The 90,910-nt window shown below is 71.0% G+C and carries 85 protein-coding genes and 4 tRNA genes (1 of these 89 running past the window's edge); 32 read left to right on the top strand and 57 right to left on the bottom strand.

Going from position 1 to position 90,910, the window contains the following annotated elements; genetic code table 11:
- The 3 genes from BUB97_RS06985 to BUB97_RS06975 form a co-directional block, all read left to right on the top strand.
- A partial coding sequence (locus BUB97_RS06985; RefSeq protein WP_139281308.1) for an OmpA family protein occupies positions 1 to 291 on the top strand: 291 nt, incomplete at its 5' end.
- 120 nt (positions 292 to 411) lie between these two features.
- Positions 412 to 684, top strand: coding sequence for a DUF3253 domain-containing protein (locus BUB97_RS06980; protein ID WP_073132996.1), 273 nt, complete (start codon positions 412 to 414; stop codon positions 682 to 684).
- 58 nt (positions 685 to 742) lie between these two features.
- The gene (locus BUB97_RS06975; RefSeq protein WP_073132994.1) at positions 743 to 2,473 is read left to right on the top strand and encodes an ABC transporter ATP-binding protein/permease; all 1,731 of its coding nucleotides are present in this window, start codon (positions 743 to 745) and stop codon (positions 2,471 to 2,473) included.
- Between the two features lie 75 nt (positions 2,474 to 2,548).
- Here BUB97_RS06975 and bfr read toward each other — a convergent pair whose 3' ends face one another.
- Positions 2,549 to 3,037 (bottom strand): bacterioferritin, encoded by a 489-nt coding sequence (bfr, locus tag BUB97_RS06970; protein WP_073132992.1) that lies wholly within the window; start codon positions 3,035 to 3,037, stop codon positions 2,549 to 2,551.
- A gap of 84 nt (positions 3,038 to 3,121) precedes the next feature.
- Positions 3,122 to 3,349 (bottom strand): (2Fe-2S)-binding protein, encoded by a 228-nt coding sequence (locus BUB97_RS06965; RefSeq protein WP_245818217.1) that lies wholly within the window; start codon positions 3,347 to 3,349, stop codon positions 3,122 to 3,124.
- Positions 3,350 to 3,619: 270 nt separating this feature from the next.
- On the opposite strand from BUB97_RS06965, the gene BUB97_RS06960 reads away from it, so the two are divergent.
- Complete coding sequence (locus tag BUB97_RS06960) at positions 3,620 to 4,945, top strand: cytochrome P450 (protein WP_073132988.1); 1,326 nt, start codon at positions 3,620 to 3,622, stop codon at positions 4,943 to 4,945.
- Here BUB97_RS06960 and BUB97_RS06955 read toward each other — a convergent pair.
- Positions 4,920 to 5,336 carry a PaaI family thioesterase gene (locus BUB97_RS06955; protein ID WP_086061962.1) on the bottom strand — a complete coding sequence of 139 codons (417 nt, stop codon included), beginning with the start codon at positions 5,334 to 5,336 and terminating at the stop codon, positions 4,920 to 4,922. The two genes, BUB97_RS06960 and BUB97_RS06955, sit on opposite strands and share 26 nt — an antisense overlap.
- 74 nt (positions 5,337 to 5,410) lie before the next feature.
- Here BUB97_RS06955 and BUB97_RS06950 point away from each other — a divergent pair, with 74 nt between their 5' ends.
- Positions 5,411 to 6,529, top strand: coding sequence for an S-(hydroxymethyl)glutathione dehydrogenase/class III alcohol dehydrogenase (locus BUB97_RS06950; protein WP_073132984.1), 1,119 nt, complete (start codon positions 5,411 to 5,413; stop codon positions 6,527 to 6,529).
- On the opposite strand, the gene BUB97_RS06945 is transcribed toward BUB97_RS06950, so the two are convergent.
- The 3 genes from BUB97_RS06945 to BUB97_RS06935 all read right to left on the bottom strand — a co-directional run bounded on the left by BUB97_RS06945 (position 6,526) and on the right by BUB97_RS06935 (position 8,447).
- On the bottom strand, positions 6,526 to 7,107 hold the full coding sequence (locus BUB97_RS06945) for a hypothetical protein (RefSeq protein ID WP_073132982.1): 582 nt from the start codon (positions 7,105 to 7,107) through the stop codon (positions 6,526 to 6,528). The two genes, BUB97_RS06950 and BUB97_RS06945, sit on opposite strands and share 4 nt — an antisense overlap.
- A gap of 11 nt (positions 7,108 to 7,118) precedes the next feature.
- Positions 7,119 to 7,448: a hypothetical protein gene (locus BUB97_RS06940; protein ID WP_073132980.1), complete on the bottom strand. Its 330-nt coding sequence runs from the start codon at positions 7,446 to 7,448 to the stop codon at positions 7,119 to 7,121.
- Positions 7,449 to 7,511: 63 nt separating this feature from the next.
- Positions 7,512 to 8,447, bottom strand: a complete 936-nt coding sequence (locus tag BUB97_RS06935) for a polysaccharide deacetylase family protein (RefSeq protein ID WP_338141774.1) — start codon at positions 8,445 to 8,447, stop codon at positions 7,512 to 7,514.
- Positions 8,448 to 8,578: 131 nt separating this feature from the next.
- Between BUB97_RS06935 and cydD the strand changes: the two genes are divergently transcribed.
- From cydD to recQ, 3 genes are all read left to right on the top strand, one after another.
- Positions 8,579 to 10,174 (top strand): thiol reductant ABC exporter subunit CydD, encoded by a 1,596-nt coding sequence (cydD, locus tag BUB97_RS06930; RefSeq protein ID WP_245818216.1) that lies wholly within the window; start codon positions 8,579 to 8,581, stop codon positions 10,172 to 10,174.
- A complete protein-coding gene (gene cydC / locus BUB97_RS06925) occupies positions 10,171 to 11,826 on the top strand; it encodes a thiol reductant ABC exporter subunit CydC (protein ID WP_073132976.1) in 1,656 nt (551 codons plus the stop codon). Before cydD ends, cydC begins: the two co-directional genes overlap by 4 nt.
- A gap of 112 nt (positions 11,827 to 11,938) precedes the next feature.
- Entirely contained in the window at positions 11,939 to 13,777 is a 1,839-nt protein-coding gene (gene recQ / locus BUB97_RS06920) for a DNA helicase RecQ (protein WP_086061961.1), read from the top strand.
- A gap of 39 nt (positions 13,778 to 13,816) precedes the next feature.
- Here the strand turns inward: recQ and BUB97_RS06915 are convergent.
- The 13 genes from BUB97_RS06915 to BUB97_RS06855 all read right to left on the bottom strand — a co-directional run bounded on the left by BUB97_RS06915 (position 13,817) and on the right by BUB97_RS06855 (position 24,418).
- Positions 13,817 to 13,893: transfer RNA gene (locus BUB97_RS06915), tRNA-Arg, on the bottom strand.
- Positions 13,894 to 13,921: 28 nt separating this feature from the next.
- Complete coding sequence (locus tag BUB97_RS06910) at positions 13,922 to 14,233, bottom strand: ETC complex I subunit (RefSeq protein WP_073132972.1); 312 nt, start codon at positions 14,231 to 14,233, stop codon at positions 13,922 to 13,924.
- A gap of 33 nt (positions 14,234 to 14,266) precedes the next feature.
- A tRNA-Pro gene (locus tag BUB97_RS06905) sits at positions 14,267 to 14,340 on the bottom strand.
- 58 nt (positions 14,341 to 14,398) lie between these two features.
- Positions 14,399 to 15,673, bottom strand: a complete 1,275-nt coding sequence (gene serS, locus BUB97_RS06900; RefSeq protein WP_073132970.1) for a serine--tRNA ligase — start codon at positions 15,671 to 15,673, stop codon at positions 14,399 to 14,401.
- Positions 15,674 to 15,683: 10 nt separating this feature from the next.
- On the bottom strand, positions 15,684 to 16,472 hold the full coding sequence (tatC, locus tag BUB97_RS06895) for a twin-arginine translocase subunit TatC (RefSeq protein ID WP_245818215.1): 789 nt from the start codon (positions 16,470 to 16,472) through the stop codon (positions 15,684 to 15,686).
- Positions 16,473 to 16,490: 18 nt separating this feature from the next.
- Positions 16,491 to 17,075: a Sec-independent protein translocase protein TatB gene (tatB, locus tag BUB97_RS26125; protein WP_073132964.1), complete on the bottom strand. Its 585-nt coding sequence runs from the start codon at positions 17,073 to 17,075 to the stop codon at positions 16,491 to 16,493.
- 182 nt (positions 17,076 to 17,257) lie between these two features.
- A complete protein-coding gene (gene scpB / locus BUB97_RS06885) occupies positions 17,258 to 17,992 on the bottom strand; it encodes an SMC-Scp complex subunit ScpB (protein WP_408906126.1) in 735 nt (244 codons plus the stop codon).
- Complete coding sequence (locus BUB97_RS06880) at positions 17,976 to 18,767, bottom strand: segregation and condensation protein A (RefSeq protein WP_073132961.1); 792 nt, start codon at positions 18,765 to 18,767, stop codon at positions 17,976 to 17,978. The genes scpB and BUB97_RS06880 overlap by 17 nt, the downstream gene beginning before the upstream one ends.
- Positions 18,764 to 19,453 carry a site-2 protease family protein gene (locus BUB97_RS06875; protein ID WP_073132960.1) on the bottom strand — a complete coding sequence of 230 codons (690 nt, stop codon included), beginning with the start codon at positions 19,451 to 19,453 and terminating at the stop codon, positions 18,764 to 18,766. The genes BUB97_RS06880 and BUB97_RS06875 overlap by 4 nt, the downstream gene beginning before the upstream one ends.
- Before the next feature lie 7 nt (positions 19,454 to 19,460).
- Complete coding sequence (gene nagZ, locus BUB97_RS06870) at positions 19,461 to 20,474, bottom strand: beta-N-acetylhexosaminidase (protein ID WP_073132958.1); 1,014 nt, start codon at positions 20,472 to 20,474, stop codon at positions 19,461 to 19,463.
- Positions 20,471 to 21,388: an SPOR domain-containing protein gene (locus BUB97_RS06865; RefSeq protein ID WP_139281307.1), complete on the bottom strand. Its 918-nt coding sequence runs from the start codon at positions 21,386 to 21,388 to the stop codon at positions 20,471 to 20,473. Before BUB97_RS06865 ends, nagZ begins: the two co-directional genes overlap by 4 nt.
- Positions 21,385 to 23,205, bottom strand: a complete 1,821-nt coding sequence (argS, locus tag BUB97_RS06860; RefSeq protein ID WP_073132955.1) for an arginine--tRNA ligase — start codon at positions 23,203 to 23,205, stop codon at positions 21,385 to 21,387. The genes BUB97_RS06865 and argS overlap by 4 nt, the downstream gene beginning before the upstream one ends.
- Positions 23,206 to 23,212: 7 nt before the next feature.
- A complete protein-coding gene (locus BUB97_RS06855; RefSeq protein ID WP_073132953.1) occupies positions 23,213 to 24,418 on the bottom strand; it encodes a deoxyguanosinetriphosphate triphosphohydrolase in 1,206 nt (401 codons plus the stop codon).
- A gap of 133 nt (positions 24,419 to 24,551) precedes the next feature.
- On the opposite strand from BUB97_RS06855, the gene BUB97_RS06850 reads away from it, so the two are divergent.
- Both BUB97_RS06850 and BUB97_RS06845 read left to right on the top strand, forming a co-directional pair.
- Entirely contained in the window at positions 24,552 to 24,893 is a 342-nt protein-coding gene (locus tag BUB97_RS06850) for a HesB/IscA family protein (RefSeq protein WP_073132951.1), read from the top strand.
- A 7-nt stretch (positions 24,894 to 24,900) separates the two neighbouring features.
- Entirely contained in the window at positions 24,901 to 25,671 is a 771-nt protein-coding gene (locus BUB97_RS06845) for an exodeoxyribonuclease III (RefSeq protein ID WP_073132950.1), read from the top strand.
- Between the two features lie 7 nt (positions 25,672 to 25,678).
- On the opposite strand, the gene BUB97_RS06840 is transcribed toward BUB97_RS06845, so the two are convergent.
- From BUB97_RS06840 to ilvD, 4 genes are all read right to left on the bottom strand, one after another.
- Positions 25,679 to 26,392: a 2OG-Fe dioxygenase family protein gene (locus BUB97_RS06840; RefSeq protein ID WP_073132948.1), complete on the bottom strand. Its 714-nt coding sequence runs from the start codon at positions 26,390 to 26,392 to the stop codon at positions 25,679 to 25,681.
- Positions 26,389 to 27,132: a pyridoxine 5'-phosphate synthase gene (locus BUB97_RS06835; RefSeq protein ID WP_073132946.1), complete on the bottom strand. Its 744-nt coding sequence runs from the start codon at positions 27,130 to 27,132 to the stop codon at positions 26,389 to 26,391. Before BUB97_RS06835 ends, BUB97_RS06840 begins: the two co-directional genes overlap by 4 nt.
- A complete protein-coding gene (pdxA, locus tag BUB97_RS06830; protein WP_073132944.1) occupies positions 27,129 to 28,154 on the bottom strand; it encodes a 4-hydroxythreonine-4-phosphate dehydrogenase PdxA in 1,026 nt (341 codons plus the stop codon). The genes BUB97_RS06835 and pdxA overlap by 4 nt, the downstream gene beginning before the upstream one ends.
- Before the next feature lie 69 nt (positions 28,155 to 28,223).
- Entirely contained in the window at positions 28,224 to 29,948 is a 1,725-nt protein-coding gene (gene ilvD, locus BUB97_RS06825; RefSeq protein ID WP_073132942.1) for a dihydroxy-acid dehydratase, read from the bottom strand.
- A 275-nt stretch (positions 29,949 to 30,223) separates the two neighbouring features.
- Between ilvD and BUB97_RS06820 the strand changes: the two genes are divergently transcribed.
- Positions 30,224 to 30,793 (top strand): histidine phosphatase family protein, encoded by a 570-nt coding sequence (locus BUB97_RS06820; RefSeq protein ID WP_073132940.1) that lies wholly within the window; start codon positions 30,224 to 30,226, stop codon positions 30,791 to 30,793.
- A 90-nt stretch (positions 30,794 to 30,883) separates the two neighbouring features.
- On the opposite strand, the gene BUB97_RS06815 is transcribed toward BUB97_RS06820, so the two are convergent.
- From BUB97_RS06815 to BUB97_RS06785, 7 genes are all read right to left on the bottom strand, one after another.
- Positions 30,884 to 31,441 carry a 3'-5' exonuclease gene (locus BUB97_RS06815; RefSeq protein ID WP_073132938.1) on the bottom strand — a complete coding sequence of 186 codons (558 nt, stop codon included), beginning with the start codon at positions 31,439 to 31,441 and terminating at the stop codon, positions 30,884 to 30,886.
- Positions 31,438 to 32,763: an MFS family transporter gene (locus BUB97_RS06810; protein WP_073132936.1), complete on the bottom strand. Its 1,326-nt coding sequence runs from the start codon at positions 32,761 to 32,763 to the stop codon at positions 31,438 to 31,440. Before BUB97_RS06810 ends, BUB97_RS06815 begins: the two co-directional genes overlap by 4 nt.
- A gap of 109 nt (positions 32,764 to 32,872) precedes the next feature.
- Entirely contained in the window at positions 32,873 to 33,058 is a 186-nt protein-coding gene (locus tag BUB97_RS06805) for a hypothetical protein (RefSeq protein WP_073132934.1), read from the bottom strand.
- A gap of 11 nt (positions 33,059 to 33,069) precedes the next feature.
- Positions 33,070 to 35,766 (bottom strand): valine--tRNA ligase, encoded by a 2,697-nt coding sequence (locus tag BUB97_RS06800; protein ID WP_073133043.1) that lies wholly within the window; start codon positions 35,764 to 35,766, stop codon positions 33,070 to 33,072.
- A gap of 71 nt (positions 35,767 to 35,837) precedes the next feature.
- Positions 35,838 to 36,473, bottom strand: a complete 636-nt coding sequence (locus BUB97_RS06795) for a DUF2497 domain-containing protein (protein WP_073132932.1) — start codon at positions 36,471 to 36,473, stop codon at positions 35,838 to 35,840.
- 16 nt (positions 36,474 to 36,489) lie between these two features.
- Positions 36,490 to 37,944 carry a TolC family outer membrane protein gene (locus BUB97_RS06790; RefSeq protein WP_245818214.1) on the bottom strand — a complete coding sequence of 485 codons (1,455 nt, stop codon included), beginning with the start codon at positions 37,942 to 37,944 and terminating at the stop codon, positions 36,490 to 36,492.
- A 231-nt stretch (positions 37,945 to 38,175) separates the two neighbouring features.
- Complete coding sequence (locus BUB97_RS06785; protein ID WP_073132930.1) at positions 38,176 to 38,847, bottom strand: protein-L-isoaspartate O-methyltransferase family protein; 672 nt, start codon at positions 38,845 to 38,847, stop codon at positions 38,176 to 38,178.
- 152 nt (positions 38,848 to 38,999) lie between these two features.
- On the opposite strand from BUB97_RS06785, the gene BUB97_RS06780 reads away from it, so the two are divergent.
- Positions 39,000 to 39,073 (top strand) — tRNA-Cys (locus BUB97_RS06780).
- Between the two features lie 202 nt (positions 39,074 to 39,275).
- Positions 39,276 to 39,351 (top strand) — tRNA-Asn (locus BUB97_RS06775).
- 2 nt (positions 39,352 to 39,353) lie between these two features.
- Here the strand turns inward: BUB97_RS06775 and phnF are convergent.
- A complete protein-coding gene (gene phnF / locus BUB97_RS06770) occupies positions 39,354 to 40,142 on the bottom strand; it encodes a phosphonate metabolism transcriptional regulator PhnF (RefSeq protein ID WP_073132928.1) in 789 nt (262 codons plus the stop codon).
- A 97-nt stretch (positions 40,143 to 40,239) separates the two neighbouring features.
- Between phnF and BUB97_RS06765 the strand changes: the two genes are divergently transcribed.
- The 6 genes from BUB97_RS06765 (at position 40,240) to BUB97_RS06740 (ending at position 46,929) form a co-directional block, all read left to right on the top strand.
- A complete protein-coding gene (locus BUB97_RS06765) occupies positions 40,240 to 41,379 on the top strand; it encodes an alpha-D-ribose 1-methylphosphonate 5-triphosphate diphosphatase (RefSeq protein ID WP_073132926.1) in 1,140 nt (379 codons plus the stop codon).
- On the top strand, positions 41,376 to 42,068 hold the full coding sequence (locus BUB97_RS06760; RefSeq protein ID WP_245818213.1) for a DUF1045 domain-containing protein: 693 nt from the start codon (positions 41,376 to 41,378) through the stop codon (positions 42,066 to 42,068). Before BUB97_RS06765 ends, BUB97_RS06760 begins: the two co-directional genes overlap by 4 nt.
- 94 nt (positions 42,069 to 42,162) lie before the next feature.
- Entirely contained in the window at positions 42,163 to 43,323 is a 1,161-nt protein-coding gene (locus BUB97_RS06755; RefSeq protein WP_073132925.1) for an acyl-CoA dehydrogenase family protein, read from the top strand.
- Positions 43,324 to 43,337: 14 nt separating this feature from the next.
- The gene (locus BUB97_RS06750) at positions 43,338 to 44,468 is read left to right on the top strand and encodes a CaiB/BaiF CoA transferase family protein (protein ID WP_073132923.1); all 1,131 of its coding nucleotides are present in this window, start codon (positions 43,338 to 43,340) and stop codon (positions 44,466 to 44,468) included.
- Positions 44,465 to 45,253 carry an HpcH/HpaI aldolase/citrate lyase family protein gene (locus tag BUB97_RS06745; RefSeq protein ID WP_073132921.1) on the top strand — a complete coding sequence of 263 codons (789 nt, stop codon included), beginning with the start codon at positions 44,465 to 44,467 and terminating at the stop codon, positions 45,251 to 45,253. Before BUB97_RS06750 ends, BUB97_RS06745 begins: the two co-directional genes overlap by 4 nt.
- 95 nt (positions 45,254 to 45,348) lie before the next feature.
- Positions 45,349 to 46,929: an ABC transporter substrate-binding protein gene (locus BUB97_RS06740; protein WP_073132919.1), complete on the top strand. Its 1,581-nt coding sequence runs from the start codon at positions 45,349 to 45,351 to the stop codon at positions 46,927 to 46,929.
- Positions 46,930 to 46,974: 45 nt separating this feature from the next.
- Here the strand turns inward: BUB97_RS06740 and BUB97_RS06735 are convergent, their stop codons facing one another.
- The 5 genes from BUB97_RS06735 to BUB97_RS06715 all read right to left on the bottom strand — a co-directional run bounded on the left by BUB97_RS06735 (position 46,975) and on the right by BUB97_RS06715 (position 54,773).
- The gene (locus tag BUB97_RS06735) at positions 46,975 to 48,672 is read right to left on the bottom strand and encodes a thiamine pyrophosphate-dependent enzyme (RefSeq protein WP_073132917.1); all 1,698 of its coding nucleotides are present in this window, start codon (positions 48,670 to 48,672) and stop codon (positions 46,975 to 46,977) included.
- Positions 48,673 to 48,772: 100 nt separating this feature from the next.
- A complete protein-coding gene (locus BUB97_RS06730) occupies positions 48,773 to 49,246 on the bottom strand; it encodes a nucleoside deaminase (RefSeq protein WP_073132915.1) in 474 nt (157 codons plus the stop codon).
- An 11-nt stretch (positions 49,247 to 49,257) separates the two neighbouring features.
- On the bottom strand, positions 49,258 to 50,298 hold the full coding sequence (locus BUB97_RS06725) for an ABC transporter substrate-binding protein (RefSeq protein ID WP_086061960.1): 1,041 nt from the start codon (positions 50,296 to 50,298) through the stop codon (positions 49,258 to 49,260).
- Between the two features lie 230 nt (positions 50,299 to 50,528).
- Entirely contained in the window at positions 50,529 to 53,651 is a 3,123-nt protein-coding gene (locus BUB97_RS06720) for an efflux RND transporter permease subunit (protein WP_073132913.1), read from the bottom strand.
- A 15-nt stretch (positions 53,652 to 53,666) separates the two neighbouring features.
- Positions 53,667 to 54,773 (bottom strand): efflux RND transporter periplasmic adaptor subunit, encoded by a 1,107-nt coding sequence (locus BUB97_RS06715; protein ID WP_073132911.1) that lies wholly within the window; start codon positions 54,771 to 54,773, stop codon positions 53,667 to 53,669.
- Positions 54,774 to 54,924: 151 nt separating this feature from the next.
- On the opposite strand from BUB97_RS06715, the gene BUB97_RS06710 reads away from it, so the two are divergent.
- From BUB97_RS06710 to BUB97_RS06700, 3 genes are all read left to right on the top strand, one after another.
- On the top strand, positions 54,925 to 55,179 hold the full coding sequence (locus tag BUB97_RS06710) for an Lrp/AsnC ligand binding domain-containing protein (RefSeq protein WP_073132909.1): 255 nt from the start codon (positions 54,925 to 54,927) through the stop codon (positions 55,177 to 55,179).
- 128 nt (positions 55,180 to 55,307) lie between these two features.
- A complete protein-coding gene (locus BUB97_RS06705) occupies positions 55,308 to 55,571 on the top strand; it encodes a hypothetical protein (RefSeq protein WP_073132907.1) in 264 nt (87 codons plus the stop codon).
- Positions 55,568 to 55,822, top strand: coding sequence for a hypothetical protein (locus BUB97_RS06700; RefSeq protein WP_073132905.1), 255 nt, complete (start codon positions 55,568 to 55,570; stop codon positions 55,820 to 55,822). The genes BUB97_RS06705 and BUB97_RS06700 overlap by 4 nt, the downstream gene beginning before the upstream one ends.
- A gap of 28 nt (positions 55,823 to 55,850) precedes the next feature.
- Here BUB97_RS06700 and BUB97_RS06695 read toward each other — a convergent pair whose 3' ends face one another.
- The 5 genes from BUB97_RS06695 to BUB97_RS06675 form a co-directional block, all read right to left on the bottom strand.
- A complete protein-coding gene (locus tag BUB97_RS06695; RefSeq protein ID WP_245818212.1) occupies positions 55,851 to 56,867 on the bottom strand; it encodes an alpha/beta hydrolase family protein in 1,017 nt (338 codons plus the stop codon).
- A complete protein-coding gene (locus BUB97_RS06690; RefSeq protein WP_073132903.1) occupies positions 56,864 to 58,477 on the bottom strand; it encodes an ABC transporter substrate-binding protein in 1,614 nt (537 codons plus the stop codon). The genes BUB97_RS06695 and BUB97_RS06690 overlap by 4 nt, the downstream gene beginning before the upstream one ends.
- A gap of 8 nt (positions 58,478 to 58,485) precedes the next feature.
- On the bottom strand, positions 58,486 to 59,982 hold the full coding sequence (locus BUB97_RS06685) for an amidase (protein WP_073132901.1): 1,497 nt from the start codon (positions 59,980 to 59,982) through the stop codon (positions 58,486 to 58,488).
- Positions 59,983 to 60,025: 43 nt separating this feature from the next.
- A complete protein-coding gene (locus BUB97_RS06680) occupies positions 60,026 to 61,636 on the bottom strand; it encodes a gamma-glutamyltransferase family protein (protein ID WP_073132899.1) in 1,611 nt (536 codons plus the stop codon).
- A 160-nt stretch (positions 61,637 to 61,796) separates the two neighbouring features.
- Positions 61,797 to 63,680, bottom strand: a complete 1,884-nt coding sequence (locus BUB97_RS06675; RefSeq protein ID WP_086061959.1) for a bifunctional sugar phosphate isomerase/epimerase/4-hydroxyphenylpyruvate dioxygenase family protein — start codon at positions 63,678 to 63,680, stop codon at positions 61,797 to 61,799.
- A gap of 114 nt (positions 63,681 to 63,794) precedes the next feature.
- On the opposite strand from BUB97_RS06675, the gene BUB97_RS06670 reads away from it, so the two are divergent.
- The 4 genes from BUB97_RS06670 (at position 63,795) to BUB97_RS06655 (ending at position 66,108) form a co-directional block, all read left to right on the top strand.
- Positions 63,795 to 64,142, top strand: coding sequence for a tRNA-binding protein (locus BUB97_RS06670; RefSeq protein ID WP_073132895.1), 348 nt, complete (start codon positions 63,795 to 63,797; stop codon positions 64,140 to 64,142).
- 43 nt (positions 64,143 to 64,185) lie between these two features.
- Positions 64,186 to 64,692 carry a xanthine phosphoribosyltransferase gene (gpt, locus tag BUB97_RS06665; protein WP_073132893.1) on the top strand — a complete coding sequence of 169 codons (507 nt, stop codon included), beginning with the start codon at positions 64,186 to 64,188 and terminating at the stop codon, positions 64,690 to 64,692.
- A 119-nt stretch (positions 64,693 to 64,811) separates the two neighbouring features.
- Positions 64,812 to 65,261 (top strand): DoxX family protein, encoded by a 450-nt coding sequence (locus BUB97_RS06660; RefSeq protein ID WP_245818211.1) that lies wholly within the window; start codon positions 64,812 to 64,814, stop codon positions 65,259 to 65,261.
- 4 nt (positions 65,262 to 65,265) lie between these two features.
- Positions 65,266 to 66,108: a PhzF family phenazine biosynthesis protein gene (locus BUB97_RS06655; protein WP_073132891.1), complete on the top strand. Its 843-nt coding sequence runs from the start codon at positions 65,266 to 65,268 to the stop codon at positions 66,106 to 66,108.
- Between the two features lie 16 nt (positions 66,109 to 66,124).
- On the opposite strand, the gene BUB97_RS06650 is transcribed toward BUB97_RS06655, so the two are convergent.
- The gene (locus BUB97_RS06650; RefSeq protein ID WP_073132889.1) at positions 66,125 to 67,429 is read right to left on the bottom strand and encodes a hemolysin family protein; all 1,305 of its coding nucleotides are present in this window, start codon (positions 67,427 to 67,429) and stop codon (positions 66,125 to 66,127) included.
- A gap of 306 nt (positions 67,430 to 67,735) precedes the next feature.
- Between BUB97_RS06650 and BUB97_RS06645 the strand changes: the two genes are divergently transcribed.
- Positions 67,736 to 70,534 (top strand): glycosyltransferase, encoded by a 2,799-nt coding sequence (locus BUB97_RS06645; protein WP_073132887.1) that lies wholly within the window; start codon positions 67,736 to 67,738, stop codon positions 70,532 to 70,534.
- 160 nt (positions 70,535 to 70,694) lie between these two features.
- On the top strand, positions 70,695 to 70,952 hold the full coding sequence (locus tag BUB97_RS06640; RefSeq protein ID WP_073132885.1) for a hypothetical protein: 258 nt from the start codon (positions 70,695 to 70,697) through the stop codon (positions 70,950 to 70,952).
- Between the two features lie 288 nt (positions 70,953 to 71,240).
- Here BUB97_RS06640 and BUB97_RS06635 read toward each other — a convergent pair whose 3' ends face one another.
- The 5 genes from BUB97_RS06635 to BUB97_RS26770 are packed head-to-tail and all read right to left on the bottom strand — an operon-like array spanning position 71,241 to position 76,125.
- Positions 71,241 to 71,672: a GNAT family N-acetyltransferase gene (locus tag BUB97_RS06635; RefSeq protein ID WP_073132883.1), complete on the bottom strand. Its 432-nt coding sequence runs from the start codon at positions 71,670 to 71,672 to the stop codon at positions 71,241 to 71,243.
- Positions 71,669 to 72,061, bottom strand: coding sequence for a VOC family protein (locus tag BUB97_RS06630; RefSeq protein WP_073132881.1), 393 nt, complete (start codon positions 72,059 to 72,061; stop codon positions 71,669 to 71,671). The genes BUB97_RS06635 and BUB97_RS06630 overlap by 4 nt, the downstream gene beginning before the upstream one ends.
- 10 nt (positions 72,062 to 72,071) lie before the next feature.
- Complete coding sequence (locus tag BUB97_RS06625) at positions 72,072 to 73,580, bottom strand: M81 family metallopeptidase (protein WP_073132879.1); 1,509 nt, start codon at positions 73,578 to 73,580, stop codon at positions 72,072 to 72,074.
- Between the two features lie 2 nt (positions 73,581 to 73,582).
- Positions 73,583 to 74,836 carry a Zn-dependent hydrolase gene (locus tag BUB97_RS06620; protein ID WP_073132877.1) on the bottom strand — a complete coding sequence of 418 codons (1,254 nt, stop codon included), beginning with the start codon at positions 74,834 to 74,836 and terminating at the stop codon, positions 73,583 to 73,585.
- Entirely contained in the window at positions 74,833 to 76,125 is a 1,293-nt protein-coding gene (locus BUB97_RS26770) for an ArgE/DapE family deacylase (RefSeq protein WP_073132874.1), read from the bottom strand. The genes BUB97_RS06620 and BUB97_RS26770 overlap by 4 nt, the downstream gene beginning before the upstream one ends.
- Positions 76,126 to 76,240: 115 nt before the next feature.
- Between BUB97_RS26770 and BUB97_RS06610 the strand changes: the two genes are divergently transcribed.
- Positions 76,241 to 77,272, top strand: coding sequence for a histone deacetylase family protein (locus tag BUB97_RS06610; RefSeq protein ID WP_073132872.1), 1,032 nt, complete (start codon positions 76,241 to 76,243; stop codon positions 77,270 to 77,272).
- A complete protein-coding gene (locus tag BUB97_RS06605; protein ID WP_073133029.1) occupies positions 77,269 to 78,780 on the top strand; it encodes a YifB family Mg chelatase-like AAA ATPase in 1,512 nt (503 codons plus the stop codon). The genes BUB97_RS06610 and BUB97_RS06605 overlap by 4 nt, the downstream gene beginning before the upstream one ends.
- A 290-nt stretch (positions 78,781 to 79,070) precedes the next feature.
- Here the strand turns inward: BUB97_RS06605 and BUB97_RS06600 are convergent, their stop codons facing one another.
- The 8 genes from BUB97_RS06600 to BUB97_RS06565 all read right to left on the bottom strand — a co-directional run bounded on the left by BUB97_RS06600 (position 79,071) and on the right by BUB97_RS06565 (position 88,140).
- Positions 79,071 to 80,306, bottom strand: coding sequence for a phenylacetate--CoA ligase family protein (locus BUB97_RS06600; RefSeq protein WP_073132870.1), 1,236 nt, complete (start codon positions 80,304 to 80,306; stop codon positions 79,071 to 79,073).
- Positions 80,303 to 81,142, bottom strand: a complete 840-nt coding sequence (locus tag BUB97_RS06595) for an ABC transporter ATP-binding protein (RefSeq protein WP_073132868.1) — start codon at positions 81,140 to 81,142, stop codon at positions 80,303 to 80,305. The genes BUB97_RS06600 and BUB97_RS06595 overlap by 4 nt, the downstream gene beginning before the upstream one ends.
- A complete protein-coding gene (locus BUB97_RS06590; RefSeq protein ID WP_073132866.1) occupies positions 81,142 to 82,425 on the bottom strand; it encodes an ABC transporter substrate-binding protein in 1,284 nt (427 codons plus the stop codon). The genes BUB97_RS06595 and BUB97_RS06590 overlap by 1 nt, the downstream gene beginning before the upstream one ends.
- Before the next feature lie 43 nt (positions 82,426 to 82,468).
- Positions 82,469 to 83,536 carry a branched-chain amino acid ABC transporter permease gene (locus tag BUB97_RS06585; RefSeq protein WP_073132864.1) on the bottom strand — a complete coding sequence of 356 codons (1,068 nt, stop codon included), beginning with the start codon at positions 83,534 to 83,536 and terminating at the stop codon, positions 82,469 to 82,471.
- A gap of 4 nt (positions 83,537 to 83,540) precedes the next feature.
- The gene (locus tag BUB97_RS06580) at positions 83,541 to 84,434 is read right to left on the bottom strand and encodes a branched-chain amino acid ABC transporter permease (protein ID WP_073132862.1); all 894 of its coding nucleotides are present in this window, start codon (positions 84,432 to 84,434) and stop codon (positions 83,541 to 83,543) included.
- 2 nt (positions 84,435 to 84,436) lie between these two features.
- Complete coding sequence (locus BUB97_RS06575) at positions 84,437 to 86,329, bottom strand: AMP-binding protein (RefSeq protein ID WP_073132860.1); 1,893 nt, start codon at positions 86,327 to 86,329, stop codon at positions 84,437 to 84,439.
- Positions 86,326 to 87,096 carry an ABC transporter ATP-binding protein gene (locus BUB97_RS06570; RefSeq protein ID WP_338141773.1) on the bottom strand — a complete coding sequence of 257 codons (771 nt, stop codon included), beginning with the start codon at positions 87,094 to 87,096 and terminating at the stop codon, positions 86,326 to 86,328. Before BUB97_RS06570 ends, BUB97_RS06575 begins: the two co-directional genes overlap by 4 nt.
- A 288-nt stretch (positions 87,097 to 87,384) precedes the next feature.
- The gene (locus tag BUB97_RS06565) at positions 87,385 to 88,140 is read right to left on the bottom strand and encodes a glycerophosphodiester phosphodiesterase (RefSeq protein ID WP_073132856.1); all 756 of its coding nucleotides are present in this window, start codon (positions 88,138 to 88,140) and stop codon (positions 87,385 to 87,387) included.
- Between the two features lie 129 nt (positions 88,141 to 88,269).
- Between BUB97_RS06565 and BUB97_RS06560 the strand changes: the two genes are divergently transcribed.
- On the top strand, positions 88,270 to 88,557 hold the full coding sequence (locus tag BUB97_RS06560) for a hypothetical protein (protein WP_073132854.1): 288 nt from the start codon (positions 88,270 to 88,272) through the stop codon (positions 88,555 to 88,557).
- Between the two features lie 5 nt (positions 88,558 to 88,562).
- On the opposite strand, the gene BUB97_RS06555 is transcribed toward BUB97_RS06560, so the two are convergent.
- On the bottom strand, positions 88,563 to 89,510 hold the full coding sequence (locus tag BUB97_RS06555; protein WP_073132852.1) for a nucleoside hydrolase: 948 nt from the start codon (positions 89,508 to 89,510) through the stop codon (positions 88,563 to 88,565).
- Positions 89,507 to 90,688 carry a M20 aminoacylase family protein gene (locus tag BUB97_RS06550; RefSeq protein WP_073132850.1) on the bottom strand — a complete coding sequence of 394 codons (1,182 nt, stop codon included), beginning with the start codon at positions 90,686 to 90,688 and terminating at the stop codon, positions 89,507 to 89,509. Before BUB97_RS06550 ends, BUB97_RS06555 begins: the two co-directional genes overlap by 4 nt.
- Positions 90,689 to 90,804: 116 nt before the next feature.
- Here BUB97_RS06550 and BUB97_RS06545 point away from each other — a divergent pair, with 116 nt between their 5' ends.
- Positions 90,805 to 90,910: the beginning of an ABC transporter substrate-binding protein gene (locus BUB97_RS06545; RefSeq protein ID WP_073132847.1), read on the top strand. 1,457 nt of this gene lie beyond the right edge of the window; only the first 106 of its 1,563 coding nucleotides appear in the window; it begins with the start codon at positions 90,805 to 90,807; its stop codon lies beyond the right edge, outside the window.

Below are 90,910 nucleotides of genomic sequence, written 5' to 3'. Positions count from 1 at the left end.
GACCTGACGGACCGCGCCCGCCAGATCATCGCCGAGGCCGCCCAGGCCGTGACGTCGACCGGCACGACCCGCATCGAGGTGGCGGGCCATGCCGACCGCTCGGGCACCCCGCAGTACAACCAGCGCCTCTCCATGCGCCGGGCCGAGGCGGTGGCCGCCGAGCTGTCGCGCCGTGGCATCGCCCGCAATCAGATGTCGATCCAGGCCTTCGGCGAGAGCCGTCCGCTGGTCCCGACCGCCGATGGCGTGCGTGAGCCGCAGAACCGCCGCGTCGAGATCGTCCTGCGCTAATCCCGCAGGGCCTCTCGCGAGGAACTTGAAGGGGCGGAGCCGCAGGGCTCCGCCCCTTCTTCATGCCAGCCATGGCGGATCGCGGTTCCCCTGCCCCGCCATTCGGCGTAACCCACCGCCATGACAGCCCGGCCCGACCGCCCCGCCATCCAGGCCGAGATCCTGCGCCAGACCGAGGCGCGCCCGGGCAGGAGCATCTGCCCCAGCGAAGTGGCGCGCGCGCTGCTGCCGGAAGGCTGGCAGGCGCTGATGACGCCGGTGCGCCAGGCCGCCGTCGCCCTGGCCCGCGATGGGCGGGTGGAAGTGCTCAGGAAGGGCAAGCCGGCGGATCTGGACGGGCTGCGGGGCGTGATCCGCCTGCGGGCGCCGCTTTCTTCACCCGGCGCGGATTGACCGGAGCCCCGCCCAGGAGACACTCACCGGCTCGAACTCAGCCGGATCCGCACCGCCCATGCGCCACACCTTCGCCGCCTTCCGCGACGCATGGTCCCTTTCGCGCCCATTCTGGAGCGGCGAGCACCGATGGGCGGCCCGGGGGCTGCTCACTGTCGTGGTGGTGCTGAACCTCGCCCTGGTCGCGATGAATGTGCTGCTGACCTACTGGCAGCGCGGCTTCTACAACGCCCTGGAGACGAAGGACTGGAACTCCTTCATTAGCCTCCTCGTGCTGGGTGGACCGACCGAGGATTTCGGCTTCATCCCCGGCTTTTGCCTTGTCGCGGCCATCTACATCCTCGTCGCGGTCTACGCGCTTTACCTGAAGCAGGCGCTGCAGATCCGCTGGCGCAGGGCGCTGACGGAATCCTTCACCCGCCGGTGGCTGGACCATCGCGCCTATTACCGACTGGCCGTGCAGGACCGCGCGACGGACAATCCGGACCAGCGCATCGCCGACGACGCGCGGCTTTTCGTGGACAGCACCCTCACCCTCGGCCTTGGCCTGATGCGGGCGGTGGTCACGCTGCTCTCCTTCATCTTCGTGCTCTGGAGCCTTTCGGGGGAGATGACGCTCTTCGGGGTTTCCATCCCCGGCTATCTCGTCTGGGTCGCCCTCGCCTATTCGGCGCTCGGTACCTGGCTGACGCATCTGATCGGGCGGAAGCTCATCACGCTGAACTTCGTGCAGGAGCGGGTGGAGGCCGATTTCCGCTACGCGCTGGTCCGCGTCCGCGACAATGTGGAGGGCATCGCCCTGCACCGAGGCGAGGCGGAGGAGAAGGACGCGCTGGAGGGGCGCTTCGGCGCGGTGATCGGCAACTGGTGGGGCATCATGCGGGCCACCAAGCAGCTCACCTTCTTCACCGCCGGCTTCTCCCAGGTGGCGACGATCTTCCCCTTCCTGGTGGTGGCGCCGAACTACTTCGCCGGCCGAATCCCCCTTGGCGGCCTCATCCAGACCTCCTCGGCCTTCGGCTCGGTGCAGGAGGCGATGTCCTGGCTCGTGAACAACTATGAGCAGGTGGCGGCCTGGCGCGCGACCGTGCAGCGCCTCACCGGCTTCGACGCCGCCGTCGCCGCGGCCGAGGCGCATGCGGCGGACGGACCTGCCGTGCAGGTGGAGCCGCGGGAGGATCTCGCCGCGAGCGGCCTGACCGTCACCCTTCCCGATGCGCGACCGCTGCTGGAAGACGTGTCCCTCTCGGTCGCGCCTGGGGAGGCGGTACTGGTCACCGGGGCTTCCGGAAGCGGCAAGTCCACCCTGTTCCGCGCCCTCGCTGGCATCTGGCCCTTCGGCCGGGGCCGAATCGCCGTGCCGGCCGGGAGGCGCGTCCTGTTCCTGCCGCAGCGCCCTTACCTTCCCCTGGGGAGTCTGCGCCGCAGCCTCTGCTATCCCTCCTCCGAGGCCGCCTTCGACGATGGCGTCGTGCGGGCCGCGCTGGCGGATGTGGGCCTCGGCCATCTCGCGCCGCGGCTGGACCAGGTGGAGAGCTGGGACCGGGTCCTTTCCGGCGGCGAGCAGCAGCGCCTGGCCTTCGCCCGCGCCCTGCTCCAGCGGCCGGACCTGCTCTTCCTGGACGAGGCGACGGCAAGCCTCGACCCCGTGGCGGAGGAAACCCTGTACCGGCTGCTCAGGGAGAGGCTGCCCGGCAGCGCGATCATCTCGATCGCTCACCGGCCGGCGGTCGCCGCCTTCCATGACCGCATCCTGCGGCTGCAGGAACGGCAGCTCGTGCCCGCATGAGAAAGGGGCCGGGGGACGCGATGCCCCCGGCCCCTCGATTCTTCTGCCCGAAGGCCGGCGCCCCGGCCCTGTGGTTCAGTGGCCCTGGTCGGGTGCCGGGTCGGAGTTGAGGAGGGTGTAGCGCTCCTCGCCGATCTTCTCGATCAGGGTGAACTGGGCGTGCAGGAAGTCCTCGTGCTTCTCCTCATCGGCGAGGATCTTCAGCAGCAGGTCGCGGGAGACATAGTCCCGGACCGCCTCGCAATGGGCGATGCCGTCCTTGAGGTCCTGGATCGCCTTCTGCTCGAGGCGGGAGTCGCATTCCAGCACCTCCTTCACAGACTGGCCGATCAGGATCTGGTTCAGCCGCTGCACGTTCGGCAGGCCATCGAGGAAGAGGATGCGCTTGATCAGCTCATCCGCGTGACGCATCTCCTCGATCGATTCCTCGTACTCATGCTTGCCCAGCCGCGTGACGCCCCAGTGGTTGAGGGTGCGGGCATGCAGGAAATACTGGTTGATCGCGGTCAGCTCGTTCGTGAGCTGGATGTTCAAATACTCGATGACCTTCGGGTCGCCGGCCATGGCTCACGCCTCCGTCCTTCTCAAGGCGGAGATGGAACGCCACGCCTTTGTGGTCAAGCCTTTGTTTTTTAAAGGCCTCTGCGACTAATTCGCGACTGCCGCCATCACTTCGCCATCCGCTGCCCCCGCTGGGCGGCTGCGGAGCATGCAGAGGATGCTGGCCGTGCAGGAACCGCACTGCGCGCGGCAGTTGCACGCGGCATAGACGTCATGGGTGCGCCCGGCGCCGGAGGCGATGGCCGACTGGATCTGGCTGTCAGTCAACGCGTTGCAGATGCAGACATACATGCCGGGCGGGTCTCCGCTGCGCATAGGAGGTTGCGGGAGGGTTCTAGCAGCCGCGAAAGGTGATGCAAGTCATTCTCAACCTAATTCGCATCGAGCCACCCGGCGCGTTGCCGCCGGGCCGCATGGCGCGCATAGTACCGCGATGCAGCACAGGGTTCCGGGCATGCCTCTTCCGCCCGCGAACGTGCCGCGTTCCCCCTCCTGAACGGGGCCTGAGCGCTGGATCACACCCCTCCCCTTCCTCCCCGCCCGGAACCCCCGGCGCGAACGCCCGGCCTGCTGAAGGCGCTCACCGTGCTGCGCGGCGACGTGCTGGCGGCCCTTCCGCGCGTCGCCTACCGGCGGCAGGTGATGGCCGTGCGCATGGGCAAGCGCCAGATCATCGCCGTGAACGACCCGGAGGTGGTGCGGGACGTCTTCATCACCCGCGCCGCGAATTACGGCCGCAAGAGCCACTTCAAGGAACAGGCCCTCCAGCCTGTCATCGGGAAGAGCCTCTTCGCCAACCATGGCGAGATCTGGACCACCCGCCGGCCGCCGATCGGACGGCTGCTGCATCCCTCCGGCGTGGGCCGGCTGCAGCCCCTTTTCCAGCAGGTCGGCGCGCAGCTTGCCGCCCGATGGGCAGGGCTCGCCGGGGAAGGCGGGCTGGTGGACGTGGCCCCGGACCTGGCCACCGCGACGCTCGATGTCATGCTCCTCGCGGTGTTCGGCCCCGGGGTGCCCGAGGGCGAGGCGCGGGCCATCGCGGAGGCCTTCACCCGCTTCCAGTCCCAGGTGCAGGTGATCGACCTGCCCTATCTCCTCGGCCTGCCGAATTGGCTGGCTGGCCGGCATAAGCGGGCCACGCTGCGGGCGGCCGCCGAGATCCAGGCCCGGATCGCCGGGCTGATCGCCATGCTGCCCGGGGAGGAAGGCTATCTCGGCGGCCTCCGCGCCCTGAAGGACGAGGATGGCCAGCCGCTGCTGGACGAGACGGGGCTGCTGGAGGAGGTGGCCATGCTCCTCCTGGCCGGGAGCGAGACGGCGGCCAATGCCCTCGCCTGGACGCTATATCTCCTCTCCACCCATCCCGAATGGCAGGACAGGGTGCGTGAGGAGGTCTTCGGCCTTCTGGGGGAGCGGGCGCCGGAGGCCGGGGAGCTGAACGCGCTCGTCGTGACCAAGGCCGTGATCCAGGAGGGGATGCGGCTCTACCCGCCCGTGGCCGTGCTGGCGCGCCAGCCCCTCGCCCCGGATCGGATCCGCCGCTGGACGATCCAGCCCGGCGACACGCTGCTCTGCATCCCCTGGCTCCTACACCGGCATGAGGCGATCTGGGAGCACCCGCACGCGTTCCATCCCGAGCGGTTCCTGCCCGAGAACGCGAAGGCCATTCCGCGCTTCGCCTACCTGCCCTTCGGCCTCGGGCCGCGGGTCTGCGCCGGCGCGGCCTTCGGCATGGCGGAGATGACGACCTTCCTCGCCATGCTGCTCCAGCGCTTCGACCTGGGACCGGGCCCCGTTCCCGTGCCCCGCTTCCGGCTCACGCTCCGGCCCGAGGGGGGGATGCGGCTGCTGCTGCGGCCGCGCGCCGCTGTGGGACCGGCCGCGGCTAACGGGCCGCCGGCGCTGCCCTGAACCAGGTGGAGGTGGCATGGGCGCAGGGCTTCTCCTCCCCCTCCCCGTGCATCCAGACCTCCGCATAAAGGCTGCTGCGCCCCCGCCGGACGATGCGGACCTCGGCGACCACGCCGATGCTGCCCGCGGGGCGCAGGAAGGCGATCTGGAGCTGCGCAGTGCGGGTCTCGTCCGCGCCGCCTGTGGCAACGAGCAGCGGCACCCAGATGGCCACATCGGCCAGGGTCATCAGCGCGGGGCCGGAGGCGGTGGCGCCGGGCCGCAGGGAGAGGGGGGAGGGCGGCAGGCGTAGCGTCGCCGAATCAGGTCCGGCGCGCAGCACCTCGATGCCCAGCGCTCCGGCCAGGGGCACGCCCTCGCGCACCCGCGCCGTCAGCTCCTCTGGCGTCACGCGCCCCTCCCCTGTTCCGTCCCCGTCCCGCCGGATAGAAACACCTCACCGCAGCCAAGGGGAGCCGCCTCGCCATGAAGACCCGTGCCGCCGTCGCCTGGGAGGCGAACAAGCCCCTGACGATCGAGACCGTGGACCTTGAGGGGCCCAAGGCCGGCGAGGTGCTGCTGGAGGTCATGGCCACCGGCGTGTGCCATACCGATGCCTACACGCTCTCAGGCCTGGATTCCGAGGGCAAGTTCCCCTGCATCCTCGGCCATGAGGGCGCGGGCATCGTGCGCGAGGTCGGCGCGGGCGTGACCAGCGTGAAGCCCGGCGACCATGTCATCCCGCTCTACACGCCCGAATGCCGCAACTGCAAAACCTGCCTCTCCCAGCGCAGCAACCTCTGCACGGCGATCCGCGGCACCCAGGGACAGGGCCTGATGCCGGATGGCACCAGCCGCTTCTCCTGCGAGAACCCGAACAAGCCCGTGTGGCACTACATGGGCTGCAGCACCTTCTCCAACTTCACCGTGCTGCCGGAGATCGCGGTCGCGAAGGTCCGCGAGGACGCGCCCTTCGACAAGATCTGCTACATCGGCTGCGGCGTGACCACCGGCATCGGCGCGGTGATCTACACGGCCAAGGTCCGGCCGGGTTCCAACGTGGTGGTGTTCGGCCTCGGCGGAATCGGGCTGAACGTGATCCAGGGCGCGCGGATGGTGGGCGCGGACCGGATCATCGGCGTCGATCTCAACCCGGGTAAGGTCGAGATGGCGAAGAAGTTCGGCATGACCCATTTCGTCAATCCGGACGAGGTCGGCCGCGACAAGGTGGTGCAGGCGATTCAGGACCTGACCGATGGCGGCGCCGACTACTCCTTCGAATGCGTCGGCAACGTGCACACCATGCGCCAGGCGCTGGAATGCTGCCATCGCGGCTGGGGTGAGAGCATCATCATCGGGGTCGCGCCCTCCGGCACAGAAATCTCCACGCGCCCCTTCCAGCTCGTCACCGGTCGGGTGTGGAAGGGCTCGGCCTTCGGCGGCGCGCGCGGGCGCACCGACGTGCCGAAGATCGTGGACTGGTACATGGAGGGGAGGATCGACATCGACAGCCTGATCACCCACACCATGCCGCTGGACCAGATCAACCACGCCTTCGACCTGATGCACGAAGGCAAGTCGATCCGCAGCGTGGTGACATTCTAGGAACCGCCTTCGGCGCGGCGCCGCTCCTCCCTCGCCCGGGCGCTCAGCAGGCGCCGGGCGAGGCGAGGATCCTCCGGCAGGGGCGGCTTCGGCGCGAAATCGGAGAAGGCGCGCATCATCTCCTCGAAGCTGCGGTCCATGCCCGTGGCGATGGTGACATGCCCGAAGTTGAGCTTGCGGTTGCCGAAGCCGAGGAGGCGCTGGATCGGCTTTCCAGGATGGGCGGACGGATCCTTCAGCCAGATCGTGAGATAGTCGTTGAACAGGTAGCGCTTGCGCTGCCAGCGCTCCACGGCTTCCCAGGGGATCGGGCGATCGGACCAGCGCGTCCAGGTGAAGCCGTGCCTGTCGACGATCAGGACCGGCCTTTTCTGAAGCGCCAGCCGCAGGCAGACCGCGATGCCGATCGCCAGAGCGATCAGCACCAGCAGCGCGAAGAGGCGCAGCCCAAAGGGCGCGGCGGGATGCAGCAGTTGCGACGCCAGGATGGCCGCAACGAGGGGCGCGAGGCTGGCGACCACCACCACCATCGCGCGGCGGTTCGGATAGGCGACGAAGGCTTCCCGATCCGGGCCCATTCCGCGGCCTCCTACCAGCTGAAGCGCGAGGCGAGCGGAAAGGCGACGATGCAGAGCACCGCCGAGAGAAGGCACATCACCACCACGGCGGCATTCTTCAGCCCCTCATGCCGGGTCCGGCGGCCCTCCGCCCACCATTCCACGACCCGCCGAGCCGGCCGCTTCACCAGGGCCCAGCCGCCGTAGAGCAGCATCAGCCCGAGGACGAACGCCTCCCGCTGTTCCCACCGGTCCAATCCGGGGGGCGCGAGGGCGATCATTGCGAAGGCGGCGCCGTAGCACAGCATCAGCAGGTAGCCGGTGCCGATCCCACGCCAGTCGAGCAGGTCCCGTTCCGTCATCCCGGGCAGTCTGCCCCGGAATGCGGCCGAAATAGGAAGCGCGGCTTCACGAAGCCGCGTGCTTCAACCCGGGAGCGAACCGGCCGGCAGGCACGAGGCGTGGTCGTACACGCCGCCAGCCGTCGTGATCCACACGGCCTCCCGATGCGCCGCCACATGCGCCAGCGCCCGCCGCAGGGCGCGCATGCGGTAGGGCTGGCCGATGATGTAGGGGTGCAGCGCGATTCCCATCACCTGCGCCACCCCGTCACGCACCTGCCGCAACCGCTCGTCGAAATCCTCCACGACCATCTCGGCGAACTGGGCCGCGCCGTCCTTGCGCGCGACAATGGAGGGGATGTCGTTCACCTCCTGCGGATAGGGGATCGCGAGCAGCGGCCCGTGCCGCGTGGCGTGCCAGACCGGCTGGTCGTCGCTGCACCAGTTGAGGGTGTAGCGGTAGCCGGCCTCGGCCAGCAGGTCGGGAGTCGCATGGCTCTCGGCAATCCAGGGCGAAAGCCAACCGCGGGGAGCGACTCCCTCCTGCCGACGCATCGCCTCCGTCGCCTCCGCGATGAGGGTGCGCTCCTCCGCCTCGGGCAGCACCGACTGCCGCTCGGAATTGCTGCGGCCATGGCCGGCCATCTCGTCGCCCCTCGCCCGGTGCGCGGCGACGAGCTCCGGCGCGTGGTGATACATCGCGCTGTTCATCAGGACGGTGCAGGGCAGGCGCAGCTCGTCCAGCGTCTCGATCAGCCGCCACGCGCCGACCCGGTTGCCGTAGTCGCGCCAGGCATAGTTCAGCACGTCCGGATGCGGTCCGCCCGGCGCCAGCTCCGCGCCGAGGCCTTCGCCGAAGGCGAAATGCTCGAGATTGACCCCGAGATAGACGGCCAGCCGCGCGCCGTTCGGCCAGGTCCATGCCGGGCGGCCGCGCCAGGGGTGATAGGCGTGGCGGCCATGGGTGGGGAGCATGCGGGCCTTCTCGCGAATGGGGCGGATGATGGATGCAGGCGCCATGCCGCATTCCTCGACGCGCGGCTTTGCCCTAGAACGGCCGCGCAATGCCTCACCACGCCGGACGTGATCACCGCCGTGATCCTGGCCGCGCCCTGCTCTCCGCCGCTGCGCGGGAGGGGCGATCGGCCCTGATGCCTCCCATCCTGCTTGGCCTCGCAGCGACCGGCTGCGGGATCGCGCAGGCGTGGCTCCTCGCGACCCTTCTTGCCGCGCTGCTCGGCCTGGGGGAGGCAGGATGGGGCAGCCTCGCCGCGGCCGCCGGCCTGGCCCTGCTCCAGGTCGCCCTCGGCGTCGCGCAGGAATCGGCCTCCGCCCGGGCGGGCGAGGCCGCGCGCGCCACGCTCCGCCGCCGGCTCTTCGGGCGGCTGCTGGCCGAGACCCCCGCCAGCCGCCCGGCTGGCGAAGGCGCGGCCCTGGCTGTGGACCGGATCGAGGCGATGGACGGCTATTTCGCCCGCTGGATCCCGGCCGCCGCCCTGGCGGTCACCGCTCCGCTCGCCGTCGCGCTTTCGGCCGCCGCCGCCGACATGCTCAGCGGCGTCATCCTCCTCGCGGCGGGCATGCTCGTGCCGGTCGGCATGGCGCTCTCGGGCATCGGCGCGGCGGTGGCGAGCCGGAGGCAGTTCGATGCGCTCCAGCAGCTGTCCGGCCGCTTCCTCGACCGGATGCGCGGCCTGCCCACGCTGGTGCTGTTCCGGCGGCAGGAGGCGGAGGCGCGGGCGCTGGACGCGGCGGCGCAGGAGCTGCGGGCCCGCACCATGCGGGTGCTCCGCCTGGCCTTCCTCTCCACCGGCATCCTGGAGCTGATCGCAGCGGCGGTGCTGGGCTGCCTGGCCTGGCGCCATGGCAACCTGGCGGTCGCCGGCCATCCGGCGCCGGTCGCGGCCCTCTTCTGCCTGCTCCTGGTTCCCGCCTTCTTCGCGCCCTTCCGCGCCTTCTCGGTCGCCTATCACGAGCGGATGTCGGCGCAGGGCGCGGCGGCGGCGCTGGCGCCCATCCTGGCGGAACCCGGCCCGGCCGGGCTGCTGCTGGAGGAGGTGCCGCCCAGCGTCACGCTGGTCGTGGACCACCTCACCCACCGCCCCGATCCCGCGCGGCCGATGGCGCTGGAGGATGTCTCCTTCCGCGTGCTGCCGGGCGAGACGCTGGTGCTCTCCGGCCCCAGCGGCTCCGGCAAGTCCACCTTGCTGAAGCTGCTGATGGGCTTTTCCACCCCGGATTCGGGGCGGATCGCGCTGAACGGGCGCGACGCCCTCGCCCTCGCCCCGCCTGAGCGCCGCCGGCTGATCGCCTATTTGCCGCAGCGGCCGGTGCTGCTGCGCGGCACCATCCGCGAGAACATCCGCCTGGCCCGCCCGGAGGCTGATGACGCCGCCGTCGAGGCCGCCGCGCGTGCCGCGCAGGTGACGGCCTTCGCCGACGACCTGCCGCAGGGCCTGGACACGCCCGTGGGCGAAGGCGGCCATGGCCTTTCGGGCGGGCAGCGGGTGCGTGTCGCGCTCGCCCGTGCCTTCCTGCGCGACGCGCCGCTCGTCCTGCTGGACGAGCCCACCGCTCACCTGGACCCCGCGACGGAGGCGGAGGTGCTCGACAGCTTGCGGCGCCTCTGCACCGGGCGCACGGCGGTGATCGCCAGCCATTCCGCCGCGCTCCGTGCCCGTTTCTCCCGGGTTCTGGAGCTGCGCGAGGGTCGTGTGGTGCCGCAGCGCCGGGCGGCCACGCCATGACCGCGGCCCGCGACCTTGCCCGGATCCTCGGCCTGTGGCGCTCCCGCGCCGGGTGGCTTACGGTCGGCGCCCTCGTGGCCGCCGCCTCGGCGCTGGCCGGCCTGGCGCTGCTGGCCCTTGCGGGAAGCGGCGTCTCCCAGGGCTTGGCGACCGGCACCCTGGCCGCCGGCGCCGCCTCGCTCATCCTGATGCGCCCGCTGATCCTGCTGCGCCCCTTGCTGCGCTGGGCGGAGCGGATGGCGACACATGAGGCGACCTTCCGGGCTCTGGCCGACACCCGCACCTGGTTCTTCCGCCGCCTCTCGGAACGGCTTTCCGCGGGCCCCGGCCTGAACCGCTCGGGCGACCTGCTCGGGCGGCTGGTGAGCGATGTGGAGGCGCTGGACGGGCTCTATCTCCGCGCGCTCGTGCCCATGGCGGCGGCCGCCTCCGTGGTCCTGGCCGTTGCCGTCATCCTCGGCGGGCTTTCCCCGGCGCTCGCGGCGATCGTGGCCATTCCCCTCGCCCTCGCCCTGTTGCTGCCCGTGCTGGTCGCGCCCTTTGCGGCCCGCGCGGCCTCGCGCAACGCGGCCGCGACCGGCGCGCTCCGGGCGGAGGCCGTCGAGCCTCTGATCGCCATGGAGGACATCCTCGCCGCCAATGCCGAGCCGCGCGCCCTGGCGAAGCTGGAAGCGGCGGCGGACCGGATGGACGGCGAACGGCGCCGCCTGGCCCGCGCCGGCTCGCTCGGCGCGGCCTCCGGCACGCTGCTGACCCAGGCGGCCCTGCTCGGGGCCCTTGCCTGGGGGCTGGCCGGTGGAGGGGCCGGGGCTGGCGCCGTGGTTGTGGCGCTCTTCCTCGTCCTGGCCGCCATGGATGCGCTGGGCGCCCTGCCCCGGGCCGGCGCCGCCCTGGCCCTTGCGGCCGCCGGCGCGCGGCGCCTGCTGGAGGCAGCCGACCAGCCCATTCCCGTGCCCGATCCGCCGGCCTCGGCGACACCCTCCGGGCATGCCATCGCCATCCGCGGCCTCAGCTTCACCTGGGCGCCGGACCGCTCGCCCGTTTTCGACAACCTCTCCCTGGATCTGCCGGAGGGCGCGCGCATCGCCCTTCTCGGTCCCTCCGGCGCGGGCAAATCCACGCTTGCCGCGCTGCTGCTGAAGCTCGCGGCGCCGCAGGAGGGGGTGATCACCCTTGGGGGCGCCGATTACACGACCCTTTCGGCCGACACCGTCCGCGCACGGATCGCCTGCCTGACGCAGGACGCGACCCTCTTCGACGACACCATCGCGGCCAATCTCCGCCTCGCCGCACCGGATGCACCGGACCCGGCCCTGTGGGACGCGCTGGAGCGCGCGCGGATCGCGGATCTCGTGCGTGCCCTGCCCGACGGGCTGGAGACGCGCTGCGGCGAGGCCGGGGCGCGTTTCTCCGGCGGGCAGGCGCGGCGCATCGCCCTGGCACGCGCGCTTCTCTCCCCGGCCTCCGTCATCATCCTCGATGAGCCCACGGCCGGGCTGGATGCCGCGACCGAGCGAGCCTTCCTCGAAACCCTGGATACGGCCCTCGCCGGACGCAGCGCGATCCTGATCACGCATCGGCTGATCGGGGTGGAACGCCCGACGCGCATCCTGCGCATCGCTGGCGGCCAGGCGCTGCCGGCCATGTCCTGACCACCCTCGTTGCGCCGCCGTGCCCTGTCACGCGGCCGCGCCCTGCCCCATTTGATCGTCACATCATGCCCGCTTCCCGCCCTGTTGCCCTGCCCTGCGCCGTGACCCGCGCATGAGCCACGCCGCCGATCCCCGGGCCGTCCTGCACGACGTCTTCGGCTTCACCGATTTCCGCGGCCGTCAGGCGGAGATCGTGGAGCATGTGACGGCGGGCGGCTCGGGCCTCGTCCTCATGCCCACGGGCGGCGGCAAGTCGCTCTGCTATCAGGTGCCGGCGCTGTGCCGGCCTGGGCTCGGTGTGGTGGTCTCGCCCCTCATCGCCCTGATGGAGGACCAGGTCGCCGCGCTGCGCCAGCAGGGCGTGGCCGCCGCGGCCCTGCATTCCGGGCTCGATGAGGAGGAGCGCCGGCGCGTCTCGCTTGACCTCGCGAACGGCAAGCTGAAGCTCCTCTATGTCTCGCCCGAGCGGCTGGCGGTGGAGGGCACGGCGGAGCGGCTGGCGCGCGGCAACCTCGCCCTTTTCGCCGTGGACGAGGCGCATTGCATTTCCGCCTGGGGGCACAACTTCCGGCCCGAATACCGCATGCTGACCATGTTGGCGGAGCGCTTCCCCGACGTGCCGCGCGTGGCGCTGACGGCGACCGCCGATGCCCGCACGGTGGACGACATCCGCGAGCGCCTCTCCCTCACGGAAGCGCCGGTCTTCCGTGGCAGCTTCGACCGGCCGAACATCCGGATCGAGGTCGCGCCGCGCGACAATGCCATCGCCCAGATCGCGGCCTTCATGGAGGAGGCCGATGACGGGCGCGGGGCCGGGATCATCTACTGCCCCAGCCGCGCCGAGACGGAGCGCACGGCCGCCCGCCTGCGCAAGGATGGCTACGACGCCCTGCACTACCACGCCGGCATGGACGCGGCCGACCGCCGCGCGGCCGAGCGCCGCTTCTCCTCCGGCGACCCGGTGGTGATGGCGGCCACCATCGCCTTCGGAATGGGGATCGACCGGCCGGATGTGCGCTGGGTGGCGCATCTCGCCCTGCCCGGCGGACCGGAGGCCTGGTACCAGGAGATCGGCCGTGCCGGCCGGGACGGTGCACCGGCCCGCGCCCTCCTCCTCTATGGCGCCGAGGATATCGCGGTGGCCCGCCGGCGCATCGCCGAGAGCCCGGCGGCGGAGAACCAGAAGCGGCTGGACCATGAGCGTCTGGACCGGCTGGTGGCCATCGTGGAAAGCGCCACCTGCCGCCGCCGCCTTCTGCTGCGCTGCTTCGGCGACGACCTGCCCGCGGATTGCGGCAATTGCGATGCCTGCCTCCGCCCGCCCCGGCTGGTCGATGCGACGGAAGCCGCGCGCAAGCTCCTCTCCGCCGTGCACCGCACCGGCGGGCGCTTCGGGCTGGGCCATGTGGTGGACGTGCTGCGGGGCAAGGAAACCGACAAGGTCGGCTCCTTCGGCCATGACAAGCTCTCTGTCTTCGGAATCGGGCGGGACGTGGCCGAGGGGGCGTGGCGCAACATCGCCCGCCACCTGCTGGCGCGCGGCGCACTGGAGATGGCCAGCGAGACGAACCTGCCGATCTATCAGGCCACGGAGGCCGCACGCCCGATCCTGCGCGGGGAGCAACCCGTGATGCTGCAGGAATCCGCCCTGCGAGAGGCCGCGCGCCCCCCCCGCCGCCCGCGCCAGGGCCGCGCGGCCGCGCCAGCCGGTGGATTCGCGGGCAGCCCCGCCGAGGCCGGCGTGTTCGAGGCGCTGCGGAACTGGCGGAAGGAGGAGGCCACGCGGCAATCCGTGCCGGCCTATGTCATCTTCCCCGACCGGACCCTGGCCGATATCGCCGCGGAGCGCCCACGTACGCTGGACGACCTAGCGGAGGTGCATGGCGTGGGCGCGTCGAAGCTGGAGCGCTACGGGCTCGACGTGCTGCGGGTGCTGCGGGACGCCGGATAGCCGAAGGGCCCGGCCTTGCGGCTCGGGCCCGGAAAGGAGTGGCGCACCCTGAGGGACTTGAACCCCCAACCAACCGGGTAGAAGCCGGTTGCTCTATCCAGTTGAGCTAAGGGTGCCCAAGTCCGGGGACGGGCCGAACCGGCGTCAATGCGTCCAGTTGAAGAGACGGTCCGTGCGGAAATTGTCGGCATAAGCCTTGGGCCGGATGGCCGGGCGCTGCCGCCGCGGCTCGACCTCATAGGCCAGGCCCTCGGCCCTGGCATAGGCGATGGCCTCGTCCAGCGTGCCGAAGCGCAGCCGGACCTGGCGGTCCGTGTCGCCCGAGCCCCACCAGCCCGTGAGCGGGTCAATGCGCTTCGCCTCCTTGGGGGCATGCTCCAGCACCCAGTCATCGGTGCGGGCGGTACCGGACTGCATGGCGCTTTTCGGCGTCGAATAAATACGGGCGATGCTCATGCGCGGCACTCCAGACGTCAGGTCTCGTCAGAATCGGGGCGGCGGGATTCGAACCCACGGCCTCCTGTACCCAAAACAGGCGCGCTACCAGGCTGCGCCACACCCCGCGAGACCGGGGGGGAACCTATGGGGATGCCGCCCCGGGCGCAATGGCCCGAAGCGGGATCAGGCAGCCTGAATAGCCTCCAGCCCGCCCATATAGGCGCGGAGCACCGGCGGAACGGCGATCGAACCGTCCTCCCGCTGGTGCGTCTCCATCACCGCGATCAGCGCCCGGCCGACGGCCACCCCGGAGCCGTTCAGCGTGTGGAGGAACAGGTTGCCCTTCCCCTCCCGCGGCTTGAACCGGGCATTCATCCGGCGGGCCTGGAAGTCGCGGCAGTTGGAGCAGGAGGAGATCTCCCGCCACGCGCCCTGCCCCGGCAGCCAGACCTCGAGGTCATAGGTCTTGGCGGCACCGAAGCCCGTATCCCCGGCGCAGAGGACGATCCGGCGCCAGGTGAGGCCCAGTTCGGTCAGCACCCGCTCGGCGCAGCGGGTCATCCGCTCATGTTCCTCGGCGGATTGCTCGGGGGTGGTGATGGAGACCATCTCCACCTTGGTGAACTGGTGCTGGCGGATCATGCCGCGCGTGTCCCGCCCGGCGGAGCCGGCTTCGGAGCGGAAGCAGGGAGACAGGGCGGCGAGGCGGATGGGAAGCGCGGCTTCCTGCAGAATCTCGTCGCGGACCGTGTTGGTCAGCGGCACCTCGGCGGTCGGGATCAGCCAGCGCTCGTCCGTGGTGCGGAACAGGTCCTCGGCGAATTTCGGAAGCTGCCCGGTGCCGTACATGGTGGCGTCGTTCACGAGTAGCGGCACCACCGTCTCGGTATAGCCATGCTCGTCCACATGCAGGTTGAGCATGTACTGGCCGATGGCGCGTTCCAGCCGCGCGAGGTGGCCCCGCAGAACGGTGAAACGGCTGCCGGCGAGCTTGGCCGCCGTCGCGAAATCCATCCCGCCCAGGGATTCGCCCAGCTCGAAATGCTGCTTCGGGGTGAAGGGCAGGTTCGGCAGCTCGCCATGCTGGTGCAGCACGACGTTCGAGGCCTCGTCCGCGCCCTCGGGCACGTCCGCATCCAAGAGGTTGGGCAGCGCCTCCAGGATCCGGGTCTGGGCTTCCTCAGCTGCGCGCGCCTCGGCGTCCAGCCCCTCCATCCGGGCGCGCAGGTTGGTCGCCTCGGCCTCCAGCGCGGAGGTGTCGGCCCCGCTGCGCTTGCCCTGCCCGATCTCCTTGGCCAGCGCGTTGCGGCGGGCCTGTGCCTCCTGCGCCGTGGTCTGGGCGGCGCGGCGGGCGGAATCGAGGGTCAGTAGCTCCGTGGAGACGGGCGCGAGCCCCCGGCGGGCAAGCGCCGCGTCGAACGCGGCCGGATCGGCGCGAACGGCCCGGATGTCATGCATGGGAAGCGCCTCAGGTGATGGGGGGCTTGGGCTTCGGCGTCATCCAGGTCGCGGCCAGGATGGACAGCTCGTAGAGGACGATCAGCGGCACGGCGAGGCCGACCTGGCTGATGATGTCCGGCGGGGTGAGGATCGCAGCCGCCACGAACATGCCGACGATCGCGTAGCGCCGCCCGCGCCGGAGCTGGTCCACGCTGACGATGCCCACGCGGGCCATCAGGGTGAGCGCCACCGGCAGCTGGAAGGCCACGCCGAAGGCCAGGATCATGTGCATGACCAGCGAGAGGTATTCGGAGACCTTGGCCTCGAGCTGCACGGGCAGCCCGCCACCGCCAGTCGGCGTCTCGAAGGAGATGAAGAACTTCCACGCCAGCGGGAAGATGAAATAATAGGCCAGCGCCGCGCCGAGCACGAAGAGAACGGGCGAGGCAACGAGGAAGGGGGTGATGACCTTCTTCTCGGACTTGTAGAGCCCGGGCGCGATGAACAGCCAGAGCTGCGTCGCCCACATTGGAAAGCTGAAGAACACCGCCCCGAAGAAGGCCACCTTCAGATAGGTGAAGAAGGCCTCGTAGAGCGCGGTGAAGATCATCCGCCGCTCGCCCCCGCCCTGCTCCATCAGGATCTCGGCCAGCGGGCGCGCCAGGAAGCCGTAGATCGAGGTGGAGAAGTAGTAGCAGAGCGCGAAGGCGATGCCGAAGGCGCCGATCGACCAGAGGAGCCGCGTGCGCAGCTCCAGCAGGTGCTCGATCAACGGCATGGGCTTGTCGTCGATCGTATCTTCCGGGTCACGGGGCACGGGTGATGCGGCTCTTCGTCAGGCGGTGTGGGTGGCGGGGCGCGCGGGCGGCTCCGCGGCGGCGGGCGGAGGAGTCGAGGAGCCGAAGGGGTCCATGCCGGTCGCCTCGGCGCCGGCCAGGCTGGCCGTGGCGGCGGGCGGCGCGGCCGGGGCGGGCCCCGGCGGCGTGGCATCGGGCGTGTCGGCGGCGGCGGCGCTGGCCGTCACCTCCGGCGCGGGGGTGGTGGCGTCCACCGGCGGGGGCGAATCTGGAAGCACGGCGTCGGTGCCCGCAGCCGGGGCGGCATCGGAGGTGGGCGGAGGCGGCGCGCGGAACGGATCCTCCCGCATCGTGCGGGTGAGCGTTCCGTCCTCGTCCACGGCCTTCTCGATGGTGGACTTCAGGTCGAAGTTCCGGATGTCGCGGATCTGGTCGCGCACATCCTCCAGCTTCGCCTCGCGCACCACCTCGTCCAGGTGCCCCTGGAACTCGCCGGCCATGCGGCGCAGCTTCTGGATGCCGCGGGCGACGCCGCGCACGGCGTCCGGGAGGTCCTTCGGACCGATCACCACCACCGCCACGACAGCGATTAGCGCGATCTCGGACCAGGCGAGGTCGAACATGTCTCTCCGATCACCCGGGGCGGGCCGCCACCGCCCCTGGATGGGCAGGACCGGTCCCTGGCGGGGTCGTCTCCGTTAGCAGAACTCGCCCGCACCACAAATGGGGCGGGACCCAAAGATGGGCCCGCGCGGCGCGGGATGGAAGCCGCGTCACCTTGTGTTGCAGGCGAGGTCCCGCCGGCTCACCGCGGGGCCTGCACCGGTTCGGGCAGGGGAAGGCCCGGCTCGGGCAGCAATTCCTCGCGCTTGGGCAGGTCGCGAAGCGAGGCCAGGCCGAACTGTTCCAGGAATCGGGGGGTGGTGGCCCAAAGGGTCGGGCGGCCCGGCGCCTCCTTCTTGCCCCGGGGGGCAACGAGCCCGTTCTCCAGCAGCAGCTCCAGCGTGGTCTGGGACAGGGCGGTGCCGCGGATTTCCTCGATCTCGGCGCGTGTCACGGGCTGGTGCCAGGCGATGATCGCAAGCGCCTCCATGGCGACCCGCGGCAGGCGCCGCGGCACCTCCACCACGCGTGTCAGGGCAGGCGCCAGGTCTTCCGCCGTGCGGAAGGCGAAGCCGCCCGCCACGTTCACCAGGGTCACGCCATGGCCCGCATACTCCGCCGCCAGGGCGCCCAGCACCGCCGCCGCGCTCATCCCGGGCGGGAGCAGAGGCGCGAGGCGGGCCGGGGTGACAGGGGTGGCGGAGGCGAAGACGAGGGCCTCGGCGAGCCGAATGGCCTCGGGAGAGGGAGGAAGCTCCGCCACCTCGGCCGCGGGCTGCGGAGCCGCCTCGCCGGACGGGATGGCGGGCGTGACCCCCTCCCTGTCGTGCCCCGATGCTTCGGACGGGTCCGGAGCCGGGCCGGGCTCCTCGGCCTGCGGCAAGGGCGCGGGGTGCTCGGCGTCGGGTTGGTCCTCGTGGTCAGGCGGCATCGGCATCGCGGGTCTCCGCGCCCGGGGCGCCAGCGCGCGCGGCCTGGGCCTGGGGGCGCAGCAGGATGGGGGCGAAGGGCGCGTCCTGGCGCAGTTCGGCCAGGCCCGTCTTGGCCATTTCCAGCCCGGCCACCAAGGTGCTGGCCAGCGCCGCGCGGCGTTCCGTCGGGTCCATTTCGGATTCGGGGAGGAAGCCCGACAGCTCGGCCCATCCCGGCGTGCGGCCCACCAGGATCTGCAGCCGGGCCAGGGCGTCCTGCACCGTCCAGATCTTGCGTGGCTTGGGGCGGTAGGGCCGGCGCGCGGCGGCCCGGCGCAGCACGTCGGCATAGGCGCGGAGCAGGCTGGGCAGGTCGGCCGCAAGCGCCGAGCGGTCCTCCAGCACCAGGTTCTCCGGCGCGCCGCGCGCCATCACGTCCCGCCCGAGGAAGGGGCGCTGCGCCAGCCAGGCGGAGGCCTCGCGCATCCGCTCCAGTTCCCGCAGCCGGTCGGCGAGCGCCTCGGCGAGCGACTCGGCGTCCTCCTCGGCCTCGGGATCGTCGGGGAGGAGCAGGCGGGATTTGAGCCAGGCGAGCCAGGCCGCCATGACGAGCCAATCGGCCGCGATCTCCAGCCGCACGCGGCGGGCACCCTCGATGACGGTGAGGTACTGGTCCACCAGCGAGAGGATGGAGATCTTCGCGATGTCCACCTTCTGCGCCCGGGCGAGGTCGAGCAGCAGGTCGAGCGGCCCCTCGAACCCCTCCAGCGTGACGACCAGCGCGGGCTCGGGCGTGCTCATCCGCCGTGGCCCGTGATGCCGAGGATGAACCGCGCCGTGGGCAGCACCACCGAGGTGACGAGGGAACGGAGCGGGTCGAAGCCGGGCACCGCCATGGGCAGGAGGAACAGCAGGCCCAGCACGATGAAGAGGCCGTAGCGCTCCAGCCGGATGAAGGGGACGCCGATCGCGGGCGGCAGCAGCCCCCCGAGGATGCGCCCGCCATCCAGCGGCGGGATGGGCAGCAGGTTGAAGGCCGCCAGGACGAGGTTGCCGATGAGGGAGAGGATGAGGAAGCCCTCGATCCAGTCCATGACATTGTCCCCGCCGGGCCCCTGGAAGGGGTGCAGCAGCAGCGCGGCGGCGAAGGCAAGGGCGACGTTGATCGCCGGCCCGGCCGCTGCCACCAGCACCATGCCGAAGCGCGGGTTGCGCAGCGCCATGATATTCACCGGCACGGGCTTCGCCCAGCCGAACATCACCTCCACCCGGCCGGAGACGAGGAGCTGGGAAATCAGCAGGATGCCGGGAACGATGAGGGTGCCCAGCGGGTCCACATGGCGCAGCGGGTTCAGCGAGAGGCGGCCGAGCCGCGCGGCCGTGTCATCCCCCAGCGCGCGCGCGGCATAGCCATGCGCCGCCTCATGCAGGGTGATGGCGAGGATCGCGGCCAGCGCCGCGGCGGCGAAGTCCGGGAGCCAGTCCATCCGGGCGTCAGGCGTCGGTCAGGGCGTGGGGCGCGGCGGAAGCGGGGCGGGCGGACGCCGCCGCGCGGGCCGGCGGGCGGGCCGCCAGGGCAGCCGCCCGGGCCGCGTGCATCCGCTCCTCCGCCCGGGGTGACAGTGACGGGCAGTCCCGCAGCAGGGCGGCCGTATCCTCCAGCACGCCATTGCAATGGAGGACCAGGTCGCAACCCGCCTCGATAGAGGCCCGGGCGAGATCGCCGCCAAAGCCGCCCAGGGCGCCCATCATCAGGTCGTCCGAGACGAGCACGCCATCGAAACCGATCTCTCCACGGATGGTGCCCCCGATCAGCCCTGGCGAGAGGGTCGCGGGCCGGTCGGGGTCGATGGCGGCGTAGGTGACATGGGCGGTCATGGCCCAGAGATGCCGCCCCGCATCGCGCGCGCAGACCGCGCGGAAGGGCGCGATATCGGCGGCCAGGGTGGCCGCATCGGCCTCCACCCGGGGCAGGTCCACATGGCTGTCCGCCATGGCACGGCCATGGCCGGGGATGTGCTTGATCACGGGCACGCAGCCGGCGGCCATGAGCCCCTCGATCCAGGCCTCGCCCAGCCGGGCCACCTCCGCCGGGTCGGCCGAGAAGGCGCGGTCCCCGATCACGTCATGGGCGCCGGGCAGGCGGAGGTCGAGGCAGGGGGCGCAGACCACATCCAGCCCCATGGCGGCGCAATGGGCACCGAGCAGGGCGGCGTTCGCCCCGGCCCGCGCCTCGGGCTCGCCTTCGAAGCGCGCGGCCGGCGGGAAGGAAGGCCAGTAGGGCGGGCGGAGGCGCGCGACGCGGCCGCCCTCCTGGTCCACCAGGATCGGCGCCTCCTGCCCCAGGATCTCCCGGATGGAAGAGGTGAGGTTGGAGAGCTGCGACGGGTTGTCCACGTTGCGCCGGAAGAGGATCACCCCGGCCGGCGGCATGGCGCGCAGCAGCGCCGCCTCCTCCCCCGTGAGGGAGAGGCCCGACAGGCCGGTGACGGCCGCGCGCGCCCTCATCCGCCGATCACGGCGCAGGGCGCGCCCTTGGCCTTGGCGGCGGTGCAGAGCGCGGCGGCGACCTTCGCGTCCGGCAGGCCGCCGGTCCGGATGCGCCACATCGGCGGAAGGTCCCCACGGTCCACGCGGGTGATCACGGGCTGGCGCCCCGCCAGTTCCGGAATCCGGCCCTGGAGACGAGCCCATTCGCCCTGGGCGGCCTCTTCGGAGCTGACGGCGCCGAGCTGGACCACGAAACGGCCGCCACGGGCCGGGGCATTGGCGGGCATGGGCGGCGGCGAGATGGGCGGGGTCTGTGCCGCCGGCGCCTGGGCTGCCTGGTTCGGGGCTGCCTGGTTCTGGACCGCCTGATTCGGGGCGGGCGCTGGAGGCGCCTGCTGCGCCGAAGAGGAGGCCGCCCCGCGCCCGTTCTGCGCCGGGCTGAGGCTGGGATTCACGAGGGGCGGGCGGACGGGCGCTGCATCCGGCTGCACGGCCGGCAGCGTCGCCGGCGTGGATGCCGCGGGCGGCTGAGCCTGGGCCTGAGCTTGGGCCTGGGCCTGCTGGGCGCGGGAGGCGGCCTGGCGCAGGGCGGCCAAGTCCGGCCGCTCCGCCTCGGGCGTCAGCCGCGCGGTGCCGGTGGCCACGCCGCCGGGGTTGCGGCGGGCGCTTTCGAAAATCCGCTCGTCCTGGTTCGCCACGCGCATCCCGCCGGGATCCTCCGGCTTCACGCGGATCGGGCGCGCATCGGCCTCGATCGTCGGCACGCCGCGGTTCACGGCGCGCGAGACGCCCCAGACCACGCCAGCCCCGACCGCCGCCGCGCACAGGATGGCGCCCGAGACGGCGACCATGCGCCAGGGCACCTGAAAGCCCGCGCCCAATCCCCTCTTGGGCGGGCGGACCCGATAGCTCGGAACCGTGAAATCGCTCACCGCATCTCCTCGACGGGCGTCACCCCCATGACGGCCAGACCCGAGCGGATGACCGTGGCCGTCGCCGCGACGAGGGCAAGCCTCGCGCGCGTGGCCTCCGGTTCCCCTTCCCGGATGAAACGCAACGTCGCGTCGTCGCGCCCCCGGTTCCACAGTAGATGAAAGTCAGCGGCCAAGTCATGGAGAAAGAACGCGATTCGGTGGGGCTCGCGCGCCAGGGCGGCGCCCTCCACCGTGCGCGGCCAGGCGGTGAGGCGCCGGATGAGCGCCATTTCCGCCGGATCGGCCAGGGCTTCGAGCGGCGCGGCGGCCAGATCCGCCGCCGCCGGCTCCCCGGCCTGGCGCAGCACGCTGCGGCAGCGGGCATGCGCGTACTGCACGTAGAAGACCGGATTGTCGCGGGACTGCTGCACCACCGCGTCCAGGTCGAACTCCATCTGCGCATCGGCCTTGCGCGTCAGCATGGTGAAGCGCACGGCGTCACGGCCCACCTCGTCGATGAGGTCGCGCAGCGTGACATAGGTGCCGGCGCGCTTGGACATGCGCACGGGCTGGCCGCCCTTCACCACCTTCACGATCTGCGCCAGCACCACGTCGAAGGAAACGGGCTTGTCGGCCGAAAGCGCCGCGACGGCCGCCTTCATGCGCGGGACGTAGCCGCCGTGGTCCGCGCCCCAGACCTGAACCAGCTCGTCGAAGCCGCGCGCGATCTTGTCGGCATGGTTGCCGATGTCGTTCGCGAAATAGGTGTTCGTGCCGTCGCTCTTGCGCAGCGGCCGGTCCACGTCGTCGCCGAACTCGGTGGAGCGGAAGAGCGTCTGCTCGCGCGGTTCCCAGTCATCGGGCAGCTTGCCCTTGGGCGGCTCCAGTACGCCCTCATAGACCAGCCCGCGCGCGGCGAGCTCCGCGATCGCGCGGTCGGCCGCGCCGCTCTTCACCAGCGCGGCTTCGCTGATGAAGACGTCGTGGTGCACGCCGAGAGCGGCGAGATCCTCCCGGATCTCCGCCATCATCATCGTCACCGCGCGCTCGCGAACGAGGGAAAGAGTGTCCTCGGACGGCGCCTCACCCTCGGCGGGGATCAGCCTGTCGCCGAATTCCCGCAGCAGCGCCTCGCCGACGGGAACGAGGTAGTCGCCACCATACTGCAGGGAGACGCCGAACGCGTTCTCCACGATCTCGCGCGCCTGCTCGGGCGGGCTCGTGGCCAGGCTGCGCAGCACGGCGCGCCCGGCATGGCCGGCCCGCGCGGCGGCTTCGAGGTAGCGCCAGAAGGCGGCCCAGGCGAGGGCCTGCACCTGCGCGCCGGCATCGTTGATGTAGTATTCCTTGGTGACCGCCCATCCCGCCTTGGTCAGCAGGTTGGCCAGCGCATCGCCCACCACCGCGCCGCGGCAATGGCCGACATGCATGGGGCCGGTCGGGTTCGCGGAGACATATTCCACATCCACCTTGCGCCCGCCGCCCGTCCGGCCGTCGCCATAGGCTTCGGCGGCCCGCAGCACGATCGGAAGCTGCGCGCGCAGCAGCGACTCCTCCAGCCGCAGGTTGACGAAGCCGGGCCCGGCCGGCGCCGCGCTGACGATTCCCGCGCGCCCGGTCAGCCGGGCCGAAAGATCCTGCGCCACCTTCTGCGGCGGCATGCGCGCGGGCTTGGCTACCACCAGCGCGGCATTCGTCGCCATGTCCCCATGGCTCGGATCGCGCGGCGGCTCCACCAGCACGCGCGCCAGCAGCTCCTCCGGCAGGTCCGGCAACAGCGCGCGGAGCTCGGTCACGACCGCGTCGCGGATCGTGCGGAAAATATCGTGATTCATGTCGTCATCAGCCGGGGATGTTGGGGTCCGTCAGGCGACGGTGTTCTTCGAGCGCGAAGCGGTCCGTCATGCCGGCCAGCCAGTCGCAAACCGTGCGCGCGGCGCTGGGCGAGCCTGGTTCGCCGGCGCGCTTGGCCCAGAGCGGAGGCAGCATGTCGGGCTGGCCATGCAGCAGTGAGAACATCACCTGCAGGGCGCGCTTGGATTTCAGGGCGGTGCGGTTCACCCGCCAGTGGCGGTACATCCGGCCGAAGAGGAAGTCGCGCGTCTCCTGGTTCAGCGCCCGCATCCGGTCGGAGAAGAAGACGACGGGCTGCGGGGCGTTGCGGATATCCGCGACACTCTTCGGGCGCAGCGCGGCGATACGGCGGCGCGCCTCCTCCACCACGTCCATGATCATCAGGTTGATGACGCGGCGGATGATCTCGCCCGCGACGCGGTCGGGCGGCGCGTCGGCCGGAATCGCGGCCATGGCCTGGTCGCGCGCCATGGCGATCAGCGGCAGGTGGCACACCTCTTCCAGGGTGAAGAGCCCGGCGCGCAGGCCGTCATCGAGGTCGTGGTTGTTATAGGCGATATCGTCCGCGATGGCCGCCGCCTGAGCCTCGGCGCTGGCATGGCAATGCAGCTCCAGGTCGTGGCGGGCCGAATACTCGGCGATATAGGGCGGCGGGCGGCGCAAGGGGCCGTTGTGCTTGGCCAACCCCTCCAGCGTCTCCCAGGTGAGGTTCAGCCCGTCGAAGCCGGCATAGCGGTGCTCCAGCAGGGTCACGGCCTTGAGTGACTGGGCGTTGTGGTCATAGCCGCCCCAGGCCCGCATGACCCCGTTCAGCGCCTCCTCTCCGGCATGGCCGAAGGGGGGGTGGCCCAGGTCATGCGCCAGGGCCAGCGCCTCGGCCAGGTCCTCGTCCAGATGGAGCTGCCGCGCGAGGGAGCGGGCGATCTGCGCCACCTCGATCGAATGCGTCAACCGGGTGCGGAAGGCGTCGCCCTCATGGAAGACGAAGACCTGGGTCTTGTACTGGAGGCGGCGGAAGGCCGTGGAATGGATGATCCGGTCCCGGTCCCGCTGGTAGGGCGAGCGCCCTCCCCCGGCATCCTCGGGATAGAGGCGCCCACGCGTCTCCCCGGGCTGGACCGCCCAGGGGGCCAGGTCATGCGGGCTGCGCGCGGGCGTGGCGTCCGGCGCGGCGGAGGGATCGGGGGCGTCCATGGCGTCGGCGGGCCGTAGCACCCGGTAAGCGCGGGCGGCAAGGCTGGCGCGCGTTGGAGAACGCGCCCGCAGCCCCTATCTTGATCTCCAGATTCGTCAGACCGCTTTCGCCAGACAGCCCGAGGTCCTTCCCATGCCGGATGGCAGCTCCGCCCCCGCCCCCTTTTCCGTCACCCCCTCCGCCCTCGCGCAGGTGGCCGAAATCGCGGCCTCCCAGGGCCGCCCGGAAGCGGGCCTGCGCCTGGCGGTGGAAGCCGGCGGCTGCTCGGGCTTCCAGTACAAGTTCGACCTGGCGGACGCCCCGGAGCCGGACGATCTGGTGGTAGAGGGCCGGGTCTTCATCGACCCGGTCTCGCTGGACCTGCTGCGGGGCGCGACCCTGGACTGGGCGGATGAGCTGATCGGGGCCCATTTCGCGGTGAAGAACCCCGTCGCGGCCTCGGGTTGCGGCTGCGGCGTCTCCTTCTCGGTCTGACTGACCCTTGCGCCTCTGCACCTTCAACGTGAACTCGGTTCGCAAGCGCGAACCGCATCTGCGGCGGCTGCTCGAACGGCATGCGCCCGACCTCGTCTTCCTGCAGGAGCTGAAGTGCAAGACGGAGGAGTTCCCCGGCGGGGAGCTGGCGGGGATGGGCTACCGGTTCCACGCCGTGGGACAGCCCGGCGGCCGGAACGGGGTGGCCGTCGTCGCCCGCATCCCATTCGAGGTGGTGGACGAGGCGCTGCCGGGCGGGGATGAGGACACCCATGCCCGCTTCGTCGAGATCCGCGCGGCGGGGATGCATCTGGCCGGCATCTACCTGCCCAACGGCAATTCCGGCGGCGAGGAGGGCTATGCCTACAAGCTCTCCTGGATGGAGCGGCTGCGGACGAGGGTGGCGGAGCGGCTGGATTCCTTCACCCCCTATGCCGTGCTCGGGGACTTCAATGTCTGCCCGACGGATGAGGACCTCTCCCCCGGCGCCCTGCCCCGGACCGATGCGCTGGTCCGGCCGGAAAGCCGTGCGGCCTTCCGTGCCATCACCCATCTGGGCATGACCGACGCCCTGAGGGCCCTGCATCCGACCGACGCGCCCTGGACCTACTGGGATTACGGCCCTTCCTTCGAAGCCAATCGCGGCCTGCGGATCGACCATGCGCTGCTGAGCGCCGAACTGGCCGAGCGGCTGACCGGCGCCAGCGTGGACCTTGCCGCCCGCTCGGAGGAAAGCCCTTCCGACCACGCACCGGTCCTGTTCGACCTGAGGGACTAGGCTCGCCCTACCCTGTCCGACGGAAGGTGAGGACCAGCACGTCCCGGTGGCCGGGCCGGGCCGGGTCGATGGGGCGGATGGGGGTGACACCGTGCATGACGCGGCGGTCGTCCAGAAGCACGGCATCGCAGGGGGCGGAAAGGGTGAAGCTCGCCTCCTCCCGCCCGTCTATCTGGATGCCCGTGACGCCGCCATCCACGTTCTCCCGGCCCACCATCATCACCATCACGTAGTCCACGCCATCCGAATGCATGCCCTCGGGCGTGGGCTTGCCCGCTTCGTCCGGCCGGGCCTCAATGCGGAACTGGTGGACCTCCACCGACCAGGCGGCACCGGGCGCGAGCGGGTCGAACACGCCCCGAGCGCCGGCCAGCAGGGCCTGGAGCGCCGCCCCCTCCCCCACATCCGCGGCCACAGGCTCGAACCATCGGTCGATGCCGCCATTCAGCGCGTTGTAGCGGGTGGCCTGAAAGTGCGGCCCATGCGGCGCGCGGACGAGCGGCGCGCCAGCCGGCGCGGTGTAGATCGCGTGGCGCCGCAGGCGGTACCGGCCCCCATCCGCCATGAAGCCGTCCGGGCGCAGGTCGTCCCAGCTGGCGGCGAAGCTCTCCCAAGCGGTCCCAGCCAGCGCCTGGCCGGTGGGGTCGAAGGTAGCGCGGGCCTCTCCACAGGAGAGCGCGACATAGCCGCTGCGGGCGATCGGGGCGGCGAGATCGGTCATGGCCGCCGTGCTTCCTCCATCACGCGCCGCATCCGCGCCACGGCCGCCGGCAGGCCGTCGAACAGGGCCTGGCCCATCAGGAAGTGGCCGATATTCAGCTCCACCACCTCCGGGATCGCGGCCAGCAGCGCGGCGGTCTCGTAATCCAGCCCGTGGCCGGCATGGCATTCCATTCCCGCCGCGGCCACCAGGCGGGCGGCCTCCTTCAGCCGGGCCAGCTCGCGCCCCCGGGCATCACCGGCGGCCTCGCAGAAGGTGCCGGTGTGCAGCTCCACCGCCTTGGCGCCGAGACGGGCCGCGGCCTCCACCTGCCTCGGGTCGGGGTCGAGGAAGAGGGAGACGCGGATTCCGGCTTCCACCAGCGCCGCCACCACCGGCCGCAGCGTGGCTTCCTGCCCCACCGCGTCCAGCCCGCCCTCGGTGGTCAGCTCCGCGCGGCGCTCGGGGACCAGGCAGCAGGCATGGGGCCGAAGCTCCACCGCAATCGCCTGCATCTCGGCGGTCGCGGCCATTTCCAGGTTGATAGGGGCGCTCAGCGCCGCCCGCATGGCGCGGCAATCGGCGTCACGAATGTGGCGGCGGTCCTCGCGCAGATGGATGGTGATGCTGTCCGCCCCATGCGTGAGGACGAGCTGCGCGGCTGCCAGCGGGTCGGGATGCCTGCCGCCGCGCGCGTTCCGCAGGGTGGCGACGTGATCGACGTTCACGCCCAGGCGGATGGGGGGGCGGATCGGGATCATGCGGGTGCTTTCGAGGAGCGGCGGGCGGCCATCTCGGCCGCGAGGCGGAGGGCGGCGACGAGGCTGCCCGGATCGGCGATGCCCTGGCCCGCGATGCCGAAGGCGGTGCCATGGTCGGGCGAGGTGCGGATGATGGGCAGGCCGAGGGTGACGTTCACCCCGCCATCCATGTCCAGTGTCTTGATCGGGATCAGCGCCTGGTCATGGTAGAGGCAGAGCGCGGCGTCATAGGTCTGACGCGCGCGGGCGGTGAACATCGTATCGGGCGGTAGCGGCCCGAAGGCGTCCACCCCCCCGGCGCGAAGCGCCTCGATGGCCGGCAGGACGAGGCGCGGCTCCTCATCGCCCATGGCCCCCTCCTCCCCCGCATGCGGGTTCAGCCCAGCGACCGCGATGCGCGGGGCGGGGATGCCGAAGCCTTCCCGCAGCCCGCGCGCAAGGGCAAGGCCGGTGCGGATGATCTCCTCCGTGCGGAGCGTGTCGAGCGCCTGGCGCAGGGAGACATGGATGGTGACGGGCACGACCCGAAGCATGGGCGAGGCCAGCAGCATCACCGGCGGCTCCGCCGCGCCGGCCAGCGCACCCAGGAACTCCGTATGGCCGGGGAAGGCGAAACCGGTGCGGTAGAGGGTCGCCTTGCTGATAGGGTTGGTGACCACCCCCCCTGCCCGCCCGGCCTGGGCGAGCGCCACCGCACGCTCGATGGAACCCAGGACGGCCGGGGCATTGGCCGGGTCCGGCTGCCCGAAGACGGGCGGCACGGGGCAGCGGATGGTCATCACCGGCAGGCGGTCGCGGAAGACCGCCGCGGCTTCCTCCGGCCCCGAGACCGAGGCGAGCGGCACCTCCCAGCCCAGATGCGCGGCGATGCCCGCCAGGCGCGACGGGTCGTCCAGCGCGACGAAGGCGGGACCTTCGGCGCGCAGTCTTGCCCAGGCGGCCAGGGTGAGCTCCCCGCCGATCCCGGCGGGGTCTCCCATGGTCAGCGCCAGGGGGGGCTGGCTCGGCGGGGCGGCGCTCATGCCGGCAAGACTGGCACGGCGCCGATCCGCGCCGCATCCCGTGCGCGGATCATGGCTGCCTCGTTCCGATCAGATATCGGCGTAGACGTGGGTTTCGGCCTCGCCGCCCGGATGAGTAACGGCGCCGAGATAGGCCGGACCGACGAGCTGGGCGTACTTCCAGAGCGCGCCCGAGTTGTAGTCGGTCTTGCGCGGCTTCCACTCGGCGCGGCGTGCCGCCAGCTCCTCTTCGGAGAGGTCCACGTCGATGGTGCCCTTCTCGGCATCGATCACGATCCGGTCGCCGTCCTTCAGCAGGGCGATCGGCCCGCCAACGGCGGCTTCCGGCCCGACATGGCCGATGCAGAAGCCGCGCGTGGCGCCGGAGAAGCGGCCATCGGTGATGAGGGCCACGTCACCGCCCATGCCCTGGCCGTAGAGGGCGGCGGTGGTCGAGAGCATCTCGCGCATGCCCGGGCCGCCTCGAGGACCCTCGTAGCGGATGATGATCACGTCGCCCTTCTTGTAGGCCCGGCTCTCCACGGCGGCGAAGGCATCCTCCTCGCAGTCGAAGCAGAGCGCCGTGCCCTCGAAGCGCAGCTCCTTCATGCCGGCGATCTTCACGATCGCGCCGTCCGGAGCCAGGTTGCCCTTCAGCCCGACCACGCCGCCCGTCTCGCTGAGCGGGTTGGAGACGGGGCGGATCACGTCCTGGTCCTTCGGGAAGATCACCTCGCGGTGGTTCTCGGCCAGGGTCTTACCCGTGACCGTGATGCAGTCCCCATGCAGCAGCCCGGCATCCAGCAGCGCCTTCACGATCACGGGGATGCCGCCGATCTTGTAGACGTCATAGGCCACGTAGCGGCCGCCCGGCTTCAGGTCCCCGATATAGGGCGCCTTGCGCATGATCTCGGCCACGTCCTGCAGGGTGAACTTGATCCCGGCCTCATGCGCCATGGCCGGCAGGTGCAGGCCCGCATTGGTGGAGCCGCCGGTCGCGCCGACGATCAGCGCCGCGTTGTAGAGGCTTTCCTTCGTGACGATGTCGCGCGGGCGGATGTTCTTGCGCAGCAGGTCCATCACGGCGCGGCCGGATTCCACCGCCCACTTGTCCCGGTCCTCATAGGGCGCGGGAGCGCCGGCCGAGCCGGGGAGCGCAAGGCCGATCGCCTCGGAGACGGTGGCCATGGTGTTCGCGGTGAACTGGCCGCCGCAGGCGCCGGCGCTCGGGCAGGCGACGCATTCCAGCTCATGCAGGTCCTCGTCGGACATGCGTCCGGCGGCATGCATGCCGACCGCCTCGAACACGTCCACGACCGTCACGTCCTTGCCCTTGTAGGTGCCGGGAAGGATGGAGCCGCCGTACATGAACACGCTGGGCACGTTCAGGCGCAGCATGGCCATCATCATGCCGGGCAGAGACTTGTCGCAGCCGGCGAGGCCCACCATCGCGTCGTAGCAGTGGCCGCGCATGGTCAGCTCCACCGTGTCCGCGATCGCGTCGCGGCTGGCGAGGGAGGACTTCATGCCCTGGTGGCCCATGGCGATGCCGTCGGTCACGGTGATGGTGGTGAACTCGCGCGGGCTGCCATGGGCCTGCTTCACCCCGGCCTTCACGCTCTGCGCCTGGCGGCTGAGGGCGATGTTGCAGGGGGCCGCCTCATTCCAGCAGGTGGCGACGCCCACCAGCGGCTGGGCGATCTCCTCCTCGGTCATGCCCATGGCATAGTAGTAGGAGCGGTGCGGCGCGCGCTCCGGCCCCACGGTCACATGGCGGCTGGGAAGGCGGGACTTGTCCCAAGTGTTGTCCGGCATGGCATTTCCCTCTCTCGCCCGGCTGTATCCCGCAACATTCCGATCGTCGCAACCGCGTGCCGCGCAATACAGCTAGGCAAGGGGACCGGTTGAGGCGCGCGCGGAGGCGGTGCGGGCGCGTTCCCATGGCCCGGAAAGCGCGTCCCGGCATCCGCGGGTGGCAGCAGGCCATAACCGGCGCCTCAGCGCCACCCGACGGACACGCGCATGTCAACGCCGCTTCCGTCGCGATGCCGTAACCTTCTCCCTGACCGTCTCAGGGATGGGGGTTTGCCATGCGCATCACGCCATTTCTCATCGCGGGCCTGCTGGCCGGCGCCTGCTTGGCCCGGGCCCAGCCCTCCCCGCCCATGGCCAACCCCGCCGAGCTGGCATCTGCGCTGCGCGAGGGCGGCCTGGTCCTCTACATGCGCCACCCCGCGACGGAGAGCGCGCAGACGGATGCCGAGGCCCTGGATTTCGCCGACTGCAGGACGCAGCGGAACCTCAGCGAGGCCGGCCGCCGCGTCGCGCGGGAGATCGGGGCGGCGCTGCGCGACATCCGCGTGCCGGTCACCCGGGCCGTGACCAGCGAATACTGCCGTGCGCGGGAAGCGGCGGTGCTGATGGACGCGCCTCCCGCCGAAACGGAGGCGGCGCTGAACGATGGCGGGCGGATGCTCGCCAAGGGCCCGGATTCCCCTCAGGCCCAGGCCCTCCGCGACATGCTGCGGCGGGCGGCGGGCGCCGGGCGCCGGGGAGGTGCTGCTCATCGTGGCCCATCGACCCAACATCGTAGATGCGGCGGGCGCGGCCTTCTCGGAGCTCGGCGAAGGGGAAATCGTCGCCTTCCGCCCCACGGCTGAGGGGCCCGGCTTCGCGCCGCTGGCTCGTATCCGCGCCTCGGACTGGCCGGGACTCCTCGCCGCCACGCGCCCCTGACAGGGCGGCCGGCTTCAGCCCTCTCGGGCCAGCGCGGCCCGGACCCGGTCGCCCATGCCGCGCCAAATCCGCATCTCGCGCTTCGCATCCTCCAGCGCCCGGTGAGCCGGGACGCCCTCCCCCGCCTCCCTTGCGGCCTCGCCGAGAACCTCGATTACCAGCCCTTCATGGCGTGATGGGTCGCGTCCGACTTCCGCCAGCGCCGCGATGGCCGCTGCCTGTCGTGCCTCCTCCGTATCCCGCAGGCGCAGGGCGTGGCGCGGCAGCCCGGCCGCTCGCAGCAGGCGACTCAGCCACTGCCCATCCCAGGAGGGCGCCGAGGCGTAGAGATCGTGCCCGGCCAGCCGATCGACCATGCGGCGGGCCACCGCACCATGCGGCTCCCCCTCCCGCACCAGCTGTTCCCGGGAAAGGCCGTGAATCGCCTCCGCTTCCTCGTTCCACTCGTCCCAATCCGGGGCGGGGCGGATAAGATGCGACTCCTCGCCTCCATCCTCCCCGACCCAGCCGACTTCAATGGGGAAGCTGCGCTTCCCGAGGCCGCTCGCCTCGAAATCGAGGAAGACGATCACCGGATCGCGCCGGCCGCCTGCTCCCGCGCGAGGTGCCCATGCACCCGCGTGTCGCGCATCGAGAGCGCGGAGAGCAGGGAGAGGACGCAGAAGCCGGAGACGTACCAGAAGAAGGTGCTCTCCATGCCCTGCGCCTTGAACCACAGCGCGACATATTCGGCCGTGCCGCCGAAGAGCGAATTGGCGATGGCGTAGCCCAGCCCCACGCCCAGCGCCCGGATCTCGGCCGGGAACAGCTCCGCTTTCACCACGCCGGAGATGGAGGTGTAGAAACTGACCACGGCGAGCGCGCCCAGGATGATGGCGAAGGCACCGAAGGAGGTGCTCACGCCGGCCAGCAGGGTCAGCAGCGGCACGGTCATGATCGCCCCGCCCAGGCCGAAGAGGATGAGGCAGATCCGCCGGCCCACGCGGTCGGACAGCGCGCCGAAAAGGGGCTGGAGCAGCATGTAGCAGAACAGGACGAAGGTCATGGTCACGCTCGCGCGCTCCGCCGTGAAGCCGGAGGTGTTGACCAGGAACTTCTGCATGTAGGTCGTGTAGGTGTAGAAAGCGAGGCTGCCGCCCGAGGTGAGGAAGATGGTCTGCAGCAGCGGCTTCGGATGGCGCAGCAGCAGGCGAATGGTACCCGTGCCCTCCTTCGCGCGCGTCTCGGCGGTCGTCGTCTCATGCAGGGCGCGGCGCAGGAAGAGCGCGACGATGGCGGCGGCGGCGCCGATGAAGAAGGGAATGCGCCAGGCCCAGGCGCGGATTTCCTCCGGCGTGTAGATGCCCTGCAGCACGACGAGCACGAGCAGGGCCAGGAGCTGGCCGCCGATCAGCGTGACATACTGGAAGGAGGCGAAGAAGCCGCGATGCTTCTGCGCGGCCACCTCGCTCATATAGGTCGCGCTCGTCCCATACTCGCCGCCCACCGAAAGCCCCTGGATCAGCCGGGCAACGACCAGCAGGGTCGGCGCGGCGACCCCAATGCTGGCGTAGGTCGGCAGTACCGCGATCATCAGCGAGCCGAAGCACATCATCAGCACCGAGATCATCATCGAGGTGCGGCGGCCGTAGCGATCACCGATCATCCCGAAGAGCCAGCCGCCGATCGGGCGCATGAGGAAACCGACCGCGAAAATGGCGGCTGCGTTCAGCAGCTGGGTCGTGCGGTCCCCGGAGGGAAAGAAGTTCGGCGCGAAATAGAGCGCTGTCGCGGCATAGACGTAGAAGTCGTACCACTCGACGAGATTGCCCGAGGATCCGCCCACGATCGCCCAGACACGGCGGCGCGTATCCGCCCTTTCGTCCTGACGGCTGGGCGCGACCTGATCGGGCATTGGGAACCTCGTAAGTCCGTGACTGTCACGAGAGAATGCGCCCGGAGGCACTAAGTGACAGAAGCTGCGGACCCGGGCTGGGTTGCAGTCCGCGCAACCCTCCCGCCGTTCACCGATACACGACGTAGCGGACGATATAGATCCCGCAAAGAATGACCGAGATGAGGGCCCCGATCCGGACCGCCTGGCGGTCCGTGATGGGCGGCTCCCGCCCCAGCCTGGGCAGCCGCGACCGGCACCACAGGATGGGCACGGTCGCGAGCACGGCCAGGGCGAAGAAGTCGAAAAACCTCACGCCCCCGGCCCTCAGGCCGCGATGCGGGCGATGGCCGCGGCCAGCCGCGCCGCCTCGGCCTCGGCGGTGGAAAGCCGCTCCCGCGTCTCCTCCACCACCTCCTCCTTCGCCCGGCTAGTGAAGTCGGGGTTGGCGAGCTTCTGCGCGATCTTGCGCGCCTCGGCCTCCACCTTCGCATGCTCCTTGGCCAGCCGCGTCCGCTCGGCCGCCAGGTCCACCACGCCGGAGAGGGGCAGCATCACCGTCGCTTCGCCCACCACGGCCTGGGCCACGCCTTCCGGCAGGGCACCCTCCAGCGGGCGCACCTCGGTGGCGCGGGCCATGCGGCGGATCGGCTCGATCCAACGCTCGGCGCGGGCCAGGGTCTCGGCCGAGGCGCCCTGCACCAGCAGCGGCACGGTAACGGAAGGCGGCACATTCACCTCAGCCCGCACGGTGCGGACCTCGGAGATGAAGGCGACCAGCCAGTTCAGCTCCGCCCGGGCCTCCTCGGCGCCCATCACGGCCACTGGCTCCGGCCAGGCCATGCGGATGAGGCTACCTTCGGCGCCATAGCCGAACCGGTCCCACAGCTCTTCCGTGACATAGGGCATCACCGGATGGGCGAGGCGGAGGATAAGGCCCAACACGTGCTGCGCGGCACCCTTGGCCTCGTCCTTCTCCACCCCGTCCGGCCCGGTCAGGGCCGGCTTGGCCAGCTCGAGGAACCAGTCGCAGAAGCTGCCCCAGGTGAAGCGGTAGAGGGCTGCGGCATAGTCATCGAGCCGATAGGCCTCCAGCGCGGCCGTCGCCTCCGCGATCGCCGCATTGCCCGCATCGATGATCCAGCGCGCCAGCGGCGTGCTCGCCGTCATCGGGTTGAAGGCGGCGTCGGGCGCGATGCCGCTCATCTCGCAGAAGCGGGCCGCGTTCCACAGCTTGGTGACGAAGGCGCGGTTGCTCTCCACCTTCTGCCGGCCAAGCCGCACGTCCCGCCCCGGTCCCGCGAAGGAGGCCAGGGTGAAGCGGAGCGCATCGGCGCCGTAGGCATCCGCCAGCTCCAGCGGGTCCATGACGTTGCCCTTGGACTTGGACATCTTCTGCCCGCGCTCGTCGCGCACGAGGCCGTGGATGTTCACCACCCTAAAGGGCACGTCGCCCATGAAGTGAATGCCGAGCATCATCATCCGGGCGACCCAGAAGAAGATGATGTCGAAGCCCGTCACCAGCACGTCGCCGGGGTAGTAGCGCGCCAGTTCCGGCGTCTGCTTCGGCCAGCCCAGGGTGGAGAAGGGCCAGAGCCCGGAGGAGAACCAGGTGTCCAGCACGTCCGGGTCGCGCGTCAGCTCCCGGTCCTCGCCGTAATGGGAGCGGGCCGCGGCGACGGCTTCGGCCTCCGTGCGCTCGACGAAGATATGCCCGTCCGGCCCGTACCAGGCCGGGATCTGGTGGCCCCACCAGAGCTGGCGGGAGACGCACCAGGGCTGGATGTCACGCATCCAGGCGAAGAAGGTGTTCTCCCACTGCTTCGGCACGAACTGGGTTTTGCCGGTCTCCACCGCCTCGACAGCGGGCTTGGCCAGGGTCGCGGCGTCCACATACCACTGCCAGGTCAGGCGCGGCTCGATCGGCACGCCGGAACGGTCGCCATGCGGCACGGCATGGGTGTGAGGCTCGATCTTCTCGATCAGCTCCAGCCGCTCCAGCTCAGCCAGGATGGCCTTGCGGGCCTCAAATCGCTCCAGCCCGGCGAGCGCGCGCAGGGCCTCCGGTTGGGCGATGCCCTCCACCGCGCGGATTTCGCCCTCGATCTCGGCAAGGGTGACCTTGCCCTCGGCGTCCAGCACGCTCGGCGAGGGCAGCTCATGCCGCCGACCCACCTCGAAATCGTTGAAGTCGTGGGCGGGGGTGATCTTCACCGCGCCCGAGCCCTTCTCGGGATCGGAGTATGCATCGGCCACCACCGGGATTCGCCGGCCGACGATGGGCAGAATCACGAACTTCCCGATCAGATCCCGGAAGCGCTCGTCCTCCGGGTTCACGGCCACGGCCGTGTCGCCCAGCATCGTCTCGGGCCGGGTGGTCGCCACGACGAGGAAGCGGCCGGGCTGGCCCTCCACGGGGTAGCGCAGGTGCCAGAGGCTGCCCTTGACCTCCTTGCTCTCCACCTCGAGGTCGGAGATGGCCGTCTGGAACTTCACGTCCCAGTTCACCAGCCGCCGGTCTCGGTACATCAGGCCCTGCCGGTGGAGCGTCACGAAGACCTCGCGCACCGCTTCGGATAGGCCCTCATCCATGGTGAAGCGCTCGCGGGACCAGTCCAGGCTGGCGCCCATGCGGCGGAGCTGGCGGGTGATGGTGCCGCCGCTCTCGGCCTTCCACTGCCAGACCCGCTCGAGGAAGGCTTCACGCCCCATCTCGCGCCGGTCCTTGCCCTCGCTCGCCAGCAGGCGCTCGACCACCATCTGGGTTGCGATGCCGGCATGGTCCGTTCCGGGCTGCCACAGCGCGTCCCGGCCCTGCATCCGGCGGAAGCGGATCAGCGTGTCCTGGATGGTGACGTCCAGCGCGTGGCCGACATGCAGGCTGCCCGTCACATTGGGCGGCGGAATCATGATGGTGAAGGGCTTGGCGTTGGAGGCCGGATTGGCCGTGAAGGCCCCGGCACCCTCCCACCCCTGATAGAGGCGCGGCTCGAAGCCGGCGGGCGAAAGCGTCTTGTCGAGCATGGCGGAGGCTTGGCGGAGCGGCGGCCCCGCCGTCAAGGGCCGTTCACGCCCCCCTGCCCCGCCCGCCGTGCCTAGCCGAGGGAGCGGCTGACCACCCGCTCGATCTCGGCCCGCACCAGCCGCTCCATCAGGGCGGGCAGATGCGCGTCCATCCACTCCTTGAGCAGGGGTCGCACCTCTTCACGCACGACATCCTCGATGGAGGGGCCGCCGCGATGGACCGGCGCGGCGCGCTCCGCCGCGACGGTTCTGGCGAGCTGGCCGAGCAGCGCCGCCGCGGCGGCGGCCGTCGCGGGCGCGACAAGCCCCTCGGCGGATTCGGCCACGGCCGGTTCGGGAACGGCCGCGACGAAGGGCGGTGCCGGCGCCACGGGAGCCGGGGCCGTGACAGGCGGCACCTCGGCCGCAGTCTCGACGGCGGCTGGCCTCGTCTCCAGCAAGGCCGGCTGCACCGGGCCGGGAGGAATCGGCGCGGCGGGCGCTGGTGGCTCGGGGGCCGGCTCGGCCTCGGTCGGCGTTGCCGGCTCTTCCTGGGGCGGGACCGCGACCAGCATCGCCTCGGTCAGCTCCAGCGGCTCCGCCGCCTCCGCCTCCGCCGCTTCCGCGGCAGCTGCCGGCGCTTCCTCCTCGTTCAGGATCTTGCGGATGGAGGCGAGGATGTCCTCCATCGAAGGGTCCTGACCGGGTGCGGTGGCGGCGCCGGACATGCGGAGCTCCCTGGGTTCAATCGCGGACGGGTTGAGGGACGGAATAGTCGCCGAGGCCCGCCCAGCGGTCACGGACCGCCCGGTAATAGGCCTCCTGGTCGTAGAGGGCGACGGGCAGGGCCAGGTCACGCGCGGTCAGCCGCCCGACGGCCTGCGCCAGCGAATGGCTGGCCGTGACCACATTGGCCAGCGCGCGCACCAGCGAGACGCGGGCGTTCAGCAGCTCCTGCTCGGCATTCAGCACGTCGAGCGTGGTGCGGCTGCCGACCACGGCCTCACGCTGCACGCCGTCCAGCGCGATCTCGGCCGCGCGGATCTGGGCGCGCACGCTGTCCACGGTCGCGCGGGCGCTCACCAGCGTTTCCCAGGCCTGGATGGCCTGGGCGGAGGCCACGCGCCGCTGGTCGTCCACCACCTGCCGGAGGCGCGTGGCGTCCTGCCGGGCCTGGCGGACCGCCGAGTATTCCGCGCCGCCCTGATAGAGCGGAACGGTGACGGTGGCCGTCACGGATTCGCCGATGGAGCGCTGGCCGATCAGCTGCTGGTTGTCGTTGCGGAAGGCCTGCGCCTGGAGGCTGGCCTGCGGCAGCAGCGCGGAGAGCTGCACGTCGATGAAGTCGCGGCTCGCGGCCTCGTCGAAGAGCGCGGCCACCACCGCCGGATTGTTCAGCGCCGCCACCTGCGCCGCATCCTGGCCGTTGCGGGCGGCCGGCTGCAGCGGCTGCGGTGCCGTCAGCCGCGCCGGCGCGATGCCGATGACGCGCTGGAAGGTGGCCCGGGCGTTCTGAAGCTGGCCTTCGGAATCGGCGCGGGAGGCACGGGCGCCGGCGAGGCGCGACTCCGCCTGGGCGACGTCGGTGCGGGTGATCTCGCCCACGCGGAAGCGCTCGTTCGTCGCGTCCAGCTGGCGCTGCAGCACCTGGGCGTTGTTCAGGTTGAGGCGAACCTCCTCCTGGAACCGGATCACGTTCACATAGGCGGAGACGGTGTCCTGCAAGACCTGCTGCTCGGTCGCCAGCAGCCGCGCCCGCTGTGCGAGCACCTGGTTCTCGGCACGGCGGGTGGAGGCGGTGGTGCGGCCGCCGCGGTAGAGCGGCTGCGTGACCGTCGCGGCCACGGTGCCGATGGTCCGGTCCTGGTCCGTGGTGACGCCGATGCGCTGGCCCGAGGTCGTCTGCGAGCGGGAGCGGATCGTCCCCTCGGCATAGCCGGCGGAGCCGGAAAGGGTGACGGTGGGCCGCCATCCCGCCAGGGCCTGGGGCACGTTCTCATCCACCACGCGCAGCTGGGCACGGGCGGTGGCCAGAGTGGGGTTGTTCACATAGGTCTGGGCCAGCGCCTCCTGCAGCGTCTGGGCCCCCGCCGGGGCAGCGAGGCCGAGGAGGAAGACGGCCGGCAGCATGGCCCGGACGACGGGCCGCGAGCTCTGGCTGTGCTCGGTTCGGGGGCGCTTCGGGTGGCTGCGGGTCATCGGCTACAATCCCTGATCGGCCGGCCCGGCGCCATGGCGCTTCGGGGCCGCCTTTGCTCGGTTCCCGGTGATGTTAGCCTTCTCCGCCGCCTGGGAGCCAGGATGATGGGGGAACCCTTTCCACATCCTTGCCGCGCCGCGTTTCGCAGCGAGGACGGCGGCGGACGGCGCGGGCCAGTTGCCCGCGCCAGCCCTGTCCTGCCCGGCGCCTGCGCGGCGGACAGCCGGCGCTCAGCTCAGCGCGAAGCCCGGCTTCGGCGCGAAGGCCGGCAGCAGGGGCATCTGGGTCCCAGCGATGTCGAAGGCCTCGACCGTGCTGAAGGAGCCGCCCACGCGGCGCCCCAGGATGGCGGAGGGCACCTGGCCCGGGACCGCCCGGATGGCGGACAGCCGCCCGCCCTCGGCCAGCTGCGCGGAGAGCGCCGCCGGGATGGAGGGCACCGCCCCCTCGATGAAGATCAGGTCGTAGGGTGCACCATCCGGCAGCCCGGCCTCCGAGGAGCCGGCCTGGCGCCGCAGCGAGCCCGCCGGCAGGCCGGCGGCGGCGATTCCCTCCTCGCCGAAGCCGGCGATCACGGCATCGTCCTCCACAGCCACGACCTGCGCGCCCATATGGGCCATCACCGCCGCGCCATAGCCCGGGCCGGCGCCGAGGACGAGCACGCGCTCGCCCGGACGCGGTGCCGCCAGCTGGATCAGCCGTGCGACCACCATGGGCTGCAGCAGCACGCGGCCGCCGCCCAGTGCCAGGTCCTCATCCGACAGCGCGCGCACCCGCAGGCGCTGCGGAACGAAAAGCTCGCGCGGAATGGCGCGCATCCCCTCGAGGATCCGCGGATCCGTCACCCGGTTGGGCCTCACCTGCCCGTCAACCATGCGCCTGCGCGCCTCGGCGTAGTCCATGCCGCCCGCTGTCCTATCCACTGAACCGATCGGTTTATAGGCGCGCCGGGCGGCACTTGGAAGGACGGGGGGTGGAAGCACGGGGCGGCCCCTTCCCGGCTGATGCTGGCTTGACCCGCCGGCCGAGGGACGCGATACCCTGGCCCCCTGCCGGCCCGATGGCAGAGTGGTGATGCAACGGACTGCAAATCCGTGAATGTGGGTTCGATTCCCGCTCGGGCCTCCAGCCTCCTCCTTCATGATCGCCTCCACCCACCCGGCCAGGCCGTGGGGGATGCCGGCGCGCGTCCTAGGTCGCCCCGCCCGCCCGGGCGGACAGCCGACCCGCCCGCTCGATCCAAAGCTTTTGCGCAATAATCGACAGACCCCCTTGCGGCGGACCGGCCATCGGGATATTCGGCCGGCCCCGCCACATGGTGGGCCACTGATCCCCGATAGCTCAGCTGGTAGAGCACGCGACTGTTAATCGCTAGGTCGTTGGTTCGAGTCCAACTCGGGGAGCCAGATCAGAAGGGGGATGCGCCGAGAGGTGCGTCCCCCTTCGCATATCCGGCCATCGCCGCGCGCTGCTCCTCCTCCACCAGTACATGCACCCGGCCGGCCGCATAGCAGGCCAGGGTGAAGTCCACCGGGCGCCCCTCCGCATCCAGGTTCAGCGCCTCGCTCGCCAGCACGGGCCGCCCGCGCGATTGCCGGAGGAGCTGAGCCTCCTCGCCGGTGGGCAGCCGCGCGCTGATGCGGGTCCGGGCGCGCCGGTAGTCGGCCACACCGCAGGCCGCGAGCGCCGCGGTAATGGAGGGGGCACCCCGCAGGGCGGCTTCGGCGGCGGCGAATCGCGGCAGCGGCAGGTGGTGAACCCCGAGCACCACCGGGCAGCCATCCGCCATGCCCAGCCGTTCCACCCGCAACACCGGGGCGCGACGCGCGATTCCGAGGGCCTCCGCCACGGCGGCCGTGGCGGATACTTCCCCAAGCCGCAGGATCCGCCCGGCCGGTTCCCGCCGCTGCGCCCGCACCGTCTCGAAGAAGCGCGTCCGCCCATGCAGGGGATAGTCGAGCACCTCCCCCGCCACGAAGCTGCCGCGCCCCTGCTCCGTCCGGATCAGCCCGCGCCTTTCCAGCTCCTCCAACGCGCGCCGTACGGTGTGGCGGTTCACGCCGAAACGGGCGGAGAGCGCCCCCTCGCTCGGCAGGCGGTCCTCGGGCCCGTGCTCGCCCTCGGCGATCGCCGCTTCCAGCCGGGCCGCGATCTGTCGCCAGAGCGCCGTCTCCCCGCTCCGGTCGAGAATTGTCATGGTTTCGTCACCCCGACATGTCTAGACAAGCATGCCATGGAGGGAGAAGCAGCGCCACGGACTTGCCCTGGCGGATGGCTCGGGCAGAAGGGGGCGCATGACCGACGAGACGATCCTGACCAACGCCCGCCTCGTCCTCCCGGAGCGGGTGGAGACGGGCACCATCCTGCTGCGGGACGGGTTGATCGCCGAGATCGCACCCGGCCGCAGCGCGGCCCCCGGCGCCGTCGATCTCGAAGGCGATTTCCTCATCCCCGGCGTGGTTGATGTCCACACGGACAACCTGGAGCGCCAGGTCCTCCCCCGAAGCCAGGCCCGCTGGCCCTCCGTCTCGGCCTTCCTCTCCCATGACAGCCAGGTGGCCGTCGCCGGCGTGACCACGGTGCTGGACGCGCTGTGCCTGGGCGATCTTGGCTTCGATGAGAGCCGGCTGCAGACGGCCCGCGACGGGGTACGCGACCTCGGGGCGCTCACCGAAGCCGGCGTGCTGAAATCCGAGCATCTGCTGCATCTGCGCTGCGAGCTGCCCGCCACGGACATGCTGCCGATGCTGGAGGAGTTCCACACCGACCCGCATCTGCGGATGGTCAGCCTCATGGACCACACCCCCGGCGTCGGCCAGTACGCCGACCCCGACCGCTACCGCGCCATGCGGGTGAAGGGCGGGCGGCCTGTGGCCGAGGTGGAGCGGCGCATGGCCGAGCTGACCGCGCAGCGCGAGGCTTGGTCCGGCCCGAACCGGCGCGCGCTCCTCTCCCTCTTCGAGGGCCGTGACGTGCCGCTCGCGACCCATGACGACTGGGACCCGGTGATCGTCGGTCACAACGCCGCGGACGGCATCCGGATCAGCGAGTTCCCCGTGAACATGGAATCCGCCCGCGCCGCGCGGGCCCATGGCATGGCGGTGATCGCCGGCGCGCCCAACCTCGTCCGCGGCGGCAGCCATTCGGGCAATGTTTCCGCGGCCGATCTCGCCCGCGAGGGGCTGGTGGACATCATAGCCTCCGACTACGTGCCGCCGGCGATGATCGAGGCGGCCTGGCGGCTGCCGCGCGAGGCGGGGATGCCGCTCTCGGCCGCGGTGGCCACCATCACCGCCAATCCGGCCCGGGCGCTCGGCCTGGCGGATCGTGGCCAGATCGCGCCGGGGCTGCGGGCGGACCTCGTGCGGATCCGGGAGTTCGGGGACATGCCGGTGGTGCAGGCCGTCTGGCGCGGGGGGATGCGCATCGCATGATGGGCACCGCCGCCCTCGCCCGCGCCGCCCTGTACTGGGCGCCGCCGGTCGATGACCCCCTGCACCGGCTCGGCAGCACCTGGCTGGGCCGTGATGCCGAGACGGGCGCCACCCTGGTCCAGCCCCCCCTTCCCGGGCTGGATATCGCCGCCCTGACCGGCGATCCGCGCGGCTACGGGCTGCATGCCACGCTGAAGCCGCCCTTCCGCCTGACGGCCTCCTATGCAGCGCTTCGGGAAGACGCCGCACGGCTGGCGGCGGGGACCGAGCCCTTCGACCTGCCTGGCCTCGAACTCGCCTCGCTCAGCGGCTTCCTGGCGCTGCGGGAATCGTCCCCCTGCCCCGCCCTGCAGGCCCTGGCCGATGCCTGCGTAGCAGCGCTGGACTCCCACCGCGCCCCGCCCACCGAGGCGGAAATTGCCCGCCGCCGGCCTGACCGCCTGTCCCAAGCGGGGCGCTACAACCTGCACCGCTGGGGCTATCCCCAGGTGTTCGGGGAATGGCGTTTCCACGTCACCCTGACCCAGAGGCTCACCCCGGAGCAGGATGCGATCATCCGCCCGGCGGTCCAGGCCTTCCTGGGCGAAACCGCGTCCCGGCCGCGCCGGGTGACGGAGCTCTGCCTCTTCACCCAGGCCGCGCCGGGCGAGCCCTTCCTGGTGGCGGAGCGCCTGCCGCTCGGCGGATGACGGGCGCCCCCCTTCCCCCGCCCGGCTTCCGGCGGCATGACTCGGGCAGAGCCAGGCCAGCGCGAAGCCGGGCGAGCGGGTGGAAGGGAACGGGATGCAGGGCAGCACCGACGGGCATCAGGAACTGCGTGACGCGGTGCGCGCGCTCTGCGCCGAGTTTCCCGCCGAGTATCACCGCAAGATCGACGCGGAGCGCGGCTATCCGGAGGCCTTCGTCGAGGCGCTGACCAGGGCGGGATGGCTCGCGGCCCTGATCCCGGAGGAATATGGCGGATCGGGCCTCGGCCTGACGGAAGCCTCCATCGTGATGGAGGAGATCAACCGCTCCGGCGGCAATTCCGGCGCCTGCCACGGGCAGATGTACAATATGGGTACGCTGCTCCGGCACGGTTCCGAGGAGCAGAAGCGGCGCTACCTGCCCAAGATCGCGAGTGGTGAGCTGCGCCTGCAATCCATGGGCGTGACGGAGCCGACCACGGGCACCGACACGACTAAGATCAAGACGACCGCGGTCCGCAAAGGCGACCGCTATGTGGTGAACGGGCAGAAGGTCTGGATTTCCCGTATCCAGCATTCCGAGCTGATGATCCTGCTCGCCCGCACCACACCGCTGGCCGAGGTGAAGAAGAAGTCCGAGGGGATGTCGATCTTCCTCGTCGACCTGCGCGACGCCATCGGGAACGGCATGACGGTTCGCCCGATCGAGAACATGGTGAACCACGAGACCAACGAGATCTTCTTCGACAACCTCGAGATCCCCGCCGAGAATCTGATCGGCGAGGAGGGGCGCGGCTTCAAATACATCCTGGACGGGCTGAACGCGGAGCGGACGCTGATCGCGGCGGAGTGCATCGGCGACGGCTACTGGTTCATCGACAAGGTCGTGCCCTATGCCAAGGAGCGCGTCGTCTTTGGCCGGCCGATCGGGCAGAACCAGGGCGTGCAGTTCCCGATCGCGGAAAGCTACATCGAGATCGAGGCGGCCAACCTCATGCGCTTCGAGGCGTGCCGCCTGTTTGATGCGCACCAGCCCTGCGGCGCGCAAGCGAACATGGCGAAATACCTGGCGGCGAAGGCGTCGTGGGAGGCGGCCAATGCCTGCCTGCAATTCCATGGAGGCTTCGGCTTCGCGCATGAATACGACGTCGAGCGCAAGTTCAGGGAGACGCGGCTCTATCAGGTGGCGCCCATCAGCACGAATCTCATCCTGAGCTACGTCGCGGAGCATATCCTCGGCCTGCCGCGCAGCTTCTGACGGAGGGCACCGCCATGGCCGGATCGAAGCCACTTGCCGGGCTGTTCGTCGTCTCGATGGAACAGGCCGTGGCCGCTCCCTACTGCGCCGGGCGTCTCGCCGATGCCGGGGCGCGCGTCATCAAGATCGAGCGCGCTGAGGGCGACTTCGCCCGGGGCTATGACGCGGCGGCCAAGGGGCTCTCCACCTATTTCGTCTGGCTCAACCGCGGCAAGGAAAGCGTCGTCCTCGACATCAAGCAGGCCGAGGACCTGGCGTTGCTGCGGCGGATGGTCGCGCGGGCCGATGTGTTCATCCAGAACCTCGCCCCCGGCGCCGCCGCGCGGGCCGGCTTCGGTAGCGCGGCGCTGCGCGCGCAGCACCCGCGGCTCATCACGGTCGACATCTCCGGCTATGGCGAGACGGGCGAGTATGCCGGGATGAAGGCCTATGACCTGCTCGTGCAGGCCGAGAGCGGGCTGTGCAGCATCACCGGCCGCCCGGAGGGGCCGGGCCGGGTCGGCGTTTCGGTTTGCGATATCGCCTGCGGCATGAACGCCCACGCGGCCGTACTGGAGGCGCTGATCGAGCGCGGCGTGACGGGCCGCGGCAAGGGGATCGCCGTCTCGCTCTTCGACGGCATGGCGGACTGGATGAACGTGCCGCTGCTCTACTACGAGGGCACGGGCAAGGCGCCGGCCCGCGCCGGGGTCGCCCATCCCTCCATCTGCCCCTACGGCGCCTTCGCCACCGCGGATGGCGCGCAAGTCCTCATCTCCATCCAGAACGAGCGCGAATGGGCCGAGTTCTGCGCCCATTTTCTGAGCGAGCCCGATCTGCCGCGGCGGGAGGGGTTTCGCAGCAATGTGGAGCGCGTGGCGCACCGCGCCGAGGTGGACGCCCATGTTGCCGCCGTCTTCGCGGCCCTGGCGCGAGACGAATGCGCGGCGCGGCTGAAACAGGCCCGCACGGCCTTCGGCTTCGTCAACGACCTACCCGCCTTCGCGGCTCACCCCGCGCTCCGGCGCATCACCCTCGACACGCCGGGCGGCGCCGTGGCGGTCGCCGCCCCTGCCCCGCTCTTCAGCGACGGCGCGCGGGAACTCGGCCCCGTCCCGGCGCTGGGCGCCCATACCAACAGCATCCGCGCGGAGTTCGCTGCATGACCGCCCCCATCGCCCCGCTCTTCGTGCCTGGCAACCGCCCCGAGCGCTTCGCCAAGGCCGCCGCCTCCGGAGCCGATGCGGTTATCATCGACCTTGAGGATGCCGTCGCGCCAGAGGACAAGGCAGCCGCGCGCCGCGCCGCCGCCGAGGCCAGGCCAGAGGGCGTGCCGCTCTTCGTTCGCCTCAACGCCGCCGGCACGCCCTGGCATGCGGAGGACCTGGCCGCCCTCAGCGGATCGCCCGCCGGGATCCTGCTGCCCAAGGCGGAGGATCCGGCCGCCCTCGCCGCCATCCGGGCCGCGATCGGGCCGGACCGGCCGCTGGTCGCGCTGGTGGAGTCGGTGCGCGGCCTCGCCGCCGCGCGGGAGCTGGCGCGCGGTGCCTCCCGCCTCGCCTTCGGCTCCATCGACTATGCGGCCGATCTCGGCTGCGCCCATACGCGCGAGGCGCTCCTCGCCGCCCGGTCGGAGCTGGTCTTCGCCTCCCGCCTCGCGGGGATCGACGCCCCGATGGACGGCGTGACGGCGACGATCGGTGACGACACCCTCACGGAGGAGGACGCCCGCCATGCCGCGGGGCTGGGCTTCGGCGGGAAGCTTCTCATCCATCCCCGCCAGGTCGCGGCCGCCCTGCGCGGCTTCGCCCCCGAGGCGAAGGAGGTCGAGTGGGCCCGTGGCGTGCTCGCCGCAGGAGGGGATGGCGCGGTGCAGGTCGGCGGGATGATGATCGACGCACCGGTGCGCATCCGGGCGGAGCGGATCCTCGCTCGCGCCGGGAAGGGCTGACGGCGGGATCCCCCGCCCTGGCCTTCCCGCGCGACGCGTGGTGATCTGGCGCCGGAGGCAGCGCGTCACCGGGATGTCCGAGAAGGAGATCGCCGATGCATCGCCGCACGTTGATGATGGCCACGGGAGCCGGGCTGGTCGCCCCTTCCCTGGTCCGGGCCCAATCCGCCACCACGCTGCGCTTCACGCCGCAGCAGGACGTGGTGACGCTCGACCCGGTCACCACCACCGCTTATGCCACGCGGAACCATGGTTACATGGTGTTCGACACGCTCTACGGCATGGACGCGAACTTCCGGGCCACGCCCCAGATGGTCGAGGGACACCGGGTTGAGGAAGAGGGCCGGCGCTGGGAGCTGACCCTGCGCGAAGGGCTGCGCTGGCATGACGGGGAGCGCGTGCTGGCGCGGGACTGCGTGGCCAGCCTGAACCGCTGGGCGAAGCGGGACCCGTTCGGCGGCATCCTGATGGCCGTGACGGACGAGCTCTCCGCCCCCGACGACCGCACCATCCGCTTCCGCCTGAAGCGCCCCTTTCCGCTCCTGCCGATCGCCCTCGGCAAGGCCTCCGTGCCGGTCTGCGCCATGATGCCGGAGCGGCTGGCGAATACCGACCCGTTCCGGCAGGTGACGGAGCTGGTCGGCAGCGGCCCCTTCCGCTTCAAGGCCGATGAGCGGGTGCCGGGCTCTCTGAACGTCTACACGAAGTTCGAGGGCTATGTGCCGCGTCAGGGCGGTGTGCCCAGCTGGACATCCGGCCCGAAGGTCGTCCATTTCGACCGGGTGGAGTGGCGGGTGATGCCCGATCCCTCCACGGCGACCTCTGCTCTGATCGCCGGCGAGGCGGACTGGCAGGAATATGCCTATCACGACCAGCTCGCCCTCATGCGCCGCAACCGGAACGTCCGGGTGGAGGTGAAGGACCCGACGGGCTTCGTGGGCATGATGCAGGTGAACCACCTGCAGGCTCCCTTCAACAACCCCGCCATCCGCCGCGCCCTCTGGGGTGCGATCGACCAGGAGGCGACGATGCAGGCCCTCGTCGGCGCGGGGGAGACGAGCCTCTACCATCTGCCGTTGGGCTTCTTCTGCCCGAACACCCCCATGGCTTCGGACACCGGCCTCGCGCCGCTGACGGGCCGGCGCGACATGGACAAGGTGAAGACGGCGCTGCGAGAGGCGGGCTATCGCGGCGAGCCCGTGCTGCTGATGGTGCCTTCCACCTCCTCCGGCTCCTCCACCATGGGCGCGGTGGCGGCGGATACGCTCAAGCAGGCCGGCATGAATGTCGAGGTCTACTCGGTCGAGTTCAACGCCATGCTGCAGCGCCGGAACCGCAAGGGCCCGGTCGCGGAGGGCGGGTGGAGCGCCTTCATCACCAACTGGGCCGGCATGGATTGGCTCAACCCCGCCGTCCATATCGCCCTGCGCGGCGCGGGCGAAGCCGGCTATGCCGGCTGGGCCACCATCCCGCGCATCGAGGAGCTGCGGCAGGGCTGGTTCGCCGCGCCCGACGAGGCGGCGCAACAGGCCATCTGCCGGGACATTCAGGCCGAGGCGATGCGGGAGGTGCCCTACTACCCCCTGGGACAGTACCTCCAGCCCACGGCCTACCGGTCCAGCATCACCGGCGTGCTGGACGGCTTCGCCACCTTCTGGAACGTGCGCCGGGCCTGAAGCCGCTGCCGGGGCGCGGCTGCGCCCCGGCGATGACGGCCGATTCTAGCCCTTGGCCGCGGCCGCGCGGATCTGCGTTACCGTCTGGCGGTTGGTGATCTGCTCCGGGCTCATCCGCACCTCGATCACCGCGGGCTTGCCGCTCTCGCGCGCCCGGCGGAAGGCGGGCACGAGCTCATCGGTCGCCGTCACCACCTCGCCATGCCCGCCAAAGGCCTCGATGAACTTGGCGAAGTCGGGGTTGGTGAGCTGCGTGCCGGAGACGCGGCCGGGATAGTGCCGCTCCTGATACATGCGAATGGTGCCGTACTGGCCGTTGTTCACCACCATGACGATGGGTGCCACGCCGGCCTGGAAGGCGGTCGCGATCTCCTGGCCCGTCATCAGGAAGCCGCCGTCGCCGACGAAGCTGACCACGCACCGGCCGCGATAGGTGATGGCGGCGCCCAGCCCGGCTGGGACCGAATAGCCCATGGCGCCGTTCGTCGGGCCAATGAACTCCTGCTTCTCCCGCACCGACATGAAGCGCTGCGGCCAAGTGGCGAAATTACCGGCATCCACGGTGAAGATCGTGTCCTCCGGCAGCTCGGCCTCCAGCGCCTGCAGGGCGCGGGCGAAGTTCAGCGGGCCCTCGTAATCGGGCGCGGCGACGCTCGCCTCACGCCCGGCGCGCAGACGCTTGCGCCACTCGCCCCAGGGCCGCGGCTTCGCCGGTGCGGCATTCCGCAGCGCCAGGGCGAAGGCATTGAGGTCGGCCGTGATCCCGAGGAGTGGGCGGAAGACGCGGCCTATCTCGGACTGGTCCGGATGCACCTGGACGATCGGGCTGGTCTGGCCCGCCGGGAACAGCGTGTAGCCCTGGCTCGTCGCCTCGCCCAGCCGCGTGCCGATGGCGAGGACGAGGTCCGATTCCTTCACGCGCGCGACCAGCCCCGGATCGGAGCCGACGCCGAGATCGCCGGCGAAAAGGGGCGAGGTGCCGTCGAAGAGGCTGAGGCGGCGGAAGCCGACGGCCACCGGCAGGTCATGCGCCGCGGCGAAGTCACGGATCGCGGCCTTGCCCTCCTCCGACCAGCCCGTGCCGCCGAGGACCATCACCGGGCGCTGCGCGCCATCCAGCAGTTCCAGCAGGCGGGGGATGGATCCCGGGGCAGGATGGGCCGGCAGGGTCGGGGCCGGGCCGATATCCGGCACTTCCACCACGGTCTTCTGCATTTCCTCGCTGATGGCGACCACGACCGGGCCGGGGCGGCCGCTGCGGGCGACGTCGAAGGCCCGGGCCATCAGCTCCGGAATGCGGGCGGCGTCGTCGATCTGCGTGACCCACTTGGCCAGGGGCGAGAACATGCGGCGGTAGTCCACCTCCTGGAAGGTGTCCCTGTCCGTCTCGGAAAAGGGGATCTGGCCGACGATCAGCACGAGCGGCGTGCTGTCCTGCATCGCGATATGCACGCCGATGCTGGCATGGCAGGCGCCGGGCCCGCGGGTGACGATGGCGACGCCTGGATTGCCCGTCAGCTTGCCATGGGCCTCGGCCATGTTGATGGCGCCCGCCTCGAAGCGGCAGGTAACCAGCTCGATTTTGTCGCTGACATTGTAGAGGCCATCGAGCAGGTCGAGGAAGGATTCGCCGGGGACTGAGAAGGCATGGGTCACGCCCTGCGCCACCAGCGCATCCGCGAGCAGCTGCCCGCCCGTCCGTCCCCGCGTCACGCTCTGCCGCGCCGCCGCACCGTCATCCATCGTCTCGTTCCCTCAAGCCCTTCGGTCCGCCTGGGCGCGGCCCGAAGGGGGCGGAGACTACGTCCGGAACGGCCGGCGCGCCACCGCCCCCCGGGGTGGATCAGCGGGTGAGTTCCACCTCCGCGCCGGTGTAGAGGCCAACGCATTCCTCCGTCAGCACGCCGTCCACCACCTCCAGTTCCCAGCCGACGGTCTCGGCGAAGCGCTCCACCGTGTAATCCTTGAAGTTGAAGGCCTTCTTCGCCAGCCGCTTCACATCGGCATTGCGCGCGCCCAGCACCAGCCGGCGGAAGCCGCCATTCAGGATGGCGCCGAGGCACATCGGGCAGGGTTCGCAGGTGGCGTAGAAGGTGCAGTCCGGCAGCTCGCGCCGGCCCAGGGCGCGGCAGGCCATGCCGACGGCCAGGGTCTCGGAATGGGCCGTGGCGTCGCAAAGCCCCACCTTCCGGCTCCAGGTCTTGGCGACCACCTCCCAATCCCGCGCGACCAGCGCGCCGAAGGGCTGCTCGCCCAGGGTGGCGCCATGCCGCGCCTGCTCGATGGCCAGCGCCATCATGCGCTCATCCTCGGTCATCGGCCGCGCCCTCAGCCGGCCAGCGCCGGCAGCCGCCGGGCCTCGCGCGCGGGCAGGAAGTCCCGCCGGAAGACCTCGCTCGCGGCCGGGGTGCGGGAAAGGCCGTAGGTCTGCACCACCGTCGCCATCGCGCCTTCCAGCCGCCTGTCATCCAGGTCGCCCAGGCCGAGCGCCTCAGTCTCCGGCGTCGTCATCTGGGCGCGCAGCATGTAGAGCATGCGCCGCTTCTCGATGGCCGGGTCGGTCAACGGTTCCACCCGCTTCAGCTCGGCGATCCCGGCATCGGGATCGGCTGCGACGTCGCGGATAGCGCGGTTGATGGCGGCCACCAGCCCGCGCACCGCCTCGGGCCGGTTCCGCAGCAGGGCCTGGCTGACCAGCACGCCGTTCGAATACTGGTCCAGCCCCATGTCGCTGTAGAAGAACCAGCGGAAGTCCTTCTCCGGGTCACGGCCCATGCCGACGAAGTTCATGTAGCTGGTGCCCGAAAACTGGGCGATGGCATCCACCTGGCCCTGCACCAGCATCTGCTCCACGAGGTTCGGCTGAATGGCGGCCATCCGGACCTTCGCCGGGTCCACGCCGTTCCGCGCGGCCAGGGCGGGGAACATGCGCGCGGTGGCCGAGCCGGCGGGCGCGCCGAGTTGCCGGCCCTCCAAGTCCTTCAGGCTCCGCACGGGGCCATCGGCGCGGGCGATGATGGCGTAGGGCGCGCGGTTGTAGACGAGATAGACCATGACCGGCTGCTCGCCGGGGCGCTGCGCGGCGTTCTGGATCACGGCGTTGATGTCGCCGAAGCCGGCGTCATAGGCGCCGGACATCACCCGGGTGACGGCGGCCGCGGAGCCCTCGCCCTGGTCGATGGTGACGTCCAGCCCGGCTTCCCGGAAATAGCCGCGGGACTGGGCAAGGTAGTACCAGGCATGCGGTCCCTGGGCCTTCCAGTCCAGGATGAAGCGAAGGGGGGTCAGCCCTTGGGCCCGGGATGGCGGCGCCAGGAAGGGCGCGGCCAGAGCGGCGCCCAGGACCCCACGGCGAGTCGGCTTTCTCATCGCAGCACTCCAGAATCGCGCCGGGGCCTTGCCCGGGGCGCGTCGGAATGCCGCTTGGGGGTGCGGGCGGCGGGAACGATGCGGACTTGCGGCGGCCTTCCCCCGCCGGACGGGAGCGGACCGCGCGCAGGGCGGCCGCCCGTCTTCCGCAATCGGATCGGCCGGGCCTCAGGCCCGGCGCGGGTCGATCCGATGCAGCTTCCGTGCCGCCCTTCCCGGCTGCGGCGCGCCTATTCCGCCGGCGCCGGGTGGTGCGGCACCGCGCCGCGCGCCTCCAACTCCCGCAGCTTCGCCGCTACCGCCCCGACCGGCTTTGTGTAGGGCGCGAGCAGGAGATAGAGCGCCGGCACGGCATAGAGCGTGACGAAGGTCGAAAGGCTGATCCCGCCGACGATCACGATCCCCAGCGCCTGCCGGCTCTCGGCCCCGGCGCCGGTGGCGACGGCCAGCGGCACGGCGCCGAGCACGGTGGCGATGGAGGTCATCAGGATCGGCCGCAGCCGGACCACCGAGGCCTCCAGCACCGCGTCATGCACGTTGCGGCCTTCATCCCGGAGCTGGTTGGCGAATTCGACCACGAGGATGCCGTTCTTCGCCATCAGCCCGATCAGCATCACCATGCCGATCTGGCTGAAGATGTTCAGCGACTGCCCCGTGAGATGCAGGGCCAGCAGTCCGCCTGTCACTGCGAGCGGCGTCGAGAGCAGGATGACGAAGGGGTGGATGAAGCTCTCGAACTGTGCCGCGAGCACGAGGAACACCACCAGCAGGGCCATGGCGAAGGTGATCGCGAGGCTGCCCGAGGATTCCCGGAACTCCAGGCTCTGCCCGCGATAGGAAATGCGGGCATCCGGCGGCAGCACCTCCCGCGCCAGCGCGTCCAAGTAGTCCAGCGCCTCGCCCAGGGAATAGCCCGGAGCCGGGGTGGCGCTGATGGTGATGGCGCGCACCCGGTCCTCGCGCGAGAGGGACTGGGGCCGCGCCCGCTCGCCCAGGCTCACCACATTGGAGAGCGGGATGAGCCCGCCGCCCATGGTGCGGACGAAGATATTCTGCAGGTCGTAGGGCGTGCCGCGGTCGCCGTCCCGGGCCTGGAGGAGGATCTTGTACTCCTCGCCCCCTTCCACATAGGTGCCGACCTCGCGGGAGCCGAGCATCGTCTCGATGGTTCGGCCGACCGCCTGGATGGAGACGCCGAGATCGGCCGCCTTGCGCCGGTCGATCGAGACCCGCAGCTCCGGCTTCGTCTCCTTGAAGTTGTTGTCGAGGTTCAGGAGGTTGCGGTTCTGCGAGGCGCGCTCGAGGAAGCGATCCCGCCACTGCACCAGCGTGTCGTAATCCGGCCCGCCGATGACGAACTGCACGGCCGGCTGGATGCCGCGCTGGCCGAGGCTGGGCGGGTTGAGCGGGAAGATGCGCGCGCCGGGAATGCCGCCGAGGCGCGGCGTCAGCTCCTGCACGATTTCCTGCTGCTTGCGCTGGCGGCTCTCCCAGGCATTCAGGCGGATGAACATGGTGGCCTGATTGCCCTGGGCGGGCCGCTGGAAGCCGCCCACGGTGGCGAAGACCACCATGGCCTCGCCGTTGCGCAGATATTCGTCGGTGATCCGCTCCACCCGCTGCACCTGCTCCACCGTATAGGGGAAGGAGGCACCCTCGGGCGCAGTGACGGGAATGAGGATGCTCGCCCGGTCCTCGACCGGGGTGAACTCCTTCGGCAGCGCCTGGAACAGGGCGACCGCGACCGCGCAGAGCAGCCCCACCCCCGCCAGCACCAGCAGCGGCACCTTCAACGCGTGCCGGAGCGACCAGCGCAGCCCGCCGTTCAGGCCAAGGAAGAAGGGCTCCGTGACCCGGATCAGCCAGGTCTCGCCCTGGTGCTCCTTCAGCAGCTTGGAGCACATCATCGGCGTCAGGGTCAGGGCGATCAGCCCGGAGAAGAGGACCGAGGCCGCCAGGGCGAAGCCGAATTCGCTGAACAACCGGCCCGTATTGCCGCCCATGAAGGAGAGCGGCAGGAAGACCGCGACAAGCACCAGCGTGGTGGCGATCACCGCAAAGGCGATCTCGCGTGAGCCGCGAATGGAGGCGAGCAGCACCGGCTCGCCCTCCTCGATCCGGCGATGGATGTTCTCCAGCACCACGATAGCATCGTCCACCACGAGGCCGATTGCGAGCACCAGCCCCAGCAGGGTCAGCACGTTCAGCGAGAAGCCCATGGCGGACATGGCGATGAAGGAAGCGATGATCGAGACCGGGATCGCGACCGCCGGGATGATCGTCGCCCGGAAGGAACGGAGGAAAAGGAAGATGACGATCACAACGAGCACGAGGGCAACGATCAGCGCGTGCTCCACCTCGTAGATCGACTGGGCGATGAAGATGCTCTCGTCGTAGCCGATCTGGGTCTCGATGCCCTCCGGCAGGGTGGCGCGGATCCGCTCCACCTCCGCCTTCACCCCATCGGCGACCGAAAGCGTGTTGGCCGTGGACTGACGCTGGATGCCCAGCCCGACCCCGGCCACTCCGTTGATCCGGTATTCGCCCCGGGTCGTCTCGGGTGCCACCTCCACCCGGGCCACGTCGCCGAGCAGCACCTGGGCGTTGCCGCCGCGGGTCAGCACCACCTCGCGGAACTGCTCCGGGCGGGACATGCGGGTATCGGTGCGGACCGTCAGCTCGCGTTGGCTACTCTCGATGCGGCCTCCGGGCAGCTCCAGGTTCTCGCGCTGAATCGCATCCTCGACGTCCTGCACGGTCAGGCCGCGCGCCGCCATGGCCTGGCGGTCCAGCCAGATGCGCATGGCGTATTTCCGCTCGCCCTGGATCAGCACATCGGCCACGCCATCCACGATGGCGAGCCGGTCTTTGAACCGGCGGGAGGCGATCTCCGTCAGCTCCATCCCGTTGTAGAGATTGGAGGTGAGTGCGATCCACAGGATGGGCCGGCTGTCGCCATCCACCTTCGCCACGATGGGCGTGTCGGCCTGCTCCGGCAGGCGCGCCAGGGCGCGCGCCACGCGGTCGCGCACATCATTGGCTGCCGCATCGACATTGCGGGTCAGCCGGAACTCCAGCGTGACCACGCTGCGCTCGTCGCGCGAGAAGGAGGAGAGCGTCTTGATGCCTTCGATGCCCGCGACCGCGGACTCGATCAGCTCCGTGATCTGCGTGTCCACCACGGCGGCCGAGGCGCCGGTATAGGTCGTGGTGACGGAGACGATGGGCGGGTCGATCGCCGGATATTCCCGGATGGGCAGCCGGAACAGGGCCGCCAGCCCCATCACCATCAGCAGCAGGCTGATGACGGTGGCGAAGACCGGCCGCTTGATCGAGACGTCGCTCAGGACCACGGCGCCCCTCCCCCCTCAGCTCGTCGGACGCGTGATGGTCTCGGTGATCCGTATCGGCGCGTTGTTCCGCAGCCGCTGGATGCCTCGGACCACCACCTGGTCCCCGGCGGCCAGGCCGCGCAGCACCTCCACCTCGCCCGAAAGGCGCTGCCCGAGCGTCACCTCCACCCGGTGCGCCCGGTTGTCCCGCACGACGAAGACGAAGGCACGCTCCCCCACCGGATCCAGCGACTCCTCAGGAACCATCAGCGCGTCGTTCCGGGTCCTGAGGTCCAGCTCGATGGTCAGGAACAGGCCGGGCCGCAAGGCCTCGTCCGGGTTGTCGAATTCGCTGATCAGCCGGACCGTCCGGGTGGCCGGGTCGATGCGAGTGTCGGCGACGGTCACGGTGCCCTCGAAGCGGCGTTCGCCATAGGCGCTGCTGCGGGCTTTCACGATGCTGCCCGGCTTCACGCGGGCCACGTGAATCTCGGGAACGGAGAACTCCACCCGCACCCGGGAGATGTCGTCGAGCGTCGTCACCGGCGTGCCTGGCTGCAGCAGCGCCCCGGCACTCACCGAGCGCAGTCCGACCCGCCCCGCGAAGGGAGCCGTCACCCGTGCCTCGTCGAGGCGCGCCTGAACCTGGCGCACGCGTCCCTCGGCGCCGCGGGAGGCGGCCTGAAGCGTATCCACCCGCTGTTCCGCCACCACCCCCGCGGTCAGGCGCTGCACGCGCTGAAGCTGGCTGCGCGCGTCGTCGAGCTGCGCCCGGGCCTGGTCCAGCTCGGCGCGCAGGGCGGCGTCATCCATCAACACCAGCACGTCCCCGGCGGCGACACGCTGGCCTTCCTGGAAGCGGATGGCGGTGACGATACCGGAATTCTTCGCGGCGATCGTCACCGCTTCCCGCGCGCGGACCGTCCCGACGCTCTCCGCCCTCTCGATCACCACCCCGGTGCGGACCGGGGCAACCGCGACGTTCACCGGGGCCGCGGCTCCGGTGGTGGCGGTGGCCGCCCGCCTTTCCAGGCCAAGCAGGGCCAGCGGCCTCGGCAGGCCCGCCTGCTCTCCATAGAAGTGCCAGGCCGCTCCGCCGCCCAGGAGGACGGCCAGAACGACGAGCTGCGTGCGCTTTCGCATTCAACCGTCCGATAGATTGCTCCCATTCTCGCGAGGGGAGCGGTGGCGCGCAACATGGAATCCAAGCGGATACGCGCAGTAACCTTCGGCCCGGGCTTGGAACCCTGCCGCCATCGCGCCATCCTGCGGCCCTGGCCGCAGCGGGTGGAGCATGAAAGCGATCTTCGTGATGATCAAATGCGAAATGGGGGCCGCCTACCGCGTCGCGCGGGAGATGGCGGACAGCATCCCCGAATTGTCCGAGATGCATTCGACGAGCGGGCAGTATGACCTGCTGGGCAAGTTCTACCTGGAGCCGGACCAGGATATCGGCCTTTTCGTGGTGGAACGGGTGCAGGGCGTGCCGGGCGTGAAGGACACCTATACGCTCCAGACCTTCAACGCCTTCTCCGGCCAGCGCGGCTGACCTCGCCCGGCGGGGCGTTCCGGCGCCCCGCCATGAAAAGACCTTCATCCCGCCTCCGCCCGCCACGGAGCCGCCCCGCGCGCGCCACGGGGGCCGCCCATCCTTGCTGGCATCGGAGGTCCCACCAGATGAAGGTCCGCCTTTTCCCCGCCCTCGCCCTCGGAGCCGCCCTGGCCACGGCCGGTTGCCAGAATCCGGATGGCTCCACGGACTGGGGCAGCACCCTCGCCCTCGGCGCCGGTGTGGGGCTCGCCGCCGGCCTGGTCGCCGCCGCGGCCAGCGACAACGGCCCGCGCTACCGGCAACCGCCGCGCCGGCATCAAGGTTCCTATGGATATGGCCGCCCCTATGCCCAGGGTTATGGCCATGGCTATGGAAGAGGCTGGCGATGAAAACCCGTTTTACGGTGCTCGCTCTCGCCGGGCTCGCCCTGGGCGGATGCTACGGCCCCTACGGCGAGCCGAACGTGGCGGGAAGCGCCCTGGTCGGCGCAGGGATCGGTGCCGCTGCCGGGGCGGCGATCGCCTCGGGGCCTGGCTATTACAGGCCCTACTACGCCCCGCCGCCCCGGGTCTATTACGCGCCCGCGCCGCGCTACTACGGCTACTACCCCGGTTACCGGCACGGATGGCGCCACTGGTAAGGGCGCCATCCGCCGGGCCGGTAGGCCCCTAGAGAGCCCCCTGCCCCTTCCGGCCCCATTCCGCCAGCGTGGCATCCGACGGCATCATGCCCTCGAACCATAGGCTCGCCGCAACACGGGACATCGCGGCTCCGTCATGCCCAATATGCGGCACAGTCACCCGCTTCCAGCCGAAGGGCAGACCGCGGCGCGCTGCCTCGGCCTTGCCAGCCTCGAAATAGTACAGCGCCCGCGCGAAGCGGTGCGGCCCCTGGGCCAGCGCCTCGGGCTGAGAGGGCAGGCTCGGGCCGCTGGTCTCCACATCCTCCTCGCCGGAGAGGATGGTCATCGGGAAGGCCAGCAGCCGGGCTAGTTCGGCTTCGGTCACCCCGATCCCGCCCAGGCCCGCCGGGAAGGGCCGGTCGAGGTCCGGCAGGCTGAACCAGCCGGGATTGCCGACCATCGCCGCCTCGAACATTTCTGAGGGTTCGGTGGAGAGCTGGCGGTGGAGGAATTGTCCGCCGGCCGAGTGCCCGAAGATCAGCGCCCTGGGGCGCGTGGAGAGACCCGCCGCGCGCAGCGCCGCAAGCACCCGGGCCGGAATCCGGTAGCCGCGCCACTCCGCGGGACGAAGCGACCCGTCGCCGCCAAGGACGGAGCCGTTGTTGTAGGTTTCCGGCGTCGGGAAGAGATGCGCCGGAAAGGTCGGCGCCACGATGAGAAGATTGTGGCGCTCGGCAGCCTCCACCCAGAAGTCGCGATACTCGTCCCCGTTCCGGCCCATGCCGTGCAGAACCAGCACCACCTGCCCCTCCGGGCGCCAGCCCTGGGGGCGGTAGGCGTGCAGGGTCACGGGCCGGCTCGGGTCGCCGGCCGGGTCATCGAAGATGATGGCGGCACGGCCCGGCCTGGAGAGGGCCTCGGCCAGTTGGGGCGCGAAGGGCATAGTGGGATCCGGTCTGATGAGTTCCGGCGCGGCATGGCGCGGCCGGATCGCCGCCCCCGCCGCCCCGGGCAGGAAGGCGCCGAGGGCCAGCAGCCGCCGGCGCCGGCGCCGGAAGATCATTCGGGCAGCACTTCGGCGGCCAGCGTCGTCTGGTCCACCCGGCCAGGATAGCGGAAGCCGCGGCGGCTCGCCCAGGTCGCGCTTTCAAAATGGATCGGCACCACAGGCATCTCCTGAAGCGCCCGGCTCCCGGACTCCCGAAGCAGACCGGCCCTGGCCTCCGGATCCATGGTGGCGATGGCCCGGTTCAGCGTCCCGTCGAAGGCCGGGTCGGACCAGCCGCCGTAATTGCTGCTGCCGCGCCCGCGCGAGGCATCGGTCGTCATGAGCCAGGGCTGCTGGAACAGGAGGGTCTCCGCCGCGTCGGCCGACCAGCCCCCCATGGCGATGGAGAACTCCCGCCGGGCGCGACGGGTGAAGAAGGTGGCGCTGGGCATGGTGTCCAGCTCCGCCTTCACGCCGATCCGCTGCCAGTACTGGACGATGGCCTGCGCCAGCCGCGCGTCATTCACATAGCGGTTGTTGGTGGCGTGGAAGGTGAGCGCGAAGCCCTGGGGGTAGCCGGCTTCCGCCAGCAGCGCCCGCGCGCGGCCCGGGTCATAGGGGAGAACCGGCAGGCCCGGGATGGTGCCGGCCATGCCCTCCGGCAGGAACTGCGCCGCCGGAAGGGCTACGCCGTCCATCACCCGCTCGGCCAGCGCCTTGCGGTCGATGGCCAGGGAGAGCGCCTGGCGCACGCGCGCGTCCTGCAGGGGGTTCCGGCCGCTCCCGCCCTGCACGAAGGGGCTCGGGCTGCGCGCCGTGTCGAATTGCAGGAAGATCAGCCGCGTGGTCGGCGAGGCGGAGACATGCACCGCCGCATTGCTCCGCAGCCGCGCGAGGTCGGCGGTGTTGGGGGCCTCGATCAGATCGTGGTCTCCCGCCAGCAGCCCGGCGAGGCGCGGGGCAGCCGCCGTCACCGGGGTCAGGCGGACCGTGGCCCAATGCGGCCTCGGGCCCCAATAACCGTCGAACCGCGCCAGCTCGATCGCGCCGCCGCGCGTGTAGGAGACGAAGCGGTACGGCCCCGTCCCCACCGAGGCGCGGCCCTCGTTGAAGTCCTGCGCGGTGGGCCAGCTGCCCGTCACGCCGCATTGCTGGTTCGCCTGGAAGTCGAGCGTCCCGGCGGGGACCAGCCGGCGCGGGATGATGGCGATGTTGGAGAGATCGCTCGGGAGCAGCGGCGCCGGCTCCCGGGTGACGATCCGCACCGTCATCGCGTCCGGCGTTTCCACCTTCGCGAAGCCGCGGACATAGCGGGAGAAGGACTGGGTGACCTCGCCGTCATTGTTCCGCGTGCGGCAGAAGCTGGCGACCACGTCCTCGGCCGTGAAGGCGCTGCCGTCATGGAAGGTGACGCCGGGGCGGAGATGGAAAAGCCAGCTCGTATCGCTCTCCCGCTCCCAGCGCGCGGCGAGGCCGGGCGTGGCGGAAAGATCGGGCGCCGTTTCCGTGAGGGCGTTGAAGAGGTGGCCGCGAAGCGTGGTGTTGGGCGTCAGCCCGTATTGGTGCGGGTCGGCGGAGGTGGTCTCCCCCGCCATGGCGATCCGCAGCCCCTGGGCGGCCAGCGGCGCCGCCGCGCCGGCCCAGGCGGCCGAGGCAGCGAACAGGGCGAGGGCGAGACGGCGCATGGCGAACCTCAGTCGAAGCCCAGGAAGCCGGGCATGGAGGAGATTGGCGGCGCCTTGGCCAGGGCCGCGATATCCGGGACAGGGCGGGTGAGCAGCGCGTCGCCCGCCACGGCTGCCTCGATCGAGGCAGCGGCGCGGAGCACCAGCGCGTCGCCGCCGCGCGGTCCGACGATCTGCAGGCCGAAGGGCATGCCCTTGGCGTCCCTCCCCATGGGGATGGAGATGGCGGGGTGCCCCGTGAGCGTCACGATGTAGGCCATGGCCAGCCAGTGGAAATAGGTGCGGGTCTTCTGCCCGTCGATCTCGGACGGGAAGAGCTCCGACCACGGGCGCGGGGAGACCGTGATGGCCGGGGCGATGATGAGATCCGTGCCGGCGGCGAAGAAGGCCTGCCAGCGATGGTACATCTGGGTCTGCAGCACGCTGGCGCGCGCGACATCGGCCGCGGAGTAGCCGAGGCCCTCCGCCACATTGGCCCGCACGTTCGGGCCGACCATCTCCGGCGTCTTCGCCACCTTCTCCGCATGGGCGGCGACGAAGTTCAGGGCCCGCAGCACCTCGAAGGCCTCGTTCGCGCCTGTGCAGTCCGGCGTCGCCTCGTCGATGCCGGCAAACAGCGGCTCGAGCTCCGCGACGCGGGCGCGGAAGGCCTCCCGCACCGTCCTCTCGACCAGGGCGAGTCCGAAATCCTCGGTGGCCGCGATCCGGAGGGAGGAGAGGTCCATCGGCGCGAGCGGGGTGTAGCGCTCGGGCTTCGCCCGCACCGCCTCGCCCGGCAGGGTATAGGCCAGCGGGTCGCGCGCATCGTCGCCCACCATGGCCGCGAGCAGCAGCGCCGCATCCGGCGTGTTGTTCGCCATCGGGCCGAGGACCGAGAGGTTCTGCCAGCCGAGCAGCTTGCGCTCCGTGGTCACGAGGCCCGGGCTCGGGCGATAGCCGACGATGCCGTTGAAGGCGGCCGGGTTGCGCAGCGACCCACCGGTGTCGGAGCCCGAGCAGATGGCGAACATGCCGGCCGCCAGCGCCGCGCCCGAGCCGCCCGAGGAACCCGCCGCCGACTTTGTGGGGTCATGCGGGTTGCCCGTCGCGCCATAGACGGCGTTGCGCGTGTTCGCGCCCGCGCCGAATTCCGGCGTGTTGGTCTTGGCCGCAATGATCGCGCCCGCCGCGCGGATGCGCGCGACGGAGCTGAGATCGGCCTTGGGCACGTTGTCCTTGAAGAGAGGGCTGCCGAAGGTGGTGACCAGCCCCTCCGTCTCCTCCAGGTCCTTGATGCCGATCGGCAGGCCATGGAGCAGCCCCAGCTTCTCGCCCCGCATCACCGCGTCCTCGGCTCGGCGCGCCGCGTCGCGGGCGCGCTCGTCAATCGCGACGACCGCGTTGATGGCCGGATTCACCGCCTCGATCCGCGCCAGGCAGGAATCGAGCAGCTCCACGGGGGAGAGCTTCTTCGCGCCGATCAGGCGGCGCGCCTCGAGGGCGGGGAGGTCGCAGGGTTCGGTCATCAACGGGTTCCTGTCAGTCCACGATCGGGCAGAGCGGCGGGCCTCAGTAGCCCATCGCGCAGCCATCCTTGCGGGGGTCGGAGCCGCCGACGAGGATGCCCCGCTCGCGGTCGATCAGGATGGCCTGGCCGCCGCCATGGGGCTTCTTGATCAGCTTCGGCTGGTGGCCGAGGGCCGCGAGCTGCGCCTTCACCTCGGGCGGCAGGCCGTTCTCGATCTCCACGTCCCGGTGGCTGGCGCCGACGCTCGGGAAGACGCGGGTCAGGTCCAGCGCCTCCTGCACGTCCAGGCCGAACTGGAAGTGGTTGGTCAGGAACCAGGTCTGGCCCATGGGCTGGAAGTGCCCGCCCATCACGCCATAGGGCATGATCGCCTTGCCGTCCTTCATCACCATGCCGGGGATGATGGTGTGCATCGGGCGCTTGCGCGGGGCGATGCAGTTCGGGTGCCCTTCCTGCAGGCGGAAGCCGAAGCCACGGTTCTGCATCATCACGCCGCAACCCTCGGCCAGGATGCCGGAGCCGAAGCCCTCGAAGAGCGAGTTGATGAAGGAGCAGGCATTGCCGTCGCGGTCCACGACGGTGAGGTAGACCGTGTCCTTGTGCTTCTGCCAGTCCACGTCGCCGGCCGGCGGCAGGTCTACCATCGCCTGGTCGTCCCGGATCATGCCGCGGAGCTTGGCGAGGTAGTCATCGGAAAGCAGCTTGGCGACCGGCACCTCGACCTGGGAGGGATCGGCGAGGAAGGCGTCGCGGTCCCGATAGGCCAGCCGCGCGGCCTCGAGATGGCGGTGCATGCGCGTGGCGTCCAGCGGGCCGGCGGGCTCGGGGAAGCCCTCCAGCATGCCGAGCAGCATCAGCACGAGCAGGCCCGAGCCGTTGGGCGGGCACTGGAACACCTCCATGCCCCGCCACTTGCGCGAGATCGGGTCCACGAAGTCGGCGACGTTCTGCCCGGCCGCGAAATCCTCCTCGGTGTGCAGGCCGCCAGCCGCGCGAAGGGCCGCCACCATGTCCGCCGCGATCGGGCCCGTATAGAAGGCGCGCGCCCCGTCCTTGCCGATGGCACGCAGCGTCTTGCCCAGCTCCGGCTGGGTGAAGCGGTCCCCGAAGGCATAGGGCTTGCCGTCCTTCAGGAAGCGGCGCGCCGTCTGCGGCTGCAGGGAGAGCTTGCCGACGCTGTCCTCCCAATCCGCCGAGACGCGGGAGGAGACCGCGAAGCCCTCCTCGGCATAGCGGATGGCGGGCTGGAGGATCTCGTCGAGGCCGAGCTTGCCATGCGCCTTGTTCAGCGCCTCCCAGGCGGAGATCGCGCCGGGGACGGTGACGGAATGGGCCGAGGTGTTGACCATCGCGGTCAGCCCCGCGGCGCGCAGCGCCTCCGGGGTCGCGGCGGCCGGCGCACGGCCCGATCCGTTGATCGCCACCACCCCGCCCGAGGCCGGGGCGTAGAGGCAGAAGCAGTCGCCGCCGATGCCGGTGGATTGCGGCTCCACCACCGCCAGCACGGCCGCCGCCGCGATCGCGCCGTCCAGCGCGTTGCCGCCGGCACGCATGATGTCCAGCGCGGCCAGGGTAGCGACGGGCATGGAGGTGGCCGCCATCGCGTTGAGCGCCATGGCCGGGCTGCGCCCGGGAAGATGCAGGTCGCGCATGTGAAGTCCGTTCTCCCCAGGGGTCGGTGGCCTCGCCCGCCGGGCGCGGCACGGGCCCGTTATGTGGCCCGCCCCCCGAATACGCCGCGACTCCCCGCGGCGAAAGCCCGGGGTGAGCCGGAATCCGAGGCTCCGGGCGGGCGGGCGGCGGGCGCGAGCCCTAGCGCGCCGGGCTCCAGGGCCGCGAGCGGGCCTGGGCCGCCATCCGCACGCCGGCATTCGCGGCGCCGTATTCGGCATAGCCGCCGCGCCGCTCCACCACCTCGAAGAAGAAGCGGTCCTCGAAGGAGAGGGTGAAGGCGTGCAGGAACTCGCCGCCCCCGCTGTCCCGGTCATAGAGGAGATGGCCGCGCTCCAGCTCCGCCAGGGCGGCATCTTCCAGCCCGAAGCGGGCGGCCAGGTCCTCGTAATAATTATCGGGGATGGTGAGCATGGGCGCGGCGCGCCCCGCCACGAAGCTGGCGATATCCGGGGTGGAGAAGGCGATGTGGTGCACCCCCGCGCCCGCCATGGCCGAGACGAAGCGCCCCGTCGCGGTCTGGCGGCCCTCCGAGACGTTCAGCGGCATCCGCACCCGCCCGGCCGGGTCGGCCATGGCGCGGCTGCGGACCAGGCCCTGCGGGTCCGGCAGGTCCATCGGCGGGTTGGGCTCCAGGCCGAAGACGCTGCGGTGGAACAGCACGAAGCCGTCCATCTGCCCGCCGGTGAGGGCGTGGGCGACATGGTCCACGCGCTCCAGCGCCGCCGGGGCCTCCGCCGCACCGGGCAGCAGGTGGAAGTCGCTTTCCCAGATACTCCGGCCCTGGTCCCCGCGCTCCACGAGATAGATCAGCGTCCCGTCCGGCGCCCGGACGGCCGGGATCGGTCGCTCCCCCTCCCCCAGCCGCTCGCGCCAGCTGGAGCAGAGCAGCGCCTCGGCGCGGGCCAGGGCACGGGTCGCGTCGTCCACGCGCAGGGCGGTCGCGCATACCGAGGCGCCATGCAGCTCGAAATGCCCGGCAGCCGCGCTGTCCGGCTCGGCATTGAGGACGAGGTTCACCCCGCCCTGCCGCCACAGCTCCACCGCCTTGGAGCGGTGCTGCCCGGCCTTGCGGAAGCCCAGGGTCGCCAGGAAATCCGACAGGTCCCGCCCGCGCGCCTCGTCCACCGCGAATTCAAGGAACTCCACCCCGTCCAGCACCGGCGCGGGCGGCAGCGGCGCCGCCGGGATCGAGGGGCCGGCGAGCACGGAATCCAGCCAGATGAGCGAGCGATGCCCGTCCCGCGCGATCCGGCGGGCCGGGGCGGCGCGGAACTCGTCGTTGAACACCTCGAGCGAGAGCGGGCCGCGGTAGCCGGCCGCCAGCACCTCCCGCGTGAAGCCGGCCAGGTCCAGCTCGCCCTGGCCGGGAAAGTTCCGGTAGTGGCGGGACCAGCTCAGCACGTCCATCGACAGGCGCGGCCCGTCCGCCAGCTGGACGAAGGCGATCTTCTCCCCCGGCACCATCCCCGCCAGCCCGTCCAGTGTGTCCCCCAGGGCAAGGGTGTGGAAGCTGTCGAGGATGAGGCCGAGTGCCGGATGGTCAGCTTGGCGCACGATATCCCAGGCCTGCCGCCATCGGTTCACATGCCGGCCCCAGGAAAGCGCCTCGTAGCCCACGCGCAGGCCGCGGGCGGCGGCGCGCTCGGCCATTTCCCGCAGGTCCGCCGCGGCCCGGGCGGTGTCGTCCATGGCCGACGGCTGCACGTTGCTGCAGACGAGGACGAGGTCGGTCCCCAGCGCCTGCATCACGTCGAACTTGCGCTCCGCCCGGTCCATGTTCCGGCGGCGCTGCGGCTCGGGCATGGCCTCGAAGTCGCGGAAGGGTTGAAAGATGGTGATGCCGATGCCGAGATCCGCCGCCATGGCGCGGATGCCCTCGGGCGGGCCGTCATGGGTGAGCAGGTCCTGCTCGAAGATCTCCACCCCCTGGAAGCCGGCATTCGCCGCCGCCTCCAGCTTGTCGGGCAGGCTGCCCGAGAGGCACACGGTCGCGATGGACTTGGGAAGCGGGGCTTCGGGCATGCTGGGCCTGGACATCGGACCGAGGCTACCGCGCCCGGCCCGGCGCGGCCACAGGCTGGCCCTGGCGGACCGTGGCATCTTTCCGGCGCCCCCGCCTTCCGCTATCGCGCCCTGATGAACGCCGCGACCCCCGCCACCATCGCCGAATTCGACCGGATCGATATCCGCGTGGGCACGGTCATCGCCGCCGAGCCCTTTCCGGAGGCGCGGAAGCCGGCCTTCAAGCTGACCATCGATTTCGGGGAAGAGATCGGCATCCGCCGCTCCTCCGCCCAGATCACCGTGCACTACACCTCCGAGACCCTGGTCGGGCGGCAGGTGATGGGGGTGGTGAACTTCGCCCCGCGCCGGATCGCGGGCTTCCCCAGCGAGGTGCTCGTGCTCGGCGTGCCCGACGAGACCGGCGCGGTGGTCCTGCTCCGCCCGGACCAGCCGGTGCCGAACGGCGCCCGGATGTTCTGACCCGGCCCCTCCAGACCCGGCCTATCGAGACAAGGACTGCCCCATGGCCCCGCGCTACTACACCGTTACCTGGGACCAGCTGCACCGTGACGCGAAGGCTCTCGCCTGGCGCCTGGTCGGCAAGGGCCCGGTGAATGGCGGCTTCAAGGGCATCGTCGCCATCACCCGTGGCGGGCTGATCCCGGCCGCGATCGTCGCGCGCGAGCTGGATTGCCGCCTCATCGAGAGCGTCTCCGTCATCACCTATGGCCAGGACGGAGAGGAGCAGAACAAGGGACAGCCCATGGTGGCCAAGCCGCCGACCGCCGCCGGGGACGGCACGGGCTGGCTCGTGTTGGACGACCTGGTGGACACCGGCACCACGGCCAAGGTGGTCCGCGCCATGCTGCCCGGCGCGCATTTCGCCACCATCTACGCCAAGCCTGCCGGCCGGCCGCTGGTGGACAGCTTTATCACGGAGGTGAGCCAGGACACCTGGATCCTCTTCCCCTGGGACACCGAGCCCCAGTTCGTCGCACCCATCGCGCGTACCGCGGCCGGGGGCGGCTGAGAGCGTTCCGCGGCGGGATACGTCCCGCTGGCACAACCGTTCCGCGCGCCGCATGGTGCGGCCTTCACACCGAACGCCCCTGGCCTTGGGCCGGGGGCCATCCCTGGGGAGAAGGCCGCATGAGCGCCACGTCCATGAACGCCCGGGCCGCGGACGCCACACCGCGCCCCATCGCCGCCCTCCTGGACAGCCCGGTCTTCGGTGTCCTGACGCGCGTGGTCCTCACCTTCCCCTTCTGGGCCAGCGGCCTGGCGAAGCTGCTGGATTTCCGCGGCGCCCAGGCAGAGATGGCCATGTTCGGCCTGCATCCGCCGACCGCTTTCGCGGTGGCCGTCATCATCACCCAGCTGGTCGGGGCGGCGCTGGTGATTCATGGGCGCCATGCCTGGCTCGGCGCCGGGATCATGGCCGTCTTCACCCTGCTGACGATCCCGCTCGTCCATTCCTTCTGGGCCAAGTCCGGGCCCGAGGCGATCGCCAGCATGCACGTGGCGGTGGAGCATATCGGCATGTGCGGCGGCTTCGCCCTTGCCGCCATCCAGGCACGCTGGGCCCGTCTCCGGCGCTGAACGCGTGCGGGTCCAGCGCATCGCGGCCTTTTCCGACGGCGGGCGGGGCGGCAATCCGGCCGGGGTGGTGATCGCCCCCGCCCTGCCGCCGGCTGCCGCCATGCAGGCGCTCGCGGCGGAGGTCGGCTATTCTGAGACCGCCTTCGCCGCGCCGGAGGGTGAGGCCTGGCGCGTGCGCTACTTCGCGCCCCGGATGGAGGTGCCCTTCTGCGGCCATGCCACCATCGCGCTCGGTGCCGCCCTTGCGCTCCGTCAGGGCAGCGGACGCCACCACCTGCGGATCCCGGCCGGGGCGATCACCGTCGAGGGATGGTGCGAGGGGGACAGACTGAGCGCAGCCCTCCAATCCCCGCAAACCCGCAGCGCGCCCGCCGGAGCCGGGCTGGTGGCCGATGCCCTGGCGCTGTTCGGGCTGACGCCCGGGGCTCTCGACCCGTGTCTCCCCCCTGCCCTGGCCGAGGCCGGTGCGCGGCATCTTGTTCTCGCCCTTCGTGAGCGCGGGCCGCTGGCGGCGATGAGGTATGAGCTGGAGGCTGGCCGAGCCCTCATGGAGGCGGCGGGGTTGGTGACCATCGCCCTGATCCATGCCGAGTCGCCGCGCCTCTTCCATGTCCGCAACGCTTTCGCGGCCGGCGGCGTGGCCGAGGACCCGGCGACCGGGGCCGCCGCCGCGGCGCTCGGCGGCTACCTCCGCGACCTGGGCTGGCCGCATGGCGGTGGGATCGACATCCGGCAGGGCGACGACATGGGCGTCCCCTGCCGCCTCAAGGTCGCGATCACCGGGAAGCCGGGGGAGTCGATCCGCGTGTCCGGCACGGCCCGGCTCATCGCCCCCGACGAGGGCTGAGCCGCGCCGCCGGGCCTCAGACCGGAACCGTCTCGTCCTTGGCCGCCAGCACCTTGTCCACGCGGCGCCCGTCCATGTCGATGATCTCGAACCGCCAGCCGCCGAAGACGATCCGGTCTCCCTCCTTCGGCACGCGGCGCAGCAAGGCGAGCATCAGCCCGGCGACCGTATGGTAGGTGCCGGGCTGCGGCAGCACCGGCAGGTCCAGCCGGGCGCGCAGCTCGTCGCTGGGCATCATCCCGTCCAGCAGCAGGCTGCCATCGTGCCGCTCCACCGCCGGGCCGGATTCGAGCGGCACGGCTGGGGCGCCGAGCTCGCCCACGATCGCCTCCAGCAGGTCCGAGGCCGTGACCACGCCCTCGAAGGAGCCGTATTCGTCCATGACCAGAGCGAGGCCGAGCGGGTCCTGGCGGATGCGTTCCAGCGCGTCCAGCGCCGAGAGGTTGTCCGGCAGGACCATGGGCTGGCGGAGCACGCCGGCGACCGAGAGGGGCTGGCCCGAGAGGACCTGGTCCAGCAGGTCCTTCGCGGCGGCGACGCCCACCACATTGTCCACCCGGCCATCGGCCACGATGAAGCGGTTCACCGTCTCGCCCTTCAGCTTCTCCGAAACCTCCTCGGGCGTGGCGTTGCGGTCCAGCCAGGCGATCTCGGTGCGCGGCGTCATCAGGGCACGAACCGGCTTGTCGGCGAGGCGGAGGACGCGCTCGATCATGTGCCGCTCCTCCGTCTCCAGCGCCCCGGCCTCCGCGCCCTCGGCCACCACCGCCTTCACCTCCTCTTCCGTCACGGACTGCTCGATCTGATGGCTGGCGCCCAGCAGGCGGAGGACGAGGGCGGAGGAGCCGGAGAGCAGCCAGACCACCGGGGCGGAGAAGCGGGACAGGGCCAGCATCGGCCGCGCCACCACGATGGCGAACTGCTCCGGGTTCCGCAGGGCCAGCTGCTTCGGCACCAGCTCCCCCAGGATGAGGGACAGGTAGGTGATCAGCACGACCACGAGGAAGAGCGCCGCCTCGTTGCCATAGGGCGCCATGCCTGGAATCGACTCGAGGACCGGGCCGAGGGTGGCGGAGAGCCGCGCGCCGCCGAAGGTGCCGGCCACCACCCCCACAAGGGTGATGCCCACCTGCACCGTGGGCAGGAAGCGCTGCGGGTCATCGGCGAGGGCGAGCGCCGCCCGCGCCCCGGCCGAGCCGGCCTTTTCCATGGCCGAGAGGCGGGCCCGCCGGGAGGAGACGATGGCCAGCTCGCTCATGGCGAAGACGCCGTTCAGCAGCACCAGCAGGATGATGATGCCGATTTCCAGCAGTGCCGACATGGTGCGGAGGAGGATCCTTCTGTCTGACCCCTCGGGGTCGGGCTGTCCGACCCCTGGGGGGTTCGGGCGGGCACATCATAGGGCCCGGCGGTCCCTCTGCCTAAGCCCAGGAGAGCCCAGGGAGGGCCCGAGGAGGGCGCCGTGAATGGCCCGGCATTTTTGTTGCGCCGCAATCTTGCCCAGATTGGGCCGGAAGGGCGCCGCAGCCAGGGGGGTTGATGGCATTGAGCGCAGATGGCGCCCAGACCATGTCAGCCCGGATCGGCCGGGCGGTGGTCCGGGCCCGGCGCCGGAGCCCTCCACGCGATGAACGCGCACGCCGCACCGCGCCCCTTCCGTAGTCCCGAAGCCCTTTCCACCCCCGCGCGCCCTGCCGGGCTGGCCCGGCACCGCACCACGCTCATCGTGCTTGTGCTGGTCGCGCTGGCGCATCTGGGCGCCTGGTGGGCCCTCAACCGGCCGGTCGCCATGCCGGACTTCCGGGGCCAGGTGAACGGCCTCGCCTTCGCCCCCTACCAGCGCGGGCAGAGCGCGGAGGGGAGCAACTGGCCCACGCCGGAGCAGATCGAGGGTGACCTTCGCCGCGTCGCGCCCATGACGCGCCATATCCGCACCTATGCGGCCCATGGCGGGATCGAGCGGATCCCCGAGATCGCCTGGAACACGGGGCTCGACCTCAAGATCACCCTCGGCTCCTGGCTGGACCGGCGGCTGGACCGCAACGCGGCCGAGCTGCGCCGCCTGGTGCAGGTGGCGCGGGAGAGCCGGAACGTCGAGCGCGTGCTGGTCGGCAACGAGGCCGTGCTGCGCGGCGACGTCACCCCCGCCCAGATGGTCGGCTATATCGAGCAGGTGCGCCGCCAGGTGCGCCAGCCCGTCTCCACGGCCGAGCCCTGGCATGTGTGGATGGACCATCCCGAGCTGGGCAATGCGGTGGACTACATCACCATCCACCTCCTCCCCTATTGGGAGGGGCTACCGATCGACGACGCGCTGCGCTTCATCATGGAGAAGTACGACGCCGTGCAGGCGCGCTTCCCCGGCAAGAGGATCGTGATCGGCGAGGTGGGCTGGCCGTCCGACGGCGTGGCCCAGGGCGCCGCCCGCGCCACCCGCGTGAACCAGGCGCTGTTCCTGCGCAGCTTCTTCAACATCGCCGAGCAGCGCGGGCTCGACTACTTCGTGATGGAAGCCTTCGACCAGCCCTGGAAGGTCTCCTTCGAAGGCCGCGCGGCCGGCCATTGGGGCATGTATGACCTCGACCGCCACCAGAAGTGGCCGCTGACCGGCCCCGTGCAGGAGACGCCGGGCTGGCTGGGCTGGGCCCTGGGCGCGAGCCTCATCGCCTTCCTCGCCGCCTTCTTCTTCCTCGCCCGTCGGCCGGACATCCGCTGGCAGGGCAAGCTGATGCTGGCCGTGCTCTCCCAGGGCTTCGTCGCGCTGGGCACCTGCGTGGTGCTGGCGATGAGCGAGACCTACATGTCCACCACCGCCGGCGTGGTCTGGTCCCTGCTGGTGGCGGGGCAGGTCCTGCTGCTGGCGCTGCTGCTCTCGGACGGCTTCGAACTGGCCGAGACGCTGTTTGGCCGGGTTTCCAAGCGCCGCTGGCCCGCCCTGCCCGCCTCCGATGGCGCAGCCCTGCCCAAGGTTTCGATCCACCTGCCGATCTGCAACGAGCCGCCGCAGATGGTGCGCGAGACGCTCGATGCCCTGGCCGAACTGGACTATCCGGACTTCGAGGTGCTGGTGGTGGACAACAACACCACCGACCCCGCCCTGTGGGAGCCGGTGGCCGAGCATTGCGCCCGCCTCGGCAGCCGGTTCCGCTTCTTCCATCTCGGCAAGTGGCCGGGCTTCAAGGGCGGCGCCTTGAACTTCGCCCTGCGCGAGACGGCGCCGGACGCCGAGATCGTGGGCGTGATCGACAGCGACTACATCGTCCGGCGGGACTGGCTGCGGCGCATGGCGCCCTTCTTCGACCGCCCTGAGGTGGGCTTCACCCAGAGCCCGCAGGACTATCGCGACGGCAACCAGGGCCTCTTCAAGCGGCTGATGTTCTGGGAGTATGCGGGCTTCTTCAAGGCCGGCATGGTCACGCGCAACGAGCGCAACGCCATCATCCAGCACGGCACGATGACGCTGATCCGCAGGTCGGCGCTGCTGCATGCCGGCGGCTGGGCGGAGTGGTGCATCTGCGAGGACAGCGAGCTGGGCCTGAAGCTGATGCGCCAGGGCTGGGAGGCCGTGTACTGCCCGGACTCCATGGGCCGCGGCGTGATGCCGGACGACTTCTCCGCCTACCGCAAGCAGCGGCACCGCTGGGCCTTCGGCGCGGTGCAGATCGTCAAGCACCACTGGAAGGCGCTGCTGAACCCGTTCGACCGCAGCCTGACCCAGGGCCAGCGCTTCCACTTCGTGATGGGCTGGTTCCCCTGGGTGGGCGATGCGCTGGGCCTCGCCTTCGTCATCGGCGGCCTGATCTGGTCCGTGGGCCTCACCCTCATCCCGCTCACGCGCCTCTATCCCACGGTCGACCTCTTCGGCCTGAGCATCGCGACCGAGGGGCTGCGCACCGCCCTCGTCTCGCTGGGCCTGTCGGACGAGTTCCCGATCACTCTCTTCATGATCCCGAGCATCGGGCTCTTCGCCTTCAAGTTCGCCCAGATTTGGCTGCTCTACCGCGCTCGCGTCTCCTGCGGCGCCTGGGATCGGCTGGGCGCGGCCCTGGGCGGGCTGGCGCTGTCCCACACCATCGGCAAGGCGGTGTGGCAGGGCTTCTTCAAGCGGCGGGCCCACTTCGCCCGCACGCCGAAGATGGAAAACGCGCCCGCCCTGGTTCAGGGGCTGATGACGGCGCGGCAGGAGCTGGTGTTCATGCTCCTCCTCTGGCTTGCGGCCGCCGGCATCACGCTCGCGCATCGGGGCGGCACCTGGGAGGCGATCCTCTGGACCGTGATCCTGCTGGTGCAGTCCGTCCCGTATCTCGCCGCCGTCTCCATGGCCCTGATCGCGGCCGTGCCCGCCGAGCGGACGGCGGCACTGCCGGGCGCGGTCTCGGCCCCGTCCTCCGCCGGCCAGGCGGTGGCACGGACCGAGGTGAACTAGGACAGGACCGGCCCATGAAGCGGCCCGCGGGAGAGATCCCGCGGGCCGTTTTCCGTTCTGACCGCGCGGTCAGAATTGAACTTCGTTAACGCAGTTTGAAGATGTGCGGCTCCCACGCGCGGCGTTAAGCCTTCAGTCATCTTTTGCGAGAGCGAAGCCCATGGCCGAGATCCTTCCCCTCACCCGTGATCCGCAGGACCGGCTGCAATCCGCCCTGCGCCTCCTCGCCATCGCCCAGGAGGAGCAGCGGGGCGCGATCAACGCCTTCCGCGAAAGCCTCTACAGCCTGCGGGACAGCACGCAGCGTCTGCAGGCCAGCGTTCACGGCTGGCAACGCCAGCTCGCCGCCACCGGGCGCGAGGTGGATACGGCGCGCGAGGCCGTTCGCACGCTTGGAGCCACCGCTGCCCGGATGTGATCCCGTCGCGGGGCCTTGTTCTGCGCTGGCGGTCTGTCCCGGGGAGAGGAAGAAGGAATTCTTCCTCTCCCCGAGCCCCTCACCATCATCTTTTTCTTCGAGCTGGAGTCATTCGGCTGACGGTGCGCCTCGGGCTGTGGACCCGAGGCGACTGCAAACGCAGGAAGGGCACCCGCAGCCAGGGTCCCCTTCAGTCCGGGGCATCCACGGCAGTCAGACGGGGTTCCAAGGGCCTCAGGCCCTTGGCGGGTGGAGGGCAGAGCCCTCCAACACAACGACCCCGATCGGTCAGAGCGGCCGCATATGGGTCGCCGACCGCAGCACCGCCGGCAGAAAGCCGCAGGCCTCGTAGAATCGCCGGGCGGCCGCCGGTGAGCGGACGCGGAGGGTATGGAACCCATGGGCCTCCGCCGCCGCGGCCTCCACTAGCGCCCGGCCGATGCCGCGCCCGCGATGCGCGGGCGCCACGTAGAGCCGGCGCAGGCGCGCGACACCGGGCTCCTCCGCATAGGGGTCGCGGCTGAGCCCGACCATGCCGGCGAGGCTGTTGCCCCGCCAGGCGGCGAACATCCCCTCGCCCGGCCCATCGAAGCGCAGCACGCCGCTCGTCCAATCCTCCTCCAGCACGCGCAGCATCCGCCAGCCCTCGGCGAGGGCGGCGTCACGCAGCGTGGGGAAGCCGGGTGGCAGGGCGGCGACGCGCTCGATGCGCGTGCTCATCCGCCGCGGTGGACGACGTGCAGCTTGTTGCCCTCCGGGTCCCGCACATAGGCGCCGTAGTAGTCGGAGGCGTAGCGCTCCCGAATCCCGGGCGCGCCCTCATCCGTGCCGCCATGGGCCAGGGCCGCTTGATGGGCCGCATCCACCGCCGCCCGGCTGGGGGCGAAGAACGCGACCATGCAGCCATTGCCGGGATGCGCCGACTCGCCGTTGAAGGGTTGCTGCACATCGAAGGTGGGGTGCCGCGTGCCCGGCGCGCGGTAGCAGATGCCTTTCGGCCCGGCCGTCGAATCCGGCCCGCGCTCGAGGCCCAGGGGCAGCAGCACGGCATCATAGAAGCGCGCCATCGCCTCCAGGTCGCGCGCGCCCACCATCACATGGCTGAACATCCGCTCCTCCCTATCCTCTCGAAGCCGGGGCGAAGACGTCGTTCGCCCCGGGACGAAGGCGCAAACCCGGGCGCAGGTTGCGGAAGGGCAGCGTCGCCGGATCGGCCACCACCGGCCCTGGCGCGGCCACCACCAGCACCCGCTCAGCGATGGGCTGGAAATCGGCGCGGAAATGGACGGAGGACTTCACGGCGACGATCCGCTCCTGCGCCGGCTCCACGCCGATATGCCGGAACAGGGCGAGGTCATAGGCCTGCATCTTGCGGCTGGTGATGATCACCTTCACGCCGCCGATGGCGATGAGTGCGGATGGTCCGAGATCGGCCGGGTTGCCGCCCGCCATGGCGCCCGTGCAGGTGAACCGCCCGTTGGAAAGCCGCAGCACACGCGCGGTGACATCCAGCGGCGCGCCGTCGCTCTTGCCCCCGAGGCGAAGGGAGAGCGTCGCCCCCTCCCCGGCCTTGTGGCAGGCGGCCGCGCTCTCGGCATCGTTGATGGAGCCGACCACCGCCTGGCGCGCGCCCTGGCGCACCAGCTCCGCCAGCAGGCCTGTCGTGTCCCCATGGCCGCCGCCGCCCGGATTGTCCTGCGTATCCGCGAGCACCACGGGGCGCGAGGCCTGGACCTTCATCGCCTCGGCCACCGCCCGGGCGGCGGGCAGGATCTCCCCCGCGAAGTCGCGTTCCCGCCGGTTCAGCAGGGCGAGGAACTCATCCGCCGCCGCATCCGCCGCCCCCTGGTCAGCCGCATAGGCGGCGATCGCCATGCCGCAGCCCGGGAAATCCGCGTAGGGAAAGCCGAAGCAGAAGGCGAGCTCGGCCACGCCATGCCGCGTCGCGATGCGCTCCCGCTCGGCGAAGACCTCGCTCATCGGCGGCACCAGCGTGCACTGGCTGGTGATGGGCAGCCAGAAATCCACCTGGCGGTAGGCACGCGCGAAGGGCCTGCCGCGCCGGATGCGCTCCAGCAGCAGCCGCAGGGCGCGGGCGCCGGCCTGCTTCATGTCCACATGCGGGTAGGTGCGGAAGGGCGAGACCGCATCCGAGCGCTCGACCATGGCGGCCGTCAGGTTGCAATGCGGGTCGAGGCTGCAGGTGATGGGCATGTCCGGCCCGGCCACCGCGCGCACGCGGCGCAGAAGCTCGCCTTCCGCATCGGGGAAGGCTTCGGCCACCATGGCCCCGTGCAGGTCGAGATAGATCCCGTCCAGCGGCTCTTGCGCCATGGCGGCCGAGAGGTCTGAGACGATCCAGGCCGCGACGCGCTCAAAGGCCTCGGCCGTCACCGGCCCCGCCGGGTTGGCGAAGGCCCAGGAGAGGGGGGCGAGGCGCAGCCCGCTGCGCTCGCCGGCCTCGATCGCGCCAGCCGCCGGCACGCCGGTGCCGCGCAGCCCCTCCAGCAATCCGGCCGGGCGCTGCGGCGCCGGCCAGCCGCCCGGCTCCGCGAAGTCCCTCCACCCCGTGGGCACCGGGGCGAAGGAATGGCTTTCATGGAGGAAGCCGCCGATGGCGATGCGCATGCTCAGGACCTCGCGATGCCAGCGGTGGCGACCACCGCATCGGCCAGGACGAGCAGCCCCGCCTCGGCCCATTCCGGCGTGATGCTCTCCGCCTCGTTGTGGCTGATGCCGCCATGGCAGGGGCTGAAGATCATCACCGCCGGCACCTGCCGGGCGACATAGACGGCATCATGGCCGATGCCCGTCGGCATGTCGCGGAAGGAGATGCCCCGGGCCCGCGCGGCGACCCGCAGGCGCTCGGCGAGGACCGGGTCGAAACCGGTCTGCGGAAAGGCCCAGAAGGGCGTGACCTCCACCGAGACGCCGCGCTCCTCCGCGACGGCGGCCGCCTTGTCGCGTAGCGCGGCGGCCATGGCGTCCAGCACCACCTCGTCCCCGTGCCGGAGGTCGACGCTGAAGCGCGCGACGGCGGGCACGACATTGCGGCTGGAGGGCTCCACGGCGATGCGCCCCACTGTCGCGCGCCCGTCGCCGCCTGCGCCGAGCGCGATGGACTCGAGCGCCCGGATGAGCACCGAGGCGGCCACGAGCGCATCGTGCCGGTGCGACATGGCGCCGCCCGCATGGGATTCCTCGCCCGTCACCACCACGTCGAACCATTGCTGGGCCAGCGCATGGGTGACGACGCCGACATCGATCCCCTCCCGCTCCAGCACGGGCCCCTGCTCGATATGCAGCTCGAAATAGGCTTCGAGGTTCCGAAGCGCCGCCGGGTCTTCCGGCCCGGCCCAGCCGATGGCCTCCAGCGCCTCGCCGAAGCGGGCACCCTCCGGGTCCCGCGTGTCCAGCACCTGCTGCTCGTTGAAGGCGCCCATGGCGGCGCCGCTGCCCATCATCGGCGGCGAGAAGCGGGCCCCCTCCTCATTCGTCCAATTGATGAGGAGGAGCGGCGCCTCCGTCTCGGTCCCGGATTCATGCAGGGCGCGCATCACTTCGAGCCCGGCCAGCACGCCCAGCACGCCGTCGAACTTGCCGCCGGTCGGCTGGGTGTCGAGATGACTGCCGATGGCGACGGGGCGGCGGGACGGATCGCGCCCCGGGCGCAGCAGCGCCATGTTGCCGAGGCGATCCGTGGTGAGGGTCAGCCCCACCTCCCTGCCCCAGCGCGCGAGCAGTGCCCGCCCCTCGGCGTCCAGCGGCGTCAGGGTCTGCCGGTTGCAGCCGCCTTTCGGGGTGGCGCCGATGCGGGCCATCTCCATCAGCGAATCCCACAGGCGCGCGCCGGAGAAGGGGATGTTGCGCGGGACGGTGCTCACGCCGCCTTCTCCACCCCGCACCACTCGGCCATCAGCAGCGCGATGCTGCGGGTGATGTTGTGCATGGAGGCGAGGCCGACGCTTTCGTCGATGCCGTGGATCTCCTGAGCGTCCGGCCCGAAGCAGGCGACCGGCGTGTCCTGGTAGAGGGTGAAGAAGCGGCCGTCGGTCAGGCCCGTCGCGGGATACTCGCGCAGCTCGCCGCCCGACACCTCGGCATAGGAGCGACGGGCGAGCTGGCAGATCTCGCTTTCCATATCGAAGGCGCAGGGATCGGCCATGAAGCCCTTGAACTCGAGCTTCACCTGGGTGCCGCGCAGCGCCGGGTCGGCCGCGGCCTCGGACACGATGCGCTCGATATCCGCCTTGGTCCGCGCCGCGCTGTAGCCGAGCATCACCCCGACGCGCAGCCCGATCCGCGCGCGGGTGGGGACGGAGGAGTTCCACTCGCCGCCCTCGACCGTACCGAGGTTGACGTTCACCGGATGGTTCACGCCCCGGAAGGCCGCATGGATGTTCTCCGCGCGGTTCCGCTCGTTCTCATAGTCCTTGAAGCGGCGCGCGATGCTCATCGCCCCCTCGATGGCATTGATGCCCGCATGCATGTCCCGCACATGCGTCGGGCGGCCCGTGACCGTCACCCAGGCCCAGACGACGCCCACCTCGGCCGAGTAGATCGCGGCCAGCCCCGGCCCGGGCTCGGGGATCACCACCGCATCCGTGCGCGGCATGGCCAGCATGGTGGCCAGCGCCCCGTTGCCGCTGCACTCCTCCTCGATCACGGCCTGCATCTGCACGGAGGCGGCGGGCTGCAGCCCAGCCAGCTTCAGGGCCTGGAAGGCCGTGAGGTAGGAGACGATGCCCGCCTTCATGTCGCCCGCACCCCGGCCGTACATGCGGCCATCCCGGATGGAGGGCTCATAGGGCGGGGTGATCCAGAGATCGGCCGCGCCCTCCGGCACCACGTCCACATGGCCCTGCAGGGCGAGGCTGCGGCCCTTCGTCTCGCGCGGGGTATGAATGGCCGCGACATTGTCGCGCCCGGCGTAGGAGATCAGCGGCGGCGAGAAGCCGGGATGGTCCTTCAGCGCCTCCGGGTCGGTCGGCACGCGGCGCGCGGAAAGGCCAAGCGACTCATAATTCGCCGCCATGAGGTCGAGCGCCCCGGCTTCATTGCCCAGCGTGGAGTCGCACCGGACGAGCGCCGCGAGTCGCTCGATCGCCCCCCCCTCCAGCGCCGTCACGGCATCCAGGATCGCGCGCTTGGCACCGGGGTCGAGAGGGGGCATCGGGTCGTCCTGGTCGGGTGGAAGGCGCGCAGGCTACTCCCTCGGCGCCGGGTGTCGAGACAGGGGGCGCGCCGCGCGTGGACAAGCCCCTGGGCGGCCCATAGGGTCGGCCTCCATGCAAGCCTTCGATCACCCGCTGGAATCCGCGCATGCGCCGCAATTCTTCCTCATGCGCGGCGTGCTGCGCCCGAACTTCGAGGTGCCGGCCCGGGCGGCCGCCCTGCGCGGCGGGTTGAAGGCGCTCGGCATCACCGCGGAAGCGCCGGCACTGCCCGAGCGCGCCGCGCTCGAGCGCGTCCACGCGCCGGACTATCTGGACTGGCTGCGCGACGGACCGGCCGAATGGGCCACCATCCCTGGCGCCGGGCCCGAGATCGTCTCGAACATCCATCCCTCGCCGGAGATGCTGGCCCAGGGGGCCCGCCCCTCCACCCGAGCCGTGGGCAAGGCGGGCTGGTACACGGCTGACACGGCCTGCCCCGTGGGCGCCGGAACCTGGCAGGCGGCGCAGGCCGCGGGGGGCTGCGCCCTGGCGGCGGCCGGCGTGGCCGCGAAGGGCGGCACCGCCTATGCCCTCTGCCGCCCGCCGGGGCACCATGCCTATGCGGCCCGGGCCGGCGGCCATTGCTATGTGAACAACGCGGCCCTCGCCGCCCAGGCGTTGCGCGATGCGGGCGCGGCCCGGGTGGCCGTGCTCGACATCGACAGCCACCACGGCAACGGCACCCAGGGCATCTTCTGGACGCGGCCGGACGTGCTCACCGTCTCCATCCATGCCGATCCGGACGCCTATTACCCCTGGTTCGTCGGCCATGCGGCCGAGACCGGCGCGGGCGACGGCGCCGGCTTCAACCTGAACCTGCCCCAGGCGATGGGCACCGGCGACGTGGCGTGGCTCGAGGCGGTGGCCGCCGGGATCGCGCGCATCCGTGCCTTCGGGGCGGAGGCGCTGGTGGTCTCCCTCGGCTTCGATGCCTCCGAGGACGAGCCGCTGGCCGCGCTGCGCGTGACCGAGGATGGCTTCGCCCGCGCGAGCGCGGCCATCGCCGCCCTTGGCCTGCCGACCGCCATCATCCAGGAGGGCGGGTACAACGTCGATGTCATCGGCGGCCTGCTCGCCCGCTTCCTCGGTGAGTGGCGCGGGTGAGCCTCGCCCGCGTCACGACCTTCTCCTTCCACGGCGTCGAGGCGGTTCCGGTCGAGGTCCAGGTGCAGGTCGCCACGGGGCTGCCCGCCTTCACCGTGGTCGGCCTCGCCAACAAGGCCGTCGGCGAAAGCCGGGAGCGCGTGCGGGCGGTGCTCTCGGGCCTCGGGCTCTCGCTACCGCCCAAGCGCATCCTGGTGAACCTCGCCCCCGCGGATCTCCCCAAGGAGGGCAGCCATTTCGACCTGCCCATTGCCCTCGGGCTCCTCGCCGCCATGGGCGTGATCCCGGCGGATGAGCTCGCGCATTTCGCGGCCATGGGCGAGTTGGCGCTGGATGGCAGCATCCAGCCCGTGGCGGGGGTGCTTCCCGCCGCCCTGGCCTGCGGCGAACGCGAGCTGGGGCTGGTCTGCCCCGCTTCCCAGGGCGCCGAAGCGTGCTGGGCCGGGGCCACGGAAGCCGTGGCGGCGCCGGACCTCCGGGCGCTGATCGCCCATTTCCAGGGGCGCCAGCTTCTCTCGCCCCCTGCCCCCGCCTCCCCGGCGGCCGATGCGGCGCGCGGCCCGTGCCTTTCCGAGGTACGCGGGCAGGAAAGTGCGAAGCGGGCGCTGGAAATCGCGGCCGCGGGATCGCACCACCTGCTGATGGTCGGGCCGCCCGGATCCGGAAAGTCGATGCTCGCCGCGCGGCTGCCCGGTTTGCTGCCCGACCTCTCTCCCTCCGAGGCCTTGGAGGTCAGCCTCGTGCGCTCGGTCGCGGGCGGGCTGGAAGGGGGGCGCATCAGCCCCCGCCCGCCCTTTCGGGACCCGCACCATTCCGCCTCCCAGGCGGCACTGACCGGCGGAGGGCCCAAGGCCCGGCCCGGCGAGATCAGCCTCGCCCATCGCGGCGTGCTCTTCCTCGATGAGCTGCCCGAATTCCCCCGCCCCGCGCTCGAAGCCCTGCGGCAGCCTTTGGAGACCGGCCGAGTGATGGTCGCGCGCGCGGCCGCCCATGTGAGCTACCCCGCCCGCGTGCAGCTCGTGGCGGCGATGAATCCCTGCCGCTGCGGCTACCTCGGCGATGCCGCCCGGGAATGCGGCACCGCGCCCCGCTGCGGCGAGACCTACCAGGCCAAGCTCTCAGGCCCGCTGCTGGACCGCATCGACCTGACGATCGAAGTGCAGCCCATCCCGCCGCGCGAGCTCGCCCGCGCCCCGACCGGCGAGACGAGCGCGGAGGTGGCGGCGCGGGTCGCCGCCGCCCGGCAGGCCCAACGCGCCCGCTACGAGGGCCTGGGCATCAGCACAAATTCCGAGGCACCGGTGGAGGCCATGCGGGAAGGCTTCGCGCCGGAAGCCCTGGCCCTTGCGGAAACGGCCGCGGAGCGCCTTTCCCTCTCAAGCCGGGGCTTCACCCGCACGCTGCGAGTGGCCCGGAGCATCGCCGACCTCGCGGGTGAGTCCATGGTGGCACGGCCCCATGTCGCAGAGGCCCTCACCTTCCGGCAGCGCCGGCCTGCGGCGGGGTGATCCTGGTCGGCGGGTGGTGTTCGATGAGGGCTCCGCCCCTTTCCGCCAAGGGCCCGAGGCCCTTGGAACCCCGTCTGACTGCCGTGGATACCCGGGATCAAAGGGGTCTCTGATTGAGGGTGCCCTTCCGGCGTTTGCAGTCGCCTCGGGTCCATGACCCGAGGCGCACCGTCAGCCCGGTGATTCCAAACTCGAAGAAAAAGATGATGGTGAGGGGCCCGGGGAGAGGAAGAATTCCTTCTTTCTCTCCCCGGGACAGACCGACAGCCCAGACCCCCGGCGGCGCCCAATCACCCCGGCAGGGGCCGCGTATCGTCCACCACCTTGCCATCATTCGGCAGACTGCCCGGGGGTACCAGCGCCACGCCCCCGCGCAGCCGGGTGACGGCATGCAGCGCCGCAGCCAGGCGCTCCCGAAGGGCCGGGTCCTCGGCCGCCTCGGCGCGCAGTTCCATCCGGTCGCGCCCCTGGTCTTCCGAAATGACGAGGCGCAGACGGCCGAGCCCCGGGCATTGCCGTGCCAGCTCCGCCACCATCTCGGGCCGCACGAACAGGCCGCGCACCTTGGCCGCCTGGTCGGCGCGGCCCATCCAGCCCCGGATGCGGCGGTTGGTGCGGCCGCAGGGGCTGGAGCCGGGCATGAACGCCGAGAGGTCGCCGGTCGCGAAGCGGATCAGCGGGTAGGCCTCATCGAAGACCGTCACCACCACCTCGCCCACCTCGCCTTCTGGCGCCGGGTCGCCGGTGCCTGGGCGCACGATCTCGACCAGCACGCCCTCGTCGAGGATCAGCCCTTGGCGCGCCTCGCTCTCGTAGGCGATCACGCCGCATTCGGCCGTTGCGTAGGATTGCAGGACCGTCAGTCCACGATCGGCGTAGAACTGGCGGAGCGAGGGCAGGTAGGCGCCGCCGGAGACATGGCCCAGGCGCAGCGACGACACGTCGAGCCCCAGCTCATCCGCGCGTTCCAGAACCGTTTTCAGGAAGTCCGGCGTGCCGGAATAGGCGCGTGGCCGCAGATGCGCCATGGCGCGTGCCTGCGCCTCGGTGTTGCCCGTGCCAGCGGGGATGACCGGGCAGCCCAGCGCCCGGGCCCCTCCCTCCAGCATGAAGCCGGCAGGGGTGAAGTGATAGGCGAAGCAGTTCTGCAGGATGTCGCCGGCGCGCAGGCCGGTAGCGTGCAGCGCGCGTGCGAAGCGGAAGCTGTCCACCGCCTGACCCTGCGGCTCGTGGATAGGGCCTGGCGAGACGAAGATGCGGGCCAGCTGCCCCACCGGCATGCCGTTCAGCCCCGCAAAGGGCGGCTCCGCAGCCTGGGCGCCGATGAGCTCGGACTTCCGCGTCACCGGCAGGCGCGCCAGCGCCTCGCGCGAGGTGACGTCGGCCGGCGCGGTGCCGTCCAGCACGCGCCGCGCATGCGCCGATCCGGCGGCGGCCCGGGTGAGGAAGGCCGGCAGGCCTGCCAAGAGGGCGGCTTCCCGCTCCTCCGGCGCGCGGGTCTCCAGCCCGTCGAAGAAGGCGCTCAAAGCCAGCGCTTCCGGCGCTTATAGGATTTGAGGTTGCGGAAGGATTTCCGCTCCGCGCCATGGCCGCCGAGGTAGAACTCCTTCACGTCCTCATTCGCGGCCAGCGCCTCCGCCGTTCCGTCCAGTACCACCTTTCCCTGCTCCATCACGTAGCCGTACTGCGCGACGGAGAGGGCCATGCGGGCATTCTGTTCCACCAGCAGGATGGTGACGCCGAGCTCGCTGTTGATGCGGCGGATGATGCCGAACACCTCCTTCACCAGCAGCGGCGAAAGACCCATGGAGGGCTCGTCCATGAGGATCAGCTTCGGACGCGCCATCAGCGCGCGGCCGATGGCCAGCATCTGTTGCTCCCCGCCCGAAAGGTAGCCCGCGAGGCCGGTGCGTTCCTTCAGCCGCGGGAAGAAGGAATAGACCATCTCGATGTCGCGGCGGATCTCGTTGTCCCGGCGCGTGAAGGCGCCGAGGCGGAGATTCTCGAGGCAGGTCATGTCGGCGACGATGCGGCGCCCCTCCATCACCTGGAAGATGCCGCGCCGGACGATGTCATGCGGGTCGATGCCGTCGATGCGTTCACCGGCGAAGCGCACCTCGCCGCGCGTGACCTCGCCTTCCTCCGTTTTCAGAAGGCCGCTGATCGCCTTCAGCGTCGTGGACTTCCCGGCGCCATTGGCCCCGAGAAGCGCCACGATCCCGCCCTGCGGCACGGCGAGCGAGAGGCCGCGCAGCACCAGGATGACGTCGTTGTAGACGACCTCGATATTCGCCACCTCCAGCAGCGGCGGCGCGGCGGCCGATGCTGCGGCGGAGGCCGGGTGCTGCGCGGTGTCCAACATCACCAGCCCAGCAGCTCGCGCTTGCGCTCAAGCTCCACTGTGGTCACCGGCTCCAGCCGCATGGTGCCCGCGCGCATCAGCTCGGCGACCGAACCCTGGGAGGTGTCGCCATTCACCACGGCGCGATAGATGGCCACGCGCATGGTCCCGCGATGGTCCTCCGCGGTGAAAGTGGACGGCGTGCAGACACCCTCGAAGCCCTTGGGCACCCAGTTGGCGCGCTCGTAGAAGCCCTTCTGGATCCGCTCGCCCGTGACCTGTCCGCCGTTTGCTGCGGCCGTGTCCATAGCCTCGACCATCAGCATCGCGGCGCAGGCGCCGGCGAGGTAGTGGACAGGGCGGTAGGCAGTACCCGAGGGGTCGGAGATGCGGCTGATGGCGCGGATGGTCTCCATCCCCGGCGCGTCCTGCCCCGTCACAACCTGGGTGCGCACGGGGAAGACCACGCCGTTGGCGGCACTGCCCGCGGCCTTCATGGCGTTCTCGTCCATGCCCCAGACATTGCCCATGAACTGGACCTGCACCCCCGCGGTCTGGCAGGCGCGCAGGACGGAGATGTTGGAGCCGGCCGTGTTGCCGAGATAGGCGTAGTTCGCGCCCTGCTGCTTCAGCGTCAGGCACTGGGCGGTGTAGTCGCCCGGGGTGAGGGCGAACTGGATGGCGGGCAGCACCTCGAAGCCGAGCTCCCGCGCCATGGCTTCGCCCGCCTCCTTCGGCGAATTCGGATAGGGGTGGTTGCCGCCCATATGGACGTATTTCGGCCGCCCCTGCCCGCCCCGCGCCTTCCAGTCATCGGCCGCCCAGCGCAGCATCCCGCGCAGCGCGTCCGAATAGGAGGGGCCGAAGAAGAAGTTGTAGGGCGAGGCCTCGACGCCCTGCCGCCCGGACTTCCCGCCCGCGTCGGTCAGCGCCGCGGAATAGGAACCGGAGATGAAGGGAATACGGTCGCGGTTCACGAAGCGCACCAGGGCCTCGGTATCCGCCGTGCCCCATCCCTGGATGGCGACGACGCGCTCCCGCCCGGTCCACGCCTGGTACTGGCTGACGGCGCGTGGCGCCTGGTAGCCGTAGTCGAAGCCAAGGACGTTCATCTGGCGCCCGGCGATGCCGTTCCGCGTCTGGTTCACCCAGGCGAGCGTATCGGCCACGCCCTGGCCATAGGGCACGCCCACGTCGGATGTGGCGCCCGAATTGTCCATCAGGTGCCCGACAGGAATGCGCTGCTGAGCCAGGGCGGGGGCCGCCAGGGCGAAAGTCACGGCCAGTGCGAGTGCTGCCTTCATCGTCCGTCTTCCTCTCTCGGCCGCTTTGGCGCGGCTCATTGGGTCAGTGCGAATAGGGGTAGAGCTTCCAATAGGCCTTAATGAGCCTCCATCGTCGCGCCAGCCCGTCCGGCTCGAAGATGAGGAAGAGGATGATCGCGGCGCCGATCGCCATCTCCCGCAGGAAGGAGATATTGCCGCCGATCTTCAGCATGCGGTCGAGCGAGCTTCCCGCGATGGCATCCGCGCCCGCCTGCACCAGCTCCGGCAGGGCAACCATGAAGGCCGCGCCCATCAGGCTGCCCATGATGGAACCCAGCCCGCCGATGATGACCATGCTGAGGAACTGGATGGAGAAGAGGATGTTGAACGCCTCCACGCTCACGAAGAGGAGGTGATGCGCGTAGAGGGCGCCGCCGATCCCCGCATAGAAGCTCGATATCCCGAAGGAGAGCGTGCGGTAGTAGGCGAGATTGATCCCCATGATCTCGGCGGAGAGATAGTGGTCCCGCACGGCGATCAGGGCACGGCCGTCCCGTGTCCGCATGAGGTTCGCCGCGCCGACGAACATGATGATGACGAAGGCCAGGACGAGGTAGAAATAGGTCTCCTCCCGGTCGAACGCGAAACCGGCGATCGTCGGGGGCTCGGTGATCCGCCCGGCCACACCCCCCGTGAACCACTGGGCGCGCGCGAAGAAGTCCTCGAGGATGAACTGCGCCGCGAGCGTCGCGATGGCGAGGTAAAGCCCCTTCAGCCGTGCCGCCGGCGCGCCGAAGACCAGCCCGACGGCCGCCGTCATCAGCCCGGCCAGCGGGATGCAGAGCAGCACCGGGATCTGGAAGCGCTCGTGCAGCCAGGCCGAGGCGAAGGCGCCGAAGCCGAAGAAGGCGGCGTGCCCGATGCTGATCTGCCCGGTGAAGCCTACCAGGATGTTCAGCCCCAGCGCCGCGATCCCGAGCGTGCCGACATTGATAAGCAGGCCGAGCAGGTAGCGGTCCAGCACCAGCGGCGCGCAGCACAGGATGGCGATCCCGACCCAGAGCGCCGCGCGGCTGCCCAGTGTGGGGAAGATGGTCGTGTCGGCGCGATAGCTCGTGCGGAAGTCGCCGGCGGGGGTCATCACCGTCATGGCGTCAGATCCGCTCGATGTTCTTGGTGCCGAACAGGCCGTAGGGCTTGACCATGAGGATCAGCAGCAGCGCGTAGAAGGGCGCCACCTGGTACATGTTCCCCCAGTTCAGCCACTGCCCGTCCACATACTGGGCCAGGTTCTCCAGCACGCCGACGATCAGCCCGCCCAGCACTGCGCCGAGGATCGAATCCAGCCCGCCGAGGATCACCGCAGGGAACACCTTGATGCCGTAGACCGACAGCGCGGAGGAGACACCGTTCACCATGCCCACGGTGACTCCCGCCACGGCCGAGACCACGGCCGAAATGGCCCAGGACATGGCGAAGACGCGCGGCACGGAGATGCCGAGGGATTGCGCCACCTGCTGGTCAAAGGCGGTCGCCCGCATGGCGAGGCCATGCCGCGAGTAGCGGAAGAACCAGCCGAATCCCGCCATGATGGCCAGCGAAATGCCAAGCGAGAGCAGGTAGGCGGTCTGCACCTCCAGCCCCAACACGGAAACGCGTTCGGCACTGAAGACCGGCGGGAAGGGCTTGGCGAAGACGCCGAAGATCCACTTCATCAGCGCCTGGAAGAAGATGCCGAGGCCGATGGTCGCCATGATCACACTGATCACCGGTTCGCCGATCAGCGGGCGCAGCACGACCACCTGCAGGATGATCCCGAACAGCGTCATGAAGGCGAGGGTGACGAGGAACCCCGCCCAGAAGGGCAGCTGCCATTCCGTCAGCAGCCACCAGCACACCCAGGCGCCGACCAGCAGGAACTCGCCCTGGGCGAAGTTCACGACTTGGCTGGCCTTGTAGATGAGCACGAAGGACATCGCGACCACGCCGTAGAGCGCGCCGACGATGAGGCCGTTCAGCAGAAGCTGGAAGAGAAGCGCGCCTTCCATGGTCAGGCTATCTCCCTCTGGCGGGTGGCGGAGGCCACCTGCAGCACCGTGCGGATGCGTTGCTTCGTGCCGTCCTGGAAGGCGATGGTGGTGTCCACCGGGATCGCCTCCTGCCCGGCATAGATCGCGTCGATGATCGTGCCGTATTTCTCGTTGATCACACCGCGCCGCACCTTGCGGGTGCGCGTCAGCTCCTCGTCATCCGCATCCAGCTCCTTGTAGAGCAGGACGAAGTCGCGGATGCGCTGGGGCGGCGGGAGGGTGGCATTCACCTTCGCCACCTCTTGCTGGAGGAGTTCCAGCACCTGCGGCCGGGAGGAAAGGTCGGTATAGGTGGTGAAGGAAATGCGGTTCCGCTCCGCCCATTTGGAGACGATGGGGAAGCGGATGCAGAGCAGCGCCACGAGATGCGACCGGCCATGGCCCAGCACCACGGCCTCGGCGACATAGGGGCTGAACTTCAGCTTGTTCTCGATGAACTGGGGGCTGAACTTCTCGCCGGCGGCGGTGGTGGCCAGATCCTTCACGCGGTCGATCACGACGAGATGGCCGGCGCCGTCGAAATAGCCGGCATCCCCCGTATGCAGCCATCCCTCACGCATGTCCGGGATGCCTTCGACACCGTGGTAGCCGCTGAACATATGGCCGTGCCGGGCGACGATCTCGCCGACACCATTCGCATCGGGCTGGTGGATGTCCACCTCCACGCCGTCGAAGGCGGCGCCGACCGTGTCGAAGTTCACGTCGTCCCGCCTGTGCAGCGTGTAGGCGCCCAGCGTCTCGGTCTGGCCATAGAGCTGGCGCAGCGGCACCCCCATGGCCTGGAAGAAGCGGAAGGTGTCCGGGCCCATGGCCGCCCCGCCGGTCGCCGCCGAGGTCAGGCGGGTGAAGCCCAGCCGGTCCCGCAGCGCCCGGAACAGGATCAGGTCCGCCAGCCGCGAGCGCCGCCCCTTCTCCAGCGCGGCAAGGCCCAGCCTCATGCCCCAGTCAAAAGCACGCCGCTTCATGGGCGAGGCGTCCATCACGCGCGCCCGCACATCGGCCGCAATCGCCTCCCAGACGCGCGGCGCGAAGAGGACGAAGCTCGGCCCGATCTCGCGGAAATCCGCCATCATCGTCTCCGGCTCCTCGACAAAGGAGACCTTCATCCGCGAGACAAGGCCGAAGCCGAAGACGTACATCTGCTCCATGATCCAGGGCAGCGGCAGGACGGAGACATACTCGTCCCCCGGCCCCTTCGGGTCGGCGGCCAGATAGGCCTCGGCATGGCGGATCAGGGCGCGGCCGCAGAGCATGGCGAGCTTGGGGCGCGCGGTGGTGCCGGAGGTCGTGCAGAGCACGGCGATCCGCTCGCCATCCGTCGCATCCACCAGCCGGTCCCAGGCGGTCGGATCGGCGGCGTGCGCGGCCTCCCCCCGCGCGACGAGATCCGCCATCGGCATCAGCCGCGGATCGGAATACTTCCGCATGCCGCGCGGGTCGGAATAGAGAACGAGCCGGAGCCCGGGCACCTGCTCCGCGATGTTGAGGAGCTTGTCCACCTGCTCCTCGTCCTCGGCGATCACCACCGTCGCGCCGGCATGGGCAAGGAGATTCGCGACCTCATCCTCCAGCCCGTCGCGATAGAGGCCAAGGGAGCGCGCGCCGATCGCATGAGCCGCGATCTCGCCCATGACCCAGTCCGGCCGGTTGTCGCCGATCAGCGCGACGACATCCTCCGCCCCCACCCCGCAGGCCTGCAGGCCGAGCGCGATGGCACGCGTGCGCGCCTCGTATTCCGCCCAGGTGAATGCGCGCCAGATCCCGAGGTCCTTCTCGCGCAGCGCCACCTCGGCCCCATGGGCGCGGGCGTTCCGCCTGAGGAGGCGGGGCAGCGTGTCGTCGACGCCGTTCATGCGGGCACCGCCTCGGCCGGGGTCGCGTCCTCCTCGCCCAGATAGGCCCGGCGCACGTCGGGGTGCGCCATCACCTCCTCCGGCTCGCCCTCGACCAGCTTGCGGCCGAAATCGAGCACCATGACGCGGTGGGAGATGTCCATCACCACGCCCATGTCATGCTCGATCATCAGGATCGTCATGCCCCATTCCTCGTTCAGGTCGAGGATGGTGCGCGCCATGTCCTCCTTCTCCTCGAGATTCATGCCCGCCATGGGTTCGTCGAGAAGGATGAGCTTCGGCCGCAGCGCGACGGCGCGCGCCAGTTCCACGCGCTTGCGCAGCCCATAGGAGAGCGTGCCGGCCTGCGCCTTGCGGATGTGCTGGATCTCGAGGAAGTCGATGATCTCCTCGACCTCGCGCCGGTGTTCCAGCTCCTCCCGCTGCGCGCCGCCGATCCAGTAGACCATGCCCCGCAGAAAGCCGGAGTTCAGCAGGTGGTGGCGGCCCACCATGATGTTGTCGAGCACGCTCATATGCCCGAACAGCGCCAGATTCTGGAAGGTGCGGCCGATGCCGAGCGCGGCGCGGCGGCTGGGCCGCATGCGCGTGATGTCCTGCCCGTCGAACAGGATCCGCCCCTCGGTCGGGCGGTAGCGGCCGGAGACGCAGTTGACCATCGAGGTCTTGCCCGCGCCGTTGGGCCCGATGATCGAGAAGACCTCTCCGCGCCTGACGGAGAAGGACACGTCGGTCAGCGCCCTGATTCCGCCGAAGCGCAGGGACACGGAATCAGCCTGCAGGATTGGCGCGTGATCGCCCACCCAGACGCTCCCTCAATGACTTATCGTTGAGGGGAGCATGGGGGCCAGGACGGGCCCCGGCAAGGCCCTTGTTCAGGGACGCGCCTGCGGATGGCTCCTCCGCCGGCGCGAGGGCCTCAGGCCGGTCAGACGGGGCTTGCGGGTCGGTCCGGACGGGTCTTTTCCGTCCCTGCGGCGTTGCCGGCCTTGCCGATGCGGAGAGCATCGGCCGCGCCCGGCGCCTGGCAGGGCGGAAAAATCCCTCGCCGCACCTCAGCCGCCAGCCCCGTCTGACCGGCCCGAGCCGCGCAGGGAAAGGGCGAGCACCGGGTCGTCCGTGGCGATGGCATCCACCCCAAGGGACAGCATGCGGCGGATGGATGGCTCGTGGTTGGCCCCCCAGGCCGCGACCCGCAGCCCCGCCCCGCGAAGCGTGCCGAGCATCGCGGCATCCATCGCCGTCTCGTGGGTCTCCACCATGGAGACGCCGGCCCGGCGGGCGACGGCGGCCACGCCATCCACCCCGAGGCGCCGGACCATGACCGGCATGAACAGCCAGGCCACGTTGCGCAGCCCTCCCGCCTGCACGGCGGCCGCGGCGATCTCGGCCTCGAAGACGATGACCTCGGTCCGGCCGCGCAACCCGAATCGGTCCAGCTCCGCCAGCACGCGGGCCAGCAGGTCGAAATCCGGCCTTCCCTGCCAGTTCGCCTTCACCTCGACCTGAAGCCCCACCTCGCTCTCCGCGACCAGGGCCAGCACATCCTCCAGGCGCGGCAGGCTTTCGCCTCCGGCCGAGATCAGCTTCACCGCGGCGAGCTCCGCGGCAGAGCGCTCGCCGATCGGCCCGCGGGCATTGCTCGTCCGGTCCAGGGTCGCGTCATGCATGACCATGGCCTCGCCGTCGGCGGAGAGGTGGACGTCGCATTCCACCGCATCCACCCCGGCCGCGATGGCCTGCCGGAAGGCCATCATGCTGTTCTCGGGCCAGAGGATGGCGCCGCCCCGATGGGCGATGATCTCGGTCATTTCGTGTTCCGGTTGATCTGCACAAGGCGGCCCAAGCTGTCTAAGGTGGTCCCCGGGCGCGACCGGCCTTCTAGAGCCGGGCCTGGCGCCCGGGAAGACATCAGCCAGAACCGGACGGACCAGGAAGCCATGACCCTATGCCTCGTGCTGCACGAGCTCCCCGAGGGCGGGGCGGAGGCCATGGAAGCCTCGATCTGGGAGCTGAGCGAGAGCCACTGCATGCTGAAGGGCGGCATGCTGGTCGATACCAGCGTTTCCCCGAACTACCTGCACTCGCATCTCCGCCGCGCCCTCACCGGCGCGGGGCTGGAGGGCAAGCTGCTCGTCACCCATGTGACGCAGGACGTGCACATGTCGGGCATGGACCCGGACGTGGCCGGCTGGATCGAGGGCAGCCTGAAGGCCGCGGCGGAGTAGCCCTCTCAGGGTAGCCGGGCGAGGCGGCCGCCCAGCAGGGCGAAGAAGCCCTCCGCGTCCAGCGCCTCGGGCAGGGTCACGGCCGGCGCGGCTCCGGTCCGTCCCCAGCGGTCGATATGGGTCCGGCCCCGCGCCGGCCCCGCGCCGCAATCCACCACCACCGCGGCGGCGGTCGCGTGGAACAGCTCCGGCGCCACCAGCCAGGCCACCGCGCAGGGGTCATGCAGCGCATGCCCCTCCCCGCCCAGGCGGCGGGAGGGCGGGATTCCGGCCAGGATGTCGCAGGCGGCGTGCAGGCAGGCGCCGCCACCCAGCGCGCGCATCGCCGCCACGCGCGCAGGGGTGACCAGGGCCTGCGCGGTCAGCTCAAGCGTCACGAGGGTGACGGGCCGCCCGGCGCCGAGGAGGATGTCCAGCGCCTCGGGGTCGCTGGCCGCGTTGAACTCGGCCGAGGGGGTCCAGTTCCCCTCCCCCCACGCGCCGCCCATCAGGACGATCTCGGCCACGCGGTCCGCCAGGGCGGGCTCGGTGGCCAGTGCCAGGGCGAGGTTGGTCGCGGGGCCGATCCCGACCAGCGTGACGCTGCCCGGCCGCGCCGGGCGCAGCAGCGCGCGGATGGCGTCCGCCGCCACGGCGTCCACGGGTGGCGGGCCGGGCGGCAGGGCGATGCCGGCCAGCCCATCCGCCCCATGCACCACGCCATCCCCCCTGAAGCCGCCCCCCATGCCGAAGCGCAGCGGCCGGTCCGCGCCCGGCACCACCGGCACCACGGCCCCGGCCAGGCCGACCACGGCGCAGGCATTGGGCAGGGTCCGTTCCAGCCCGGCATTGCCGCCGGCCACCGTCACCATCCGCAGGTCGATCTCCGGCGAGGCGAGGGCGAGCCAGAGGGCCAGGGCGTCATCCGTCCCCGGGTCGCAATCCAGGATCACCGCCTGGCGCTGGCCGCTCATGCCGCCAGCTCCGCCTCGACGATGCCGCAGAGGAAGGCGGCGCCGGTCGCGAGCGCCGCGTCGTTGAAGTCGAAATGCGGGTTGTGGTGCCAGCCCTCGGGATGCGCGGGATCCCCGGTGCCGAGCCAGGCATAGGCGCCGGGGCGCGCCTCCAGCATGCAGGCGAAGTCCTCGCCCGCGGTGATGGGCGGGTGGTCGTCCCGCGCCCGCTGGGCCCCCACCGTCGCGGCGGCGGCGCCGTGCATCAGAACCGCCTGGGCCGGGTGGTTCACGGTGGGCGGCAGGCGGCGCGTGTAGACCGGCTCCGCCTCCACCCCCTTCATCGCGGCAACGCCGCGCGCCATCGCGCCGATCCGCGCTTCGAGCATGTCCCGCACCGGGGCGGAGAGCGCCCGCGCCGTGCCGCGCAGCAGCACCTCCGCCGGGATGACGTTGGGCGCCTCCGGGTGGCCCGCGGCCAGGTGGCCGACGCTCACCACCCCCGCCTGCATCGGGTCCAGCTCCCGGGCGACGATCGACTGCAGCGCGGTGACGAAGGCGGCCGAGGCCAGGATGGCGTCCGTGCCCTGATGCGGCTTCGCCCCATGCGTGCCACGCCCGCGGAACCGCACCTCCCACGTGTCCGAGCTGGCGAGGACCGCGCCGCGGGGTACGGCGATGGTGCCGAGCGGCAGGCCCGGCAGATTGTGGATGGCGTAGACGGCATCCACCGGGAAACGCTCGAACAGCCCCTCCCGCAGCATCGCCTGGGCGCCGCCACGCGACTCCTCGGCGGGCTGGAAGATCAGCCGGACCGTGCCCGCGAAGCGGTCCCGGTTCGCGGCGAGCCAGTTCGCGGCGCCCAGCAGCATGGCGGTGTGCCCGTCATGCCCGCAGGCATGCATCCGGCCCGGGCTGCGGCTGGCCCAGGGGGCGCCGGTCGCCTCCTCCATGGCCAGGGCGTCCATATCCGCCCTCAGCCCGACGGCCCGGTTGCCCGGCCGCAGGCCGCGGACCGTGCCCACCACGCCGGTGCCCGCGATCCCCTCTTCCACCTCCATCCCGACCGCCCGCAATTCCCGCGCGACGAAGGCGGCCGTGCGGTGCTCCTCGAAGCCGAGCTCGGGATGGGCGTGCAGGTCCCGCCGCCAGGCCGTCATCCTCTCGGCAAGCGGCTCCAGGGCCTCGACGCTGGGCATGGGGGGCGGCGCTCCGTTGCGGGGAATGGACCGACCATGCCAGCTTGCCCCCCTCTCCACCAGACACCGCCCCAGAGTCCCACCCGGTGTCCCACCCCGTGCCCCGAGGTCTCCGCATGCGCCTGCGCGCCGCCCTGTTCGCCGCTGCCCTTTCGCTTCCCATGGCCGCCAGCGCGCAGGACCTGCTCCGCATCGGGGTGGAGGCCGGGCCGACGAGCCTCG

It is taken from the genome of Muricoccus roseus (genome assembly GCF_900141905.1).
In the GTDB taxonomy this organism is placed as follows: domain Bacteria; phylum Pseudomonadota; class Alphaproteobacteria; order Acetobacterales; family Acetobacteraceae; genus Roseomonas; species Roseomonas rosea.
Note: the sequence above shows the minus strand (reverse complement) of the source record. Positions and strands in the feature narration are given on the sequence as shown.

What these genes read in the sequence shown, in the direction of transcription:
- BUB97_RS06690 (WP_073132903.1), bottom strand. Translation starts at nt 58,477, where the DNA reads ATGCGCCGTCTCGCCCTCGCCCTGTTCGCTGCCTCGGCCGCCTGGGCC.
- BUB97_RS06850 (WP_073132951.1), top strand. Translation starts at nt 24,552, where the DNA reads ATGCCGGATGGCAGCTCCGCCCCCGCCCCCTTTTCCGTCACCCCCTCC.
- tatB (WP_073132964.1), bottom strand. Translation starts at nt 17,075, where the DNA reads ATGTTCGACCTCGCCTGGTCCGAGATCGCGCTAATCGCTGTCGTGGCG.
- BUB97_RS06715 (WP_073132911.1), bottom strand. Translation starts at nt 54,773, where the DNA reads ATGCGAAAGCGCACGCAGCTCGTCGTTCTGGCCGTCCTCCTGGGCGGC.
- BUB97_RS06610 (WP_073132872.1), top strand. Translation starts at nt 76,241, where the DNA reads ATGCAAGCCTTCGATCACCCGCTGGAATCCGCGCATGCGCCGCAATTC.
- pdxA (WP_073132944.1), bottom strand. Translation starts at nt 28,154, where the DNA reads ATGAGCGCCGCCCCGCCGAGCCAGCCCCCCCTGGCGCTGACCATGGGA.
- BUB97_RS06585 (WP_073132864.1), bottom strand. Translation starts at nt 83,536, where the DNA reads ATGACGGTGATGACCCCCGCCGGCGACTTCCGCACGAGCTATCGCGCC.
- BUB97_RS06680 (WP_073132899.1), bottom strand. Translation starts at nt 61,636, where the DNA reads ATGCGCGACCTGCATCTTCCCGGGCGCAGCCCGGCCATGGCGCTCAAC.
- bfr (WP_073132992.1), bottom strand. Translation starts at nt 3,037, where the DNA reads ATGGCCGGCGACCCGAAGGTCATCGAGTATTTGAACATCCAGCTCACG.
- BUB97_RS06935 (WP_338141774.1), bottom strand. Translation starts at nt 8,447, where the DNA reads ATGGCGCCTGCATCCATCATCCGCCCCATTCGCGAGAAGGCCCGCATG.
- BUB97_RS06560 (WP_073132854.1), top strand. Translation starts at nt 88,270, where the DNA reads ATGACCCTATGCCTCGTGCTGCACGAGCTCCCCGAGGGCGGGGCGGAG.
- ilvD (WP_073132942.1), bottom strand. Translation starts at nt 29,948, where the DNA reads ATGCCGGACAACACTTGGGACAAGTCCCGCCTTCCCAGCCGCCATGTG.
- BUB97_RS06755 (WP_073132925.1), top strand. Translation starts at nt 42,163, where the DNA reads ATGCAGGGCAGCACCGACGGGCATCAGGAACTGCGTGACGCGGTGCGC.
- BUB97_RS06880 (WP_073132961.1), bottom strand. Translation starts at nt 18,767, where the DNA reads ATGAGCACGCCCGAGCCCGCGCTGGTCGTCACGCTGGAGGGGTTCGAG.
- BUB97_RS06760 (WP_245818213.1), top strand. Translation starts at nt 41,376, where the DNA reads ATGATGGGCACCGCCGCCCTCGCCCGCGCCGCCCTGTACTGGGCGCCG.
- BUB97_RS06595 (WP_073132868.1), bottom strand. Translation starts at nt 81,142, where the DNA reads ATGTTGGACACCGCGCAGCACCCGGCCTCCGCCGCAGCATCGGCCGCC.
- BUB97_RS06975 (WP_073132994.1), top strand. Translation starts at nt 743, where the DNA reads ATGCGCCACACCTTCGCCGCCTTCCGCGACGCATGGTCCCTTTCGCGC.
- BUB97_RS06820 (WP_073132940.1), top strand. Translation starts at nt 30,224, where the DNA reads ATGCGCATCACGCCATTTCTCATCGCGGGCCTGCTGGCCGGCGCCTGC.
- BUB97_RS06675 (WP_086061959.1), bottom strand. Translation starts at nt 63,680, where the DNA reads ATGCCCGAAGCCCCGCTTCCCAAGTCCATCGCGACCGTGTGCCTCTCG.
- BUB97_RS06575 (WP_073132860.1), bottom strand. Translation starts at nt 86,329, where the DNA reads ATGAACGGCGTCGACGACACGCTGCCCCGCCTCCTCAGGCGGAACGCC.
- BUB97_RS06835 (WP_073132946.1), bottom strand. Translation starts at nt 27,132, where the DNA reads ATGATCCCGATCCGCCCCCCCATCCGCCTGGGCGTGAACGTCGATCAC.
- BUB97_RS06840 (WP_073132948.1), bottom strand. Translation starts at nt 26,392, where the DNA reads ATGACCGATCTCGCCGCCCCGATCGCCCGCAGCGGCTATGTCGCGCTC.
- serS (WP_073132970.1), bottom strand. Translation starts at nt 15,673, where the DNA reads ATGCATGACATCCGGGCCGTTCGCGCCGATCCGGCCGCGTTCGACGCG.
- BUB97_RS06635 (WP_073132883.1), bottom strand. Translation starts at nt 71,672, where the DNA reads ATGAGCACGCGCATCGAGCGCGTCGCCGCCCTGCCACCCGGCTTCCCC.
- BUB97_RS06810 (WP_073132936.1), bottom strand. Translation starts at nt 32,763, where the DNA reads ATGCCCGATCAGGTCGCGCCCAGCCGTCAGGACGAAAGGGCGGATACG.
- BUB97_RS06875 (WP_073132960.1), bottom strand. Translation starts at nt 19,453, where the DNA reads ATGGACTGGCTCCCGGACTTCGCCGCCGCGGCGCTGGCCGCGATCCTC.
- argS (WP_073132955.1), bottom strand. Translation starts at nt 23,205, where the DNA reads ATGAATCACGATATTTTCCGCACGATCCGCGACGCGGTCGTGACCGAG.
- BUB97_RS06740 (WP_073132919.1), top strand. Translation starts at nt 45,349, where the DNA reads ATGCATCGCCGCACGTTGATGATGGCCACGGGAGCCGGGCTGGTCGCC.
- BUB97_RS06855 (WP_073132953.1), bottom strand. Translation starts at nt 24,418, where the DNA reads ATGGACGCCCCCGATCCCTCCGCCGCGCCGGACGCCACGCCCGCGCGC.
- BUB97_RS06965 (WP_245818217.1), bottom strand. Translation starts at nt 3,349, where the DNA reads ATGCGCAGCGGAGACCCGCCCGGCATGTATGTCTGCATCTGCAACGCG.
- BUB97_RS06945 (WP_073132982.1), bottom strand. Translation starts at nt 7,107, where the DNA reads ATGGGCCCGGATCGGGAAGCCTTCGTCGCCTATCCGAACCGCCGCGCG.
- cydC (WP_073132976.1), top strand. Translation starts at nt 10,171, where the DNA reads ATGACCGCGGCCCGCGACCTTGCCCGGATCCTCGGCCTGTGGCGCTCC.
- BUB97_RS06660 (WP_245818211.1), top strand. Translation starts at nt 64,812, where the DNA reads ATGAGCGCCACGTCCATGAACGCCCGGGCCGCGGACGCCACACCGCGC.
- BUB97_RS06730 (WP_073132915.1), bottom strand. Translation starts at nt 49,246, where the DNA reads ATGACCGAGGATGAGCGCATGATGGCGCTGGCCATCGAGCAGGCGCGG.
- nagZ (WP_073132958.1), bottom strand. Translation starts at nt 20,474, where the DNA reads ATGAGGGCGCGCGCGGCCGTCACCGGCCTGTCGGGCCTCTCCCTCACG.
- BUB97_RS06580 (WP_073132862.1), bottom strand. Translation starts at nt 84,434, where the DNA reads ATGGAAGGCGCGCTTCTCTTCCAGCTTCTGCTGAACGGCCTCATCGTC.
- BUB97_RS06670 (WP_073132895.1), top strand. Translation starts at nt 63,795, where the DNA reads ATGAACGCCGCGACCCCCGCCACCATCGCCGAATTCGACCGGATCGAT.
- BUB97_RS06555 (WP_073132852.1), bottom strand. Translation starts at nt 89,510, where the DNA reads ATGAGCGGCCAGCGCCAGGCGGTGATCCTGGATTGCGACCCGGGGACG.
- BUB97_RS06910 (WP_073132972.1), bottom strand. Translation starts at nt 14,233, where the DNA reads ATGAGCATCGCCCGTATTTATTCGACGCCGAAAAGCGCCATGCAGTCC.
- BUB97_RS06785 (WP_073132930.1), bottom strand. Translation starts at nt 38,847, where the DNA reads ATGGACTACGCCGAGGCGCGCAGGCGCATGGTTGACGGGCAGGTGAGG.
- BUB97_RS06790 (WP_245818214.1), bottom strand. Translation starts at nt 37,944, where the DNA reads ATGACCCGCAGCCACCCGAAGCGCCCCCGAACCGAGCACAGCCAGAGC.
- BUB97_RS06735 (WP_073132917.1), bottom strand. Translation starts at nt 48,672, where the DNA reads ATGGATGACGGTGCGGCGGCGCGGCAGAGCGTGACGCGGGGACGGACG.
- gpt (WP_073132893.1), top strand. Translation starts at nt 64,186, where the DNA reads ATGGCCCCGCGCTACTACACCGTTACCTGGGACCAGCTGCACCGTGAC.
- BUB97_RS06565 (WP_073132856.1), bottom strand. Translation starts at nt 88,140, where the DNA reads ATGACCGAGATCATCGCCCATCGGGGCGGCGCCATCCTCTGGCCCGAG.
- BUB97_RS06765 (WP_073132926.1), top strand. Translation starts at nt 40,240, where the DNA reads ATGACCGACGAGACGATCCTGACCAACGCCCGCCTCGTCCTCCCGGAG.
- BUB97_RS06590 (WP_073132866.1), bottom strand. Translation starts at nt 82,425, where the DNA reads ATGAAGGCAGCACTCGCACTGGCCGTGACTTTCGCCCTGGCGGCCCCC.
- BUB97_RS06625 (WP_073132879.1), bottom strand. Translation starts at nt 73,580, where the DNA reads ATGCGCATCGCCATCGGCGGCTTCCTCCATGAAAGCCATTCCTTCGCC.
- BUB97_RS06980 (WP_073132996.1), top strand. Translation starts at nt 412, where the DNA reads ATGACAGCCCGGCCCGACCGCCCCGCCATCCAGGCCGAGATCCTGCGC.
- BUB97_RS06745 (WP_073132921.1), top strand. Translation starts at nt 44,465, where the DNA reads ATGACCGCCCCCATCGCCCCGCTCTTCGTGCCTGGCAACCGCCCCGAG.
- BUB97_RS06640 (WP_073132885.1), top strand. Translation starts at nt 70,695, where the DNA reads ATGGCCGAGATCCTTCCCCTCACCCGTGATCCGCAGGACCGGCTGCAA.
- BUB97_RS26770 (WP_073132874.1), bottom strand. Translation starts at nt 76,125, where the DNA reads ATGCCCCCTCTCGACCCCGGTGCCAAGCGCGCGATCCTGGATGCCGTG.
- BUB97_RS06630 (WP_073132881.1), bottom strand. Translation starts at nt 72,061, where the DNA reads ATGTTCAGCCATGTGATGGTGGGCGCGCGCGACCTGGAGGCGATGGCG.
- BUB97_RS06940 (WP_073132980.1), bottom strand. Translation starts at nt 7,448, where the DNA reads ATGACGGAACGGGACCTGCTCGACTGGCGTGGGATCGGCACCGGCTAC.
- BUB97_RS06685 (WP_073132901.1), bottom strand. Translation starts at nt 59,982, where the DNA reads ATGACCGAACCCTGCGACCTCCCCGCCCTCGAGGCGCGCCGCCTGATC.
- BUB97_RS06705 (WP_073132907.1), top strand. Translation starts at nt 55,308, where the DNA reads ATGAAGGTCCGCCTTTTCCCCGCCCTCGCCCTCGGAGCCGCCCTGGCC.
- phnF (WP_073132928.1), bottom strand. Translation starts at nt 40,142, where the DNA reads ATGACAATTCTCGACCGGAGCGGGGAGACGGCGCTCTGGCGACAGATC.
- cydD (WP_245818216.1), top strand. Translation starts at nt 8,579, where the DNA reads ATGCCTCCCATCCTGCTTGGCCTCGCAGCGACCGGCTGCGGGATCGCG.
- recQ (WP_086061961.1), top strand. Translation starts at nt 11,939, where the DNA reads ATGAGCCACGCCGCCGATCCCCGGGCCGTCCTGCACGACGTCTTCGGC.
- BUB97_RS06700 (WP_073132905.1), top strand. Translation starts at nt 55,568, where the DNA reads ATGAAAACCCGTTTTACGGTGCTCGCTCTCGCCGGGCTCGCCCTGGGC.
- BUB97_RS06645 (WP_073132887.1), top strand. Translation starts at nt 67,736, where the DNA reads ATGAACGCGCACGCCGCACCGCGCCCCTTCCGTAGTCCCGAAGCCCTT.
- BUB97_RS06750 (WP_073132923.1), top strand. Translation starts at nt 43,338, where the DNA reads ATGGCCGGATCGAAGCCACTTGCCGGGCTGTTCGTCGTCTCGATGGAA.
- BUB97_RS06950 (WP_073132984.1), top strand. Translation starts at nt 5,411, where the DNA reads ATGAAGACCCGTGCCGCCGTCGCCTGGGAGGCGAACAAGCCCCTGACG.
- BUB97_RS06695 (WP_245818212.1), bottom strand. Translation starts at nt 56,867, where the DNA reads ATGATCTTCCGGCGCCGGCGCCGGCGGCTGCTGGCCCTCGGCGCCTTC.
- BUB97_RS06550 (WP_073132850.1), bottom strand. Translation starts at nt 90,688, where the DNA reads ATGCCCAGCGTCGAGGCCCTGGAGCCGCTTGCCGAGAGGATGACGGCC.
- BUB97_RS06795 (WP_073132932.1), bottom strand. Translation starts at nt 36,473, where the DNA reads ATGTCCGGCGCCGCCACCGCACCCGGTCAGGACCCTTCGATGGAGGAC.
- BUB97_RS06800 (WP_073133043.1), bottom strand. Translation starts at nt 35,766, where the DNA reads ATGCTCGACAAGACGCTTTCGCCCGCCGGCTTCGAGCCGCGCCTCTAT.
- BUB97_RS06710 (WP_073132909.1), top strand. Translation starts at nt 54,925, where the DNA reads ATGAAAGCGATCTTCGTGATGATCAAATGCGAAATGGGGGCCGCCTAC.
- BUB97_RS06650 (WP_073132889.1), bottom strand. Translation starts at nt 67,429, where the DNA reads ATGTCGGCACTGCTGGAAATCGGCATCATCATCCTGCTGGTGCTGCTG.
- BUB97_RS06725 (WP_086061960.1), bottom strand. Translation starts at nt 50,298, where the DNA reads ATGAGAAAGCCGACTCGCCGTGGGGTCCTGGGCGCCGCTCTGGCCGCG.
- scpB (WP_408906126.1), bottom strand. Translation starts at nt 17,992, where the DNA reads ATGCCGATGCCGCCTGACCACGAGGACCAACCCGACGCCGAGCACCCC.